The following is a 115,343-nucleotide window of genomic DNA, read 5'->3' on the forward strand; positions in this document are numbered from 1 at the left end:
TTCGTCGATCCGGCCCGAAAGCTTTGGTACAATCTGACAATCACAGGTGCCTCAGTCGCGATTGCGCTGTTCATCGGCAGCGTGGAAACGCTTGGCCTGATCAGCGATCAGCTTGAGCTCACGGGTGCCCTTTCGAGCCTCGTCGATCGCCTCAAGGGATCACAAGCCATCTTAGGCTTCGGCGTGATGTCATTGTTCGCTCTCGCCTGGCTAGCATCTCTCCTGCTGTATCGCGTTGCATGGAAGGGAAAGACCACTCGAACCGCCTTGCCGACATCACGCGCGACTTAGCGGCTGCAGCGATGCTGTCGAGCCGCTCGAAGCCTGCCGTCTTTGCCCGCTGGACGAGCATTGCAGCACTAAGCATCTGCGCCCTCATGATCGACGCTGAACCTAGCTCTGGAGACAATATCCAGACTAGCTACACCTTGCCTGCAGTCATAGTCACTCGTGAGGAGATCCCACGGCGACCGCGAAGAGCTCCAACGCCACGCTCGGATCGAGCGCTCGGCATAGGGTCCAGTAGCCAGCTGGGCGGGCAAGCCTCAGCGGTATCGGCCAAGAGCAGCGCGGCCTTGGCTCCCGCGTCGAGCATGGCAAGCCAGATCACAGTATCAGGCGAAGACGTCAACGCGCGGCCCGTGATGCGCCCGGGCGAAGTGCTCGAAGCTGTACCGGGGCTCATTGTGACGCAGCATTCCGGCGAGGGCAAAGCGAACCAGTACTTCTTGCGCGGCTATAATCTCGATCATGGCACGGATCTCGCGATCTATGTTGATGATGTGCCTGCCAACATGCGCACTCACGCCCACGGCCAGGGCTATGCCGACCTCAATTGGCTGATTCCTGAAGCGATCGCCGCCATGGAGGTAAAGAAGGGGCCTTACTTCGCCGATGAAGGCGACTTCTCCTCGGCCGGCGCCGTGCATATCGGCCTGATCGACCGCACGGTGAAGGGGCTAGCGCAGATGACCGCCGGCAGCTTTGGATATCGCCGCTTCCTCGGCATGGATTCGACGAGGCTCGGCGATGGGACATTGCTCCTCGCCGGCGAGGCTGGGACCTACAACGGCCCCTGGGACAACCCGGACAACCTCCGCAAGCTCAATGGGCTCTTGCGCTACAGTCAGGGCACGGCCACCGACGGCGTGTCGGTCACGGGCATGGCTTACGCCAACAGATGGAATTCGACCGATCAGGTGCCGCAGCGCGCCATGACGGACGGATTGATGGATCGGTTTGGATCTGAAGACCCGACTGACGGCGGCAACGCAAACCGTTTTGCCCTGTCGGCGCGCGTGGCGCAGAGCGATAATTCCGGGGCCTGGAAGGCGAACGCTTATGTCGTCAAGAGCGAGCTCGATCTCTACAATAACTTCACTTATTTCCTGGCCAATCCCGTTGTCGGCGACCAATTTCACCAGCACGACGGCCGCCTAATGGCCGGCGCTAACATCGCACGGACGATGGATGGCTCATTCGCTGGGCTGCCGATGCAGACGACCTTCGGCCTGCAGTCCCGTTACGACGCCATCGATCTCGCGCTCACCGACACCCACCGGCGCAGTTTCCTGTCCAACGTACGCAGCGATAAGGTCGGGGAAGGCAGCATCGGCGCTTACGCCGAGAGTACGTTGCACTTTTCGGACTGGCTGAGGACCACGGTCGGTTGGCGCGGGGACTATTACGCGGCCGACGTGACGTCGCTGTTCGATGCGAACAACTCAGGCCATGCCAACGCTACGATCGGAAGTCCCAAGCTTCGCATCGTGGTCGGTCCCTTTAACAAGACCGAGTTCTTTTTCGGCGCCGGCTATGGCATGCACTCGAACGACGCGCGGGGTGCGACGACGACGGAAGATCCGAGCGATCCCGGGACAAAGCTGCCGCGCTCGCCGCTGCTGGTCCGCACCAGGGGCGCGGAGGTCGGCGTGCGTTCGAGGATCGTCCCGGATCTCGACACCTCGCTCAGCCTCTTCGTCCTCGACCAGGATTCCGAGATCCTGTTCTCAGGCGATGCCGGCGATACCACGACGGCGCGCGCGAGCCGCCGCTATGGATTCGAATGGACCAACCATTACCGCCCACGGTCTTGGATTGACGTCGACGCCGATCTCGCGATGACCCATGCGCGCTTTCGCGGTTACGACAGCGACCAGGCGGAGGTTTATGCCTCACTCGCCGGCTATCCCGCCGCGCAGATCGGCAACGCGCCCGGCAACTATATCCCTAACGCACCGACCATGATGGCGTCCGCCGGCATCTCGCTCGGCGCGAAGACGGGCTGGTTCGGCGCCCTGCGTTGGCGCTATCTCGCCTCCAGTCCGCTGACGGAAGACAACGCCTTCCGATCGCAACCTACCGGCATCTTCAACGCGCGGATCGGCTACCGCACCGACAAGGGCTGGCGCCTCCAGCTCGATTTGCTCAACCTCCTCAACAGCAAGGCGAACCAGATCACCTATGCCTATGGCTCCCTGCTGAAGACGGACAAACTTTACAATCTCTGTGCCGCCAATGCCGCCCCTGCGCCAGTCTGTGCCATTGGTGTGATGGACTATGTGCTTCACCCGGTCGAACCCTTGACCGTCCGAGTGACCCTAGCGGGCACATTCTGATATCAGTCAGGTCGCGAGTCGCGAAACGTCCGTTCGCCGGTAATAATGGCCGATAGCATGCTCTGACGCGACACGATGTCCTCGCGCACGGCAGCATATACATGCAGGATGACGAAAGTCACAATGAACCAGAGGCCGAGATGGTGCACTGTATGCACGTCTTGACTGTTTGGGAAGATCGAGAACCACCAGCCGAACAGCGCATACCATAAGCTGTCGCGACCTTCGCCCTCAGCGTAAAGTGCAAATCCGGTCAGCATCATCAGGATCATCACAATCACGAACAAGAACATCGCAGTATTGGCCAAAGGATTGTGGCCGACGTATTTTTTCGGGTAGCGCACTAGGAACAGGTACCATCGCAGCTCGTACAAAAGGCCCCAGCGCCAGATCCGGTTGTAGATCGGAAACGCGAACAACTGGCGGGCATACTGGTTGCCGACGAACGCCCAGTAGACGCGATAAAGGAACGCGAAGGCGAGCACCTGTCCCGACGCGAAGTGAACAAATCGGATGTAGCCCATCGTGTACCAATTGCTAGCTTCACCAGGCATCGAGGGAAGCGGCGAGGCGATTAGATAACCGGTAACGGCCAGAAGAGAGATCGTTAGCGCATTTAACCAGTGCCAGATCCGTACCGGTGCCTCATAGACATAGATTGATTGGCGATCCGTGCCGACGGCGCCGACGGCGTCCAGCGTACCCGGAATCTCCGAGATTTTCGTCATCGCATGCTCCTGCATTGAGAGTGATTCGACGCAGCGAACAAACGAATCAGCGCATGCCATCGAGAATATCGCGCGCATGCCGGCGCGAAATCACCGCCCTGCAATTTTTTTCTTCACGCTTCAGCGGCCCTACGCAACGAAGAATTGGAAACCCGCTTTAACCGCAGGTGGAAATCCTGCTTTCATATCTTTATTGAACCTCTTTGCTATTTTCCGCTGCATCCACGTGGGTTCGCGGTCTTTTTCCCTGCATGAGCAGCGAGCTTCCTTACCCGGCGCACGACACTTGCTGCGCGGCAGCTCGCTGCAATTTACCGATGATTAGGAGAGACGGCACATCGTTTGCTCATTTCCAGCTCCAGCGAACCGGGTATTTGCGATATGGATTTGAGCTTCATTCGGCGCGGCGGCGCATCGCGCCGGGCAGGCGTCTTCCAGACACAGGGCCGGATGAATGCAGCGGCCATGAGCTTGCCGAAAAGCGAGCCAGTCATCGCCAACCTGTCAATTCGCCTGAAAATCATGATGGGATTTGCTATCGTTCTGCTGCTGTCGGCGGGCACCATGGCGGGCGCCTGGTTTGGCTATGAGGCGATCCTCGACGGCTTCGACGTTTATCGTATCAGCATGTCGGAATCGGATTATGCGCGCGAAATCGACAGCTCGCTCTCGGCATACCAGAGCAACGCGCGCTATTACGCCCTGACGGGCATAAAGGAGGCGGAAGCTGCCGCGGAAGAGGCGCGACGCTTGCTCGAGCGAACGATCACGGCAGCCAAAACCGAGACTGCAACTCTCAGCTGGCAGCAGTCGATAAAGGAACTGTTCGAAGCCTACCGCGCCTATACCGATTCCTTCAACAAAGTGTTGGCGCTGCGCGCCGGGATCGATCGCTCGGCAGCCACGATGGGCGGACAGGCGCACGTCATCCGGACCGCGCTCGATCAGGTGAAGGCGCCGGGCGCTCAAGCAGAAAATATCATTGAGCGTTTCGATACGATCGATCGCCTCGTAACGACAGAATTGAAGCTCCACGATGAAGTCCTCGCGAGGGACGTCTTACAGAGAATAGAAGGGTTTAAAGGTGCGATCGTGCGAGAGCGTCGCTCGCCGGACGTCGGCGGACAGGCGCTCGACGAGCTCGTCGCGTCTTACCGAGATGGGTTCGCCCGAGTGGAGGCCGCAGGCCAAGAGATCGATCGTTTGATGGCGGACATGTGGAAGCTGCGTCACGGACTATCCGGGGCGGCCGCCTCTCTGAAGCGAGTGGCTTTGGCGGAGCAGGCTGATGCCGAGAAAAAGACCGCGGTGCAAATCATCCACGGTCAATCGGTAGTGGTTGCCCTTGCGCTCGCCTCGATTGCAATTGGCCTCGTGCTCTCCTTTGCGATCGGACGCGGTATCGCAAAACCTGTCATCGCGATGTGCAGCTCGATGATCGAGCTGGCAAACGGCCGCTATGAGATCGTGCTGCCGGGGCTCGGTCGGCACGACGAGGTCGGCAAGATGGCTGGCGCGGTCGAGAGCTTCAAGCGGCAAGCCATTGAGCGCGCCGAACGCGAAGCTGCGGAGATCGAAGAGCGTAACAGGTCGGCGGCCGAGCTGCGGCGCGCTGAGCTCGCTAAATTCGCTGGCGGCTTTGAGGCCGCGGTGGGTGACATCGTCAACGGCATTTCGGGTTCTGCTCAGCAACTCGAAGCAGCAGCATCAACGCTGTCACGCAATGCGGAGGCGACAGGGGGCCTGACCAACGCGGTGGTCGGCGCCGCGCGAGAATCGTCGAGCAGCATTGGTTTGGTCGCCTCGGCGGCCGAGGAGCTGTCGCTGTCGATCAATGATATTCGCACCCAGGTCCGCAACTCGAATGCGATCTCCGGTAATGCGGTAGCCCAGGCCAAGAGCACGGACGCCCGCATCGCGACGCTCGCGCAAGCCTCGCACCGGATTGGTGATGTCGTGAAGCTGATTACAGCGGTCGCAGAGCAGACCAATCTGCTCGCGCTCAATGCCACCATTGAGGCAGCCCGCGCCGGAGAGGCGGGCCGCGGCTTTGCCGTCGTCGCAGCCGAGGTGAAGTCGCTTGCAAGCCAAACCGCCCGTGCGACGGAGGAGATCGGCTCTCACGTCGAAGGTATGCAGCAAGCGACCGGAGATTCGATTGCCGCGATCAAGTCGATCGCCGGCATCATTGGCGATATCTCCGCCATCTCGGGTTCGATCGCGTCCGCCGTCGACCAGCAGACCGCGACGACACAGGCGATCGCACAGAGCGCGCAGCAGGCGGCCTCTGGCACCGCGCAGGTGTCATCCAATCTCGAGCAGGTCAATCGCGAAGCAAGCGAGACCGGCTCGGCGGCTTCCGCCGTGCTGCAATCAGCGCGCGGACTAACCGAGGCGAGCCACCGCCTGCGCGCGGAGCTTGACCGTTTCATGGCCAACGTCGTCGCGGCGTAGTCTGGCTCGCAATGCGAGACGCCTGCGACTACCATTGCGCAAGTGCCAGAGACCTGCGCTAGTCAACGGACAAGCCGGCACCCTCGCGTGGGCAAACCGGTATCCTAGGGATCGTCGATGGAGCATGGTCTGGATCTGGCCGGATTCGCGTTGCACCCGCAACGCGGTGCAGTGTTGGGTGAGGTGCATGCGCGTCCGTTCACGCGGCTCTCCGCGCCTCTCGCAGTGCTGCGATTTGCTTTTTTGGGCCAGGGAGAAGCGGCGGCCGCCGACCGGCAGGCCTTTGTAGGCTTTTGCACCGCGCAGGGCTTGGCGGCACCCGAGGTGTCGGCTAAGCACCACCAGGTGTCAATCGGAGCAGTTTCGCTACGCTGGGAACAGCATTCCGAATTCACGACTTTCACCTGGATCTGGAGTAATGAGGCATCCGCGCTGGCGTTCGCTCCCATCGGTGACGAACTTACCGCATTGATCCGGGCACTGCCGCAAACGGGACAGCTGCTTGTGGCGGTGAGGCTCGAGGTGGAGCAGACCGAAGCGGCCGTCGCGCGCGCTGAGGAGCTGTTTGATAAGAGCAGCCTCGCAATGGCGACAGTCCGCAGCGGCCCTGCGGTCGTCGCTTCCGACTTTCGTGCGGATGCGCAGGGCTTTGTCCGCATTCTCATCTGCAACGACGGCCTGTCGCCGGGCCGGCTTGGCGCTCTTGTGCAGCGCGTGCTGGAGATCGAGACCTATCGCACGCTGGCGCTGCTCGGCCTGCCGGCCGCGCTCGAGCTCGCGCCCTCGGTCGATCACATTGGGCGGCGGCTGGTCGAAGTGCTCCAGGAGATGCAGGGCGCCGAGGACCTCAAGCTCAACAATCACCTCCTCACGGAGCTGACCGCATTGGCCGCCTCATTGGAGCGCGGCGCAGCGGGTAGCCTGTTCCGCTTCGGCGCGAGCCGGGCTTATTACGACATCGTGCAGGCCCGCCTTGGCGTGATCGAAGGAAGCGAGATCGGAGGGCGACCGACCTGGTCGTCCTTCCTTGCCCGGCGGATGGCGCCGGCGATGCGCACCTGCGCCGCGATGGAGGACCGCCAGGCCAACTTATCGATCAAGCTAGCGCGCGCCGCCGATCTCCTGCGCACGCGGGTGGACGTGGAACTGGAGGAGCAGAATCGTGACCTGCTGCGCTCAATGAACGAGCGCACCAAGCTGCAATTGCGCCTGCAGAGCACCGTCGAAGGCCTCTCCGTGGCGGCGATCGGCTATTACGTCGTCAGCCTGTTCGGCTACCTCGCTAAGGGCGCACATGACGGCGGCTTGCATGTCGAGCCGTCACTCGCGACAGCATTGTTCGTACCATTTGCCGTCGGTCTAATTTGGATCATCACGCACCGGATCCGCCAGAGGCACCTTAAACATGAAGGCGCGCCGGGCGATCATGACTGAGTTCCTTCGCGCCGAGGGCTTGCCATTCGAGCCGGGTCGGCCGAAGCTGGTGGAGCTGGAGGGCAAGTGATGAGCCAATCGAACGGAATGACCAACCTGCTCTGGCTGCAAGGCGCGAGCTGCGGCGGTTGCACCATGTCGATCCTCGAAAGCGGCTCTTCCGGCTGGTTCGACGAACTGAGGCAGTTCGGCATCAACCTGCTGTGGCATCCCTCGGTCAGCGAGGAGACAGGCGAGGAAGCGGCCGAGGTGCTCAACTCCGTGCGCGAGGGCAGGGTGCCGCTCGACCTACTGCTCCTCGAAGGCTCCGTTGCCCGCGGCCCGAACGATAGCGGCCGCTTCAACATGCTCGCGGGCACGGGCCGCTCGATCTACCACTGGATGCTAGATCTCGCGCCGCGGGCGGACTATGTCGTTGCGGTCGGAAGCTGTGCCGCCTATGGCGGGGTGCCAGCCGCCGGCGCCAATCCAACCGACGCGGTCGGGCTGCAATTCGAGGGCGCCGATGCTGGCGGCGCGCTCGGCGCAGGCTTCCGCTCCCGGCTCGGCTTGCCGGTGATCAATGTGGCTGGCTGTGCGCCGCATCCGGGCTGGATGATGGAAACCATTTTGGCACTGACGTCCAAGGACTTGTCAGCGACTGACCTCGACACCTATGGCCGACCGAAATTCGTTGCCAACCATCTTGCTCATCACGGCTGCTCCCGCAACGAGTTCTATGAGTTCAAGGCCAGCGCCGAAACCATGTCCGAGCGCGGCTGCCTCATGGAGCATCTCGGCTGCAAGGCGACTCAGGCTGTCGGCGATTGCAACCAGCGCTCCTGGAACGGCGGCGGTTCCTGCACGAAGGGCGGTTATGCCTGCATCGCCTGCACGTCACCTGGCTTCGAAGACGCGCAGAATTTCCTGGAGACCGCCAAGCTTGCCGGCATCCCAGTCGGCTTGCCGACCGACATGCCAAAAGCCTGGTTCGTCGCGCTCGCGGCGTTGTCGAAATCGGCGACTCCGCGGCGCGTGAGGCTGAATGCGACCGCTGATCATGTGGTGGTGCCGCCCGGCCGCACCACGGCCAAGCGCACGCCATGACGAGGATTACGATCGGCCCGTTCAACCGCGTCGAGGGCGATCTCGAAGTCCGCCTCGACGTCGAAAGCGGCCGGGTCCAGCGCGCCGAAGTGACGGCGCCGCTCTATCGCGGGTTCGAGCAAATTCTGGAGGGGCGGCCACCGCTTGATGCGCTGGTGTTGGCGCCGCGCATCTGCGGCATCTGCTCGGTCTCGCAGTCGGTCGCCGCCGCTGCCGCGCTTCGCCATGCGATGGGAACCGAGGCGGCGCCGAACGGTCTGCTCGCCACTAATATCGCGCACGCGGCAGAGAATGCCGCCGATCATCTTACGCATTTCTACATCTTCTTCATGCCTGACTTCGCCCGTGAAGCCTACGCTTCGCAGGATTGGTACCAGGAGACTCGCGAGCGCTTTGCGGCCACCCGCGGCAGTGCGGCGCGCGATGCGCTGCCGGCGCGGGCGCGGCTGCTCGAGACTATGGGAATCATTGCTGGCAAATGGCCACACAGCCTTGCCTTCCAGCCGGGCGGCGCGACGCGCGCGATCGAACTCGGCGAGCGCGTACGGCTGTTGTCGATCGTGACCTCATTTCGCACGTTCCTTGAACGTACAGTGTTCGCCGATACTCTAGAGAACATGCTGTCGCTCTCGACCGCAGACGAGCTCGACCGCTGGCGCGCGGGGCGCAGCGGTGATTTCGCTCATTTCCTCAGGCTTGCCGACAGCCTCGCGCTCAGTGAGCTCGGCAAGGGACCGGGCGTGTTGATGAGCTATGGCGCCTATCAAGGCGCCGATTGCGGACTGTTCCCGCGCGGCATTGTTGGTCCAGACATGGTTGTGGAGCCGTTGCCGCTGAGTCAGATCAGCGAGGACGTTTCCCATGCATGGATGCGGGATTGCTCCTCCGATCCTGCGCACAGCAACACCGTACCTGATCCCGACAAGGCAGGCGCCTATAGCTGGTGCAAGGCGCCGCGGCTTTCGGGCCAGCCGGTCGAGGTCGGGGCGATTGCGCGCCAGACCGTGGCCGGGCAAGCGCTGATAGCCGATCTCGTCGCCCCAAGCGGCACCAATGTCCGCAACCGTGTGATCGCCCGGCTGATCGAGACTGCGCGCATCGCACTTGCGATGGAGCAGTGGACCCGCGCGCTACGACTTTCGGAACCGTTCTGTGCTCCCTCGCAGGAGATGCCCGACGGGGCATATGTCGGTCTCGTCGAGGCCGCGCGCGGCAGCCTCGGGCATTGGGTGGCGGTGCGCGGTGGAAAGATCGAGCGCTACCAGATCATCGCGCCGACCACCTGGAATTTTTCACCGCGCGATTCCCTCGGCGTGGCAGGCCCTCTGGAACAGGCGCTGGTCGGCACCGATGTGGGCGAGGCTGGCGCACGTTCCGTTGCGGTTCAGCATGTCGTGCGCTCGTTCGATCCTTGCATGGTGTGCACTGCGCATTGAAACGGGCTCGGCGGCGTAAACCTCGTTACCGCCTGCAAATCGAATTGTTTCCGCTTCTTTCGTGCAGTGCCGCTCGATCTTCGCGTCTTGCACAATTCAGATCTCGCAACCTTTTGACATTCCTCTAATTTCATTTTGCGCCACGCAGTTGGCCTGCTTCTTGCTGTCCCTAAGCGTCATTGAAAGCCAAAGCTGACGGCGGGAGGATTTATGGGCACGGCGACGGAAACATTTTACAGCGTGATCAGGCGGCAAGGCATCACGCGTCGAAGCTTTCACAAGTTCTGCAGCCTGACCGCGACGAGCCTCGGCCTCGGCCCGCTGGCGGCGAGCCGCATCGCCAATGCGCTCGAGACCAAGCCGCGTGTGCCCGTGATCTGGATGCACGGTCTCGAATGCACCTGCTGCTCCGAGAGCTTCATCCGCTCCGCGCATCCCCTGGTGAAGGATGCGGTGCTGTCGATGATCTCGCTAGACTACGATGACACGATCATGGCGGCCGCGGGCCATCAGGCGGAAGCGATCCTCGAGGAGACCCGTGCCAAGCATAAAGGTCAGTACATTCTGGCCGTTGAAGGTAATCCGCCGCTCAACGAGGGCGGCATGTTCTGTATCGACGGCGGCAAACCATTCGTCGAAAAGCTGAAGATGATGGCCGAGGACGCGATGGCGATCATCGCTTGGGGCGCTTGCGCGTCCTGGGGCTGCGTACAGGCGGCAAAGCCCAATCCGACCCAGGCCACACCGATCGACAAGGTCATCACCAACAAGCCGATCATCAAGGTGCCGGGATGCCCCCCGATCGCCGAAGTGATGACCGGCGTCGTCACCTTCATCACCACCTTCGGCAAGCTGCCCGAGCTCGACCGCCAGGGCCGGCCTAAGATGTTCTACTCGCAGCGCATCCACGACAAGTGTTACCGGCGCCCGCATTTCGACGCCGGCCAGTTTGTCGAGGAGTGGGACGATGAGGCGGCGCGCAAAGGCTACTGCCTCTACAAGATGGGCTGCAAGGGGCCAACGACCTATAACGCCTGCTCAACCGTGCGCTGGAACGGGGGGGTCTCATTCCCCATCCAATCGGGACACGGCTGCATCGGCTGCTCAGAGGACGGCTTTTGGGACAAGGGCTCGTTCTACGATCGCCTCACCAACATCAAGCAGTTCGGCATCGAGAAAAACGCCGATCAGATCGGCATGGCGGCAGCGGGCGCCGTGGGTGCGGCGGTGGCCGCGCACGCCGCCGTCACTGCGGTAAAGCGGCTTGCCAGCAAGCGCGAAGACGCCGGCCACAACAGCTGATCAAAAGACACATTAGGGTAGAAACGATCATGGGTATCCAGACTCCCAACGGCTTCAATCTCGACAATTCCGGCAAACGCATCGTCGTCGATCCCGTGACCCGCATCGAGGGACACATGCGGGTCGAGGTCAATGTCGACGCCGACAACGTGATCCGCAATGCCGTATCGACCGGCACGATGTGGCGCGGGATCGAGGTGATCCTGAAGAACCGCGACCCGCGCGATGCGTGGGCATTTACCGAGCGGATCTGCGGCGTCTGCACCGGCACGCACGCGCTGACCTCGGTGCGCGCGGTCGAGAACGCGCTTGGGATCACCATCCCCGAAAACGCAAACTCGATTCGCAACCTGATGCAGCTCGCACTTCAGGTGCACGACCACGTCGTCCATTTCTATCACCTGCATGCGCTCGATTGGGTCGACGTCGTCTCCGCACTCTCGGCCGATCCGCGCGCGACATCAACGCTAGCCCAGTCGATCTCGAGCTGGCCGCTGTCCTCGCCGGGATACTTCAAGGATCTGCAGACCCGGCTCAAGAAGTTCGTCGAGTCCGGACAGCTCGGTCCGTTCAAGAACGGCTATTGGGGCAGCAAAGCCTACAGATTGCCGCCCGAGGCCAATCTGATGGCGGTCGCGCATTATCTGGAGGCGCTCGATTTCCAGAAGGAGATCGTCAAGATCCACACCATCTTCGGCGGCAAGAATCCGCATCCAAACTGGCTCGTCGGCGGCGTGCCCTGTCCGATCAACGTAGATGGGACAGGTGCTGTCGGTGCCATCAACATGGAGCGGTTGAACCTGATCTCCTCGATCATCGACCGCATCATGGAATTCAACGAAATGGTCTACCTGCCTGACGTGGCCGCGATCGGTTCGTTCTACAAGGACTGGCTCTATGGTGGAGGCATTTCGGGTCAGAACGTGCTCGCCTATGGCGACGTGCCAGAACATGCCAACGACTATTCAGCCAAGAACCTGAAGCTGCCACGAGGCGCCATCATCAACGGCAATCTCTCCGAGGTGCTTCCGGTCGATCACGCCAATCCCGACGAGATCCAGGAGTTCGTGGTCCACTCCTGGTACAAGTATCCCGACGAAACCAAGGGCCTTCATCCTTGGGATGGCATCACGGAGCCGAACTACGAACTCGGACCCAATGCAAAGGGTACCAAGACCGCGATCGAACAGCTCGACGAAGGCGGCAAATATTCTTGGATCAAGGCGCCGCGCTGGAAGGGACATGCCATGGAGGTCGGCCCGCTCGCGCGCTGGGTCGTCGGCTATGCGCAGAACAAGGCGGAGTTCAAGGATCCCGTCGACAAATTCCTGAAGGATCTCGATCTACCAATGTCGGCGCTGTTCTCGACGCTCGGCCGCACCGCGGCGCGCGCGCTCGAATCTGTTTGGGCCGGACGCCAGATGCGCTATTTCCAGGACAAGCTCGTTGCCAATATCAAAGCCGGCGACAGCTCGACCGCGAATGTCGACAAGTGGAAACCGGAGAGCTGGCCGAAGGAAGCCAAGGGCTTTGGCTTCACCGAGGCCCCGCGCGGCGCGCTCGCGCACTGGATCAAGATCAAGGAAACCAAGATCGACAACTACCAGTGCGTGGTACCGACGACCTGGAACGGCTCGCCGCGCGATCCGCAAGGCAACATCGGCGCGTTCGAAGCCTCGCTCATGAACACGCCGATGGTTAATCCCGAGCAGCCGCTCGAGATCCTGCGCACGATCCATTCCTTCGATCCGTGCCTTGCCTGTTCGACGCACGTCATGAGCCCGGACGGCCAGGAACTCGCCAAGGTCAAGGTCAGGTAGGAGGCGGCCATGATGGATGCAATTGCTCCCCCGGTGGAAAGCGAGCCGGACCTGACGGCGATCGCGGCCGATGCTGCTGGCGAGCATGCGGTGGGCCGGCCCACCGTCTATGTCTACGAAGCGCCGGTGCGCATCTGCCATTGGGTGAACGCGTTCTCGATCATCATCCTGATGGTCACCGGGTTTCTGATCGGGACGCCGCTGCCGGCGGTCGAGGGGGAGGCGTCGGCCAACTTCGTGATGGGCTATATGCGCTTCGCCCATTTCGCGGCGGGGCAGGTGCTCGCGGTGTTCTTCCTCGCGCGTATCCTGTGGGCCTTCACCGGCAACCACCATTCCCGGCAGATCTTCTATCTGCCGGTGCATCGCCGGCAATTCTGGAAGGAAGTCTGGCACGAGATCCGCTGGTACGCCTTCCTGGAACGTCAGCCGAAGATGTATGTCGGGCACAACCCGCTGGCGCAGACCGCGATGTTCACGGGCTTCACGTTGTTCGTGACCTTCATGATCGTGACCGGCTTTGCGCTCTATTCGGAAGGAGAAGGCATCGATAGCTGGCAGCACAAACTGTTCGGCTGGGTGTTCTCGATCTGGCCGAACAGCCAGGACGTTCACACCTGGCATCATCTGGGCATGTGGGCGCTGGTCGTGTTCGTGATGGTACACATCTACGCTGCGATCCGCGAGGACATCATGTCACGCCAGAGTATCATCTCCTCGATGATCTCGGGCGAACGGCAATTCCGTGACTGAAACTGGAACGATCTCGATGTTGAACGCCCCAAACGACGACCACATCTTGGTGCTCGGCATCGGCAACATCCTGTGGGCCGATGAAGGCTTTGGCGTGCGCGCGGTGGAGGACTTCCACCGCCGCTACGCCGTGCCTGATAATGTCACGATTCTCGATGGCGGAACGCAGGGGCTCTATCTCGTCAACTATCTGGAGGACGCTGATCGCTTGCTCGTGTTCGATGCCATCGATTATGGTCTGCCGCCAGGCAAGCTGAAGCTCGTGCGCGGCGACGAGGTGCCACGCTTCACCGGCGCGAAGAAGATGAGTCTGCATCAAACCGGCTTCCAGGAGGTGATCAGCGCAGCCGACCTGCTCGGCCGCTGCCCGAAGCACCTCGTCCTGATCGGCTGCCAACCGCTCGATCTCGAAGACTGGGGAGGTCCATTGACGGCGTCCGTACGCGATCAGATCGCACCGGCCATCGAGCTTGCCTGCAAAGTTCTGGCCGAGTGGGGCATCGAGGTGAAGCTGCGCGATACGCCGTTGGCAGACTCCGAGCGCCTGCTCGCCAACGACATCGACCATGCGAGTTACGAGATGCGGCCGGCCTGACCGCCGGAGCGTGCCGGAGAAGACGGATGTGCCTTGGACTGCCGATGACTATCGTCGAGACCGATGGAATTTCGGCTTTGTGCGAGTTTCGCGGCGAGCAACGCCGCGTCTCCGTGCTTCTGCTCTCGCATCCTCCGGCCGGTGCCCACGTGCTGGTCTACATCGACACGGCGATCCGCCTACTTGAGAAAGAAGAAGCGTGCCTGATTGCGGCTGCCATCGACGGTCTCGGTGCAGCGCTCGACGGCAACGATTTCGACTGCTTCTTCGCCGATCTGATCGACCGCGAACCGCAATTGCCTGCGCACCTCCTGACTGATTAAGCGGGTTGTCATCCTAGAATGACTTGGCCGGCTGACCTCAGCCGCTGGCCGAGGTGCTCGCCGGAAGACAAGTTTCTAGTCTGGAAAGAAGGCTTTCGTTTGTAGTGGAAAGTAGCTTATCATTCGCATCCACTCGGCTTGATGGCGTTGAAAATAGATCAGTGAATTCAACTACATAAATCCTGACTGTCCCTGGCACGCAGCTTGCTAACACTATCCCGATCAGAAAGATAAGTCTGTTTTGGGAGGTCAAATGGAATTCCAGGTAGGACGGCATGATCTCAGTCGGCATGGCCTCAATGAGGTCGATGTCGCGACCGTCGATCATTTTCTTAAACATGCCGACCAAGCCGGTGCTGTCGCCGTGCTGCTATCGGCGGGTAATCCCAACCGTTTTCCGGAGGCCATTGATGTCGCCGTAGTGCTGCCTGAGCTGGTTACGGCGTTCGGAGGCCGCCTGCGCGCCGCGATCATTGCACCCCATGCCGAAGAGGCGCTTGGCGAACGTTTCGGGGTGCGAGTGCAGCCGACCCTTATCTTCGTGGCCAAGGGCGAGACGCTGGGGCTGATCGCCAAGATCCAGGATTGGTCAGTCTATGTCGACCGCATCACTAAGCTGATCGACCGCCCGCGCGGGCAAAGCGCAGCCATTGCCGTTACCATTGTTCCCCAGCATCGCGCAAAAGGTGTCGAGCTATGAAGGTCGGATTCTGGGATGCGCCGGAAGGCGCCGAGCAACCCGTCAGCGTGTTCCCTATCGGAGAAGAGAGTCTCAATGCCTCAAGTGGCAGCCTGACGGCGGCCGGCGCACTCGCAAGACTCGCAACATTAGACAGTGTCGAGCTCGCTAAGAACTGCCCCAAAGCCGTCACGCTGCTCTCCAACATCGCGGAGGCCATTGCAGGTCAAAGGGCGGACGCACCCTCGCAACTGTTCCGGCTCGGCAATCTCAACGATCTCGAAAGCAAGCTCGTCGCCGATGTTCTCGGCGAGGGGGAGGTCGGCGGCGTCGTAGCGCTGCCGGACGGATCGCTGGCGCAGATTCAAGAATCGGTGCTCGCAGGGATCTGGCGTGTCAGGATCGAAACTGACGCGGCTTCCGAATATATTGAAGTAGGCGCTGTTCCCGAGATCGTCAGACGCGCAGCAGCCGATCTGACAGCCGCCGATTTCGAAATCGGACAGGCCCCTGAAGGCGCCATGAACGTCCTACCGGTGCTCGCCGAGATCCGCGAGCGGGCGCTAGCCTGGCGTCCTGGCATCCGCTCGCAGATCATCAATTTCACTCTGTTGCCGATGAGCCCGGTGGATATGAGCTTTTTGCAGGAGACTATTCGGAACGGGCCGATCCAGCTTGTCTCGCGCGGCTATGGCACCTGTCGGGTGCTGTCGACTGGCATTCGCAATGTCTGGTCGGTGCAGTTTTTCAACGCCATGGACACCATCATCCTCGACACGCTGGAAGTTGGCGGGGTACCCACGGTTGCGCTTGCTGCAGACGAAGATTTCGAGGATTCCGCCGAACGGCTCCAAGAAATCATTGAGGCATATTTCAAATGAGCGCCTTTGAGAACTTTGGCGTGCGCCAAGACGTCACTGAGGCTGCGCGGCTTGAATGCGGCATCTGTTGGACCGTCTATGATCCGGCCGATGGTGATGCGGTGGCGCAGATCGCACCCGGCACACCGTTCTCACTTCTGCCGGAGGAGTGGCGATGCCCCAACTGCGACGCCCCGAAATCGAAGTTCATGGCGATCGAAACATGACTGCCAGCGCGCCAAGCTCTCCCAGCGACGCCGACGCGGTGACATGGGGCGAGCTATTGGCAGGAATGTATCGCCAGATCGGCGAGCGCGCGATGCGCGATTTGCCAATCTACAACGAGGCCCTCGATGTTGAGGCCATTGGTTTCCGTCGCTTCGAGGGAACGTTTGTCGGCATCATGGTCACTCCTTGGTTCATGAACGTGGTGATGCCGGCGAGCGCCGCTGGGGATAGGTCGGGCGCGACCGTGCGTATTCGCTTTCCAGCCGGTGATATCGAATTTACCCTCAGCGAGGTGCAAATGGGCCGCATCGCTAGCTGCTCGCTGTTCTCGCCAATGTTCCAATTTGCGGACATGGCATCGGCGCGAGCAACGGCTGACGCCGCTCTTGCCGAGCTGATGCTGCCGGCCGACAGCGAGGAGGCGGTCCGCCGGCGCGAACCACCGACGACCCCGATTGATCGTCGGAGCTTCCTGCGCGGTACCTTGACGGAGCGGCCGGGATGAGTCGCCCCTTTCGAAACGAAATTGACATAATGGTGTGGCTCACTGGTACCACAATTTCGGACGTTGCTATCCGGCCACGGAGCCGGCCTCCCCTGACGAGGCTGTTTGCCGGAAAGCCGGCAAGCGCGCTCATCCCTGTGCTGCCGCGCCTGTTCTCCTTATGCTCGGTCGCCCACCAAGTGGCCTTCCTTTCAGCAATCGAGGCGGCGCAGGGGCTGGAGACGATCAAGCCGATAGCGATGCATCGTCTCACGGCCGTTGTCGCCGAGCGCTTAACTGAATTGATACGCGGCCTGTTCGTCGCAGGCCTCGAACTCGATCAGGAGAGCGCACCCGCAGTGCGAAGCATGATACAGGCGAGCACCACTCTCAGTGGTGCGGTTGAAACCGTGCCAGATACCGTGCGCCGCGATGTCATTGCACACGTCAAGGCTGCGCTCCGCGCGCTCGGAGTTTCGGGTGAACACCAGCCTCCGGCGCCAGGCAGCGTACTTTCCACCTATCTGACGCGCTGCGATCGTGAGGTGATGTCATTGCCGGCGGCCGACCAATTCTTTCTGACCCCCGCTGACGATCTTGAGATCGTGACGCGCCTCATGGCTGAAGGGACGGCTTATTCCGAAGCGCCGGAACTCTGCGGGAAGGTTCCGGAAACGGGCGTCTGGGCGCGGCGGGCGCAGCGCGAACAGATTTTGTCCTTAAGTGCTAGCGGCGCCGCGCGCGTGAGAGCGCGCATCGACGAGATCGCCCGGCTCACCTGTTGGCTGGACGCCAGGCGGGACGCTCCCGATAATGGCGTCGTTGCGAGCTATCGGCTCGGCGAGCGCCGGGGCGCAGCGGCAGTGGAATGCGCCCGAGGCCGGCTCCATCACGCGGTTAAGCTCGATGAGGAAGGACGTATCGTCGGCTTCGAATATATCGCTCCGACCGAGTGGAATTTTCACGAACGCGGACCGCTGGTGCGAAGCCTCAAGGGCGCGCTCCTCTCCGCCGGCCGGCAGGGCCAAGACGCGGTGCGGACACTTGTCGGGGCGTTCGACCCCTGCGTCGGATTCAGCGTCAGCTTCCGCGAGGCCAGCCATGCATGAGATGGCCTTGTGCGAGGGCATCATCGGGATCGTCGAGGAAGAGGCGCGCAAGCGCTCGTTCTTGCGAGTGAAGGCGGTGTGTTTAGAGATCGGTGCGCTCAGCCATGTCGCGCCGGACGCAATGCAATTCTGCTTCGAGGCCGTCGCGGCGCGGACCATCGCGCAAGGCGCAAGACTCGAGATCATCGCGACGCCGGGCACGGCCTGGTGCATGGCCTGCTCGCAAAACGTCGAGATCAAGCAGCGCTACGAGCCGTGTCCATCCTGCGGCAGCTATCAATTGCAGGTCACCGGCGGCGAAGAGATGCGTGTGAAGGAACTGGAGGTCGACTGATGTGTACGGTCTGCGGCTGCAGCGACGGCAAAGCGTCCAACGAACATACGCATGATCATAATCAGGATCACGAGCACGCTCATGGAGGTCATCATCACCACCATGGCCCCGGTCACCATCACCACCACCATCACGACGGAAGCCACGATCATGGGCCTGGCGATACGGGCCTGCTCGACTGCAGTGCAGACGCCGCCGGCCAACAGATCGCGGGCATGAGCAGCGATCGCATCATCCAGATCGAACGCGATATTCTCGGCAAGAACGACAGACTCGCCGCCGACAACCGCGCTCGCTTCCGTGCCGACGGCGTGCTCGCCTTCAACTTGGTTTCGAGCCCCGGAGCCGGCAAAACCTCGCTGCTAGTCCGCACCGTCAGTGAGCTGAAGGACAGTTTCCCGATCGGCGTGATCGAGGGTGACCAGCAAACCTCCAACGATGCCGAGCGCATCCGCGCAACCGGCGTGCCGGCGATCCAGGTCAACACCGGAAAGGGCTGCCATCTCGACGCGGCCATGGTCGGTGAAGCCTATGACCGGCTGCCCTGGCTGAACGGTGGGGTCGTGTTCATCGAGAATGTCGGTAATCTCGTCTGTCCGGCGGCATTCGACCTCGGTGAAGCCTGCAAGATCGTGGTGTTCTCGACCACCGAAGGCGAGGACAAGCCGCTGAAATATCCGGACATGTTCGCTGCCTCCGCGCTTATGCTGATCAACAAGATCGATCTTGCGCCCGTGCTCGATTTCGACCTCGCCAGGACCATCGAATATGCGCGGCGGGTCAATCCCAGGATCGAGGTGCTGACGGTGTCGGCGCGCACCGGCGAAGGCTTCCTGGCCTTCTATGCCTGGCTCCGCAAGCGGGCTTCGAAGGCGAAGCCGGCCGAGATGACGGCAGCGGAGTGAGGATGAGCGACAAGGCCACAGCGCGGGACGGACAGCGGCTGCGCCTGCATGTGCGTGGCGCCGTGCAGGGCGTCGGCTTTCGTCCCTACGTCTATGGTCTCGCCACCCGCTATCGCCTCGGCGGCTTCGTCGCCAACGATCCGAACGGCGTTCTTATCGAAGTCGAAGGCGAGCGGGCGTCCGATTTCGTCGCCGCGCTGCCACTGGAAAAGCCGCCGCTTGCCAGGATCGACGAGATCTCGGTTCAGCCGATCGGCGCCGCCGCCACCGAGGAGTTCTCGATTCGCACCAGCGAGCAGGGTAGGGTGTCGACGCGCATCGTCGCGGACGCCGCGACTTGCCGGGAATGCCTGAGCGAGCTGTTCGATCCGGCAAGCCGATTCCACCGCTATCCCTTCATCAACTGCACGCATTGCGGTCCGCGCTACACCATCGCCGAGCGGCTGCCCTATGATCGTCCGGCCACCGCAATGAAGCGCTTTGCGATGTGCGCAGCCTGTGCCGCTGATTATGCTGACCCCGGCAGTCGCCGCTTCCATACCGAGGCGATTGCGTGCCCGCGATGCGGGCCGCGGCTCAGCCATGGCATCGCCGAGATCGCCGCCGCCGTCGCGGGCGGCAAGATTGTCGCGATCAAGGGCCTCGGCGGTTATCAGCTCATCTGCGATGCTCACAATGATGCGGCCGTGCGGCAACTGCGCCTGCGCAAGCAGCGCGATCAGAAGCCCTTCGCCGTCATGGTCGGTACGCTGGAGGCAGTCGCCGAGTTCGCCGAGGCCGACGCTGTCGAACTTGCGCTGCTCGAGTCACGGCCGCGGCCGATCGTGTTGCTGACGTCGCGCGGGCGCCTTGTGCAGTCAATCGCGCCGGAGCTGGCGCGCATCGGCATCATGCTGCCGGTCGCACCGCTTCACCACCTGATTTTCGATGCGCTGAATGCGGCGCATGCGCCGGTCGGCGAGAGCTGGGCGATTGTCGCGACCAGCGCCAATCTCAGCGGCGAGCCGCTGCTGATCGATAATCGCGAAGCGGAGCAACGACTTGCCGGCATCGCCGATCTCATCGTCACGCATGACCGCGACATCGTCACCCGCGCCGATGATTCCTTGGCTGCGGTGGTCGCCGGACGGCCCCAGTTCATTCGGCGTGCGCGAGGCTATGTCCCGGAGCCTGTCCGGCTTGCGCGCTCGGTGGCGCCCCTGCTTGCCGTCGGCGGAGCGCTGAAGTCGACGGTGGCGGTGACGCGCGGCAACGAGGCCTTTGTCTCCCAGCACATCGGCGACCTCGACACCGCAGAAGGCATCCGATTCTTCGAGGAAACTGTGGACCATCTGCTGTCTACCCTCGACGTCGAGCCTGTCGCCCTGATCCACGACTTGCATCCGAACATGGCATCGACCCGTTTCGCCGAGGCACGCGGGACCAGGCTGATCGCGGTCCAGCACCATCACGCCCATGCGGCCTCGGTGATGGCGGAGCATGGCATCGCAGGTCCGGTGCTTGCCTTAGTGCTTGACGGGTTCGGCTACGGCAGCGACGGCGGCAATTGGGGGGGCGAACTGCTTGCCTGTGAAGGCGCGCGGTTCCGGCGGCTCGGGCATCTGGCGCCGCTGAAGATGCCGGGCGGCGATCGGGTCGCGCGCGAGCCGTGGCGGATGGCCGCCAGCGTGCTGCACGCGCTTCGGCGCGGCGATGCGATTGCGTCTCGCTTTGCGGCACAGCCGCAGGCCGCGCGCCTATCGGCTCTGCTCGAACAACCCGGTATGCCCACGACGACCAGCGCCGGCCGGCTGTTCGATGCGGCCGCAGGGCTGCTCGGGGTCTGCACCGTACAAACCTACGAAGGCGAGGCTGCCATGAAGCTAGAGGCGCGGGTCCGCGAGCCGCGCGTTGTGTCCGGCGGCTGGGTGATCGAGAATGGCGTGCTGTCGCTGCTCCCATTGCTCGACCGTCTGGTGGTCGATGCGCCGGATCCCACCGACGGGGCCGGGCTGTTTCACGGCACCTTCGCTGCCGCTTGCGTCGATTGGATCTCCCAAGCGGCTCGTGAGACCGGACTTGAGACCGTCGCCTTGAGCGGCGGCTGCTTCCTGAACGCCCGCCTCAGCACCGGGATTTCGCGCGGTTGCATCGCTGCCGGGCTCACCCCGCTCTTGCCGCGCCAACTGCCGCCGAATGATGGCGGCCTAAGCCTGGGTCAGGCCTGGATCGCGGGGCTGCAACTTCTCGAACACCAAGGCTTAGAAGGAACCGCCTGATGTGTCTTGCCATACCCGCCGAGGTGACAAAGCTCCTGCCTGACGACATGGCCATTGTGTCCATCGACGGCGTCAGCAAGGAGATCTCCGTCGCGCTCATCGAGGATCTCGCCATCGGCGACTACGTGATCATCCATGTCGGCTACGCGCTTACCAAAATCGATCCGGAAGAGGCGCAACGGACGCTGGAATTGCTGCACGAGCTTAGCGCCGAGGCCCTGGGAGCCATGCCATGAAGTATGCCGACGAGTTCCGCGACAAGGAGATCGCGCTCGGGCTTGCGAACGCGATCCAGTCCGAAGCAGATCCGCAGCGCCCCTATCGCTTCATGGAATTCTGCGGCGGCCACACGCATGCGATCTCGCGTTATGGCCTGGAGGACATGCTGCCTAAAAACGTGCGGATGATCCACGGTCCGGGTTGCCCGGTTTGCGTACTGCCGGCGGGGCGCATCGACATGGCGATCCGACTGGCCGAACGGCCCGAAATCATCTTCTGCGTCTATGGCGATCTGATGCGCGTGCCGGGCTCGCAAGGCGCCTCGTTGCTGAAGGCAAAGGCGAAAGGCGCCGACATCCGCATGGTCTATTCCACCATCGATGCGCTCAGGATCGCCGAGGAGAATCCGCAGCGCCAGATCGTATTCTTCGCCATCGGCTTCGAAACGACGACGCCGCCCACTGCGGTCATGATCCGTTTGGCCGAAAAGAAGCAGCTCGCCAATTTCAGCGTCTTCTGCAACCACGTGCTGACGCCGCCGGCGATGCAGAACATCTTGGAGAGCCCGGATATTCGCAACATCGGCCGGGTCGAGATCGACGGCTTTGTCGGACCTGCGCATGTCTCGACTATTATCGGGACGGCTCCTTACGAGTTCTTCGCGGAAGAATTCGGCAAGCCGGTCGTGATCTCGGGCTTCGAGCCTCTCGACATGATGCAGGCGATCCTGATGCTGGTGCGGCAGGTCAATGAGAACCGGCACGAGGTCGAGAACCAGTACAGCCGCGCTGTAAAGCGTGACGGCAATCTGCGCGCCAAGGAGGAGGTCTCCGACATTTTCGAGCTGCGCGACCAGTTCGAATGGCGCGGGCTCGGGCAGGTACCCTATAGCGGCCTGAAGCTGAAGCGCGCTTTCGCGAAATACGATGCCGAAGCGCGCTTCGACATGAAGGAGCTCCGCGTTGCCGACAATCCGGCCTGTGAATGCGGCGCCATCCTGCGCGGCGTGAAGAAACCGGTCGATTGCAAGCTGTTCGGCACGGTCTGCACGCCGGAAACGCCGATAGGGTCTTGCATGGTCTCGTCCGAGGGCGCCTGCGCTGCGCACTGGACCTATGGCCGCTTCCGCGACCATCAGCAGAGGCGGGCATCATGAAGGCCCATCAACGCAAGCTCGACATCAAGAACGGCTGCGTAGACCTGTCCCACGGCTCTGGCGGCCGCGCGATGGCACAGCTGATCTCGGGTCTTTTCCACTCGGCCTTCGGCAACGAATGGCTGGCGCGCGGCAATGACCAGTCGGCCTTCGATGTCGCAGCCGGACGCATGGTCATGACGACCGACGGTTACGTGGTCTCGCCGCTATTCTTCCCGGGCGGCAATATCGGCTCGCTCGCCGTGCACGGCACGGTCAACGACATCGCCATGGCCGGCGCGCGGCCGCTCTACCTCTCGGCGAGCTTCATCATCGAGGAGGGCTTTCGCTTCTCCGACCTGAAGATGATCGCGGAATCTATGGGCGAGGCGGCGCGCGCGGCCGGCGTCCATATCATCACGGGCGATACCAAGGTGGTCGAGCGCGGCAAGGCCGACGGCCTCTTCATCTCGACCGCCGGCGTCGGCGTCGTACCCGATGGCCTCGATCTATCCGCCGAGAAGGCTCGCGTCGGCGATCGCGTCCTGATCTCCGGCACGCTCGGGGACCACGGCGTCGCTATCATGTCGAAGCGGCAGAACCTCGCCTTCGAGACCGAGATCGTCTCGGACTCAGCCTCGCTGCATGATCTCGTGGCAAAGATGGTCACCGCAGGCGGAGAGGGCATCCGCCTGATGCGCGATCCGACCCGCGGCGGGCTAGCCGCCGCGCTCAACGAGATCGCCCAGCAGTCTGGCCTCGGCTTCCGTGTGCAGGAGGAGGCGATCCCAGTGAAGCCGGGCGTGGCCGCGGCCTGCGAACTGCTGGGCCTCGACCCGCTCTATGTGGCCAACGAAGGCAAGCTGGTTGCAATTGTGGCCCCGGAGGCGGCCGCTGCCGTGCTCGCGACGATGCGCGCGCATCCGCTCGGCTGTGATGCGGCCGACATCGGCGAGGCCGTGGCCGACGATCACCATTTCGTGCAGATGGCGACGAGCTTTGGCGGTGGCCGGATCGTCGACTGGCTGTCGGGCGAACAACTGCCGAGGATCTGCTGAGGCCGGTCATGCGCATCCTGCTTCTCACGCACTCCTTCAACAGCCTGACGCAACGGCTCCACGTCGAGCTCAGGGAGGGCGGCCACGAGGTCTCGGTCGAGCTGGATATCCACCCCGACGTTACGCGCGAAAGCGTGGCGCTGTATCAGCCAGATCTGGTGATCGCGCCGTTCCTCAAGCGCGCAATCCCCGAAGATGTCTGGCGTAGCGTGCGCTGCCTGATCGTCCATCCCGGTCCGCCCGGCGACCGCGGTCCGGCGGCGCTCGACTGGGCGATTCTGGAAGGTGTTTCCAATTGGGGCGTGACTGTGCTTCAGGCCGACGGCGGGTTCGACGCTGGTCCGATCTGGGCTTTCAGAACCTTCCCGATGCGGTGCGCGGCTAAATCCAGCATCTACCGCAACGAGGTCACGACGTGCGCGGTCGCGGCGGTGCTCGAAGCCATTGCAGCAATCGAAGCCGGACAGCCGACACCGTCGCCGATGCCTGCCGATGATCCCCGCATTCGGGTGCGCGGGCCCTGCCGGCAGGCCGACCGGATGATCGATTGGCAGCACGACACGAGCGAGACCGTCCTGCGCAAGATCCACAGTGCAGACGGAATGCCGGGCTTGGTCGACAGCTTGTTCTTCAAAGATGTCAGGCTGTTCGACGCCCACGAGGCGCGCGGCATCTCCGGTGTGCCCGGAACCATTGTGGCGCATTGCGATGGAGCCTTGGCCCGGGCCACGGTCGATGGTGCCGTCTGGATCGGCCATGTGCGGCAGCTTGTACCGAAAAGCCTGAAACGATCCGCAGCAAAGGTCTTTGCGGAGCAGGCGATGCGCCTGCCGTACCGACCCGATTGCGGCTATGCGCCCATACGATATCGCGAGCAGGGCGAGGTCGGCGAGTTGCAGTTTTCCTTTTACAATGGCGCCATGGCGACCTCTGACTGCGAAGCGTTGTTGAACGCCTACCGAGCTGCGCTGGCCCGCCCAACCAAGGTGCTTCTCCTGACCGGTGGACGTGATTACTGGTCCAACGGCATTCACCTCGCCGAGATCGAGGCGGCTGACAGCGCTGCGGACGAGTCTTGGCGCAACATCAATGCGATCGACGATCTTGCGCACACTGTCATCGAGACCACCGATCGGCTCGTCGTTTCCGTCATTCGCGGCAACGCCGGGGCGGGAGGGGTATTTTTAAGTCTCGCTGCCGACGAGGTCTGGGCGAGCGATCAGGTCGTCCTGAATCCACATTATAAGGACATAGGCAATCTCTTCGGCTCGGAATACTGGACTTATCTGCTGCCGCGCCGCGCGGGTGCAGCGAACGCCACCCGGATCACGCAATGCCGCCTGCCGATGGGCGTGGCAGAGGCGGGGCGCCTTGGCATCATCGATCGTGCTCTGTCGGGCGGGGAGCTGGCGGAGGGCCGCCTCATGAGCCTTGCCGCGAGCATGGCGGCGGATGAACGCTTTGCGACGCGTCTTGCTGACAAGCAGCGACGTCGCGCAGCGGACGAAGCCCACAAGCCCTTGCAGGCCTATCGCGACGAGGAGCTGCGGCGGATGCGGCTTAATTTCTACGGATTCGATCCGAGTTACCACGTCGCCCGCTACAACTTCATTCACAAGGTGCCGAAGTCGCGCACGCCACTCACAATCGCACCCCATAGGTCGCCTCGCGCGCTCGACAAATCTACCCGCATGGCGGTGCGCATATGAGCTTCCAGGGTACTATTTTGGTAGTCGACGACGAGGTCAGGTCACAGGAGGCGCTACGCCGCGTCCTCAACGAGGATTTTGAGGTACTCTGCGCCGGCAGCGCAGCAGACGCTGAAAAGCTGCTCGAAGGGGAGATCGTCCACGCCATCATCTGCGATCAGCGCATGCCGCACGAATCCGGCGTCAGTTTCCTCAAGCGGGTGCGCGAGCTCTGGCCCGATCCGGTTCGCATGATCATCTCCGGCTATTCGGAATCGGACGACATCATCGCAGGGCTCAATGAGGCGGGCATCTATCAATACATCACGAAGCCCTGGCAGCCGGACCGGCTGATCGACATTGTCAAGGAGGCGGTCCAGCTCTATCGGCTTCAGAAGGAGACAGAGACCGCAGGGGTCGACGTCAAAGCAACGCCCGAGCACATCAAGAGGGTCGTTTCGGTCAAGCGCGGCGCAGCTAAGCATCTCTATGACTTCAACCGAATTGTGCACGCCCCGGACAGCCCGATGCATGCGGTCATTGAACTCGGCCGGCGGGCGGCCGAATACGACATCTCCGTGCTGATCACGGGCGAATCCGGAACCGGCAAAGAGCTGCTGGCACGCGCGATCCACTACGGCTCAGCCCGAGCCGGTAAGGCTTTCGTCGTTGAGAACTGTGGGGCGCTGCCTGACGAGCTCCTCGAAAGCGAGTTGTTCGGGTGTAAGAAGGGCGCTTTCACAGGCGCCTACCAGGATCGCATCGGTCTGTTCGAAGTTGCCGATGGCGGTACCATCTTCCTTGATGAAATCGGAGAGACCTCGCCGGCGTTTCAGGTGAAGCTGCTCCGCGTGCTGCAGGAGAGCGAGATCCGTCCGCTGGGCGCGCAACGTGTAAGGAAAGTCGACGTCCGTGTGGTGGCAGCCACCAATCGGGATCTTGAGGCCGAGGTGGAGGCGGGCCGCTTCCGCCGTGATCTCTATTACCGGCTGGCGGCGTTCCCGGTTCACATGCCGGCGCTTTGGGAGCGGCCGATGGATATACCCTTGATCGCAGAAGGAGTACTGTCTCAAGTCAAGACTTCCTTCAACCGGCCAGGTCTGCGCTTTGCCTCCGCTGCTCTTGAGGGCTTCGTCAAATACCTTTGGCCAGGGAACGTGCGCGAACTGCAGAACGAGATCCAGCGTATGGCCGTGCTGGCTGACTCGGACGAATTGCAGGCTCCCACGCTGCTCGGCCGGCGCAACGGCAGGCGGACCGCCACGGGGGTCATACAGAACCTGAACGGCGCAGCGAGCCTGAAGGACAGGGTGGAGGATCTGGAGAAGTCGGTTATCATCAACTCCCTGGAGAAGTATGAGGGCAATATCAGCCGGGTTGCCAGCGAGCTCGGCCTGTCCCGGGTAGGCCTGCGGAACAAGCTGTCCAGGTATGATTTGAGAAAAAATGGCAAAGGCGACGCATTCTCCTGACGGATCCGACTCGCTGCTCAAGTTGATCAGCGATCGCGGTGCTATCGAGTTCGACCACGAGCGTGAGGGCGCTTGGATCGAAGTCATCCGCAAGATGGATGAGGTTTATTCCGACCTATTGCGTTATGAGGTCGATCTGGAACACAAGAATGCCGAGCTCGAGGAAGCTCAAGCATTTGTCACCAACGTCATCGAATCTGTCTCTGATATCCTCATCGTTTGCGACGCGAAAGGCCAGATCCAGCAAGTCAATTCCGCTTTACAGCGCACGCTTGACCGCGCCAATGACGAAATCGTCGGCTGGAGGATGGCAGACATCATTGACGCTGCCGATGGCGCCAAGCTCATGTCGCTCCTCAAGCCTCGGAGCCCGTCCGAGGTTGTGGATGGCGAACTCCGTTTCTTGACCGAAGGCGGCAGCTCAGACCTGTTCGCAATCAACAGCTCGCCCCGACACGACCATCGGGGCCGCTTCATTGGCGTGGTTCTGACTGGAAGGCCTATCGGCGAGCTTCGCCGAGCCTATGAAGCATTGCACACGGCTCATCAGGAGCTACAGCGAGTGCAGCGTCAATTGGTAGAACAGGAGAAAATGGCAAGTCTCGGCCGACTGGTGGCCGGTGTCGCTCACGAACTTAATAATCCCATCAGCTTCGTCTATGGAAACGTGCACACCTTGATGCGCTATCGCACGGCGCTGACATCCTACCTTGATGCCGTCCACGGCACATCGATAAGCTCCGAAGCTGCAGCCTTGAAGAAAAGCCTCCGCATTGACGCCATTCTAGAGGATCTCGGCCCGCTCCTGGACGGGACAATGGAAGGCGCCGTGCGCATTAGCGAAATTGTAAAAAACTTACGCCGGCTTTCCCTCAGCAAGCTCGGGGAGTTTGATCGCGTCAACATCGAGCCTCTGATCAACACCGCCGTGCTCTGGGCAGTCCGCACGAAGCAGGTTCGCCTCGACATTCACATGGACATCGAGGCGGATCTTTGGACTTGCGGGAATGAAGGGCAGCTCCACCAGGTTATCGTAAATCTCGTCGAAAACGCAATTGACGCGACGCGCGGCACTCAGGAGCCACGGCTAAAGATATCGGCTCGCCGCAATCAGAACGAGATCCTGATTCGTTTGTCCGATAACGGGCCCGGGATCGAACAGCACAACATAGGTCGCATATTTGAGCCGTTCTTTACGACCAAGCGCGTTGGAGAGGGCACCGGGCTCGGCCTTTGGATCAGCTACGGAATCGTGCGCGAACATGGTGCCGAACTGACTGTTGTCAACGCACCAGAGGGAGGGGCAATATTCTCCTTCGCTCTCCCGGCGGCGTAGAGTTAGTCAGGGCTGCGACGGTTCGGCGCCGCTTCCGCCCTCAGGGCTTCTAATTTACTCGCTAGCGCGAGGTTCGGCCGCTGGCCAGGCTGTCGGCCAAGCCGGATGCGGAGGCTGTCGGCGCGAGATTAACGATCTCGACGTCCTGGAGCGCTAGCGCGTACGACCACATTCGACGTTCTCGTCAACAAGGCCGGTCAGTCGCAGCGTAGCAACATCCTAGACCTTGCGTCTGACGAAATCCACGCGCTGCTCGACGTCAATCTGCGCGCGGCACTGCACGTGAAACGGCTGATCGTGACAAGAATGCCGATGCGCGCCGCTACGTGGTTGACGTCTGGTCGGTCGCTGGCCACTACGCCTTTCCAGAACGCCCTGGCTTTCTTCATCCCTAGCCATCATGCCACCAAGGCCAGCGTATTGCGCGTTCGCGGGCTGAGCCCCGTTCTTTACTGATCTCGCGCTCGCGTCACCGAGATCTCGCCCGGTCGTGTGGCGACAAGCATCTTTAAGTGCGTTCGATACACTTCAACTCCGAGGACATCGCCCATGCCGTTGCCATCGCGCAGGTGTCACGGAAAGAGCACCTCCCTTTCCCGCTCCGGAGCTCTAATAATGGAGACCGCCATCGAGACTGCCGCTCAGCGGTTCGCGAGGCCCCGCAACGCACAATCAATGGATGGCGCGTTTTGTCCTAGCATGGGCCATTTTTTGTGCTGAGGGTCGGCCTATGCCTTGGATGCATACTGACCTTGATAGAATGAATTTGATCCAAAATAGCCCGCCCCTTAGCGTTGCTAATTAGCACCGTCGAGCTGTGGCGGCAGGAAAGCAACACTTTACGAGTTGCGAAACTGCCGCCCAGCTTCCCGTGTCGAGCCCAAGCACGCTTCGCGGTTTGCCGTGCTGGCCAATGGAAGACGTCGGTGCCGCGTCATTGAGGTCTAATTTCCTACCCTCAACAGCACGCGGCCGAGTGAAACACGTGCCCCTGAAGGCAAGGGCTACCAATAGGGAGGAGAAATAGATGGGACCGTGGCGAGTAAACGGGTTCACCAGTCAAATCGCGAAAGTTGTTGCCCTATCAGCAATTGTAGGGCTTTCCATTGCCTCCTGGAGGGTAGTGAGTGCAGCAGAGATCCAGGTGCCCGACGCAGTCAAAACGGCGGGAGTCCTGCGCATGGGTCTCAGCAATGCATTGCCACCGCTGCAGTTCAAGGATCCGGAGACGGGCGAATTCAGAGGGATGAATGTAGATATTGGCCGGGAAATCGCAGCACGTTTGGGCGTCAAGGCCGAATTCAATGAAATGCTATTTGCGCAGTACATCCCGTCACTGCAGACCGGTCGGATCGATATCATCATGGGTGGACTTAGCGACCTCCCTGAACGTCATTCCATTATGGAGATGGTCGATTACTTCAGGGATTTCTATCAGGTCTACGCACTTTCCAATTCTCAGCTAAAGGAGTTGTCCGATCTTTGCGGTAAGCGGGCCGGCGCCATTCGGTCCACTGTTTGGTACAAAGTGATGCTTGCAAAGAGCGAGTCGGACTGCGTTCAGAAGGGAATGCCGGCTGTGAAGTTGATTGGCACCGAATCAACGCCAGATACGCGGCTGCAGCTAACGCAAGGCCGAATTGATGCAGCACTGCAGGGCTTCGTCGAGGTTCCTTACATGATTGCGGAGTCCAAAGGCCTTTACAAGACGATCGGCGAGCCCTTCGCGCCAGAATTCAAGGCAATTGGTGTGCGTAAGGGCGATGTCGCGCTGCGTGACGCGATCGCCGACGCTCTGGATGCGATGATTAAGGACGGCACTTATGCAAAGATCCTGGCTAGATATCAGTTGAGCAAACTCGCTATTTCGGAAGTATATCTAAATTCGGAACCGCGAAAATGAGCGCGGTGTCAAACAAGCCTGTACGATCGAGCAGCGGTTCCTCCACTCTCTTTTCACGGCCCGATCTGTCGTTGGTCGAGATCGTGCCGCCGCGTTACGTCGGCCGCTGGATAATGGGCGTACTAGTTCTTGGTCTGTTGGTCCTTATTGTAAGGGCCTTCGCTAACGCGCAGATCGAATGGAACGTTGTTGCCAAATACTTAGCGGCGCCTACAATTCTCGCGGGCTTCTGGCATACGATGATCTTGTCCGTGCTGGCGATGATTGTCGGTGTCGCGCTCGGCTTGGCTATCTCGATTATGCGAATGTCGGATAATCCGCTCCTAGTCATCGTCGCATTTGGCTACCAATGGTTCTTTCGCGGGACGCCGGTAATCCTCCAGCTTCTGATTTGGTATAATCTAGCCTTAATCATCCCAGTCATCGGCATTCCCGGTCTGTGGACGGCCCCGACTGTCGATGTCATCACGCCCTTTTGGGCCGCGCTGCTTGGCCTTGGCATCAATCAGGGTGCCTATACCTCGGAGGTCATTCGCGCCGGAATCCTCTCGGTTGATGCGGGCCAGCACGAAGCGGCACAGTCGATTGGCATGACCCGTCTACACGCGCTCTGGAGAATCGTCCTACCTCAAGCAATGCGCGTGATAGTTCCGCCGATTGGTAACGAGTTTATTGGAATGGTAAAAATGACGTCACTCGCCAGCGTGATCCAGTACACCGATTTACTTTACAGCGCACAGAACGTGTACTTCGTCAATCAGCGCGTGATTGAGCTACTGATCGTAGCAGGCGCTTGGTATCTCCTCGCTGTCTCCATTCTCACGCCGCTTCAGTTGCTGCTCGAATGGCGGTTCGCGCGGGGAACATCTGTCGTGAGGGTCCGATGACCAAGCCTTTGCTCTCAATGAGAAGAGTTAAGAAGCGGTATGGAAATCTACAAGTTCTGGACGGCGTCTCCCTCGACGTCATGCCCAATGAAGTAGTGTGTTTGATCGGCTCATCAGGCTCAGGCAAAACGACGCTCTTGAGATGTATTAATCAACTGGTTTCCGTCGACTCAGGACATATCTGGATAGACGACGAAATCGTGGGCTATCGCCAAGTGGGGTCGCAATTGCGGCCACTAGGCGGTGCGGAACTCGCCCGCCAGCGGACGAAGACCGCGATGGTGTTTCAACGATTTAATCTCTTTCCCCATATGACTGCTCTTGACAATGTCATTGAGGGACCCGTGCGTGTCTTAAAGCGCAATAAGGCTGACGTCGTTTGTGAGGCGGAAGCCCTCCTAGCACGCGTAGGCTTATCCGAGAAGCGTAACGCGTACCCTTCCAGCCTGTCTGGCGGCCAGCAACAACGTGTGGCCATCGCGCGGGCTATGGCTATGCACCCGCGCCTTATGCTCTTCGACGAGCCGACATCTGCACTCGATCCTGAACTCGTTGCCGAAGTCCTCGCGGCGATGAAGGAATTGGCACGCACCGGCATGACTATGGTGGTCGTTACGCACGAACTTGGATTTGCGAGCGAGGTCGCAGATCGCGTGATCTTTATGGAACAAGGCCAAATCGCAGAAGAAGGCACTGCCCGAGAGGTTCTTATGCACCCCAAGGGCGCAAGGACCAAAGAGTTCATTTCGGCGGTGCTCGATTAACACGCAGCATCTCTACATACGACCAGAGAGGAATTGAGGAACGAAATGGCAAAGGAAATCGCTTTCGCCGCACTCATACATGCAGCCGGTAGCGCAAGTGCCGCGTGGCGCCATCCAGATACGGATCCAAAGAAGGCGTTGAGTCTTCAGTACTACACAGAGCTCGCAAAGCTATGTGAAGCAGGCCGCTTCGATCTGATGTTTCTAGCGGACAGTCCGGGCGTTGATGTCGACAATCTCCACGCAATGGCGCAATGGCCACGCGGGCAAAACGTACTTGAGCCCTTGACGCTTCTCTCTGCGCTAGCTGCGAGCACAGAAGAGCTTGGCCTCGGCGCCACGGTATCTGCGAGCTTCACTGAGCCGTTTAATATCGCCCGGCAATTCGCATCGCTCGATCACCTTTCGGGAGGGCGAGCAGCGTGGAACGTTGTGACGACTGCAAACCAGTATTCATGCCGCAACTATGGCTATAAGACGATGCCGCCACACGACGAGCGCTATGCCAGAGCCAGAGAAGCCCTGGAGGTGGTCCGAGCTTACTGGGATACTTGGGACGATGATGCCTTCATCTTCGACAAGGCAAGAGCTATGAACTTCGATCCGAACCGATTTCACCACGTTCGATACGAAGGGAAACATTTCAAGGTACAAGGCGGACTCAATATTGCACGTGCTCCGCAGGGGCAACCCGTCATTATCCAGGCGGGCGCGTCCTCGGTGGGTAGGGAATTTGCCGCAGAAACCGCTGAGGTCGTCTTCGGAACGGGCGCAACTCTTGAGGAGGCTGCGTCCCTCTACAAGGATATCAAAAGCAGGATGGCGAAGTACCGCCGTGATCCTTCCGAACTTAAGGTACTCGCCGGCTTCCGCGCGATGGTCGGTTCAACCGAAGCAGAAGCGAAGGAAAAGCTTCGCCTACTAAACAGTGTGATGCCGATTGAAGCCAAGGTCGCGTATGTCAGTACGGACCTTGAAGTCGACCTGTCGAAGCTGCCACTGGACGAACTCGTTCCCGAACAGATGATCCCGACTTCCTCAAACCTTCATCAGGGTTATTTCAATATACTTGCGGACATGATCCGATCGCGTAAATTCACGCTAAGGGAGATTGCACAGCGCTACGAACGCGGATTCGAGATTTTCTGTGGCACTCCAAGCCAGATCGCCGACGAGATGGAACGTTGGATCGACAATGAAGCTGGAGATGGGTTTATGATAACGTTCCCTTACATGCCGACCTGCCTGGAAGATTTTGTGTCGATGGTAGTCCCCGTGCTCCAGGAACGCGGACTTATGCGCAAAAGCTACCGCGGCAAGACACTTCGCGAAAACCTCGGGTTACGCTATCCCAAAAACGTCAATACGAAACGTCCAGCTACAGGCGTTCCATAAGAGATCTCGTGGCGCGCCGCCTTTGTCGAGCCTTTCAATGCGCATACAAAAGGGCCGCGGTGCAACAAAGCGCCGCGGCCTTTCTTATTGTGGGAGCTGAAGTTCATCCGTCGAACGACTTGACGCATGGCCGAGAATACCATTTGATTTATTCGAATCGGGCTTATGCATCTAAAATGTAAATTTGTTTGGGCGGCATATGGCTAGAGCGCTCAGTTCCCGCGAGATCGATGCGTTTCGGGCTATGATGCAATGTGGGACAACGCTTGCCGCAGCCGAAATTCTAAATACAACGCAACCGTCGGTGAGCCGGCTGTTGGCGCAAGCGCAAGACGCTGTGAAATTTCGACTGTTCGATTATCGACGGGGCCGTTTGGTTCCAACCCCTGAAGCCAAAATGCTCTTTGAAATCGTCCAAAAGCACTATCTTGGCTTGGAAACGATACAGCAAGCCGCTGAAAGTATCAGGTCATCCGGCACCGGCCTATTGCGCATCGCTGCCACTCCGTCCCTGGCTATGGGCGTTATTCCAACGATCATGAAGGCATTCCGGCAGTCTAGCCCCGGTGTGAGCATCAACCTTCAGACGGGAGGGTCGCTGCAGATCAGAGACGGGCTCCTCAATGGCATTTATGATGTTGGCCTGACGACGAGCGGAGCTCATTTCCGAACAGGAGAGTTCGAAATCGAGGTGTGTGACGAATCTGAGGCCCTATGTGCGGTCTGCGCAAACAGCCCGCTTGCTTCGAAGAAGGAGGTTGCGGTCTCTGATTTTCAAGAGGCAACGCTGCTCACTCTCAATCGTGGAGACGATCTAAGTGATTTGTGGCGTCAGACACTCGCGCAGCACGGCGTGAAACCCTCGTCCGAGATCGAGGTCACCTATTCGGCGATCCTCTGTTCGCTCGCCGCCGCCGACCTTGGCATCGGCGTCGTAAGTCCCTACATCAAACCGCTTATTTCCGATAACGTTCGATTTGTTCGTATTTCGCCGAGAATCTCGGTTAAGATGTTCGCAATCTTTCCGGGACATCTTGTGAAGTCATCGCTGTCGCAGCGTTTCACGCGTAGCTTGAAGGAAACGTTCCTGCACAACGACCCCCATGTCGTGAAGTGCGGCGACTGCACGGAGTAAGCCCCCTAGCGGGATTTCGGATCGAGCTAGGCAACTCTCGCGGGCCGACGTGCCCGCCAAACAATCCCAATGCTATATCACCCGCGTATAGAGCGTGCAGCAAGAAGAATTGGCTGACGCGTTTAGCCTGACTTAATGTCCCGCAGAATGCCCGAGCTGGTGCGACTGTCGCGCAGCGCTTCGTGGGCGAGTGCAAGACCGTAGGGCAAGGCCGCGGGCGCTCCAAGGAGACTGACACGTGCTTGATGCAATCCAGCTTGAATTGATTTGGCGAAGGCTGATTTCTCTGACTGAAGAGGCCGCTACGACGCTGCTGCGTACCTCCTTCTCATCCGTCGTTCGCGAGTCTAATGATTTTGCGTGCGTTCTCATGGATGCCGAAGGACGCTCGTTAGCGCAACCCGCTAACAGCATTCCATCCTTTATCGGTACCGTTCCGCGGACGGTTCGTGGCTTTCTCAAACAGTTTCCACATGAGACCCTCTCCGAGGGCGATATCCTGATCACCAACGATGTCTGGCTTGGCACCGGCCATCTGCCCGATATCACGGTAGCCAAGCCCATTTTCTTGAATGGCAATATTGTTGCGTTCGCTGGGTCGGTCACGCACGCTCCTGACATTGGTGGACGCATCCGTTCTGCCGATGCACGCGAGGTGTACGAGGAGGGATTCCAAATCCCAATGATGAAGGTGGTTGAGGCGGGTCGAATGAACCGCACATTTGAAAGCCTGCTTCGCCAGAACGTTCGTACGCCAGATCAGACGGTAGGCGACCTTTATGCGCAGTTTTCTGCACTGCATCTGATGGAGGTGCGCCTCATTTCTTTGCTAAAGGAGTGGGAGCTCCGTTCATTCTCCGAAGTGTCTCAACAGATCCGCGGTCGGACGGAAGCCGCGATGCGGCGTGCGATTTCCGCAATACCGGATGGCGTCTATCATGCCACCGCCGTCAGCGATGGATTTGAAAATAGCATCGTGTTGCGGATGGCGCTTAAAGTTCATGGTGATGAAATCGAGGTTGATTACCGAGGTACAGATCCTCAAGTGCAGCGCTCCATCAACGTCTGCGCTGCTTATACGACGGCATACACTGCCTATGGAATCAAAGCCGTTCTTACGCCCGACACGCCAAACAATGACGGTGCGTTGGAACCGCTCAATATTCATGCACCTCTTGGCTCAATTCTTAATTCAAAGCCGCCCGCAGCGGGCGGGGCACGCGCACTTATCGGACATTTCCTGCCGGCGATGGTCTTGCGTGCGCTGTCACAAGTCGTGCCGGAGAGAGTCATCTCCGACGTCGGCTCACCTCTCTGGTGCGTAAACCTGGCCGGCGTCAAAGAGGATGGAAAGACTTTCGCTAACTTATTCTTCCTGAACGGAGGCTATGGGGCCAGCGCGGCCTCGGACGGCGCAAGCGTGTTGTCTTGGCCGAGCAACATTTCCTCCACGCCCGTCGAGGTGCTGGAACGAACCGCGCCGATCAGAATTTGCCACCGCCGAATCCGATCGCGGACAGCGGGCAGCGGTCGGTTCACAGGGGGGGCTGGGCAGGAGTTTCTCTTCGAGAATCTAAATAAAGGGCCTACCATAATTTCCTTTATGGCTGAACGAACTAAGCCAGAAGCTGTGGCGAATGGCTTAGCAGGCGGCGATCCCGGCGCTGCCGGTGAGATCCAGATCAACACCGTTCGGGTTGATCCCAAGATACAACACACTATCGACTTTGGTGCCCGCGTTCTGCTGCGCACACCTGGCGCTGGCGGATTTGGTGTTCCGATCCGCGCTCAGGAAGCGCTGGCCGAAGCCGATGGCGCCAAAGATTTTGTATAAGAAGGGTTAGATCCGATATGTACTCGCTTGGTATCGATATTGGCGGCACGTTCACCGACATTGTCCTCTATTGCACTGATGATGGTCGCGTTGTCGCACACAAGGAGCTGACGACGCCCCATGATCCAACAATTGGAGCCCTCGCCGGCGTAAAGCAGGTCGTTAACGCCAGCGGCACCGATCCCGATCAGATTGGTCGCGTGGTCCATGCGACAACGTTGTTCACTAACGCTCTCATCGAGCGTCGTGGCGCAAGGACCGGATTGATCACAACGAGCGGCTTTAGGGATACGCTCGACTTACAGCGGGAGTTTAAATACGATCTGTATGATCTATTTCTGAAATTGCCAAAACCATTGATTGAGCAGGATGATCGCGTTGAAGTTAATGAACGCACCTTGTTCAACGGGCACATCCAGCATCCACTCAACGAAGACGAACTTCTAATAAAAACACGCCGGCTGCTCGACAGGGGCGTCACTTCGCTGGCAGTTTCATTCTTGCATTCATATGCCAATGGGACAAATGAACTGCGAGCCAAGAGCCTAATCGAGCGGCATTTCCCACAAGTCCAACTGTCGATCTCGTCCGAGGTCTGCCCACAAATCCGGGAGTACGAACGAACGTCAACGACCGCCGCGAACGCGTATATCAAGCCCATTGCAGACAAATATTTGCGTGAACTCGAGGTGCAGCTAAAGGCCTTTGGAATACCAGGAGCACTTTTCATGATGCTCTCAAACGGCGGATTGACGCATATCGAGGAAGCGCGCCGTACGCCGATCGAACTGTTGGAGTCGGGGCCGGCTGCTGGCACATTGGTGGCCGCGTATTTCGGCAAACGCTCCGGATTTGACAATGTGCTTGCCTTCGACATGGGCGGGACAACTGCAAAGCTTGGCGTGATTGAGAACGGCGAGCCCCTGATCGCGTATCAGTTTGAAGCGGCTCGCCAGAAGCGGTTCGCCCCAGGAAGCGGATTGCCGGTGAACATCTCGACTGTTGAGCTTATCGAAATCGGTGCGGGCGGCGGGAGCATCGCACATGTTGATGAGCTAGGAATGCTCAAGGTGGGGCCGCAAAGTGCGGGATCGCGACCTGGCCCCGCCTGCTACCCGAACGGCGGAACTGCGCCAACGGTTACCGATGCAAACGTTGTTTCGGGGGCGATTGACGTTGATAACTTTGCCGGTGGCACTATGGTTTTGCGCCGCGGAGCTGCAGAGGCGGCGCTCACAGGCGTCGGGCACGCCATAGAGATGCCATTCATCAAAGTGGCGAATGGCATTCAGGCCATTGTTAACGAGACGATGGCAGCCGCCGCGCGTGTCCATGTTGCTGAGCGAGGCCACGATATAACTAAGTACAAGCTCATCGTGACGGGCGGTGGCGGCCCGATGCACGGTTGTGACGTCGCCAGACGTCTCGGCATCAAACAGGTTATCTGTCCGCCGAATGCTGGCGTCGCGTCGGCACTCGGCTTGTTGATTGCACCCGCGCGTGTTGATCGCTCGAGAACGCTTGGCGCCCTGCTGGGATCGATGGAAATCGAGAAACTCGAAGCAGCCTTCAGGCGCCTGGAAGACGACACAAGGCGCGTGATTGCGCAGGCCAGATCTCCGCACAGTACACTTCAGATGGAGCGCCGCGCCGACATTCGCTTTGTGGGCCAAGGGTCGGAGCTGGTAACAGGACTGCCCGTTGGACCCTACAGCGAGAGCGAACGTGAAACTATTCGCGCTGCGTTCATCCAGACCTATAAAGGTATCTTCGGCGATATCATACCCGATCTTGATCTTGAGATTATGAACATCCGTGTAACCCTGAAAGAAGTACGAGAACCCGCGAAACTTGGTCGGATGGAAGACCCTCCTCGCTCGGAGGGATCTCGCTATCGACCCGTGTATGATGATGCAACTCGCGCTTGGGTTAAAGTCCCAGTTCTTCGACGATCGGAACTCGGGATTGCAGGATCGATCGAAGGCCCGGCCCTTTTGGATGAGCAATCATCAACACTAGTTGTGCCGCGCGGGAGCCGCATGACGTTGGACGCCTCTGGCAATGTCATTGTTCAGCTCAGGGATGATGGTGACAGTGTTACCGTTCCAGTAGCAGAGCACGCCACCGAAATCGGGGCGTAGGGCTCTAATATGCAGGCCTGTCACGTCACGGCAGTCGCGTGGCGCCGCAGGATGTCATGCCGGGAGGCCTTCGGATCTCGAAGTCAACCAAGGCGCGAGGCAAGCTCTCGGATGGAAACGATCATACTCGCCCCCTCAGTCGCGTTCGTATGCATGCTCTAGCGACACCACCGGGCGGCAACGCGCGAGCCAGGAGGTGTCGAGCACGATCCGCCGATCGATCGGCGGTGTTGTGCGGTAGAACGGTTTTCTACCGTTGCCCTTCTGTAACCGGCATGAGCCCCCCACCTGGGCATCGCGCGAATGAGCTGCGATACAGCCTGGCATGAACTGTTTTTTGGAGGTGGGCTATGGCAGATGCCATGCATGAAGCCAGGCTTGATGCCAGGCAGGAAAGCGGCTCCTATCGTCGGATCGAGGTGATCACAGGGCAGCGTCGACGACGGCGCTGGACGGCTGAAGAGAAGGCTCGGATCGTGGCCGAGAGCTTCGAGGAAGGGGCCAATATTTCCGAGGTCGCTCGGCGCCATGGCGTTGTCCGTGGGTTGCTGACGGTGTGGCGGCGCAAGTTCGCGACGGCAGTGAGCTTTCAGGCGCCAGGCTTCGTGCCGGTCCGGATCGCTTCCGAGAGCGGTCCGGCGACGGCAGACGAGTCGGACCGGTTAGCGTGCGCGCATAAGGTGCCGCCGCAGATGGCATCGGCTCCAGGCAAGCTTGGCGGAATGATCGAGATCGAGCTGGGCGGGGCACGCATCCGGGTCGAGCCCGGAGTGGAGCTGGCGACGCTTTCGACAGTGCTATCGGCGCTTCGGGGCATCCGTTGATTGCATTACGGTCTGACCTCAAGGTGGTGCTGGCGGCACAGCCAGTCGACTTTCGCAAGTCGGTGCACACGCTGTCGGCGCTGGTGAGCGAAGCGTTGCACGCGAACCTCGTATTGCGGCGACATCTTCGTGTTCCGCAGCAAGCGCGCGGACAGAGTGAAGCTTCTGGCATGGGATGGTAGCGGCATGGTGCTGGTGACGAAGTGGCTGCACCAGGGACACTTCAGCTGGCCGCCGGTCCGCGACGGCGTGGTGCATCTGAGTGCGACACAACTCGCGATGCTGCTCGACGGACTTGAGTGGACGCGTGTTTCACACAAGCCTGTGAAGCAGCCGGCCGTTGTCGGCTGAGAGGCGAAGATTTTGCTGGAGCCTGTGATGGGCGGATATATCGTTCGATCATGGCGATTCGTCCCGAAGCTCTTCCGACCGATGCAGCGGCTCTGGCCGAGATGGTGCTCGCGCTTGACGCCGAGAACGAGAAGCTACGTGTGGCGATGCAGACGCTGAAGGAGATGATCTTCGGCAAGCGCTCAGAGCGGCTGGCGGCGATCGTGGCCGAGCAGCTCGCGCTCGAACTGGACGATCTCGCGACTGGCGTCACATCACCTGCGCCAGCCAACGACGATTTGCCTGCGACGAAGCCGGCTGGGAAGCCGCGCAAGAAGGCGAGGCGCAACATCGGCGCGCTACCCAAGCATTTGCCTCGCTGCGAGCAGGTGCTCGAGCCAGACACGACAGCGTGCCCGTGCTGCCAGGGCCTTCTGCACCGGATCGGCGAGGATGTGAGCGAGGTACTGGACGTGATCCCGGCGATCCTGCGGGTACTGCGCACGATTCGTCCCAAATACGCCTGCCGCGGCTGCACCGACGGCGTGGTGCAGGCGAAGGTGCTGCCGCGTCTGATCGACAGCGGCATGGCATCGACGGCACTCGTGGCTCACGTGGTGATCTCGAAGTTCGCCTGGTATCTGCCGCTGTACCGCCAGGTGCAGATCCTGGCCGGTCAGGGCCTTCATCTCGACCGCGCGACGCTCGCCGGCTGGGTGAAGCGTGCGGCATGGTGGCTTAAGAGTCTTTATGAGCTTCAGCTGCGGACGATCCAGGCTTCGCCGCGGCTGTTCTGCGACGAGACGCCGATGCCGGTGCTCGATCCCGGACGACATCGCACTCGTATCTGCCAGTTCTGGGCGCATGCGATGGATGATCGCCCATGGGGTGGCCCATCGCCGCCGGCGGTCGCCTATGTGTTTGCGGATGGCCGCGGCACCGAGGAGATCGCCGGGCAATTGGCCGGCTTCTCCGGCATTCTGCAGGTGGATGGCTATGCCGCCTACAAAGCGCTGCCCGCGGTCAAGGCGGGGCGATCCAGCTGGCTTTTTGTCTCGCGCATGCCCGACGCAAATTCGTCGAGGTGTACAAGACGATGCAGTCGCCGTTCGCTCACGAAGTGATCGAGCGCCTGCAAGCGGTCTACGCCATCGAGGCCGAGATCCGTGGCTTGAGCGCCGAACAGCGGCTTGCCGCCCGCCGCACCAGGTCCGCACCGCTGATGGAGGTGCTGAAGGCGCGACTGACCTCGATGCTCGACCACCTGTTCTCCCAATCGAAGCTAGTGGAGGCCATCAACTATACGCTCAATCACTGGGACGGACTGACGCTATTTCTCCGCGATGGCCGCGTCGAGGTCGACAGCAACACCGTCGAGCGTTCAATGCGCCCGATTGCGATGGGGCGCCGTAACTCATTGTTCAGCGGCAGCGAGGGCGGCGCCGAGAGCTGGGCAATCCTTGCGTCGCTGGTCAATACGGCAAAGCTCCACGAACTCGATCCGCAGGCCTATCTGGCCGATGTGCTGGAGCGCATCGTCTCCGGTCAGACCAAGAGCCACCAGCTGCACGAACTTCTCCCCTGGAACTGGAAGGCGACCCGCGAGCTCAGCGCACGGGTGGCCGCATGACCCGCCGCCGCCGTTCATCATCTTCATCATCGATGGCGGCAGCCGCGATGCCGCTCGACGAACTTGAGCCTTGGCTACAGGCTCGTGCCGAGCAGCATCCCGTCGCCACCAGTCTTCCCATGCTCGACGGCTATGTCGCCGCGATCGTGGCCGGGCCGGTGTCGATGAGTCCGCTCGACTGGATCTGTCCGCTGCTCGCCATCGACGCCGACGCATTCAACCATGGCGGCACGCCGGAGTTCGCCGCGATTTCGGCCGTCGCGCTGCGCCACAACGACATCAGTAATGTTCTTTCCACCGCACCACATCGGTTCGCACCGGTCCATGGCCGCAAGCCGAATGGCGACGTTGATGCGCGGCCGTGGTGTCAGGGATTCCATGCCGCCATGCGGTTGCGACTATCAGCCTGGGGCCCACTGCTCGACGTCAGCAACATACACCACGGCTTGCTCCTGCCCATCCTGCTGCATTGCGTCGACGATCAAGGGCGTCCACTGCTTGGACCACCAAGGAAAGGCCGCGAGACCGAGGAATTCCTGCGCAACGCCCATGCCGACATTCCGGACGTCGTCGAGGCCATGCGTCAGTACTGGATGCCGACCCGCTACGCTCGCACAGGCTGATCACTGCAGACGTGGGAGCTCATACCGGTTACGCCCTTCTGTGCGTCCCTCCCGAACTCGGCCGCCAGCCTCAGAGGTCGGCGCTCCTTTTTTCTGAGGAGTGAATGGCTACCGTCGCGGTTTGAGAGCGGCTTGGCTCGAGGATGAACGGATTCTGCGTAGGGGACTCCGAAGCATCGTCGCCTGGTCATCGTGACCGTTGGAGACCACCGGGCTGCCTAACACAGCTGGCATTTGAGGCGCCCGTGACCACGGATGAGTGGCGTTGGTAGGAGTATAATCAACGGTCAATGGCAATCAGCGCGCTGCGCGCCGCGCGCGGAACATGCGAGTTTGGTGCAACTATGCCTGATCCGAATACATGCCTTCAGTATCTCAATTGGATGAAGGCCAATGGCAATGATACGTCTTTGTTCGCTGTGGACGGGGCCGTCCTTCGCCACCGCTATCATGCTTTCGCTGGTACCTCAAAGGAGGGTCCATTAGATGATCGATGCAGGTCGCGCCATTGCCACAGCGACGCCCGAAACATTTCGAGAAGTGTCGCGGAAGTGGGCCTCTGGAATCGCCGTCGTAACTGCAGTCGATAGTCACGGAGCGCTTTTCGGCACCACGATGAGCGCCGTCGTCAGCCTATCGATCAGCCCCCTGCAATACCTGATATGCATCGACAGAAAGTCGAACTCGCTCCCCGCCATCACTTCGACAGGGTGGTTTTGCATCAACATGCTCTCCTCATCCCAAGAGCGCATTGCGATGACGTTTGCAAAGAAGGGGACAGATAAGTTTTCGGCGATTTCCTATCGAGAAGGTCTAAATCGATTACCAATTATCCAGGACGTCGCCTCATATATTATCTGTCACCTGAACAGCAGCTTTGATGGCGGCGATCACGTCATAATCGTTGGCGATGTCATCGAGATCGGTCTCCACGATGCGTCTCCGCTGGTCTATTTGAATGGACGCTTTAATAACGGATGACTTGCGGGGAACACATGAAATATGAGAATACGCTCCTCTTTATTGACGGAGAATGGTGCTCCGGCTCTGAGAAGCAAACGATCCCGATCTTTAATCCAGCAACTGACGAGGAGATCGGTCACGTCGCTAAGGCGACGGTGGCCGATCTCGACCGTGCAGCTGCGTCCGCCGAGAAGGCGTTCCATGTTTGGCGGAGAACGCCCGCGGTGGAACGCGGAGTTACGCTACGTAAGGCAGCTGGCCTGCTCCGCGATCGACTAGAGTCCATCGCCCATGTTCTCACCTTGGAGCAAGGTAAGCCTCTTTTGGAAGCGCGAGCGGAGATCGCGAGTTGCGCCGATGCCTTCGAATGGGCTGCTGAAGAGGGAAGGCGGCTCTATGGGCGCGTGATACCGTCGCGTGCAGCAGGCGTTGCGCAATATGTCGTACGTGCTCCAGTAGGCCCGGTTGCTGCGTTCACCCCGTGGAATTTCCCCGCGAGCCAAGTCGCGAAGAAGCTTGCTCCAGCGTTGGCTGCCGGATGCTCCGTGATCGTCAAGGCCTCGGAAGAGGTGCCACGATCTGCCGCGGCAATCATCACGTCACTTGTCGATGCTGGCATTCCAACAGGTGTTGTCCAGCTCGCATACGGCACTCCCGATGAAATATCGCGGCACCTGATTGCCCACCCGGCGATTCGGAAGATCTCCTTCACCGGCTCTGTTCCGGTTGGAAAACATCTAGCTGCGCTCTCGGGCGAGCAGATGAAGAGGACGACGATGGAACTCGGCGGGCATGGGCCGGCGATTGTCTTCAAAGACGCCGACATATCCTCAGCCGCGGCGCTGCTCGTTTCAGGCAAGTATCGCAACGCCGGTCAAACCTGCGCCGCGCCGACGCGGTTTATGGTACACAACGATGTTTATCATGAGTTCGTCGCAGCTTTTGTTGAAAAGACACAATCGCTTGTCGTTGGCAACGGTCTGGATGCGACAACGCAGATGGGCCCCCTCGCGAACGAACGCAGAGGGAAACTCTTCGATCAATTTGTGGACGACGCGAGGCAGCGAGGCGCAAAGCTCATGTGCGGCGGCGAGAGCTTATTTACTCGCGGAACATTCAGGCAGCCAACAGTACTTGCGAATGTCGATCCATCGATGCGAGTCATGAACGATGAGCCATTCTGCCCAATCGCGCTCATTAGCGGCTTTGACAATCCAAATGAAGCTGTTGCAGAGGCTAACCGATTGCCCTTCGGGCTCGCCGGATATGCCTTCACGGAATCATCGGCGAACGCTCAGTTCCTGGCGGAGAATCTTGAGGTCGGTATGCTCAGCATCAACCACCTGGGCCTTGCCTTGCCGGAAACGCCCTTTGGCGGCGTCAAAGAGTCTGGGTACGGTTCCGAGGGTGGCCTAGAATCAACTGAAGGCTATCTCAATACCAGATTCATCACCAATAAGGCCTACTAGGCGTCATGCCATTTGGGCAATCGACCACGACGACTCTGTGAGGAGCAATGTCCCCTTCAACTATCAACGAAAGAGTCAGCATCACACGACTTGGTGGTCAGGATTACAACTTCTTTTTTGGTTACTATAATAAGACGCCGTGGGACGGGCAGGGTCGCCTTATCCTAGGCCACCAAGTCGATGAACCTAACTTCCGCATTGGCAGAAATAGCGGCTGCAATGTCGGTTATTTTGATGAAGCGCGTGAGTTTCGGCTGGTTGATCGAACCCAAGCCTGGAACTGGCAAATGGGGAGCCAACTACAATGGCTCACCGGCATGCCTGGCCGTAACATAATCTACAATATTCGTACGTCGCACGACGCGGGTGGCCCGTATCCCAACATCGGTGCGCGGATTACCGACGTGGATACGGGGCGCACTCGCGATCTCAATATCCCGATTTACGTCGTAGCCGCGAACAGCAAATTCGCGATGTGCATTGACTATCGACGTCTCTACAAAACGCATGAGACGATCGGCTACTGCGCACTCGCGGGACGGCTTCCACTGGATAATGCACCGGACGATGATGGCATTTGGCGCCTCGACATTGCAAGCGGCGACTCGACACTCGTTGTCAGTTACCGCCAACTTTACGAGCTTGCTCATAAGCCATCCATGGATAAGGCAATTCATTGGGTGAGCCATATTGAGATAAATCCGTCATCAACACGTGTGCTCTTCCTTCACCGATGGACAGAGCGTGTTGAAGACGAGACCTGCTTCTTGCATCGCTTGATCACAATGGATCCGGATGGAAGCAACTTACGTCTCCTTGAATGCTCTGATCATCCATTGCCGCAGCTGGCTCGGCGGTTCGATTCAAAGGCCGTAGGTACCTACGACTACGAAAAGTCCGAATACCAGATCTCTCACCCGTTATGGCGGGATGATAGCAGCATCGTCGTCTGGGGACCTCACGCCGGACGTATAAACTATCAGGTTTACCAAGACGCGCACAATGGCTTAGTCCAGACTATTGGCGACGGCCTCCTAAGAGAGAACGGACACATGTCCTATTCACCTGTGAATATGCGCTGGCTTTTGAGCGATACGTATCCGCATTCCGAGACCAACCTGCGTGATCTCTTCCTTTTCGATGCCAACAATGAAGTCCGGCTCGACCTCGGAAGCTTTTATACTGATCCAACTCTGGCTAAAGAGAACCGGTGTGATCTTCACCCAAGGTGGAGCCGCGATGGGAAGTGCGTTTGCATCGACTCCTATCACGAGAGACGGAGGCGAATGTACACAATTGATGTCTCCGCTCTCGTGTAGTGCTTGTTGTTTTCCCTATCCAGCGACAGCAGGTGTCTAAAAGCAAGGGAACGTTGTTTTCCGCAAGGCATCCGTCCAAGGGCATTTCGACCTACCTTGAGCGCTCAGCTCATCGAATCTCGTTGAAATTCAGCATAACGACCTCGCTGAAGGGGCTTGCTTGCCTCTTACAGCGGCGGGAATACTTCGAATGGTAGCTATCCGCCGTCCGATCCGGTTTCGATCGAGTACAATGGAGCAAACGTGACCACATACAGTGGACCTGTCTTTGACATGGCCGTACAACAGTTCGAAGTGATCGCTGATCACCTGTCTGTGCCGCAGGACGCGAGGGCGCGCTTGTTAATACCAAAGCGCGCGATCACTGTATCTTGTCCTATTCATCGAGACGACGGCACGACGGCGGTTTTTGAAGGGTATCGAGTTCAGCATCACCTCACGCTAGGACCTACGAAAGGCGGCACGCGCTTCGCGGCTAGTGTGGACCTCGGCGAGGTTGCTGCGCTTGCGATCTGGATGAGTTGGAAGTGCGCCCTAACCGGCTTGCCCTATGGTGGCGCCAAGGGCGGCATCAGCGTCGATCCATCGAATCTATCAAGGCGCGAACTAGAGGCATTATCACGCCGCTACATGCAGGAGATGATCCCCTTCGTTGGCCCTCACACTGATGTCATGGCCCCCGATATGGGGACCAACGAGCAGGTGATGGCGTGGTTTATGGACACCTATTCGATGTATCAGGGCCGGACCGTGACGGAGATCGTTACCGGTAAACCGGTCAGCGCCGGAGGGACATTGGGACGCCGCGAGGCGACAGGGCGGGGCGTCGCGCATCTGACGCGCCGCGTGATGAACGAACAGGGCATCAATCTGAACCATGCAACGGCTGCTGTGCAGGGCTTCGGAAATGTCGGCTCGATCGCCGCACTTGAGCTTCACCATATGGGCGTTAAAGTGATCGCCGTCAGCGACCACACCGGCGCGCTCTACTGCGCTTCCGGCCTCAACATTCCAGAACTCGTGGTACATGCGGCAACACATGGCAGTCTCTCGGGGTATTCGAGTGAACTAGCCTTCGATCCGCAGGAAGTCCTCACGCTGTCTTGTGATGTTCTTGTGCCAGCCGCGATGGAGCGGGTCATCGACGCTGCTGTCGCCACGAAGCTGCGTTGCCGTATTGTCGCTGAAGGGGCCAATGGGCCGACGACACCGGAAGCCGATCTGGTTCTTACGCAGCGACAGAATGAGATCTTCCTGATCCCGGATATTCTGTGCAATTCCGGCGGGGTAGTGGTGAGCTATTTCGAATGGGTGCAGGATCTGCAACAACTCTTCTGGGAAGAGGAGGAAGTAGTACGACGCGAATACCAGATTCTCGATCGAGCGTTCGATCGGATGGTGGCGAGGGCGAGCCGCGACAAGGTGTTCAATCGCACGGCGGCCATGGCCATAGGCGTCGAGCGGGTGCGGGGCGCCAAGAATACGCGAGGTCTATTTCCATGAGGGACGGCCTGGTCGGATTCCGTGATGTATTTGCCCGAACCCGCAATGGTTCACATCGAGCCTTATTAGCGCCGGCGAGCCGCAATGGCCACAACCTGAATGGGATGGCGGTTGTATCAAGCGCACGGATAGTCGCTAATTCCATAGCGGTATGATGCCATCATGTTGCAACTCCGCGCTCAGTTTCAGAACAGCTTCTGCGGCGCATAGATGCAGGCCTAAGCGCTCCGACATAATCCCACATGATCATGCTCGCCTCCAAACTCTCGAACCGGATTTCCTCCATGTTCGACGCGATCACTCAATCGAATTAGAAATGGATACAGAGATGTCATTAGAAGTAGTAGATACGATCGTGATCGGAGCCGGTCAGGCAGGGCTGGCTATGAGTGAACATCTGACTTCGGCTGGTATTCCTCACGTCGTCTTGGAAAGGCACCGGATCGCGGAGAGATGGCGAACAGCCCGGTGGGACTCGCTGGTGGCTAATGGTCCCGCGTGGCATGACCGTTTCCCCGGCCTAACATTTCAGACGCACCCTGATGCGTTCCCGGGTAAGGAGGAGATCGCGGACTATTTCGTTGCCTACGCAAAGAAGATTGCCGCGCCGGTGCGCTGTGGGGTGGAGGTTACGGCCGTACAACGGAACGAGGGACGATTGGGCTTTCGAGTGGAAACCTCGCAAGGGACGTTGGAGGCAAATAACGTAGTTGCAGCGATCGGTCCATTCCAGATTCCGACAATACCTCAAGTAGTACCGCAGGACATTGGAGTCGTCCAAATTCACTCGAGCGACTACCGAAACCCGGAGCAGTTGCCTAGAGGGGCCGTGTTGGTTGTTGGCGCAGGATCTTCCGGAAGCCAGATCGCAGACGAACTTCTGCGCTCTGATCGGAAGGTCTATCTCTCCGTGGGCCCCCACGAACGCCCCCCGCGCTCCTACCGCGGCTACGACTTCTGCTGGTGGCTCGGCGTCTTGGGAAAGTGGGATAATGAAGCAAGAGTTCGCGGTACCGAGCACGTAACGATCTCCGTCAGTGGGGCCCGTGGGGGATACACGGTCGACTTCAGGAAGCTCGCCGCAGACGGAATGATGCTTGTTGGCTCAACTGAAGCGTTCGAGGCAGGCAACGTAACGTTTGCCAGTGATCTCGCGAAGAATGTCGCGATGGGTGACGCCTCGCTCTTCACTCTGTTGGATGAGGCCGATGAATACGTTAGGCGGAATGGACTTGCACTTCCGGAGGAGCCTGAAGCGCGCAGGTTACTCCCGGACCCGGACTGCCTAATGAATCCGCAGCGTGAGCTCAATCTAAAGACTGCCGGCGTGAATACGATCATCTGGGCGACGGGCTTTTCGTCGGACTACAGCTGGCTTAAGGTCAAGGCCTTCGACGAGGCCGGAAAACCCGAACACCAACGTGGGGTATCCTCGGAGCCGGGCGTCTACTTTGTGGGCTTGCCTTGGCAATCTAGGCGAGGGTCCGCTTTTATCTGGGGTGTCTGGCATGACGCTAAATATATTGCTGATCGTATCTCTACTCGGCGGCGTTACCTGGAACATCACGTCGTAAAATCGGAGAAAGTTGATCCACGAAAAGCGACGGGAGGCCCCTAAGTTTTTTGGCGAAACAGTTCACCAGTTGGGGTTGCGGGTGCTGACACGTAAGAAGGAGCAAGAAGTGGCTCATAGGCGGATTCGGAAATTCAATACGAAACACACTTATCCGGAGCAGAAGCTCGACAATGATCTATGTCAGGCAGTGGTGACTAGCGGCGGAAAAATTATTTGGCTACGGGGCCAGTGCCCCCAGAGCTTGAATGACGCCGTCAACATCGACAGCCATGATCCTGTCGAGCAGACGCATAAGGTGATGCAGAATATTAAGCAACTCATCGAAGAAAGTGGCGGTAAGATTGAACATTTGGTCAAGGTTGTCGTTTACCTTACCGACGTGCGGCATCGGGAGGCCGTTTATCGAACGATGGGTCAGTACATAAAGGGCGTGCATCCCGTGTCCACAGGACTTGTTGTCCAAGCGTTGGCGCGACCTGAGTGGCTTGTTGAAATCGACGCCACAGCGGTGATACCCGAGTGAGCGTATGACGTTTTCCCTAGTTGCTCGGTGCGACCAGACTGGAATGTTCGGCGTAGCGATTTCGTCTTCATCTCCGGCTGTCGCTTCAAGGTGTTCATTCGCGCGAGCTGGTGTCGGCGCGGTCGCTTCGCAGAACGTAACTGATCCCTCGCTAGGACCATTGGCCTTGGATGCGATGGAGAGCGGCATGTCCGCGTGGGAAGCCGTCGAAGAAGTGAAACAACGTAGTCGATTTATCGAGTATCGCCAGCTACTGGCAGTTGACCGCGACGGAAATGCCGCTGTTTATTCAGGGCCCAATTCACTAGGCATATGGGCTCAGACGAGCGGAGAAAATGTCGCGGCCGGCGGCAATCTCCTAGCAAATGACGGAGTACCGCACGCAATTGTCGATGCATTCATTGGTTCGTCAGGGCATCTTGGTGACCGCCTGATTGCGTCACTAAGAGCCGGGTTGGCCGCCGGCGGGGAGGCCGGTCCGTTACACTCAGCCGGCATGAAGCTTGTTGACCAAGTCAGTTGGCCAGTCGTGGACCTGCGCTGCGACTGGACACAAGAGTGTCCGATCGAACTGCTCGTTTCTGCCTGGAAGGTCTACAAACCCCAACTTAACGCCTACGTGAAGCGCGCGCTTGATCCACGAGCGGCTCCTTCGTTCGGCGTCCCGGGTGACGAATAGCGCTCCGACGAGCGCTCGCCATTGGCCGCACCGCTCCCTTGATCGTCTTCATGACGCGGTGCCAGAGCACAGAGTAGATTGAGCTATACGCTTCAAGTCAGCAGTCTACGCAAACCCGCGGATGTTGACAGAAGACCCCTGAATTGTGGGCATTGGCAAATGTCGGGCAGATTGGGGTTAATTTTGTATCGACCTTTCATAGCGGAGATCTGATGCTGTCTCGGACAACCATGATGACGCTGTAGTCTGGCGACGAGCGAACGCTACGAACCTCAGAAGAACTGGAAAACTGAGCAAAATACAGATGGACAGCATCGCCATTATTCAGAGGTTGGTTGCGTTTCCGACCGTCAGCCAGGAATCAAACCTCAATTTGATTGACTTTGTCGTTCAGCTGCTTCGCGAAAACGGCGTGACCTGCCGTCTTGTCTATTCGCAGGACGGGCGAAAAGCGAGTTTGCTGGCTACGATCGGACCCGATGATCGGCCAGGCGCAATTCTCTCAGGTCATACGGACGTCGTTACGGCCGATGATCAGAGCTGGACCAAACCGCCATTTAGCGCCACACGACAAGACGGTAAGCTGTATGGTCGTGGAACTGCAGACATGAAAGGCTTTGTGGGCTGTGCCATTTCCGCCGCGCTTAAGGCGTCGAAGACACGCTTAAATGCGCCTCTCTACCTGGCACTATCATATGATGAAGAGATTGGCTGTGTAGGAGTGCGAGGTCTGCTTGACTCGATGGTGAATGAGCTGCAACGGCAATCTTTCTGTATCGTTGGTGAGCCAACAAATATGAACGTTGCAATCGGACACAAAGGCAAGGTTGCGGCTCGCGTTACTTGCGTTGGCCGGGAATGCCATTCCGCATTGGCGCCTACCGGGATAAACGCGATCCATTTGGGTTGCGAATTTGTCGAAGCCATCCGCAGAGAGCAAGCTAAGTTGTGCGACGAGGGCGCGCGGGATGCGAGCTACGAAATTCCGTATACAACGCTTCACGTCGGCACGATTAAATCGGGGGGAATGCTCAATATTGTGCCGAGCCGATGCGAGTTAGAGTTCGAGATCAGGAATGTCGCAGCGGAGATACCTGAGGAGATATTGAGTAGGCTGCGAACTAGAGCGAGTGAAATCGCCAATGGCGCAAGGACCATCGCGTCCGAAGCCGCTATAAATATTGATGTAGTCAACAGTTATCCCGGGCTCAATATCGCCTGCGACGCCCCGGTCGTCCATCTTGTCAAGTCTCTCACCGGTGACGCCAACGTGGTGAAGGTGCCATTCGGAACGGAAGCCGGCCTGTTTTTGCAGAGACTGGGGGTTCCAACGATCGTTTGCGGACCGGGGTCGATGCAGCAGGGTCACAAGCCGGATGAGTTTATCGAAATTGACCAGATTGACCGCTGCGACAAGATGTTAGATAGATTGATTGACCGACTAGCAAGCGGCCATGGCTTCCCCTGAGCGAGGCGTTGCGGCCCGATGCGGCAGGAACTCGCGCAACGATGTGACTTGCGCCCAGACATAGAGTGAGCCCGGGAGACCGCGGCGGTGAGATCGCCGAACTACCCCGCTAGACCATCACCCACTTGGGTGGCGCGGGAACCGAGCTGCCTGCGGGGTTGGACCAGCCGCTCCCGCCCGGCTGGGGCGAGACATAGGCTTCTTGGCACCACCGACCATCAAATCAGCACTCGAAGACTGCGAAGCTCGGACTGCTCAAAATCCAGCTCGCGAAGGATTTCAGCCGGCGTCCGCTCGAGGATATCGCCTCGCGAATCGCTGACGCCTGACGCGCTCTGCTCTGAACTCGACCGGACGCAAGACTGCAAGCTCAAGTTCAAAGGCGGGAGAGCTGTTGGCCACCGCCAACGTCGATATGAATGCCGATCGCATAAGGGATCTCTCCGCGAACAGGGAGGGTCACGGCCCGGCCGATCTCTTCAGGCCCCAGCGCGCCATTGGAATGCCGCCGGTGGCGATCAAATCGTCATAACGATCCTTCGCCGCGGCTGTCATCTCGGTGCGAATGATGACGAAGCTGTTCGCCTCACGACTGGCTTCCGAGCCTATCACCATCTACGACGTCAGGCCGGGTGTCATTCCAACGCCCGCCTTGCTGATACAACAGTCGGCCCTGTTTTCGCCGATGATCTCTGCATTCGCCGAGCCGATGAAGATCACCGATCCCGGGCGCCTTTCGACGAGGCCCAGGCACCTCCTCGCAAAACACTGTGTGAGGAAAAAGCCGGCACGAAGGTTGATGTCCAGCGTCCGATCGTAGCTTTCCGGCTCAAGGTCGAGGATATCCCCGCGCTGCAGTGCTGCAGTGAGCTTACGCTAGCATTGTTGACCAGGCAGGTGGCTCGCCGAGCTCTCCCGCAATCCGGGCCAGCAACGCATCGTTTCCCGATCTCGGAAAACATCGTATCTATAATACCGGTCGGGAGCCGGAATTGGCTCCTGCTCCAGATCCTCGGGACTCACGTGGGCGACGGTGAAATTGGCCTTACCGAGCGCGTCGGCGATTGCACGACCGATTCCACGCCCTGCGCCCGTAACGACCGCCACGTCCCTCATCGGTCGCGTCCTCCCACCGGCGCCGCCAGCGCACGAGACGGCCACCACAAACCGCACCTCGGAGCTCACCTGCGAACGATTGAACTAAGCTGGAAGTACCGCTCCGCCTTCTCGACCGAGTTCGGCAAGTTGTTCGAAGAGATTGCGCTCGATCGCGATCCCGACCTGGTCCGCTTGCGCGCGCAGTTCTGCCGCGCGCTCGCCGGGAATGCGGCCATTTCCTCCGACCGCTGCGAGATAGCGCTGCGTCCAAGCCTGCATGTTCTGATCGAAAGCATCTTTGCCGATGAGCGCCGCCGGATCGAACACGAAGCCGAAGGCGCCGACGCCGCCCGGGGCGCCGCCTTCCGACAACAGGGGCCTTGCCCCGGTCAGCACTCCCGCAAGCACTTCCACGATCATCGCCAGCGCGAGTCCCTTGTGACCGGCGGCCGGTAGGATCGAGCCGGCGAGCGCCGCGGTCGGGTCGGTCGTCGGCCGGCCCTCCGCGTCGATCGCCCAGCCTTCCGGGATCGGCAGGCCATCGCGTAGGGCGACGTGGATCTTGCCGCGCGCGACATTGCTCATCGCGAAGTCGATCAGCAGCGGTGGTCCGTCCGGCCTCGGCGCTGCAAATGCAATGGGATTGTTACCGATTGCCGGCCGCGTTGCGCCCCCGGGAGCCATCACCGGCTGGGTCACCTGCGACAGGAAGCCGACCCTGCCGCTTTCGGCGACGTCGAGCAGATGCGAGCCGACTGCGCCAAGATGTCCGGCGTTGCGGATCAAAAAGGGGACGAACGGTCGGGTCGGGCCAAGCGCATCCATCGCCAGTGCCAACGCCTTGGGGCCAACGATTTGTCCAAGCCCAAGATCGGCGTCGATTACCAACACCGTGCCATGCCAGCCGCATTTGATATCCGGCCTCGGGTTCAAGCCGCGGCGCGCGAGCTGGCGCCAATACGAGGGCAGACGCGCGATGCCATGGGTCCGTACGCCCGTGATGTCGGCGAGCAGCAGACGACGGGCTGCCAGCCTCGCGTCATCTTCGCCGAGTCCGGCCCGCGCGAAGATGGTTGCGACCCACGCTTCGAGCGGCGGCAGCAGCATGTTGATCGTCTCCATCGCCCGGCTTTCTATCTCAAATCTCGAACAGCAGCTCCGGGCGCGGGGTAACCTCGCCGCGTTCGACCTTGCGGACGATATCGACGATCCGCTCATGCGCCGGCGCTGCGCAGCCGGCCTCCTTCGCCTTGCGGACGATGAAGCCGTTGATCTCACCGATCTCGGTGCGCCGCCCCTTCTGGATATCCTGTGCCATCGAGGGACGCTGCAAATTGCTGCGCGCCTGCGAACCGGTTCCCTTCTGCATGTGCCGCTCGACCTCGGCCAGCGCCGTGGCGTCGCCTTCGGATGCCGAGCGTAGCAGGTTCGGCTCGATGCCCGTGATGTGCTCGAGGTCGAGGCCGAGCGACTGGCCGGTCCGGATCGCTTCGCCGCCGAGGCGGATGACGAGGCGGCGGATCACGGGATGGGCGTCGCGTTCGTTTCCGCTCATGCCGGTCGCGGCGCTGACGCCGTTGCGCATGCCGTTGACGCAGAGCTTCGACCAGCGCACGCCCCACAGATTGGTAGTGACGCCAGAGCCGTCGATCGGGGTAAACAGGGCGTGCAGCTCCTTCACGCGCGGCGTCACGCGCCCATGGACCTCACCGACGAGAATCGATTTGGTCTCGAAGTCGCGCGGCATGGTGCGACGGACGCAGCCCGGTTCATAGAGATCGACGGCGAAATTATTGCCGACGATGCAGCCGACCGTGCGTCCCCATCCGACGACGCCGGCGATGATCTCCTCGTTGATCGAATTCTGCGCCGAGACGACGTAGCCCTGCGGCGAGAGATACGGCCTGATGAGGGTCGTGCACCATTCGGTATCGTAGGATTTGCTGGAGATGATCGCGATATCGATCGGCCGCTGCCTCGAAAGGCTCTGCACCTCGGTGAGGTGCATCGTCGGGACCGAAACGATGCAGGTTTCCTCATCCCTCATGCCGGACAGATGCAGCCCGCGTTGGCGGATCGTCTCGATGTGCTCGGGCCAGGGATCGATCAGCGTGACGTCGTTGCCGGTGCGCGCCAAATGGCCGCCGAGATAGCTGCCGACAGCGCCGGCGCCGACGATTGCGATACGTTTCTTCATTACCATTGTTCCTTCGTCGTCGGCCTTGGTTCTTACTATGCCGTCGGTGCGCGGCGAACGAGCTTGTCGAGAACGTGCCGGCAACTCGCGATCTCGCCGGGCGAAATGCCGGACAGTTCCTTTGCCTCGATTGCGCGGGCGCGCGCGTGTAGTGCGTGGTTGCGGTCGCGTCCCATGGCCGTGAGTGTCAAGCCGCCGCTAGCGTCGGCCTCGACGAGGCCCATGCGCACTAGCTCGTTCACGGTGCTCTCCGCGGCGTTGAGCCCGAGAAACAATTCAGGCAGCAAGCTCGCGAGCGTGCGTCCCGGCAACGTTTCGATCGCGGCCATCAACCGGCTCTGCAGGACGCTGAGACCTTCGGCATGGCGACCCTCGTCGAGCGCTGCCGAGAGCACGCCATGGGCACGATACATCAGCGCCGTCATGAACTCATTCATCGGGCCGCCGGCGTGCGCCTGTCCGGTCGCCTTCGACAGGTCGGTGGGATCGGCGAAGTCGGCGGCCATGCAATAGCGTCCTTGCGCAAACAGTAGCGGGCCGCGGTCGTGGCGCACGAAGCGTTCGACTTCACCCAGCATGATCAGATGATCGCCGCCGGGATATTCGGCCGCCTTGCGGCATTCGAAGCTGCACAGCGTTCCCTCGAGCAGCGGTGCGCCGCCGATGCCGCGCTTCCAGGAGACGCCCCCGAACTTGTCGCCGCCCGAGCGGCCAAAATGATTTGAGAGAGCGATCTGGTCGCTGGATAGAATGTTTACGGCGAAATGCGTGGCGACCTTGAAGGTCGGGAAGCTCTGGCTCGTTCGCTTGGCCGACCACAGCACGAGCGGTGGATCGAGCGAGACCGAGGAGAACGAGTTCGCCGTCATTCCGACGAGCTCGTCACCGTGAGCGGCGGTGACGACGGTCACGCCGGTCCCGAATTGGCCGAGGCAGCGCCGAAACGCGGCCGGATCTGCCTTGGGATCGCCGCTGTCGACGGCCGCGATGGTCGGGGAGAACTGCTGCATGGCGTGCACTCGGCCTTCTGGTCAGTCGCTCGGAGGTTGCTGCGAATATCCTGATCACGCAGCGTGGGAGTACATCGGCCGTCCCGCCACCGGCATTTCCGCTGCGAGGATCGTACCGCTCTTCGATTCCGTGATGAAGAGTGTCCGCCGATCCGGACCGCCATAGGCGCAATTGGTGGTGAGAAGTCCCTTCGGAGACTTGATGCGCAGCATCGGTTCTCCGAGCGCGCTGAACAGCCAGGTGGCGCCGAGGCCGACGTGACAGATCGCGATATTGTCGTCCTCGTCGATCGCAAGGCCATCGGGGCCGCCACCTCCGGAAAGCTGGATGAAGGTGCCAACCTTGCTTGCGGTGCCGTCGCGCATCAGCGGCACCCGCCAGATCGCATTGGCGCGCGTCACCGCCAGAAACAGCATCGTCTCGGCCTTGTTGAGCACGAGGCCATTCGGGCTCGGAATCCGGTCGAGCACGCAATCGAGCTGGCCACTGGGTCGCAATCGATAGAGGCGGCCGCTCGGATCATGCAATCCGGTCTGCCCCTGATCGGTGAAGTACATGTCGCCGTTCGAGGCGAACACGAGATCATTGACGCCCTTGAATCGCTGCAACAGCGAGCGCTCCAGGAAGGGCTCGACGCGACCCGTGGCCGGGTCGAACACCATGATGCCCTGCTTGTGGTCGGTGATGAAGCCGCGCCCGTCCCTGTGAAACTTCAGGCCGTTCGGCTCACCGTCGTACTCCGCGCCAACACTGACCTCACCGTTCGGCGTGATGCGCAACAGGCGGCCCCAAGGAATGTCGACGACCCAGAGATCGTCATTGCGGTCAAAGGATGGGCCTTCGAGAAAGGTCGGCGTCGGTGCGCCGTGAAACTGCACCTCAGCCCATTCCGAGCGCTGGCCGCTCTTGAACAGATGCTCGGGGATTGCAGTGAAGACGCGCGCCTCCACGCTTGGCGGTGCTGCATACATCGTCGAGTTCTCCCGTGCGCGGAGTTAATCCGCGTCTCGTTAAGCCGCGCATTCCGTGACGACACGTGAGCGCAACCGGCTTGACAGCCGTGGTGATTGGCTATCTATTCTTATATAAGGATAACGTTCCGAAATGAGAACGCAAGGAAAAACCGGGGCGTCGCGCCAGCGCGATGCGGCTCGGCTTTTCGGAGGGAGCGACTTCATGCGTGGCGGCATGCACTTGATCGGGTTTCTGATCAACTCGCCTATCAATCACACGATCCTGAGCTGGTCGGATCCCGCCGATCAGCGTCTCGAGGCGATGGGAAGCCTGAAGCGCTGGCAGAGGCTTGCGCAGACCTATGAGCGCGGCCTGTTCGATGGGCTGTTCTTCGCGGATACGCCGGGTGTGTTCGACCGCTACAAGGAGCGTTCCGACGAGGCGGTGCGCTACGGCGTGTGCTGGCCGCCGCACGATCCGGTCGTTCTGCTGAGTGCACTCGCCGCCGCCACCGATCGGCTCGGCCTTGCGGTGACGCTCTCCATTTCGGCCAATCATCCCTATCAGGCGGTCCGCTCGCTCTCGACGCTCGACTATATGAGCGGCGGTCGGGTCGGCTGGAACATCGTCACTGGCCATCTGCGCGGCGAGTACCGTGCACTCGGTCTCAATCAACTCGATCACGACCAGCGCTACGATCGCGCCGATGAATATATGGAAGTCTGTCGTGCGCTCTGGAGCGGGGTGCGCGAGGGCGCGGTCCAGGCCGACAGGACGACAGGCGTCTATGCTGATCCGGCCAAGGTGGACATCATCAATCACGAGGGCGAGTATTTCCGCTGCCATACGGTGCCGCCGGCTTTGCCGTCGCGGCAGGGCCATCCGGTGCTGTTCCAGGCCGGATCCTCCGGCCGCGGCCAGCGCTTCGCGCAGAAGCACGCCGACGTGGTGTTCTCCATTCAACCGCATCTGGGCGGCATGAAAACCTTCATGCAGGAGCTCGGCGCAGCATCGGGGAGCGCGGCCGCGCCCAAGGTGACGTTCGGCGTGCAGCCGATTCTCGGAAGCTCCGAGGCGGAGGCGAGGCGCCGGCTCGACGAATTCGCCGCGCGCATTCCGCTTGAGGCCGCGCTGAGCCGCTTGTCCGGTTCGCTCGGGGTGGATTTCAGCCAAGTCGAGCTCGATCTGCCGCTCGAGGAGCAGAAGACGCAGGCATCGCAGGGTCTGATGAAGGCCATGTCGGCCTCGTTCGAGAATCGCCGCTTCACGCTGCGCGAGGCGGCGGTACGCTGGGGCCTTGCGGTCGGCATGCCGCAACTGATCGGAACACCGGAGCAGGTTGCCGATCAGCTCGAGACGATCTGGCGGGAGACCGGGTGCCACGGTTTCAATATCACGCCGACGACCACGCCCTCCAGCGTCGAGGAATTCGTTGACCAGGTGATCCCAATTCTGCAGAAACGAGGTGTGTTCCGCACCGCATATGAGGGCGAGACGTTCCGCGAAAATTTGCTGAACTGAACGGCAACGGCCACGCGAGTTGGCCGCGTTCCAACGAGTATCGTTACGAGCAGGGAGGAGATCGTGACAATGAATCACACTCGGAGAGCGTTCGTGAAGACGACGCTGCTCGCGGGCATCGGCGCGCCGGCCCTTGGTCTTTTCGCGCCGAACATCGCGCGGGGGCAGGGGGCGGTCACCCTGAAATTCGCTCATCCCGACAGCAACCTCCATCCCAACCACAAGATGGCGGAAGCCTTTGCGGGCCGGGTAGGCGAACGCACCAATGGCGCTGTCAAGATCGATATCTTCGCCGGCGGACAGCTTGGCTCCAGTGTCAGCATCGCGACCGGCGTTGCGACCGGGACGGTCGATCTCGTGTACCACACCGCGGGATTCCTCTCCTCCATCTTCCCAATGATGCAGGTGCTCGATCTGCCGTTCCTGTTCCGCGACGCGCGCAGCGGCGAAAGGGTGACCGATGGCGAGATCGGCCAGATGATCTTCGCCAGCCTCGCGCCGAAGAATGTCTATGGCCTGGCCTGGAGCACCAATGGCTGGCGGGTGGTGGAGACCACCAGAAAGGTCGTGCGAGCTCCCGACGACCTTTCCGGGATGAAGTTCAGGATCCAGCAAAGCCCGGTCTTCGTCGCGATGGCCAAGGCATTCAACGCCCAGCCCGTGTCGCTCGACGTTTCCGAGATGTATCTGGCGCTGACGCAGAACACGATCGACGGCTACGAATTCCCGCTGCTCTCCGTCGTCGCGACCAAGCTGCACGAGGTGACGAAATTCGTTTCCGAAACCAATCACACCTACAACGCGATGGCGCTGCTCGGCTCGAAGTTCAAGCTCGACAAGCTCGATCCGACGCACCTGAAGGTCCTGCGTGAGGAAGCGCTGCGGTTCGGCAACGACACCCGCAAGTCGATCGTCGAGGCCTCCGCCGCGGCCAAGAAAACCTGCCAAGATGCCGGCATCCAGTTCAACCCCGTCGACTACGCGCCGTTCAGGCAAAAGGTCGAGCCCGTGTTCGCTCAGTTCCGCACGTCGATGGGCGAGCAGCTCATCGACAAACTGCTGAAAGCCGCCGAGGGATGACCGAGCAGGTCTGTGATGTTCCGGCTTCAGGGCACAGCCACGCTCTGTCGCGCTTTGGTCTCGGTGCCATCGCCGAGATCATGGTGGCGATCGCGCTGGCGTTGCAGCTGGCCATCACGCTGCTCTCCGTGCTGATTCGCGAGGTGACGCCGTTCTCCATCCTGTCGGTGGACGAAACCGCAAAATTGTCGCTGAGCGTGATTGCCTTCATGGGCGGCGCCATCGCCTATCGGCGCGCCGAACATGCCTCGATCGAGGTCATCACAAAGCGTTTGACCCCGCACTGGCGACAGGTCCTGGGCTGCGTGGTCGACCTTGGGGTGCTGGTGACGGCGATATCCATCCTCCGGGGCAGCGCCTCGCTGTTCATGGTCCGTCTCGACGAGCATCTGCCGATCACGGGTTGGCCGACCGCCACCCTGGTCGTGCCGCTCGGGCTCGGGCTGCTGCTGATCGCCCTGACCGCCGCCGAGCGGCTCTTGGCAAAGCGCGGGCGACCGCTCCTGGTCGCGCTTGCCGCCGCTACCGTGCTTGCCGGCTGCCTGTTCGCCGATGCCAGCCTCTTCACACAGACTTTCAGCTCGCGATATTCGCTGGTGGCGCTCTTGATCGTGCTGTTCGCCATGATCGGCATCGGCATGCCGATCGGCTTCGCACTGATGGCGGGCTCGCTGATCTACCTCCTGGCCAACGACATTCCACTGGTCGCGATCGCGCAGAGCATGATCGACGCCAACAGCAACTTCATCCTGCTGGCGTTACCGTTCTTCATCCTCGCCGGCGGTATCATGGATCAGGGCGGAATCAGCGTGCGCTTCGTGCGCTTTGCGATGTCGCTGGTCGGCCATTTCCGTGGCGGTCTGCTCCAGGTGGTGGTGATCACGACCTATCTCGTGTCGGGTATCTCCGGATCGAAAGCGGCCGACGTGGTCGCCGTAGGATCCGTCATGCGGCGAGAGCTTGAAAGAACGGGCTACAAGCCCCAGGAATCCGCCGCGGCGCTGGCGGCATCGGCCGCAATGTCCGAGACGATCCCGCCGAGCATCGCGATGCTGATCCTCGGAACGGTGACACCGGTTTCGATCGGCACGCTGTTCGTCGCCGGTCTGATACCCGCGGCAGTGATTGCCGTGATGCTCATGCTGCTGATCTATGTTTCCGCCCGCAACAGCGGTTTGTCCGCCAATCCCAAAGCGACCGCCGGAGAGCGAGCCAGGGCCGGCACGGACGCGTTGCTGCCGCTCGGCATGCCGGTCATCATGATCCTCGGCATCAAGTTCGGCTTCGCCACACCGACCGAAGTGTCCTCGATCGCCGTGCTGTATGGGCTTGTCCTCGCATCCGTGTTCTATCGCGCGCTCACGCTCAGGGCATGCGCCAGAATCCTGATTGAAGCCGGACGGCTGACAGGGATGGTTCTGTTCATCGTCGCGGCCGCGGGCGCATTCGGCTGGGTGTTGACCGCCGCCGGGCTGAACGCGCATCTGAGCCAGGTCGTCGCGCTGCTCGGCAACAGCAAGTTGCTGTTTCTCCTGGGTTCGATCGCCCTGATCATCATCGTCGGGGCCTTGCTGGAGGGGTTGCCGGCGATCATCATCCTCGCACCCGTCCTGATGCCGATCGCCAATCAACTCGGCATCGATTCCATTCATTATGCGATGGTAATCATCCTGTCGATCGGCGTAGGCGTCTTCATGCCGCCTGTCGGCATCGGCTTCTATATCGCTTGCGCTGTCGTACGCGCGGACATCGACCAGGCGTCGCGATCGATGGTGCCGTACCTCGTTGTGCTCTGTCTCGGCGTGCTGCTCATCGCCTATGTCCCCTGGTTTACGCACGCGCTGCCAAATCTGATCGGGAAGTGAGGCTCCGGACCGTCTGCCGCGGTCGAAGGTCTCGACGATGTCGTGCCAAGAAGAAAGAAGAACGGTGACCCGGAGTTCTCAAGCAAGTTTCAAGACCATGCCGGGACGGACCGATACCCATTTCCATGTCTTCGGCCCGGAGGCCCGATATCCCTATCGGACCGAGCTGACCTACGCGCCGCCTGCTGCAACACCCGCAGCCTATATGGCGTTGGCCGAGCGGCTTGGCATCGATCGTGCCGTCATCGTCCAGGCCAGCGTCTATGGATCGGATAACAGCCGGCAGCTCGATGCGATGCGCGAAATCGCAGGCGTGGAAACACGTGCAGTTGTCGTCGTCGATCCCGATGTCTCGGACGAAGAACTCGACGAGCTACACCACAAGGGCGCGAGAGGCGTGAGGTTCATTGCGACCCGGCCAGGCAGCTTGCCGCTCGCACAGCTGGAGCGAATTGCATCCCGGATTCGGCGATGGGGCTGGCATGTCGCGCTGATGCTCGACGGTCGCTCCATCGTCGCGCTTGAGGACCGGCTGCAAAAATTGCCGTGCCCCTTCGTGATCGATCACCTGGCCGATCCCGACGCCCAAAAGGGAACGGAACAACCTGCTTTTCAGGCTCTCCTTCGGCTGCTCCGATCGGGCAATTGCTGGACGAAGATTTCGGCGCCGTATCACATGAATACCGCTGCACCGGCTTATGACGAGCTCGAGCCGCTCGTCGAAGCCTTATTGGCTGAGGCACCGGATCGTCTGCTGTGGGCGACCGACTGGCCGCATGCCGCAACGCATGGACCGACCCCTGACGCGACAGATCTCCTTTCGGCGCTTTATTCGTGGTGCGACGAAACCGTCCTGACCAAGATCATGGTTCGAAATCCGGCGGCTCTGTACGGATTTGGCTGATGCAATGCTCGATCATGACCGTTGGCAGATGCGGCTCGTGTGAGCACCCGAGGATGCGGCTCCGGGCAACTTGAAAACCCTTCGTACGTGAAGAACGCTTACAGAAAGAGGAAACATGCAGTCCGTCATCTACAAGCGCATTCCGCAATGCCCGGCAGACCTCCTGGCCGAGGTCGCAAAATATCCGGTCTCCGATTTGCACGAGGCACTCGGCCCGGTCGAGGGGCGCATGCAGCTCATGAGCTCGCGCATGCGGCCGATCGCGCCAGGCCAGCGGATCGCGGGCCAAGCCGTCACGTCGTATAATTTCCCTGGCGACAACCTCATGATCCATGCCGCCCTCAACGTCGCGCAGCGAGGCCAGGTGCTCGTCCTCGTCAACGGCGGTGGCGCGCACGGCTCGTTGTGGGGCGACGTGGCCGCGACCTTCGCCAAGCAGAAGGGGATTGCGGGCATCATTGTCGATGGTCCGGCCCGGGATGTCGCTGCGCTGCGTGAGCTCGGCTCGCTGACCTGGTCGACGTCGATCTCCTCCAGTCATCCCGAAAAGCGCGGCCCCGGCGCGGTGAACGTGCCGATCGTTTGCGACGGCGTACGTGTGGATCCCGGTGACGTGATCGTCGCCGATGATGACGGGGCGCTCGCGATTCCGCTGCGCTCGCTCGAGCGTGCGGTGAAGGGCGCACGGGAGCGCAATCGGAAGGAGATCGAGCTGCGCGACCGTCTGAAGACCGGCTCGTCGTTGTTCGAGCTGCTGCAGATGGACAAGAACGTGCAGGCCGCCGGCGCTGAAATCAGGGATACTCTCTGGATTGACGGCTGACCGGACGGCGTCCCTGGCGCGAGGTCATTTCTTGCGCCGCTTGCCGGTGTCGGCCCGCTCGGCAGAATCTTCTGCCGGCGGATATGGGCCGCGATAGCCGAGGATCTGCGAGATCTGTTCGGCGGCCTTGAAGGTCAGCCGCTCGATGTGCTCGCGCGCAAGCAGCAGGCGCGCGGTAGGGCCGGCGATCGTCACCGAGCAGCTGACGAGGCCGGCCTCGTCAAAACAGGGGCTCGCGATGCCGGTGGCGCCATCAATTATACCATTAGCGTCGACAACGACGCCGCGGTGACGGATTTCGGGGAACATGGCGACGAGTTCCTCTTTCGAGGATGTGTCGTCCGTGAACTTTACAAACTTGGTCTGGGTCAGATACGCCGTCTGAACATTCTCTGGTAGGAATGCCAGCATCGCCTTTCCTGCGGCCGTACAATACAGCGGCCGCCGGTTGCCGATGCGGACCGCAAAGCGCAGCGGCTTTTCCGATTCGATGACATCGACGTAAGATATCTCGTGGCCCTCCTCGGAGAGGACACCGAGCAGGATCGTCTCCTCGGTCTCTCGTGCGAGCCGCTCCAGGACGGGACGCGCACATTTCGGGAACGATCGAGCCTGAGCCAGGCTCGCGCCAAGCTTGATCGCTTGATCGCCGAGAATGTAGTGGCCGTTGTCGCTGCGAGCATATCCCCCGCCTTCGAGCGCGCGCATGAGGCTGAAGACGCTCGTTTTCGGCAGTTTTAGGCGGTCACTGAGCTTTGCCAGCGTAAGACCTTCCGGTTCGGCCGCTAACGCCTGCAGGATATCCATCACCCGAAGCGCCGAACGAGGGCCGCTGAAGGCCCGTTCGGTTGTCCTCGCGTTGTTGGACATTTGTTCGTCGTGGCGTTTCATCGGTTGATCTTACTTTCATTATTCCTGTCATTCGATTAGCCAGAGCGCAAGCAGCCCAAGCGAGCATCAGTTGAGGGTCCAGATAGACCGTTCTAACAGCTATAGGTTATACTCCACGCAGCCGACCGCGACGCGGCTGGCCGTTGTCTACCCATGTCATCGCCAATGGGGCGGATTGGGCTCAGGTGCTGAAAGAATATGAAGATCTCCCCAGCCATGCCTCGCTAGGTCCGTTTAATCGGCGTGGAACGAGAAGCGCACGAGCGCAAGCTCCGACTGCACGACCCTCGGATGCGTATCGAGGGTCAGAGCCGAGCCACATTGCGGATGAAGCCGTCGGTCCTGTTAGGATGTGAGAGCAGGGCCGGGGGGCTGAACGGAAAAAGATCAGTCTTGATAAAACAGCCTTCCCCCTATGCGTAGGCTCTGCCCAGAATTACTTCTGGACTTCACCGGGCGGTTGCCCGGTCCTGGGCCAGTTCCGCAGCATTCCATGCTTATCCGGGGCGGCCCCGAAAGTCTCACCTTGCATTGAGCTACTTGACCCCGGGGAGGGGACCCCAGCCAACCGGAACTTCAGTATTTTCGTTTATTTCACTTGTTGCGTTTATTTCGAATATAGCCTACATACAATGCCGTACCGAGGAGAACAACGATTACGATGCCAGCCTACGCCGAAGAGCTGGGAGGTACTCGCCTGCCTTCCGCGAGCGAGAAGGCGGCAGCCAACCAGCTTCGTCAAATACTCGCGTCGCATGCGACTGGGGATGCCAAGCTACGCGTGCTCGACGATGCTCAAAAGGCTGCTGAGATAACCTTGTCGCCGGCCCTGTCGAGCCTCTTAATGGAATTGCTTCGGCACATCGGCCGCGGCGATGCGGTGACCCTTGTGCCTGTGCATGAGATGTTGACCACACAGCAAGCTGCCGACATCCTAAATGTCTCACGTCCGTTTCTGGTTTCTCTGCTAGAGAAGAACGAAATTCAGCACGTGACAGTGGGGCGTCATCGCAGGATTAGGGCAGAGGATCTATTCGCCTATAAGCGCACGCGTGATGAGAAGCGAGGCAACGCGCTTGCGAATCTCGCCGAGCTGGACGCGGAGCATCTGTAAGCTTGTTTGCGAATCGTTTCACCGCATTCGTCGATGCGTGCTCCCTTGCGAGTGCCCTCAAAAATAGACTGGCCTCAGGCAGCACAATTTTGATGCAGCTCTGATTTCGGATATTCCAAAATGAAGGTTGTGCAAATCAACGAAAGCTGACTGAGATCAATCGCCTGCGTGTAAAACGACCCGCTGGCTGTCTCCTGCACTCGCGCCACTCTCGGTCTCTGCGCCGAACTAGCGCTATCAAAGGCAGTATTCCCGCGACTGGACCACCGATAGATCATCGCTTCCAACTGCCCGCGAAGGTCAATCGAATGCTCTGCGTATTCAGCCCGACTGTGATCGCACCATCGGCTCTGCAGCGTGCGCGTCCGATACCTCGCCTGCTGAGGGCCCACCAGCCTCTGCTTTAGGGCGGGGAGTGTTGCGCTCCGTCTCCACGGCCTGGTTGCAAAGCAGGACGCGTGTCTGCAGACCGGAAACCTCAAACCAAGGCATCTTCTATGGAATTGGAAGCACGGTGATTCTGATTTTCGTGGTGAGTCCGGGAGAATGCCGTTCGTCAGCTGATCGTCAGCCAAGCCGTCTATCTAATTAGGCTTCACGTTCTCGCCTGGATCGGAGTTAGAATATGACGGGTATTGGCCGGCCTGGCAAATCGCTCGTTGGGGCTCCCGGAGCCGACAGCACTTGGGACTCGAGCAGTTTGCGTTCAGAATCGAGTCTCGCCGCTGGGGAGGGCGGCCAATCCTTCTATTCCATCGTGGAGCGAATGCGCTCTTGGCCTCAGGATAGAGCGGCGTTGGTCGGCAGCCAGCCGCGAACTTCGGATATGGCAGTCCCCATTTCATCGACGGGTGACGAGATCAAGGCAACAAAGCGACAAATGGAAAGCCTGCTCTCGGAAGTTGGCGCTCGCAGTAAGGCGGCCATGCAAGCGCGGAGCTCGTCAGAGGCACAAGAGCTGATCGACAAGCTCATCCAGGTCGGCTCAAAAGTTCTGGAGTACTACGCCAGCCTGCCCCAGCACGAGGCGCGCAGGATTCTGTCTGACGATCAGGCTCGCGGTCTCCGGGACGAGGTGCTCCATGCGGCGGAGCAATGTAACGCTCTGGCCACCCCGACCATCTACGCCTTGGAGCAGAGCAGGAAAAGTGCAACCGTCGTGCTCCAACGGATGCTATCCAACACTCCCTCTGACCTACTGAACCGAGCGGTTTCCGGCGTAGCAAACCGCTATGCGGACTGCATGGAGTGGTGGGGAAAGAAGGCGTTGCGTTCGGAACGGATGCAATGCGTCTGCGCCGCTACTGCTAATTTACCCAATGTAACGGCCCAAAAGCGGCAGGCCGACGAGGCCGCACTGCGGCTGCACAGCGGTTGGGCACTGCACACCAAGTGCATGCATCTGCAATCGCAGGTCGCTCTCGCACAAATCATGATTGAGCCTCTCGAAAGCACGTTCGACCCAGCCACGAGGGAAATCCTCATGGCCGAGAACGGACGGGCTCGCCTGCTCGGCACTTTCATCGATGACGTTTTTCCGGCATTCATATCGACAAAGGACGCAGTTCTACAGAGCCAAGGACGCGCACTCGACGCGGCGCACTGCGCGGTCCTGGAAGGAGTTATGGAGCGGCTTTCTGAATTTGCGTTGGGAGTGCACAACCTCGTTTCAAAGCTAAGGGGTCAGGGGACCGGTGACGACCTGCCATTGAAACTGTTGCATCAGATCGTGGAAAGCGCGTGGGTCACTGCACACGACGTTATGCGGCTGCTGGATCTACAGCCCAAAACGTCGGCCATCAATTCACCGGCGGTCGAAGCAGGGGCTGCGAAGCCGGCCAACGCTACGCGAGAGGCTGTAGCGGCCGAAGGCACTTCTGCGCGCAGGAAGGGTAAAGCCAAACGTACACCGAGCACTCTCGCCGGGAGTTCGGCACGCGACGGGACGCAGCTGCAGATCGCTACAACCGACAAAGCCACGGCGCCAGCAGCCAAAGTTGTGGTGCTCTCGGATCTGGGTACGAAGAAGCTCGTGAGCGCGGAAGAGGCGCATGCGAGGGCGACATCCTCGGCGACGGCACACTTGGCGATCTGGCAGGCCCCGCCATCAATGGAGACGCTGGCGCGCCTACTCGAGCGGTTGGACGCACTTTTGCAGTTTGATCTGGCTGGTCAGCAACGGGCCGTCTCGCAAGCCCGCCAAATGAAGCCCGAGGACGCCGACCACGTTGTGGATGCCGTGATCGAGCGCCTGCAGACCCAGGCCGCCGAAATGCAGGCTTGTGAGGGTTCGCTCGCGGAGCCTGGTCGACGTATCCTACTCACGCCAACGCAAGTGCCCGAGGTGCATGGCAAGCTAGTCCGACTCAAGATGATGCGGGCCGAGGCGCAGGGGCTCGCCAAGACTTTGGACGAGCGAAGGGCATTGACTAGGATTGAATGCATGAAGACCTACGGCTTTCCGTCGCAGAAGTACCTTGAACAGTTGCGCGCGGCCGGGGAGTTGGCGCCTGCCGATCTACCGCGCGCGTTAAAGGGCGAGCCAGGGGTGCTGTTTCAGGTTAAGCTGCAACCCAAGGCGCTGCGCAATGGTGCAATGCCGAGCCCCATGTGGGTTCACATCCATACGAAGCGACCGGTACATACGGGCCAGTTGGCGACGCTGGATGACGCCGACTTCGCCGCTTGCCACGTCAAGTCCAACGAACAACGCGGCTATAATCAGCAGTGGCAGAACGCCCGGGCGGCGACGGGCTGCGAAAACGTCGTGATTCACCGCGGCAAGCTCACGCCTGCGTTCTGTAAGTCCTTGTTGGCCACAGTGCGTAGTGACATCCCACCCTATCGGCTTGCCGAGGCGGAGCAACTGTCAACGCAGGCCGCTCGACTTGGGATCTAGGGGCTTTAACGGTAGAGTACCGAGTGGCGACATCATTGGTCAGACCAGGAAATCCGAAGCCAGTGGGCCGTAATCGGGGTCGTGGGCCTACAAGCTGGCCGGCGACAGCTTGCGCGCGACTGTCCGGTCTGGCCGCAGCGATTGGAAGGAGACAAACTGAGCGTCGGGCGCACCCTTTCGCCGACGCGGACGATCAGCCCGCGTAAGTAGGTCAGGCAGGCTTTGTTGCAGCGAGTCGCCAGCGCGATGTTTCGACAGGAGATTTGGTACAAGTGTTGCAGGTACGAGGTGAGGTCTTCGATGCGGAAATTCTTTCGGTGTTGGGAAAGATCTATGATGAAGCGGTGGCGGCGCTGCCTGCAAGTATGCGAACTCCCGTCAATCGAACAGAGCTTGCCAAGCTGGTACTTAGGCGCACGGCCGCTGGTGAGGCCGAACTGGCTCTCCTAAGAAGGCTAACGGTGGCTATTGCGCCAGTCGCTTAGGCGAGCAGCGGTTGAATGCCTCTACTTGAATTCCAGAACTATAACCGCGTTACCACGGCCGGCGCAGGTCTTCGAAGATCCGGATCAACGTCAGCTGTTCACGAGCCGGTTTAGCATCGTTCGCCGCGAGCAGTCCGTCAAGCTCTACTGGCCATCCTCCCAGCTTTGGCCGCGGCTGCACTTGGCGGTCAAACTCGAAGGAGGTCTCCCCAGACCTCAGTACCTTTCGGACCGTGTTCCGCGACACCTTCGGGTCACAGGCGATCTCCTTGATCGTCTTGCCTCTGATGAAGTGCTCACGCCGTATTCGCGCAATCGTCTCCATGACCAGCATCGCCGACCACCTGCTTCATTCCAAAGCAGGCAGCGCAACAGCCCAACTGGGTCAATGTTGGGCGCGATCCCGGCTTAGGGGGGCAATATTGCAGACGATGACGTAATTGCGGTCGCGCCCGCGGCACGAAAGGTCCACTATCTTCAAGCCCTCCACCATCTTACGAATCGGAGGGGCTATGAAGCAATATGTTGGGCTGGATGTCTCGCAGAATGAAACGTCAGTGTGTGTGCTCGACGAGGTCGGTCAGGTCTTGTTAGAGGGAAAGGCCAAGTCCGACCCCGGGCGCTCACGGCACTGCTCCGCAAGCGAGCTCCACACGCCGAGCGCATTTGTTTTGAGACCGGGACGATGGCGAGTTGGCTGTGGCACGAGCTTCGTAGGGCTGATCTTCCAGTGGTCTGTATCGACGCTCGGCATGCGCAGGCGCCTTTGTCAGTGCTCGAACCGCTCGGATTCTCAGTCATTCTCGCGCAGTCGCGCTACGACTCTCCCCTCGCAGGATCGCCTGCTGACTGCACTGCTGTCGCGGCGGCCGGAGGCGATCATCATGGTCGGATCACCCGCAACGGAGGAGGGCGCTCGCCTGCTGCGGCATGCACGCAGTCCCGTAGGTGAAACACGGGAGCTGCCATCGTCTCCAATCGATGCAGTCGTCGGTTTCGATAACTACCAGGCGGGCGATACCGTCGCCCGGCACTTCGTCGCGCAAGGACGCAAGAACTTAGCGTTCATCGACGGCACCGACCCGCGCACGACCCGCCGCCGGCTCGGATTTCGCGACAACGCCGTTGCGAGCGGCCTTACTGACCCACGTCGGCTGATCCTGGACCGCAACACGGCCTGCACGACGCTGGCGCATGCGCAGCTTCCCGGCGTAGACGCCGTGTTCACGGCTAATGATGCTGCCATCGGTTAAATGGCGGGCTTGCGCAAAGCCGGTTCTTGCGCGAGGCCTGCCTCTGAGGCCCACACTTCTTTGAACGTTCCAACGGTTCCGCTACAGCGTCCAGCACCAACATCCGGCCGACGCTTGCGACCTGCGCCAGCATACACTTCGATACGCGGCCACAACGGTCGTCTTATGTCGTCCGAATAGTCGTCCATTGTGAGCACCCTTGCTGAAGATGACTTTTCTAGCGGGGATCACGCGACTACGCAACCGACGACAGCAGGTACTTAGGGACCAACTTCAGACTACACAATTTGATGCAAACTCAACTTCGGATATTACATAATGAAGGTTATACGAATCAATCATCTTCGATGCTGGAGCCAAGGCCCGTCCTTTGCTCACGAGCGAGCTCTCGCACGTTGCAACTGCCGCAACGCTTGGCGTCGGGTTTGTTTGCGCAGGCGTCGAACCGGCGTGATCGACGGCATCGGCGACAGTGTCGTGGCTGGCGCCGGCTCCTCGACCGCGCGGGCATCAGGCAGCTCCATTGGCTGAGCTGGTGCGGGCCGCGCCTCCATGACCGCGAGAACCTCGCGTCCCTTATCAGTGATGCGCCAGCCGCCGTTCCTTCGCTCGATGAGACGTTGGGAGAAGATATCCAGGTCAGGCACGCGGGCCGCCAATCGCTTCGTGCGTTCGGCCCAGTCCCGTCCGCTGGTGGCCAGAATCGCCATATCGCGCTTGATGTCCTCCAGGACGGCGAACCCGTCCGGATAGCTGACCAGCACCTTGAGAACCGTCACCTGGAAGTTCACTGCCCCACCCGTACGCGGCTTCCGCGAACTTACTTCCCTACATCTTAGAGGCACTCGAGACCTCCTGTCGACTCACGCCATTCATTCGTTGGTTTGTCTTGGAGGTGCGGGCGTGGTGATGGCGTAGCACTCCAGCTCGGAACGGTCATGCCCGCGTCGGGATTGAGGATAGTTGACGTGCAAGCTTGAAGAATTCACCCGCGCGCGGCGCCGCAAGCAGCCGCTTAGATTGCTTCCGCGATCCAGGACGCAGCTAGGCCCGCGCGAAGCGGCGGCGTTTCGCCACTCGCTGGTAGCCGCCAGTCACGTTGAGCCGCACGAACTCGGCGCAACTGACAGGCACCTAGCTGCAAGATCCAAGGGGAGAAGACCTTGACACTGTTCTTTATTTGTTCTAGCTGATAGCATGCGCATCGGTCTTCGTCGGGAGGCCGCACCGGAGCAGGTAGGAGATCATGAACGACAAAAAAGAAAAGGAATTCCACTTTTTCGTTGATGGGGTGAAATACGAGACCGAGCATTCTTATCTCTCCGGGGCCGACATTAAGCGGATCGCCAAGATCGAAGCGAATTATCAGCTTTTTTTGGAAGAGCAGGGAGACACGCCGGATCGTCCGATCGCTGACCCAGATACAGTGCCCCTGAACGATCGGATCAAGCATTTTTTTGCAGTGCCGCCGGCGACATTTGGACATGGAAATCATTGATAAGCAGTTTGCGGCGCTCCAACAGCATTTTCCCTTGGCGCGTCGAACCCCGATGTCCAACGGAGCTGTATTGGTTGAGATTCCGGAATTCGATCTTCCAGAAGGTTGGAGCATCGCTAAAGGGACCGTCATTTTTCTGCTGCCACCGGGATATCCTTCGGCACAACCGGATTGCTTCTGGTTGGAACCGGGGCCTGTTCGCTTGGTGGACGGCGGCGCTCCAACCGCCTCGAACGATGCCAATCCGGTCCCAGGGGGTGAGCCGCGAGGCACTTGGTTTTCGTGGCACTTGCAATCTTGGAATCCAAATCGCGACAACATGCTGACCTATGTCAACGTCATCGCGCAACGTCTAAACCCCGCACGATAGTGGACGATCTTCTCATCACCTTTGCCGATCTCGACTTCGTCCGGCGCTCCGTGCTGGGCGGTCGAACCGAGTTATGCTTGGTCTTGATGTGCGGCAGAACGTCTCGGGCCGACGGTCGTGCAAGGGTGTTGGTGCGAGAGGTCGTAGTGCCCGCTGAAGACGACTACACTCGGCGCAGCCAACTCGAAGCAGAGCTGCGGCCTGCGTTCATCGCCAGGTGGGCAAAGATTGCTGCGCGGACCAAAAGTAGCCTGGTGTTTGTGCATAGCCATCCCGGGAGGGCCGCGCCCGAGTTTTCGCGCATTGACGATGCGGGCGAGGAGGTTCTCGCACACTTCTTTCGGCATCGAACCCCTGACTTGCAGCATCTGGCCCTTGTTGTGAGCGACGGAGGGTATGCATGTCGCTACCTTGGAAGCGACCGACATCTTCGTCTGATTGCGGTAGGGGATGATCGACGAGTCCTGTTTGATCCCAGTCGATCACACGACCCTTCCGATCTTTACGATCGGCAGGTTCGGGCCTTCGGTCGTGCCGGGCAGAGCATCCTCCAAAGCCTCAGGGTGGGGATCGTGGGACTTGGTGGCACGGGATCGCTGGCTGTGCAGCAATTGGCTCACCTCGGCGTCAAGGAGTTCGTTCTAGTTGATCCAGATGACGTCGAGCTGACTAATTTGAACCGCTTGGCAGGGTCCGCATCTGCCGATACGGGGCAGGCCAAAGTCGCGGTGGCCGAGCGATATATTCGCGCAGTTCAACCTCGTGCCGTAGTCACCTCTTTTCAAGAGAACGTCGTCTTCGTCGAAACCGCAAAGAAATTGCGAGACGTTGATGTGCTGTTTTGCTGCACCGATTCACACGGTAGTCGAGCCGTCCTTCAGCAATTAGCTTATCAATATCTCATTCCTTGCATCGATATCGGGACGGTTATCGCCGTTAAGGGGGGCAAGATCACTCACATTACCGGCCGCGCCCAGATGCTGTCGCCTGGATTGGCTTGCCTCACCTGCGGTGGCCTCTTGGACGGTAACGAGGTCCGCCGCGACATGATGTCGGAGGCCGAGCGCAAGCAGGATCCTTATCTCGTCGGCGCTCGTGAACCTGCGCCCGCGGTGATCTCGATCAACAGCACTATTACCTCGCTCGCCATCACCATGTTCTTGTCCGCTGTTGTCGGCGTGCCATCGCCGGCGCGGCATCTTCTGTATGATGGTCTGAGAAGTCGCCTCCGGTCGGTCAAGGGTGAGCCCGTCCAGGACTGCATCGTCTGCTCGCGGGCAGGCGTTTTGGCAAGGGGCGATGGATTGGCTCTCCAAGGCCGTCTCGCTCAAAATGTCAATCGTTGACGTTACAGCTTTTGGTCGGTCGGAGGTTGGCTGGATCGGCGCCGATCCCCCGGCTGAGGCTAAGGCGCCGTTTCAAGACCGCGGCCTCACGATCAGACAACAGCAGATTACCGCTTTTCAGCCGATGGAGCCTGCTCTGTTGGCGAGCCTTGCCGCCGTCGTAATCGTCCAGCAACAAGATTACCCATCAAGATTCCAGCGAATCGTTCGAAGCTGCCTTAAGCACCTGCTTGATTACGAATGCCGCGTCTTTGTCGTGCCGTTCGGCGTTGCTGGTCTTCCGCAAGTGTATAGATGTCTGGAAGAGGCGCGTGTGTTTGCCAGCAACCTTCCGAGCGACGTCCTGCGCAATCAGTTCACGTGGCAGAGATCATTGGGCGATCCGATGCCTCTCCCCCCGCTGCCGCACGTCACCATCTTGTCGCCCATTGCCAATTGGTCGGAAGCGGCCAACTTCTTGGTTCGGCATCTCCCCGGCGAGGCCGTACAAGAGTCTGTCAGTTTCAGCTTCGCTCCCGAATGCGAGTTTGGAGAGAACGACGCTGGTGTTGGCCAAGTCCTTCTGAAGCGCGCATTCAGAGGTTACACGGCCGTGCATTTCAGTCCAATGACCGAAGGCCGGTCCGGGGCTGCCGTATACCGTGCCTACCCGGTCTTCGGCGCCTTTCATACTATGCCGCGTTTTGTCAAACTCGGTGATCGCAGCAAGATCTTTCAAGAATTTCAGAATTACCAATTGAATGTCGAGAAATACGTGCCTTTCAATCTCGGGCCGCGATTGAACTACGATTTATGCTGTCTCGGATCGACACGCGGTGTGCTGGTCGGCGATCTCATCGAATCCTGCGAGAGTCTAAGGCTTGCCGCACGGAGCGGCCGGGCCGGGCCGGCAATATCGTGCCTGTTCGATCGAACGCTGCAAGCGTGGTATCGAAATATCGAACGCCGAGATACGCCACTTTCGCAGACCCTGGGTCCGCGCTTTCCAAAGCAATTTGACCGGCGCCGGATGCAAAGGGCGCGATCGATCGGCTCGAGATGCGACCGCGATCGACTGTTTACATTGTTCGAATACTGCGCAAGTTCTCCGGTGTTATTCGCAAAGATTCATGGCGATCTCCACGTCGACAATGTTCAGGTGAGGGGGCACGAGGCGCTCGTCATCGACTTCTATGCCAATCAGGATGGACCGCTGGTGTGGGACATAGCGACCTTGGAGGCCAGCCTATTGGTCGATGCCTTCGATAATCATGAGCTCTGGTCCTTCGATGAGTGGTGGAGGTCGATTGAGCAACCGTATGGTGGTAAGCCGCTCGACATGCTGCTCGGGCACGGTGATCCGCGCGATCCGCATCGCTGGTTTCACGAAGCCGTGCGACAGATCCGGCACTATGCCGCGCGTGTCGCGTCAGCAGATCAATACGGAGCGGCTCTTGCACTGGCCCTTCTGAACAAGGCGGCCAAAGATCCAAACCTGAAAGGTCCTGAGGATGAGCGTCGCGCCGCTGCGTACGTGTTAGCAGAGCGCATTCTCAACAACAACTTCGCACCGCAGTGAGGCGAATTCATGGGCATCGTCATTCTCAACTTTCGGGCGAAGGTTTCTTCACGAGGCGAGGCGGACCAGCACCTGTCGAAACCCGGCGATGCTGTCCTGGTCAACCGCGGTGGTCCACGTTGGCTTGTGTTGTCCTGTCCTTGCGGTTGCGGCGAACGATTTCCAGTCAACCTCGATCCAAGAAGTGGGCCCGCCTGGCGTATCTACAATGCGGAAGGAGGAAAAATGAGTGTGTTTCCTTCTGTTTGGCGCGATACCGGCTGTCAAAGTCACTACATCATCTGGCGCGGACGTATTTATCTGTTCGGATCAGACAATGATGCGGAAACAGACGCTGGTATTGCATTGGACGATTTGCTCGAGCCAGTGTCGAAACGATTGTCGTCCGCCGCTTGGCGGTCATTTGTCGAGGTCGCCGATGACCTCGGAGAGATCCCTTGGGACGTTCTGGAGGCCTGTCGGACCCTCGCTCGCAAGCGGGTGGCCGAGGAGGGAACTGGCAAGCTGAGAAGCCACTTCCGTTTACGTTCGGCCTTGGGAAGGACGGACAAGGTCGACTTCACGGCTTGAGAACGTTTGCTTCAAACGGCTGCGAATATCGAAGATAAAATAGTCAGCTCGCGTACTCGTCACTTGATTGATCAGCACGAGAGCGCGTTGGGGCAGGGCAAGTTGGGTTGAATTGCTGCGCTGGCAAATAGCTCGTTCTGCAAATGCTCGATACTAAAAGAGGTTGTGATCGGCTAGGATTACTTGGATTCGCATAATGAAGATTATGGAATACTTTTGCAATTCTTGCGAATAGGACTGAAACGACCTTAGATTACTTTGATATACTTATTTCGGCTTTTCGTCCAGCCCAGCATCTCACGCCGGGTCACAGCTTGACGAGTGCCGCTGGACGTAACCACGACTGGTTTTTCGCCTGAGCCAACACTCAAGGGCCTCGACGGCCTGCGCGTGACCATCGAACAAATCGAGCCGCCGTCGACCGCGCCCACCGAGGCGCCCCCATTCACGCACCAATGCCGTATCGCCAAACAGCGTCGGCTCGATCGTGAGCACATAGAACCGCGCCATGTTACGGGCCGGATCGCGACGCTCGAGCACGAGATATTGCACGGTGAGTTCGGACATGCGCCAGAATCGCAATTACCGAATCGACCGTCCAATTAAATAAATGAACCGATCAGGGCCTAAGATTCAGAAATTTCATTGTGGCAACAAACGCCGAGGCCAAGCGTATCCGCTTTCCGCCGATGACCCCGTCAAGCGCCGCCCGATAGAGCTTATGCCGTTGCGTCGACAACTGCGCCCAATCGATTGCGAGGCCTTTAGCGGTACAGCCCGGTCATGGATGCGCCCACACCCGCCGATCGCAAGATCGGGCGCGGCATCGTCGCCTAAAACCAGGCGTGCCTCTCCAGTTTGAACTCGGCGATGCCATTTGTCGGCTGGTCCGTAAAATATTCACCGCTTAAAGTCTTCGTCCCCGACATCCCAACACTCATTATAGCCACGCCTCGATAAATCGTAGGAAGCCCAGGCTTAGTGTACTCAGCCTTCCGTCGATTCTCGAAGACGTAGTACACATGGTATTGCGTGCCGGTAGGATCGCGTGTGGCTACAACCGCCAGCGTAGTCGAGGTCGATTCCCTGGTTTCGAGGACAAGAGACATCCCGCTCAAGTGATGTCGGATCGTCAGCGTGGCATCCCTGAGCTCCTGCCTGTCGGGTGGACCATAGCGCAGCACACCGGTCCACCGGCCACCCAAATAGGGGAATGTCATACGCTGAAGTATCGGGATAGCACGCCATGCCCCGTAGATGACGACAGCAAGAGCAGCAGGTATGCCAAAGACATACCTGGAGAATATCCAGACGTCTTCGTAGGTGTTGCCGGTGAATACATCGGCAAACTTCAACCCTGCGAATATCGCTATCGCCAGACAGACGACTATCGTAAATAGAAGCCGGGTCTGAAGAAAGTTGATCATGTCGAAGACCGAAGCCGCGATGACTGGAATAGACGAAATCTTCAGGATTCTGGCTGGACGTCCAGCAGCTTTCGATCCGCTGATTTGCTGTCTCTACCATCAGAATAACCTACCACGTTTCGCCGAGCCAATGCCGCGCGATCCTTCCCCCGAGGTGGGCCAATTCCTCGACCAGAATTTTGCGGAGACCGTGCGAGCAGCAATCGCTTTTAACGAGGCGATTCACGATGGAGCGATCATGGCTGCCGTAGATCATCATTCGCGCTGTACCATCACGGGGTGGTCCTACCGCCTCTTCCCTCCCCCCTCAGAGATACCCCCACCTGTCAACAAAGGATCGGCGTTCAACAGTTGCGTGGCGATGTCCCTCGTTCCCGGGATCCTGGCTCTCTACCTGGTCTCCAAGGGCACGACGTGGAGATTCGAACGCGGCAGCGTCAATAGGCTTTAGCGGCCCGACGACTTAACTCGGTATCTCGATCGACTCGATGGCGCCTCGCGCCACCCCCCAGGGTATGCCCAGATCGAACGTCAGTTGCGGCTTCTGCTCCTTGGCGACGTTCTTCACGAGATCATCGATTTCATGTGAGAGCGCCTTCATGCCTTCGTACTTCTCCTGTGTGTCGAAAATGAACCGGGAGCTGTCCGGGACGCGCAACTTCTTTGCTTCTTCAGGGTTGTGATACAGGTAATCCAAATGTCGCTGCACCTCCGCGAGGACCCGTAACTCGTAGAGATATCCGATTTTCAAGGCCGTCTGATCCGCGTGATACATGGTAGCGGCTATGTCGAAGCTGGGGAAATTGATCTTGGTACCCTCCTCGACCGCATCAGCCTTGACGTTCTTGCAGAGCCGTATGGCCTTCCTCAGGCCGCCGAGACACGAACTGCAACGATCTTCGATCAGCTTTATGTGTTTGAATGGGAAGTTCTCGATTGTCTTCGGCACTTTGCGATCGAGAATAACAACTCCTCGGTCGTGAATCTGTCTAGACTGCTGGTAGACGACGGTATCGTACCAGTGGGACGGAACAACATCCACCGGTCGCGCCAGAGACCCTCCAGAAACGGCGACCGCCTTCCCACCGGACGTATCGACGTCGGCGGCTGGAAAGTTCAATGGCAGGATCTTCTCGATCGAGGAACGTAGTTCGCCTAGCACTCCAAGCGAGTTGCGCGCCGTGGGAACATAGGTGCCTGCCGCGGGCCCCGACGAGTGGAATATGAGGAAACCGGTCTCCAGCACGAGCAGATCGACGTCGCTGACTCCCCGGATATGGACGTTGAGGGGCACCGACCCCTGAAGCCGAAATTCGACCGAATCGATGGATTTCTGGATTTGGTTGCCCACGCGCTCGGCCGTTTCGACACTGATTCTGGTGTACTCAGGTCCCACCTCCTGCATCGCGCCAAGCGCATATCGCGTGTAAGCATGCGACGGAGCCCTATTCTGCCAGCTTTCCGCAGCCAAGCTCTTCGACAACACTTCCTTGCGGGAAGCCTCGTTGAGTTTTCCAAGACGGTCGACGCCCCTGCGACGCAGGCGCAGTTTGTTCAGTCGACTATTGATGTCCCTTACCATGGTCCCTCTTCAAACTAATCGTGCCAAATGTGAAGCGGCCGTGACCGTTGAAATACTCGCCCTCTGCTGATTCCAGATCTTTCGAGAAAATAAGCATGCAGGAACCGAGATGGCTTCTTAAGTCCACCTCTCCGATAGCCGGGTCGTTCCGATAGTTGTACAGAAGCCTATATCCCTCTGCGTCGTCGCAGATCAGGGCTGCCCAATGCTGTCGGAGCCCGATTGATCCGTCTTCAGCCTCACTCGGATCTTGTCCCAGGTCTGAAAGATCGTGAGGGTCGCCCTCCATGCGTAGCCGAGGCTCCCGTCGGGCTTGAGGCTTCGTCCTTCGCAGGACCAGCTCCCAGCGAGATCCGGGACCTTCAGCGCCGCATTCAGAAAGGGCCATCGCCACGCGTACCGATCGAGCGTCCAATAGAGCGCCGCAAAGACCATGCCCGCACCGACGAGGGAAAGGACCGATGGTGGCAGGTTGACATTGAGCCCGAAGCGGTTCGCCACGTCGACCACGGAAAGCAGCGTGAAAACGATCGCAGCCGATACCGACGCGGCGATCAACGTTAGGTAGCGTCCGACCTTGGCTCGGTTCAGTCCACCGTGCAACGAATAGTCGTGTTGTTTCACTTCAACGTTCCATTTGGCAAATCTCGATTGCGACACATTGACCGAAACTTTAACCTCGATGATCCCGCACTAGCTTTCCGGCCCCACGAGTAGCTCGCATCTCAACCTGCTCGCGGCCTTCAGGCAATCTGCCGATGTTACGCGTTGGATCCCTCTTGCGTAGTTCACACGTGATAGAACGTCGGCTTGGTAGGCCGATGTGCCAACATATCGATGACGCGCCTATCGTTGCACAGCGCTTGATAGCAACCGTCCGCCATCCCTAGCAGGGTCTTCCGCCGGCTCTCGGTCGCGAGGTCCATCCCGAGATCGGAAATCTGCTCGGCGGAGGGCTGCTCGTCGAACCTGATGTAGCGATCGCCGAGCTGATGCTTGAGCATGAAATCGACCAGCTGTTGCTGCGAGGAAATGATGGTCGATGGAAGCCGGTTGTTCTCGAGCCAGTCCCTTTGGCCGAAATTGCGTCCCGCCGACGTCGGCAGCGAGAATTTGCTGGTGGTCGTGCCAATGCTCATCACCGATACGTCCTCGATCTTTTGATCCAGGAACTGGACAGCTTCGTGCAGCGCACAAAGGTCAGGTGCGTTCGCGACCACGCCGCCGTCAATGAAATAGCTGTTCCCGATCTCGGCCATCGGGAAGTACAGCGGCGCGGCCGCCGTCGCCATGGCGATGTCCGCGGCCTTCACCTTGTAATCGGTCATGAACCTCGGATTATGCGCGGTCTTGAACATCTGGACGCTTCCCTTGGTCATGTTGACCGTCGGAACAAGCACGCGCGTCTTCGCGTCGCCGAGCTTGGCGTCGGCGCCGAGCACGCCCTCGATCTTGCTCCGGAGCACCGTACCGTCGTACTTGGGATGTCGCCACTCGAACCACCGGGCCTGCATTTGCGCCAGCCGGCTTTTCGGCGTCTCCCCGCGGGGGAATATCTCTTCCCCGTGCTTGAGAAACATCTCCTGAATCGTCTCGGCCTTCTTTCCCATCGCCAGACCGAGGGCGATAATGCCGCCTGCCGATGTCCCCGAGATCAGGTCAAAGCATTCGTGAAGGGGGCGCTTTGCCTGCTCCTCCAGGCGCGCCAGGACCGAACTTGTGAACAGGCCTCGAAAGCCACCGCCGCTGAGAGCAAGTATCTGAAAAGTCATTGCAATCTCTAGTTTCGGAGCACGCTGTGGCATCGGAGATCCACCGAGGCTCGGGAATCCCGTATGAAATGTTCATTTTCTGTTCTACAATCTAGTGGACTCTCAAGATAGAGTCTGATTCGCGCGGTTGTGCGACTGGAGGGCATTGTCCACCGTCTAGATCTCCCTCGCTTTTCCAGATGGAGATCGGCCATGGCCAACGTCTCGAAAGTGCTGCACGCGTCTGGCGACGCGGCGTGTTTCCTGAAGAACCTGAACATCGCCGATACCGACCGCGCGTGCCTCATGGAAGCGCGCGAGAAGGTTCGAGATTGCCTGCGCAAGACGTTCGCGGCTTTGACCAAGCAGGAGCTCGGCGTGACAGTCCATCCCCGGTTTTTCACGCAGGGCAGCTTCGCATATCGGACCATCAACGATCCGTGCTGGACCCCGCCGCAGCAGATGGACCTCGACGACGGCGCCTACCTCCCGATGACGTTTATCCAGGGCGTACAGCGGCCTTCCGTCGCCGCTACCGCCTTCTTCAAGGTGGTTGACGCCGCGCTCGAGAAGCTCGCGAAGGAAGAAGGCTGGCAGTTCGGGAAGAAGCCGACCTGCTCGCGGCTGGTGATCTCGTCGAACTCGCACATCGACGTGCCGCTGTACGCGATTCCAGATGCGGAATTCGAGAAGCTCGAGAAGCAGATGAAGTCGTTCGACGCTATGGCCCGCGATGCGCGCGTCGACAGCGATGATCGTTGGGACGCGCTGCCGTCGGACTGCGTCCTGCTCGCCCATCGCGAGCACGACTGGATCTCGTCGGATCCGCGCAAGATCCGGGACTGGTTCGTCGAGGCCATCAAGATCTATGGTCCGGTGCTTCGCCGCGTCTGCCGGTACCTGAAGGCCTGGCGCGACCACCACCGCCCCCATCTCGACGACGTATCGTCGATCCTTCTGATGGTGTGCGCCTTCGAAGCGTGCGAGGACCTCGGCCGTCCGAACGTTCCCGGCCGTGACGACCTGGCGCTGCTGCGGATCGCCGAACGTCTTCCGCGCCTGCTGGAAGGCCCGGTCTACAATCCCACCGACCGCGACGAGCGCGTCGACGGCAGACTGAGTGCGGCCAGCCGCCGTATCGCGATCGACATGGCCAAGAAGTTCGATGCGGAGCTCACAGAGATCGTCGAGAAGTGCTTCGATCCCGAAGAAGCCATTGAAAGGCTGACCGCATTGTTCGGTGACCGCATTCCGGATCAGATCGATCTCGTCGACGTCACCAAGGCCGCGCATGCCGAGATACGCTCGCATGCTCCGAGGATCGCCGCCGCCCCCACGGTCGGCAAATCGACCAGTGCCTGAGCGGGACGACGATTCTGTCCGGCGCATTCACGACGCCTTCAGTCAGCGCAACTTCCGGCGCGACTTTTCGCGTCGTGGCCTTCACTACATCGGCCTTCTCGACGAGACCGGACTCAAGGTCCCGGCGGTCGTATCCGTCGACGACCTCGACTTCATCAGGCCTCCGGTCATTTGCCTGACCGACCCGGAAGCGGGATCGAAGGGGCAGGTCCCGCATGTGCTCCGCTCGGACGGCACGTTCTGCTATCTCGACCGCAAGAGCGTCGTGCTCGACCGCTACAAGCCCGCCGAGACCATCATCCAGTGCCTCGAGCGTGCGGACCAGGTGCTGCGTGACGCCGTAAGGGGCCGCCTGGTCGACGACCTCGCCGAGGAGTTCGGCGGCTACTGGTCGGACGGCGAGGTCTTGGTCGATCTGCCCCCTTCTTTCGAAGGCGACGCGAAGGTCCACATCCTCAGGCTGGACCGCGATCCGGAGCACAAAACCATCGTCGTCTCCCACGACAAAACAAGTTTCGCGAAGCTGCACCGGAGGAACACCGTGAAGGATCCTGGTCCAGGTATCCTTTGCCCGATAATTCTGGTGCCGCCGCTTTCGTTCGATCCGAAGCTGCCGTGGCCGCCCAAGGATCTGGCGCAGCTCAACGGCTGGCTGAAGAAAATGGCCCCCAATGCGCTCGGATCGATCGAAGCGGCGTTCGCCAGGACGAAAGATCTCCACATCCAATGGATCTGCCTGTCCGCGCCGAACGGAAGGTTCTTCGTATCGGCGGAGATCGCCAAACCCTATCGGACGCCGGAATTCCTGAAGAACAGGCGAGCCAGCATCGCGCGAACGCTCGATCGGATACCGGCCGCTGTCGAAATTTCGGGCTATGTGGGAGTCCCCGCCGATGAAGGCTATGTCTTTTCGAGGAATCTCGGTCACATGAAGAACCTCGCAGGAAAGCGCATCCTGCTGATCGGATGCGGAACGGTCGGCGGATTTCTTGCGCAGCACCTGGCTCAAAGCGGTGCCGGCGCCGGCGGCGGAAGATTGATGCTCGTCGACGACGACGAACTCCAGGGCGCGAATCTCGGCCGGCACCTCCTCGGCGCGCCGTATCTCACGTGGAACAAGGCCGAAGCCTGCGCCGATTTTCTGGGCCAGCAGCTGCCGCACCTGGACATCGGGTTCAGCTGCGATTCGATCATGAAGCAGCTGGCAATCCTGCAGCGGTACGACCTGTGCATCGATGCCACAGGCGAAGAAGCGCTGTCGATCGCGCTGAACGACTACGCCGTAAGAAAGCGTCCTGACTTCCCGCCGATCCTCTATACTTGGCTCGAAGGAAACGGTGCCGCCGCCGTCGGCTTCATGTCGCACGATCCCGATCTCGCCTGCTTCAAGTGTCTGAAGGTTGAGCTCGCAGGCGAGAAGAGATTCCGGCTGCTACGCGAGGGAGTGGAAATCGAGACCGCCCGGAATCTCGCGTGCGGAGACGCCCACTACATCCCCTTCCCCGTGTCGCGGGCGGCTAGCGCGGCCGGCCTCGCGTGCGACATGGTTCTCGATTGGGCGAACAACGGCGAGCGTCATCGCTGGCGGTCTCTCACGATGGATCATCGGACCGCCAACGAGGTGAAGGACGGCAATCCCAAGCGGGTCGTCAAGTGTCCCGCCTGCGGCGGAAGCGCATGATCTTTCTCGCGAAGGGCCGTCTGGTGACCCTCGCCGACGCCGTCGCGCAAGAGCTCGCGCGCTTCGCGGCTCCGCCGGAGTCGGATCGCGAGGCCGGCGGCATACTTTTGGGACGCTACCGAGGCCCGCACGTCGAAGTATTGAAGTGCACGACTCCGATGCCGGAAGACCGCCGCACCCGCTTCGGATTCGTGCGGCAGGACAAGGGCCATCAGGAAATCGCGAGCAGAGAGTGGTTCGAAAGTGGAGGGGCCGTGAACTTCGTGGGCGAGTGGCACACCCATCCCGAGCGGCATCCAACGCCGTCCTGGGTCGACCGGCGGTCGTGGCGCAAGCAGTTGCGAAGGCACAAGTCCGACCCTTTGGTATTCATCATAGTCGGTACAGCCGCGACGTACTGTGAGATCGGCTCCGACGGGCACCTCGTCGCCATGGGCAAGATCGGTTGAGCCGGCGCAAGCGCTGATCTCCCGCAAATCACAAGCCGAAGTCCCAGGTAGGCGAGCCGAAATGAATTCGGATCAGCCTAGTGAGTGCGGAAACAGATTGCGCGCTTCCTGCGATCAGCTTCAAAAGCCTCTTGCCGTCATCCATTTTATCGACTGCGAAGAGCGCCAATGCGCCCTTCATGACGGAATCGCAATCCTCGTTCGAGGCGACCGATCCAGCATATTCCACCTGATTGAAACCGATCGACAACCAGGCGCTGGCCATGTCGAGGAGCCGATTCCTTCCGCTGCCATCCGGTTGCATGTGTTTGTCCAAGGCGTGGACTCCATGCGCCAGAACGTAGGACAAAAGCTTGCCTGACGTCGTCTGAGGCGAGGGGTCTGCGATTTTCTCGAAGCAATCCGGCTTGGTTCGACAGTAATTCTGGTGATGCCGGACGAAGTCCAATCCCGAGATGTCCGACAACGGAAAATCATCCGCAACCATAAACTCTGAACAGAAATCCGGATGCCACCGCCACTTCCCGTCGACACGCCTCAATGGGCCGTCATCCTTCTCCGGATCGTACTTCGTCACCAACGGCGAAGCGATATCCTCGAACGCCATGAGAAAACGGAAGGCCGGCGGGTGGTAGTTCGGCATCGCCTCGACCCAGTAGATCTTCTTGTGTTTGACGAGTTTCTCCCAATCGAACTGAAATTCGACGGTCCCATAGAGTGACCCCAGCGACCAATTATTGGCCGACAGCCAGGTGACGCTGATGCGTGATTTGTTGAGCCGGCTCTTGTCGAAGACAAGCCCGGACTTTATCCGTCCGTCCTCGATGATCCGGCGGGCGACAGGCAGGTGCACGATATGCCGCACGGTAGTGAGTTCGGCGTACTTGTCGGCAATCTTGTATCGCTCCCATTCTGGCTGGGGCATTTCAGTCCTCGGTTGTCTTCGAGCTCCAAGTGTCGGAACCTGCCCTATCTATCGAACGAGAGGGATCGTCCTTCCGTCAGATCGCCAAGGAACGCGGCGCAACGCGATCTATCGGAGCATAGAGCAGACCGTCTCCGCCGATCTGAACCGGTCCGTCGCTGCGGCGCGCCCTCGCGTCGAGGCGTTGGCCTGCGAGAGCTCTCCGGATGACATCCGCATCGACCCCTACGAACCGGATCGAGTTCGGCATCGCTTGGGCGAGGGTCTGAGCTTGACCGAGGGGAAACGGCAGCACGCCAAGCGGCCCAACGGGTACGCCTAGATAGGTGGCGGAGTCCTCACCGTCAGACCCGAGGAACGCTCCCTCCAGAGGCCTGTTGCCGCCGGCAACGTGCTCCGCCAAGAGCTGCGATGCCATCTCGCTGAACCCCATGCCGGCCAGAAGGTAGCCGACATGAGCCCGGGCAATGTCCTGAACTATATCGTCCCGTTCGTGGGCCGACGGGGGTTCGCCGTGCGTGTCCGGATCCAGCACGTAGAGGAAAGCACCTCGTGGTGGGATTTCGACCCCCCAACGCGACATGACCGCCCAGCCCTTTGCGCGAACCGCGGTCCAGCTATTCCTTCCCGGCCACGTTCCGCAATCTCTCGACCACGACTCCCTTGAGTTGGCCGTCGGCAGTTTTTATAGGACCAGGCAACCCGGTGCCGGTGCCGTTCGATGCCTGACTGGTACCCTTTGCCTCGGCGACCGCAACTCGACCCGATCCGGAGCCGCAGATCCAATCCGGAAGCTCGGTCCCCTTTCCGGCTAGTCTGGTGACACGCAGACGCTTCGAGACGTTCGTTGGATCTCCGTCGATCGGTGTGAACCAATCGAAACCGTGGTATCGGGCGAGGTAAGCCCGGGCGAAAAATCGCCCGAACAACCCCGAAAACGCGCGCCGCATCTCCTTGCCGCGGCCAGGCCCCTTGCCCTTCCAAATGAGTCCGTCTCCGCCGGGGACGAGGAGCTCTTCGAACAGCAGGGCCAATGGCCTGCTCGATCCGCCACCGGTCTGAAGGAGCTCTCCGATGGCACATGCGGCCACGAAATCGGTATCCACCTCGCATTGGCCGCCGGGACTTATGCCGGAAAGCAACTCCTTTGGGCAGGCGCTGGGCGGCCGGACTACATAGCGAATCTTGTGAACGCTCATCTGTCCCCACGCCCCTCACAAATCTCCGTTAAAATCTAATACCATGCACGAATGTCGCAGCCTTTCCTCCCGCGCGACCATGGATTCACTTAGATTGCGCCGGACTTGTCCTGCAAGCGAAAATTGAGCAAAATTCTACCGTGCGGAGACAATCGACGTGGATGCATTCGTTTTTCTGAAGGGATTGCCAGCCGTTCTCGGCATCGTGGGCTTCTTCGTCTATCTCTGGGCCGGCCAGTACCGCATCGGCGGTGACCTCATGAAGGGCGTCGTCGATAAGCTGCGCGCCGCTCCAAATGTCGACATCAAGGATTACGCATCGCTCACGCCGACGCGCATCGGTCAATTGATCGAACGGGACACGGCCGTCCGCAGTGTGGTGAACGATCAGGACGTGAAACTGATCCGCCTCATCGTCATTCTCCATAACGTCTTGACCTTGATAGTGCTTCTAGTCTGCGCCGCACTCGTCGGCCTCGGCATTTGGCTCATCGCAAGGCCTGAGCCCCTGTCAATCGTGGCCAGACCGCCCGTTGCCGCACGTGCGAACGCCGACCTCGCGCTGACCGTTCTCGATCTGGTGAAGGTCGAATGGGATGCGAAGGGGCTGACCGAAAGCGTCAGCGTTTTCCTAGAGAACGTCGACACGAATGCGAGAACGAGCAAGAAGGCGGTATTGGCGGACGTCCGGAGCGTGACTTTCAGTGCCGACGATCTCCACGACGTCGCGAGCAACCGGAATTATCGCGGTAAGAACCGGGTACGCACGGTCATCGAATGGAGTGGACAAACCGTACATTCGGACATCGCGGATATCCTCGTTGGAATCAAATACAGGCTGATGGTCGGTGGGAAGCTGATCACTCCGCAGGGAAGCCGGTCGATAAATACTCTTTTGGCTACAATCGACGACAGTACGGAGCAGATGCCACGAGAATATTGCTTTTCGGTCGACTTCGCCGGCTGGAGCCACTCGAACTCGGCCTTAGTGGCTCCCCTCAAAGCCTGCAACTCCAAGGCGGAGGTGAACCTGCCCTTCCTTCAGCAGGTCGAATGGGGCCGCCCACCCGGCCTTGTTCTCAACGATCCTCTGGCCGACAGACCTATTGCTCGGCTGTGCATTGCCGCGCCGCAGCATTCCGGCAACAATTGCTGACGGACCATGTCGATGGCGGCACCTGCACTGCCTTTCCTTGGAGAGAGATCATGACGGAAGTGAATAGTGAAAACCTCAAGAAATGGGCCCTTGCTATCGTCGCCGAGGTCGAGCCTGACGACACGTTCGTCGTGGAAGACGGCTTCGATGCGCTGGTGGAAGAATGGCATCGCGCGGACGCACAGGATGAGGGCCGCTTCATCGGCGGGGCCGAAGTCGCGACTTTCGCCGCCATGGTCGCTCCGTTTCTTCTGGCGTTCTTCGGGGACGTCGCCAAGGACGTCGTGAAGGACAGAGTAAAGACGGCCATAGGGTCCCTGCTCGATCGGGTGCTGGATCGTCGTGCCAGGAAGGACGACGTGGAGAAGCTTCGCAAGGAAGTGTCGTCGGCGATCAATAAGAGCCGCTTCTCCGCGGCCGAGAAGGCTAAACTCGAGGCCGGTTTCGCCAAGCTGTTTGCCAAGGTTGGCCCGAAGAAATGAAGGGGACCCATCCCAGGAGTTTGCTGCGCCGCCTCGGCATTTCCGACGGCCCCGCCGCGGCGGCGATCATCATCTCGGTTTGTCTGCAGTATCTTTTTCTCGCAAAATTATGGGAGGGCTACCCGATACGGTACATGGGCGACGTCATCCATCAGAACGTCGTGCTTTCGATGATCGGCCTGACCGTGCTTGGCGCGATCGTCATCGCAGCTGCATCGCTGTACCGATGGCGAAACGGAACGAATGCCGCGTCGAAACTAGAACGACTTGCCGTGAACCCGTCCTTCGATCCCATCCGATCAACGCTGGAGCAGATCGCGGCACGTTCGACCCTGCGTTCGCAGCCTCGCCTCCTGTACACTCCGAAGAACGGTGACGCGTTGGAAGCCAGAGAACGCGTGACGCCGTCCGGCGATGCGGTCGTCGTCGGTCTCAATCAGCGTGCTAGACAACGCGATCAACCACGTGCCTTCGAAGCCATGATTGGGCATGAAGTATCGCACCTCGAACTTGGCGAAACCTGGCTTGAAATTTGGGCAAGACGCGGCATCCTCCTGCATTTTCGAACGCTCGGCTGGGCGGTCGCGATATTCTGCCTGGTGCTCGGTTTCATCGATCGCAGAGGCATCGGCAGCCATCCCCCTTTCGGAGGCTTCATTCCGGTCTTCGATGGCGCTATCTTTGCCGGCCTGTCCTCCCAGTTCGCGGTTCTGATCCTCTCGAGCGCGATCGTTTTCGTCTATTCATACTTCTTCGTCGTTCGCCGCGAGCACATCCACGATTTCCGCGGCTCCCAACTTGCCGGAACGGACGCCTTGGCCGACGTCTTCGCCGCCCAGCAGCCGCCGGCGTTCCGGCCGTTCGACGCCTTCAAAGATTTCTTCAATCTGCATCCTGATCCGGCCGCACGAACCCGCGTGATCAGAAATCGTGACCTGATCCTGATTTCGGTGATCCTGTATCCGTTGGTCATGTCGGGCTTGCAGCCGTTGACATTGTTGCTGACGGCGGGCTGGCGCGACTTTTTCGGCGTGGCGAGAGAGGCTTGGAATTTCGGCCTGACTGTCGCCTCCGGCCTCTTCCTGTATGCCGTTCTGCGCGCTGATCTTGCAAGGTTGGGTTTGGGTCTGCTTTTGGACCCACGTCGGTACGCCCTGTTCGTTCCGATCTACGCTCTGGTCGCGGGTCTAGCCACACAGATCCCGCGCATCGTGCTGGAAGTCCTATACGGCTGGCGTCATGAATTTTCGCTCGACCAGATCGCCGATCGGATTTGGAGCGGAACGCTGATCGGGGGTGCTCGCATCGCGCTCATGACGGCCGCCATCCTCGGCCTGCTCGCCTTCCTGAACGGCGTCCGCATCGCCGCAACCGGCGAAACAAGGCCGGGCAAATGGAGCGCTATAGGTGACGCGGTTGCCGCCATTCTGGTGGTCGGAGCGTTCACCATCGCAAGCCTATCGAGCCTTCAGTTCGCTATCGGCGTGCTGGCATTCTGCGCGCCTCTGATCTTCGCTTATGCAATATTGTTTGCATTAGTTTGTCGATGTCTGGACTGCGGTCGCAGGCGCACTTCTGCTCTGCGGCTGTCGACGCGATGCAGTTGCGGGAGGGACCATTTGTCTCTGCCAAAGCTTTGGACTCGACATCCATTCGAGGTCCAGCTGTCGGTACCGAACCAGGTGGACATCAAGGGTCGAGAGAAGCCGGCCTAAACTGGTCGGACTCGGCGAATGTGAATTCGCTTTCCTGGAGGGCCACTCCGAATTGCCAGGCGATCTTCTGCGGCAAAGCTTTGCGCCAGTACAAGCTCTGCTCGTGCAAGGAATGCGAGTCGCCTTCCAAGTGCTTCTTCGGACAGCCGCCCCAACAGACCGGAAGGAACGAGCAGCGGCTGCAATTGGGCTGCCGCGTTGGGTCGAAGCCGGTCCACCAGGCCGCATCGCGGCCGGGCACCATGTCGCCTCCGGCACGGCGGATGGCGACGGGGCGGTCCTTCTCGCCCACTTGAAGCCCGCACCGATAGTGATTGCCGTCCGCTCCGATCACGATCGAATCGTTGGCCAGCGCTGCACAAACGGAGGTCCTTGGCAAAGGATAGAGCGAGCGGGTTGTGGTTTCGTCGAGAGTTGCTTCGTCGGGGACCATCTGCCGGGACCGTTCGCGAAGTCTCTCAAACTCTTCCTCAGAAAGCTTCGTGCGGCTAAGAAATCCGGCGCGCTCGGAAAAGTCGGATATCCGTGCGAGTTGAAAAACGCACGGAAACGCTCTGTCGAACCAGCCGCGGTCCTTGCAGAAGGCGATGAAGCCGTCCAAATCGCATTGGTTTCCGTGATCGGCATTGAACCTTACGTCGACGCGTACCACCTCGAGCAATCCGTCGACCACCGCGGTCGCCTGATCGAACGAGGAGACAGACGGATCGGGCGCCCTGCCCCTTCTATATCGGCGTCTCTTGTCGTGGTTCGGTTTGAGGCCGTCAAAGGAAATCTGCACCTGCCGGAGGCGGTGTCGCCTCACGAAGCCGGCGATGTCGTCCGGCCAGCATGTCCCGTTCGAAATTACGGAAGCGGAGTAACTTACCCCGATCTCCTTGCATAACGATTGAAGCGCAGCGGACGCTGCATCGATGAAATCGACGTTGAGGAGCGGCTCTCCGCCGTACCAGTCGACGTGAAGGCTGTCCTTACCCGACGCGACAAGGCGCTGTCGGGTCCAATCGACTATCGCCGGAACATCGCCTTCTGCGAGAGCATCGCGGGATCTCTCTTCGTAGCAGTAGTAGCAACCCAGGTTGCAGTCCTGCGTCGTCGTGAGGGTGATGACCATAGGCGTCCGTCCACGCGCATGCCAATAGCGCTCGCGGATCATGTCTAGCTCGTCGAATTCGTGGTCGACGAGAAAGCCCCCTCGCCGTAGTGTGGCGAGGAGCGTACGCGGGATCGTCTTGGCGGCGACCCTCCGCGGAGGACCGCAAAGCAGCTGCGCAAGCTCGCGCGCGTCCTGGCCCGACAGCCGAACCGAAGCGCCCGTACCCGCGTTGTACAGGACGTTGTCGTCGCCTAGCGGGACGCAGAAGTTGTAGCGCGATGATCGCAGACGATGCCGCGCTGCAGTCACTTGTCGATATCGACGATGGCGAGGCAGATATTCGTGCCGTACCCGCAAAGCCGAGCACCGACGCGACCGGCCTTCTTCAGATCCGGAGTGATAGTTTCGACCTGAACGACGTGCAGCTTGCCGGGTCGGACCTTCAACTTTACGTCCTTGTCGTCGGAGACGATCAAGCTCACCTTCGGCTTCTTGGTCGGCTTTCGCGCCATGGCTTCCTCCCGCCCCGTTTCCGTGAACAACCTATGGTCGCACATTCTTCGCAATCGTCAAGTGCAGCCTTTTGCCCGTCCGAACTTAGGAATCCCTGACGGCGGCGTGCGCCTGGCATCGAAGCCGTATCGAGGCTAAGCGTCCAGCGAACTCGTTTTCAATCGCTCCACCGGGTTTCGCCGATGATGTGGGTACCCGACTTCGCGACGGCCGCCGACGGCAGGCACGTCGGCAAGTCCATCGGCAGGGTTGTAGCCGGTGGAGGACCGATTGAGACTTTGGTCAGGTGGCGTTCAAGGTCGCTTCGGCTGCTTTAATCTTGCCGAGGATATCCTCGAAAGAAGGGATCCTCCGAAGATCATGCCGGCCATCTTCTGGTAGTCCGCCTTCAAAGGTTCGAGCATGCCGTCGACCGGTACGATACCGAACGTTCCGGGAGTCGCCTGGTCGAGATCGAGAGGCTTCCGGTTGAAGTAGAGGCGGGCATGGCGAACGCAGCTTTCCGCGAGCTCCAGATCTTTAAGTGCGGCTTCGCCGTGTTCGGAGGTCAGAAGCCGGAATATGTCGTAGTAATGGCGCGACAATCGCTGCCCGTCCTTGTAGAGCTCCCCTCTGTTCTGGAACCAGTGTCGCTGTCCGTGTAGGATGATGATCTTGTCCCAGAACGTCCTCTCGGGCTTGATCGTCAGCACGTTTGGCACGGTGAGGTCCAGGCCGTCGGTGTCGGTGGCAGAATATGGACTGATCGTTTTCGTCTCATGCGGATCGAGCGCCGACTTAGCGCCGGATTCGATCTTCACGACGCGTCGGACGTACCGCTCGTCGGAATCCGCGAATGCGCTTGGATAGTGGAAGAGCAGGGATTGAGCGTCGGGGTCGTCCGGATCGGGCTCGATCTTGAACGTCAGTCCTTCGAGCTCACCAGCGGCGAAGTTCGTCAGCGCGTTCTGGAATTCGCCGTTAATGAAACTGCTGCACCGCTCCTTTATTTCGTCAAGCTTTCGCTTGCGTTCGTTCGATCCCATCGCGCGGAGATCGTCATCTGACGGGAAGTTTTCGCCGGGCAGGTCGTCGCGGAATACGGTGATGTCGATGTCTTCCGAGAACCGCTGGATCAGATCGAAGGCCTTCGAGAGTGACGTGCCGCCCTTGAAAAGCAGACGCTGCTCGATGCCCGCCTTGTTGTAGAGCGCGTCGAGGATCCAACAGACCCAAAAGTCCTTTTCGATGTTCTCCGGGGGGCACGAGAGACGCTGTCCGGTTTGTTGGAACAGTCCCCGCCGGTCTTCAGCGCTTGCTCGAATGATCTGCGGCAGGTCGGTCATGATCGCATCTCATTGGCCGCGGATCGGCGGGAGCGGATCTGGCGCCGTTGCGTCGGACTTGAGGATATCTTTTACGATAGGAACGAGCCAGTCGGGGAGATCACCCAAGTGGTCCTGCAAATCCTTTCGCATGCGGTGCCCGTCGTCGCCGTCGTTCAGGATGGACTTGAGGCGCTTTGCGATCTTGTCGCCATCCGAAGGAAGAACGTCGCGCAGCCAAATCAGAGCTTGCACCAACTGCGCGGCCGGGCGGTCAGCCCACAGAAGTCGACTTGGCGCGACTTTCTTGAAGTCGATGACCATTTGGTCGAGTTGGATCGGCTTCACGCGGGCGTCCGTCCACACGACCACCTTCGCCGGGACGGCGTTGGTAAGTCCCAAGTTGTTGGCGGCGGTTATTCCGTCGACCAGTACTTTGGCGCCGTCCCGTCTCGCGACCGCCTGAATCACCGACTTGTAGTCCGGTGGCGAAATCTTCTTCGTCAGTTGGTTGGTGCGAGCAAGATCGTAGAGACCTTGGTCGATGCGCCTGATGCGGTTGTCACTCCGGAGGCGGTGGAGGGCGACGTCGACAGCCGATCGAGTGCCGGTGTCCGCAAAATCGCGTGCGGTCCATACCTTGCTCGGCTGAGGGTCATGGCTCATCCGATCGTATATCTGGTTCGCTGTGCTAGCCATTTTACGGTTCCCTTGTAAGAAATTTGCGCCTTAAATCTTACAAAGTCAAGACCGCGTAAGAAATATGACTCATATTCCTTACGGCCGTCTAATTTCGGCGCCGGAACATATCGGAGCAGCGAAGCACCACGCGATGGGCCTCTTCCAGGAGCCATCGCGAGATTTCCGGCTGTTTCGGCGTCTTTGCCCAGTCAGATTACGTAAAATAGAGGATTCCCTCGGGTTGGTTTGGAAAAGTGCTAATTTACTTAGTATGGCTGAGCAAAAGGACAGAAAGCTAAACAAGCTCGAAAGGACTCTCCCTCAGGGGCTTCTGGTCGATGCTGCCTGGATGGAACGACAGGGTTATTCCACCAGCCTGCGCAGCCAATTGGCGCTTGATCCTGTTTTGTTCTCATCTAGAATATATTCCCAATAGAACGGCTCGCCCTGAGGCGTGGCCTTACGTCGACATGTCGTGATGCCTTCCGTGGAAAATCCCCCGGCCAGGTCGATATCGGCGACGCGGATGTGGACATCGAGAGCGGCGACATCGCAATCGCGCGCGGATGGTGTTCAATCCTGCTCTACGATGACGGGGGAATTCATGAGTTTCAAAGTAACCGCAGCCGGCGCTTCACACGAACCTACCCTGCATTGTCCCAACTGCAATCACGAGATCCGGTTGACGGAATCATTGGCCGCTCCCCTCCTCGCTGAAATTCGTCAGCGCTTTCAACAGCAGCTGGCCAGCAAAGATGCAGAGATGGAGCGTAAGACCGAGGCACTGCGGCTGGAACGCGAGCAGGTCGCTAAGGACCGCGAGCAAATCGAGGACCACGTTGCGAAACGATTGATCGCCGAACGTGCCCAGCTGGTCGCGGCCGAAAGCAAGAAGGCGCGAGAGGCGGCCGCGGCCGAGCTGCAGGCGAAGGAAGCGGAAGCCGCGGAGCTGCGAGCCAACCTGCTTACCAACAACGCAAAGCTTGCCGAGGCCCAAAAGCAGCAAGCCGAACTGATGCGACAGCAGCGCGCACTCGAGGGGGAAAAGCGCGAGCTCGACCTGACAATAGAGAAGCGCGTGCAGGCCTCAATCAGCGAAATCCAGATCAAGGCCAGGCAGGAAGCCGACGAGGCTGCGCGCTTACGCGTTGCAGAGAAGGACCAGACTATCGAGTCGATGTCTCGAACGATCGAGGAGCTCAAGCGCAAGGCCGAGCAGGGATCACAGCAATCCCAAGGGGAAGTACTCGAGCTCGAGCTCGAAGAGCTTCTGCGCGGACGTTTTCCGACCGATTCGATTGAGCCGGTTGGAAAAGGTGAGCTTGGGGCGGACGTTATTCAACAGATAAATGGCGCCATTGGCAAACCTGCCGGCATCATCCTTTGGGAAACCAAGCGAACCAAGGCATGGAGTGACGGATGGCTTGCCAAACTGCGTGACGACCAGCGTCGTTCCGCCGCCGACGTCGCTCTGATCATCTCTCATGCGCTGCCGAAGCACGTCGAGCAATTTGACCTAGTCGACGGCGTATGGGTGGCCCATCCGCGTTGCGCATTGCCGGTCGCCGTGGCGCTGCGCCAGGGGCTGATCGACGTAAGCGGATCGCGCCTCGTTCAGCAGGGTCAGCAGACCAAGATGGAGCAGGTTTATCACTACCTGACCGGCACGAAGTTTCGGCAGCGGGTAGAAGCTGTGGTTGAGAAATTCAACGATATGCGCGACGACCTGGACAAGGAACGCAAGTTCATGGGCCGGCAATGGGCCAAGCGCGAAACTCAGATCCTCGCCGTGGTGGAGTCGACCGTTGGCATGGTGGGCGATTTGCAGGCGATCGCCGGCAAAGCCATGCCAGAGATTCCGAGCCTGGATATGCCACTGCTTGAGAGCCACGCCGCTCCTGAACGAAAGGTGGGATGATGGCGGAAGCTGATGGCGAGCTCGAGTCGGAGAGCATACCTCGCTCCCGCCGCCTCCACCCGAGCCGGCGGACGGGATCGACTGAAGCTGGAGGCGTGAGGGAGCCAGGATAGCGGCACTCCTCGTCAGATCTCGTCTCCTCACCGGTTCAAGCGATTAGTCGAGGAAGCTAATCTCGATGCCCTTCATCCCCTCGCCGCTTCGCTGCTTACCTTTTTCACTTTGACTACCTGCCCGCCTTGCAACCTCTGATTATGTTGCTTTAAGACTTACTAGCGGGGACTCAGGTCGGTCCTGCAACTCGTCGCGAGGGTCCATGGAGTGGAAGGCGCACGGTTACCGGGTTGGTGCATCGAGCGAGACCTTCGATAGCATCCCAGAAAGCGCAGACGAACTTGATCGGTTCATCGCGCTACACCGCCGAAAGATCGAGCCGTGGCTCTCGGCGGTATTCCAAGCTGAGCATCTGAACCTCCTGCTTGGCAGCGGCTTTACCATTGCTGTGGGCTTCGCTGCCGGCGTCAAGGCGACGGGTATGGCGATTGCGACGGGGAAGTCGAAACATGCCAAGGCAATCCTCGTCACGCGACCGCAAGCGCCAAAAAGATGGGTCGCGGTCAAGCTAACATCGAAGATCAGTTGCGTAGCGCCATTGCTGTGCTCGATGGTCTTGACATCATCGATAAGGGGTCGGCGCAAGGTGTTCGCGACGACATTAACTCCGCAATCGCGACATTCCTAACCTCACTGCTTGCTACCGAGCGAGGTATTTTCGAAGCAAACAGTGCATCAGCACTGGCGACGGTGCAGTCATTTCTGCTCAGCTTCGTCAGCCGCGCCGCTTCACGCGAGCGTTTACATATCTTCACGACCAACTACGACCGGTTGATCGAACATGGCTGCGATCAAGCGGGGCTACGGATCATTGATCGCTTTGTGGGGAGCTTGCGTCCACTGTTCCGCAACACTCGGATCGAGCTCGATTATCATTACAACCCACCCGGGATCCGCGGTGAGCCGCGCTTTATGGAAGGCGTCGTCCGTCTGACCAAGCTCCACGGCAGCCTTGATTGGCGCTTCGACCCCATCGCGCATCGGATCTATCGGTCAGAGACACCATTTGGTGCCGACGACGATCATCCGAGCTTACCAGATTCTCCAGTTGATACCGTGATGATCTATCCTAATCCGGCTAAGGACGTGGAGACCACCCAATATCCTTATGCGGAGCTATTCCGTGATTTCGCCTCGGCAACTTGCAGACCCAACTCGGTGGTGGTGACCTACGGCTACGGGTTCGGTGATGACCACATCAACCGTGTTCTGCTCGATATGCTGTCGGTTCCGTCCGCACACCTCGTGATCATCGCCTTTGAACTAGACGATCGCATCAAGGGATTTCTCAATCAAACTCGTCCTGCACAAGTCAGCCTCCTCGCCGGCAACCATTTCGGAAGCCTCCAGCACCTCGTCGACGATTATCTGCCAAAGCCCGCGCTCGATTACATCACCGGGCGTATGTCTGACTTGCTGAAGAACCGCGCTTTCGCAGATGCCGCTGCGGGCCTGGCGCCAGCCGAACCGAGTCAGCCGCCAGCGGGCTCTGGAGGAGGAACGTGAGCTCCCCGATCGAACGGCTCGCTGAACTGGTCATCGGCACGGTCGAGTCGATCTCCTCGGATGAGATCCGTGTGCTGCTCGATCTCGATGCGCCACAGGCTACTGCGCTCAACACCGGCACACCGATGAGCTTCCCAAGGCTCAATAGTTACGTGCTGATACCGAATGAGGCTGGTGCTACCGTCGCCTACGTCACGTGGATCGGGATTGAACGATCGCCGTACCCCAAACGGTCGGGGCTTAAGGATTTCGGCCTGATCGATCTGCCATTCCCTCTGCGGAAGATGTCGCTCACTCCGATCGGCACCCTGTCTGTCGCTCGAAACCGACGCGAGGGAAGCAGTATGTTCGAATTGAGTCGAGGAATCGTTGCGTTCCCTTCGGTAGGCGATCAGATACCAATCCCAACGCCGGAACAAATCACAGCTATCGTCGGAGCAAAGGACAAGGACCGCCGCGTTCGCATCGGCTCGTCACCGCTGGCTGCAGATACCTCAATTATGGTCGATCCCGATAAGATCTTCGGGCGGCACGTCGCCGTACTCGGCAACACCGGTAGTGGAAAATCCTGCTCCGTCGCTGGGCTGATCCGCTGGTCACTCGATGCGGCGCAGGCCGCTCTTGAGAATGGCACAGAACAGCCGAATGCGCGGTTTATTATTCTTGATCCTAATGGGGAGTACGCCAAAGCATTTGCAGATAGGGGCGGAAATATCCGCCTGTTTCGTGTCCCGCCCATCGACCTCAACAGGGGTGAACGCGCGCTCCGTCTGCCGGCCTGGCTCTGGAACGGTCACGAGTGGACCGCGGTATCGTTCGCACGACCCGGAGCGCAGCGGCCCCTGCTGCTCCAAGCGCTTCGTGAACTAAAGAACGGGCAGCTGGCGGGGACGCCTCGCCAAACTATCGTCAGGCGGCATTTGTATTCCTATCGCATCATGATCGCCGCTATGTTGGCCGAAGGTGCCGCGACCTACGCTGGCAGCGCAAGCAATCGGCGGCGCTGCGGCGAACTGCTAGACAACATTGCATCAGACTGCAGCAATATGACGGAATCCGTTGATGGTGAGCACAAGACAGCTCTGGAAGAGATAAGCAGCATTATCGAAACTATCGCTAATTCCCGTCGGTCAGGAGACTGGTTCAACTCCTTCTCAGTACAGGACATGGAAGCGGTGCGGAGGTCACTGCAGAGCTTCGTAGATCTGGTAGAGGATGCTTTCGCCATCGCGCATCTTACGGAAGATGCACCGATACCATTCGACGTACACATGCTGCCAGAGCACCTTGAGAGGATAGCAGCGACGGAGGGAGGTGCGTTGGCCGGATTCATCAGCACGCTCGGCATGCGCATCCGCGGCATGATGTCGGACCCGAGACTCGGTCAAGTGATTGGAAGTGACCCGGCGATCACCTTCGATGCCTGGCTTGACGCGTTCGTGGGCAGCAACGCCTCGGCCAACGGACAGGTCGCAATCGTTGACCTTTCGTTGGTGCCTTCAGAAATAATCCACGTAGTCGTTGCGGTTCTGGGACGGCTGACGTTTGAGGCATTGCAGCGCTACCGACGGCTTCATCCTGATGGCAAACCTCTGCCCACGACCTTGGTTCTAGAGGAAGCACACAACTTTGTTCGGCGAGGCGCCAACGAAGATGGGCCGGCAGAAAACCCGACCCAGCTCTGTCGCGAGACGTTCGAAAAGATCGCGCGCGAAGGTCGCAAGTTTGGTCTTGGATTGATGCTATCGTCACAACGCCCATCGGAGCTCTCGCCCACGATCCTTGCACAGTGCAATACTTTCCTACTGCACCGGATCGTAAACGACCTCGATCAGGCGCTAGTTGGACGTCTCGTTCCCGACAATGTGGCGGGCTTGCTAAAGGAGCTACCTAGCCTACCATCCCGTCAGGCAATTTTGCTGGGATGGGCCACGCCGATTCCTTTGCTCGTGGAGATGGATGAACTTGCCGAGGCACATCGGCCGCAATCGTCAGACCCAGATTTCTGGGACGTTTGGATCGGCAAGAACCCACGTCCGATCGATTGGCCCACCCTCGTCGGCGATTGGACCGGCAGTGCGCAGAATTGAACAGACTGCGCTCCTCGATCAGACGTTTCCATGACTGCCGCACGCCTTATGAGTCCGACGGGAGAAAACAAGGTGAGCTGGTGATCTCATTGCTCAATGGCTTGCAGGACGAGACGGAGAGCGAGGTCGAGTTCGTCGAATCCGCTATTGTCATTCGGCGTCACAATTGATCCCTTCAGCATCCAATTTTGCATGCCGAATGACAGCTTGCCCGCTAAGTTGAGTGGCGTAAGTCGGCCGGCGTCAGCAGGCGATGAGATCGCTTCGACGGAAACACTGATCCGGCAGCAAGTGCCCGAGCATTGCTAACTGCGTTTCGTGTTGCGGGGACTTCGTGCTGAGCACAGACGAGGCTAGGGCCGAGATCGATCGGATCGACACCATTGCAATCAACTGGCGCCAAGTTTTTGAGGATGAGGGTGTCGACGAAATCGAAAGAATAGCACCTGCCTTCCCAATAGCAGACTGCTTTCCCCGCAAGCTCGTCTCCAGCCTTAGAGAGCTCAGCCGACTTTGCCGGCTGCGCTGGCCTTGCTTTTTACGGTCGTACTTCCACCGTTGTGACTGATAAGCACTTCTCTACGAGATGGAGAGCATGACCTTATCCCAGTTAGAGAATCCCTCCGCGAAAAAGGCCGGTCTTTTCGACCCCCGATCCTTATTCGATCGTTCAACTGCGCTCTCGACAAAGTCAGACGTATCGGCATTCAATGCCCGCACCACCTCTGATACAATATGGGGCCGACCACCGATGAGCGTGACCTCCGGCTCCGAGCGGCTCGATGATACAATCGGAAGTTCGATAAGCGCCGTATAGCGCGACCCAAAACATTCGAGCGAAAAAGGCGTCAACAAAGCATCGTCAGAAGTCAGTTGAATTTCGTCAGGCCAATGGTTGAAGATGATATTGACGCCTGGCGTTGATGCTACGGCAAGAAATTCGATGTGAGTATCAACCCAATCGACGAAGTCGGCAAATTTAAAGCGGCGCGCTGTCTGCCGACCTGCCCGAACCATCGCCGATACAATCCTACGAAGAACTGGCGCGGCCGGAATCCAATGCGCAAATGGCCCTTCGCCTGGTGCCATTTCCAACTTGAGCTCTTTTCCCTTGAAACGGAGCGTTATCGATTTCTGCGGCCTGGCCAGTATGACGCCAATCTCGATGATGGCGACCGCCTCCTCCAGGTCGACAATTCGTTCACCGTCATAGTTGAGCGTTAGGTTCGCCTCCGCCTTCGGAAAGTCGATCAAAAATTCAAGGAAGTTGTTTGCAAGTCGCACCGGCCCGAGCTTTCCATCGAATATCGGAGTGACGAACATCTCGAGCTCTACCGAGGTCCACTCGCCTGCTTCCGAAGAAAGTTCAACCGTGGTTGACATCGATGACGATACGTTTAGCTCCAGCACCGCTTCCCGAAACTCATCGCGATCATTGTCGAGCGGAATTCCGAACCGGCGTCGCTCAATCGTCAGGTCCGTCACCTTAAGCGTGCGAGGGCCACCCAAAAAGAGCTGACCGATCTTTTCGCCCGCATTTTCTCCTGGAACGAAAAATCGACCGACAATGGATCTGTTATCAAAACCGCAAGTCTTGCGGTAGTCGACCTTCCCTGCAATATAATCGGCAGGTGCCCCTCCGAGCATTCCGTTTAAAGCCTTTGCCAGCCCTTCTCCTGCTGGAGACAATTCTACCGCACGATCGAGTGGCACAAGAATCGTGATTCTGTGAATGTTCCGCTTTCCTTTGGCTTCCTCGCTGCGAACCCGCTTGAGGGTGTCGTAGATCATTTTTTGATCGACCGGGACGAGGAGAGTGCGAATCGGCGTCCGCCCGTCTTTGACGAAAAACATGACGACGATCGCCGCCGGCAGGTCAGCATCAACGAGATGCTTGAGCGCCGACAGCTTGATCCTCGGCGGCTGAGATCCTTCTGTCGCTTTCACTTGGATCAAGAATTTCGGAAGATCGTTCTGGGAATCAAGCGGACGCTCTTTCATCCGCAAAGGCTCGCCTTCAAGGAGGTAGTCCCAGCCGAGACGGTCTGCCTGTGATTTCTGGGCACGAAACCCTTCCGGTTCACACCAACCGATGAACACATTCTCACCTCGCGCGCCAAGATCTGGAACGCTCACTGAATTCTTCATATTTTAGACCATAGCCTTAGCTACTGCTGAAACCAGATCGATAGTCGGGAAGAACCCGAGTTCGTGGAGTTGATGCAGTAATTCCTCAAATTGAAGGTGATTGGCGCTGCCCTTGGCGGCAAGCTTCGCCAGTTCATCGATTTTGCCGGCGAGTAATTCGATGTCCCGCTGGCGGCGTTTGGAGTCCGCAGGCGACAGCCGCTGCGGGCCATCGACAACAAACGCGGCCGAATGTTTTCGGACGTACTCCGCGACGTTGTCCAGCGCAATTTCGCTTTCGCCGGCCTTTGAAAAAGCCATGCTGATGCTGTACGCGGCATCTTCAAGGTACGGCCTGTCCCGCACGAGGTCCGGCGAGCTGTCTTTGCGGCGGTACCCGCTGAGAGAGAAGCTTCCGTTTTGCAGGTTGTAAAACCCGATCTCAAAAGGACCGAACGTCGCAACGCCTTTAGCGATATTGACCGACCATGGATTTTGCGGCCCGCCGCGAGCTTCGACCGCTTTGATCAGCCCGCTCACCTCTCGCGCATGAAGTCGCGCACGCTCGAGCTGAGCTTGGTCGTTCTCGAATATGGAAATGGCGTCCGGCTTCCAAGCCAAGTGCCGCGCGTGGAGTTGGTGCCAGGCACGCAGAGCGGCTTGGGCCGGACCGGGAATTTCCTCGCCTTCCATCCATCTTCGAAGCGTTCGCGTCGAAACTCCCAACAGTTGCGCAGCCTCGGCCAGGTCGAGGCCCAGAAATGTCAAAATTTCAGTCAGCTCAATACTTGTCATTATGTAAAATCCGTTTTGATAATTTGTCCTTCGTATTTTGACAATATGTCAGAAAAAAGAACCTGCTTTGTCCCCCTCCCCTTCCGCGGGAGTGTCGTCCCGACGCGCGAGTTGGCGAATGCCGTCACCAAAACAGATTGAAAAATGGACCGCCGCTACTCGGTCGTCGTCATCGCATTCCGTCGGTTCAGACGCAGATTTACCGCAAGAGTATTGGGATTCAATCCTGGCTGACGCGAGCGTCGGAACGAGTCCAGGCGTGCCAATTCAGCAGCGACGGCTATCGGAGATCCCTCGTCACGTTTTGCGGGTGACCTGCCAGCGCTGCAGTCGAATCGTTGAGATCCGAAAAGGCAGATGCGGTCGGGTCTTTCGATCAGCATGCAGTCTGGAAGGACGTCGGGCAGAAGTCGGCCGATCGGACATGTCAGAATCGTAGCGCGCGCTACGAGGAGGATGGCTGCTGGCTATCTTTCAAGAGCTCCTAAAGGATCCGCTCGCGATCGGTTTGTTACTCAATGGCGCTTAACCACCATCCAACACCCCTGTCCGGTGGCGATCGCAACGCTCTAAAGAAGGAGCTGGGCAAACGACTCCTTGAAATCGACGGGCAGGGCCAACCCGAAGGGGTAGGTCGTCGGAAAAGATCGGGGATGAAGGAGCCTTAACAAGCGGGACACGGATCGGGCTAACGACTTCACGCCGCCCGAAAAGCGGCCGGCTTCGAGTCCAGTTGAGAGGCCGCTGCCCGCTTTGGTGGCATCTGGCCCCTATCGAGCCCACGAGACGCGGCTTCCCGAAGTCTATCTTGTTGAGACGCTAGGCTGTCAGCCGGCGACCGCCGTCGTGCTGATCGTGTCGCCACGGTGGCGAGACTTGCCTGCCGATCGCCTGCAGATCATCCATCCAGGCAGCCGTTTGGTCCTCGACACCGGTAGCACACATCTCCTGCCCGGCGCCTACTATGTCGCTCTCCGTACTGGCACATCATCGCCACCGAGGAAACTCACTTTTCGCCGGCATCATCAGTCTGATCCCGACAGCCGCCTTCACAGGCATCCCGCAGTCGGGGCGCGCAGCACGCAAAGGCGTAGAGAGAGCGAAGCGTCTCCTTCTTGGCACTGTCGTGCAGCCCGCACCTCGTTCGTAATCAAAGCCTAAAGCTGCCGCGATCCGCATAACCTTTGGGCCGAATATCCAGCGCGGCGATCAGGTCCAGGCGCTGCTTCCGACAACCAAACTCGGGGTGATCTCCCACCTGGAGCCACGCTCCGTCACGGCGCTCAAGCCATCCGGATGCAAACACCTCGCCCGCCAGGAAACCGCCATTTGCCGTTCGGACCCAGCGTTCGCCGTCGATCGCAGGCCACAGAGCAACGTGGATTGATAGCTCGTCCCAATCCGCGTCGTGAACGCTGGCAATCGCCGCAATATCCTCGATCATGAATCGGTACGTTCGACCATCGTCCCCGTACCTCGGATCCAGCAGCGGCCAGCTGTTTTCTCCTGCACGCGGCGTAAACAATCCCTGGTCGATGCCAGCATTGATCCCGGCGACCATCACATTGCGCCAGGCCCGCCGCCTGCGGGACCCGTCGTATTTCACCTTGGTTACCCCCTTGGACGCGGTCGGAATCACGTCCGCACCCTCGTAGTTGAGGCGATCGAAGGAGAATCCGCGGAGGTCTTCGTCCGATGTCGGAACACCCGTCATCGCCGCGAGCCGGCTCAGGAACGGCAATTCCTCGAGCAATGCAAAGTCCGGATGCACCGGTGCACGCTCCAACATGCGGGCTCGCAGCGCTGCATGACTTGCAAAGCCGCATGCGGCTGCGATCGCCTCGGTCAGATGGGATGATTTGTAGTTCGGATAGCCCTGCCTAACCGCACGCTTCACGGACGTGAGCGCAGATTCAGTCAAAGGGATAGCGGTCAAAGGATCCACCTGTTCATATCGGCGGCCGATGTCCACAGATTACGCACCGACCTGGATATGACGGTCGATCCAAGGATTTGAAATAGTGCCCACTTTGACCCTGTGGCAGGTCCGGCGAGACGGCCGATTCGAAGAATGCACGATCTATCAGCCAGCTTTCAAGGACCTAGGCGCCTCAGGGCAGCCGCTCCATAGGGGTGTAACTTCCCGTTGACGGCTCCAATGCTGTTCGCGCGCTCGAGGAACATGACAAGCCGCCAGTGCACATCTACGTGCCAACCGATGAAACGGTTGGCGGAGCGCGCGGGCGCCTTACCTCGTCCGCTCATCGTCTCGCTTGTGACCGCGCAACTCGGCATCGATTCCCTGCTCTGCCTTGCGGCGACGGCTATTGGTGAGCTCCGAAAGCTCATTCTTTAGTGCATGCCGCCGGGTTTCAACGGCGGGCATGTCGTTCACGAATTGCCTAACCTGGCGCGCGAGCGCGTGATCTGCCGCCGCTCCAGAATGCTGCAGCTCGGCTGCGTAATCGAGATATCGCCGCCGGATCGCATCCTGACGTGACTTGATCTGCTCGTCCCAAGGACGTTTTGCAGTCGTGCCGCCCCTCACCTCCGAAAGCACCTCTTTCCGGGCGAGCCGGTCGACATCAGGTACGATTTTTCGCTTGCGCATAGCGAGCACCGCCCCGCGATCGGCCTTTTGAACTCGCCCGCGGGTTCGCCGCGGCGTTGCCTCGGCCGCTATCCCGCGAAGCCGGAGTTCGCCAGCAAATCGCTCCCGCCAAGCCTGCAGATCTGCCTTCCGAGGGTTGAGACGCTTGCCGTCGTGGCCCAGGGACCGGACGGTCAAGTGCACGTGGGGATGTTTGTCGTCGAGGTGCTGGACGAAGACATAGTCATGATTGTCCCCGAACGTTTCGATGGCAAATGCCCGGGCTAAATCCTTGACGGCGACGGCATCGGTGCCAGCCGGCATCGACAGAATGATGTTGATCGAAAGCGACCCATCACGGCGGCGCTTGTCGTCAAGGCCGGCATCATCCTCCCAGCGTTGCTGTAGGTCTTTCAATCCGGAACGACCGGCCAGACTCGCGCCCTGCTCTGTTTCCGCATCGAGCTCGCCGTTTCGCGTGATATACGCAAGGTGCGACTTGAGATGCGCCACGTCCTTGGTGCGGCCGGTGATCTTGACCATCACCTCTGGCGCTCGGCGCACGATCCGTTCGAGCTTCGCGCGCATAGCCGGCGTCAGGCGACTAGGAACCGCCGGATCGGGGATATCCCACTCGGCCCGCCGCGGGCGCCGATTGGGCGTTTCCCAAACATATGAGATCGGCGGAAGCTCGGAGGCCAGGTCTGCCGGCCGCGGCTTATGGCGCCGACTCATCGCCGCCCATCCCAATAATCCGCGTTGCCGTGCAGCGCATTGCGTAGTTGCGCGAGCTCTTTTTCGATGACCAACTGGGCCTCTTGAATTGCGGACAGATCGGGCTCGACCGCCCTGCCCTGCAGCACACTGGCGTTCGCTGCGCGCGCGATCTGATTGATGTTGCCGCCGATCTGGTTGAGCTCGCGAACAATCGCGCGGAGCGCCTCGTGCTCGCCTGGAGAATGCTGCACCGGTGATCCCAACCGCGAGCGCACCAATGCAACGATCCAGCCGGTTCGGGTCATGCCGCGCTGATGTGACACTTCCGCGAGCTGCCGCATCTCGCTCTCGCGAAATCGCACCGTCACCTTCTCCGGTCGCCCGACAGGCAGCACGGAGATGCGCGGCACTGGTTCAGCAAGTGCCTCAGCAATGAGACGCCGCAAGAGCGCGGATTTGCCGCCCTGGGTCGCTGCCAAAGCTGAGAACTCCGCAGCGACTTCGTCAGAGACGCGAAGCGAGATCAGAGCCATGCACTCCAATCCCAATCGCGATCTAATACATCGCTGGCGCGAAGCCTATCCTGCACTAGAAAAAGCGAATCCTTCCACTCCCTCCGTGTTGGTTCGAACCAACAGGCTCGGCATTCAAAGCTCGGGATTTGCTGCAGGTGAGATCCAACCCAGCCGACGATCGATGCGCAGAATTCCTCCGGGAATGGCGCCGCCGTCAGCCCCGGTGCTCTTATTCCACGAACGCCGCGCGTGGAGACCGGCAACATTGGCACCGGGTATGTGGACCGCGGCTTACCAGCAGCCTCCGGCCTCTCTACGGCGCTGTGGGGGGCGCGTTCGGCCTCCGGCTGCTGCGCTAACGCGCCATCCTTCGGATGGGAAATCCGCTCCGCCGGCATGCCAAGCGCAGCGGTCTTTCTGAGGAGACAGTCGAAGGCCAGCTTCATGCGAAAATGATCTCTTCGATGGTGATGGTCGATGCCGGCACCTCTTCCACTTCTTCTGCGCCATCGACCAACAGCACGGCATGGCGTGAGCCTTGAGACGCGAGCCGATCGACGAGAAGACAGCCCGCGCGATCTTGGTGGCGCACTCTGATCGTCACTGACGAACTCATTCGCTCATTTCGATGGACGGAAGACCTGGAGCTCTTCTCCGCGGCCGCCGTTACACGGTCTCTCTCTATGGGTCGCAATGCTACTTGCGGTGCGATCGGGCCTCGCGCCGATTGAGCTCCAGCGGCACCTTCGCTATCAGCATGGGAGCCCCCAACTCCGCTACGAATTTTGCGAGCCAGCTGGCGGGCGTGGGCGTCGGTGAAGCTCTCCTGTGCTGCACATATGGTCTCGACGGCGTTGGGCTGCTCACGCCAAGCCTGGTAGAGTTCATACACTGCACGGATTGACGAGCCCGCAAGCTTCGACCGGAGAAATTCCGGCATACCAGGCGGCGGGATCGCTCCTGATGGAAGCTGGGTTCATTGTCGCCCCGGCTTCTTCCTTCCCGTTCGCGTGCTATCACGATTGCATCGTCGGCTATTCCTGGAGCGCCTGCAGGCGGCGTTCGATGGCACCAAGCTCCAGTTGTTCGGCCATCTCGCGCACCTCGTCGAGCCAGCGGCATTCGCCCGCCATCTAAACGCCCTCCGCAAGGTCGAGTGGGTCGTCTACGCCAAGCGTCCCTTCGGCGGACCAGAACAGGTTCTGACTTATCTCGGGCGCTACACTCATCGCGTTGCGATCGCCAACGGCCGGCTTCTTACCTGTGAGCAGGGCCACGTCCGCTTCCGGTGGAAAGATTATCGCGCCGGGAACAAATCCAAAGTAATGACGCTCGACACTGAGGAGTTCCTTCGTCACTTTCTGCTTCACATATTGCCGAAGGGGTTCCGCCGCATCCGTCATTTTGGTTTCCTGGCGAACGCCTGCCGCGCCGCCAAACTCGCGCGCATCCGAGCGGCACTTGAAGCCCCGCAGCCACCTCCGCCTGCCGAAGCTGTCGACTATCGTGAGCGCTGCGCCATCCTCCTTGGTCACCGCCTCGACGTGTGCCCCATCTGCGGAGGCCGCATGGTCGAGATTGGGCCTGCGCCGCGTGCGCCGCCGCGACGCGCACCTCGCTGCGATACATCATGACCGACTACCTCGACTTATTCGCTCCCACTGCACGTCAAGCGACGCAGCAGCGCGCGCGGGAGGGACCTGTGGGCCGGTGGGGCGATCGGGCGCGCGGTGGTCACGCGTTTGTCCTATCGTCGGCCCGCCGGCGCAAGCTGTCGCCTCACCTCCGAGGACACGACCGCCGTGAGCTCCTCGTTCAACTGCGCCGCGATTGAATTTGCCACCCGCAGATTCTCTTCCTTCTTAGTGGCGGCCAGACGTTGCGCTTGCTGAAACACTGAGGCTGCGAAAGCAACCGCGGCGTGTTCCTCCGCTTGCCCACCACTATTATTGAGTTCGGCGGGGAGCTCGAACGATCCTCCCGTCTTGCCGTCCAGAAAATCCCAGCAGGTCCGAAATAAGTGGCGATAGCCTTGGGTTGCTTCCGGCCCCCTATCGACGACGCCGGCTTGCTTTGCGTACTGAAAATCCCGCTCATAACCGAGCTCTGTCAAGAGCTTCGCCCCAACCAGGTCGGTCACGACTTGCATCTCTTCGATGCTCAAGTCAGTTTGCCAAGCCTCCACTGAGCGGTCATCGACGGCCTTTCGCTCCAGGATCTTGCGATCTCCGAAAGTGCTGGAGCGGAGATAGTCCGTCTGCCCCCCCGGCGCCGATCCCGTCTCGGTCGGAGTGTAACCGAGGCCGGCAAGCACGCGCCGAATTTCGTCATCGGGGTGCGCCACAAGGGTCTCATAGTGGACCACCTGCGTCTGAGGTCGACTGCGGTATGCTGCTAGCGCAGGCAGGCCCAGGACAAGATCTGCGAGAGAAGATGCGATCGCGGGCGTGGGCTGGCCCAACGCGATATCGGCGAGACACGATGCGATGGCGGGCGGGGAACTTGCGGCCAGCAGAGGGACGCCCCATGTCGTCTTCAGTGATGCGGCGATGGCGTAGGGGTTACGCATGAGAACGAGACGCGGTGCTTCCGGATAAAGGGAATCCAAAAAGTCGAGCACCGTCCAATAGCGCGGCGTCTTGTCTATGAGAGTGCGTTTGCCTGCAGCAGCTAAATACTGGCAATAAGCTGCATCGGAAAAAGCGCGGGTAACGATCATCCGATCTATTCGCCCCAAGAACTGCGAGGTTGCGCTTTGAACCAATGATGCGCCGGCTGGGTGGCGGTGGTCGACTTTACCGAAGGCCTCAAGTGCCAACATGAGCCACGGTTCAGGCGGAGCCAAAATATCCGGGTGCCGCTGCAGCAAATGCGCTAGCAGCGTCGTCCCCGAGCGGGGAAGACCGAGCAAAAAGCACACCGCAGGCGCATGGCTTACATCGCGGTTCATCATTCAACAGCCTATCTTGGACAGACCGAGCGTCCGTCTTAAAACCTTCGTCCGGTAGAAAGAGACAACACCAGCAATGGCAATCCAGATAGGGTCAACCATCCCTATCCTCAGATGACGTGACATCCGCGAGGATGACATCATGCCGCGACAACATTCGATGGCCCTTGTGGCAGCTTTGGCTTGTTCGCTGCATGAGCGCCTACTGCGCGCTTCGGATGGACGCGCGCCATCTCCGATTGGCAATGCGTACGTAGATTGCCCGTTGTTCAGGTTTGTTGCAGATAGACCGTAACTCTCATCGATCCCATTCGTAGCGGAAATGGAAGACGACCCTATCCCTGTTTCGCATGATCTGGGTGCCATGAATTCAATCCATTTAGCCAGCCACAGCACCGCACCTGAGATCGGCTGCGCCCAGCTCCTTTCGGGGCCGGAGCCTCCAAGCATCGCCCCGCCGCGCGGAGCTAAGCCATATTGAGACCATCAGAAAAGCTATACCGTGGTTTATCGGAAATAAGCGGCAAAGCGACCGCGGAAGCCCGTCGCTTCGAGCCGCCACGATGCCATTCCCTCGCCAGCCAAAGAAGACGGTAGCTCATCTCGATGTCTAAGTGCGCCATCTGAACCCAATATCCGCCATTCGTAGGATCGGCAAAACTCAATAGTTTTGATGGAGCACATCCATACCGTGGATTGATGGCTTAACCGGCCAACGGCCTCTGCATCCAAAGAGACACGGCCGTGCTCTGCCTGTCATCTCGCAAGGAACAGAGCAGGGGTGCCGAAATCATTCCCGCATCTTCGGCATCCCCTTAAGCGCTCTTCTACTCCACACCATCATGCTCGTCGGCACGCGATCAGCCGCGCGAGCCCTCCAGAAGAGCAGGGAGCATCTCAAATGCCAGACCACCGCCGGCTGCCGCCGCGATACTTGCGGAGCCCCGAAGCGGCACGCTTTCTCGGCCTGTCCGCCGAACTTTGGAAAAGCATCGCACATACGGTACGGGGCCGACTTATCGCAAGCTCGGTGGGCTCGAAAACCTCGAAGCCTTGGTGGACCGCGGAGCCAAGAAATCGACCAGCGATCCCGGCACAGGAACGGTCTTGCTCGCAAAGCGGCAAATACCGCATTCCTTATGTGTCGCGCGCCATGGAAAACTGCCCCCCATATTGCCTCAGATGACAATGTTACCGAAGTCACCCTGGTGTCTTCTGGATCGACTGCCGCGAGTCGGAGCAAGCCGCTCGCGAAGCTCGCCCCCCAGAGCGCCGTAGCGAGCGAGCGGCTTGCGGTGCTTCAGCGAAAGAACCTGTCAGGATTAAATACGAAGGCGCGAAGCTTGGACCGATAGTGTGATCTCTGTGTTGCTGATGAGCTGTCGAGCGGCCTTTGATCGCCAATTCTTCACCAATCGCTGCACCGTGCGCCGCTGATGGCCGCTGAACCGACCGGGCGCATGCGCTTCCAGCAGGGAGAGAAGATCGACCGCAGACAAGTGCGGAGCTGCGGCGAGCCATTCCTCGATGATGGGAATGTATGGGTCGAGCATCGATGGCCGACGTGGCACAGGCTTGCGCCGCACATAGCGACGCCGATGAATGCCTCGCTGCTCACCCTGTTTCCAACCATCGCCGAGCTCTCGGGCAAAGGCCGCCAAATCACTGTGCCCCTGCGCGACAGTCATCGCTGACTTTCCAGCCCGTTGATCGACACGCTTACCCAACTCATTCTGAGCGTCCCGCATCTGTGCCAGCAATGCCACAGGATCAAGCGTCCGGTAAATCTCCCGCAGCCGACCTTTGAATGCCTCATTGAGCCTCGGGTGGACCAATGCTTTTTCGTACGGCGTAGCGGGAGGAAGATAGCACTTGATCATCTTGGCACCTTCGCGGTGCTTCTCCTTCAGCTTAAACGAGGGCTGGAAGAAATTGATGTATAGCCGGGCCGCCGCAAACAGGCGAACCAATGAACGGGCGGCATCAATGCCTTCAAACCGCCCGTAGCCCACCAGGCGGCGAACGATAGCTCCGTTCTTTTGTTCAACGAATGCCTGATCGTTCTTCTTGTAGGCCCTGGAACGAGTGACTTCGACATCGTGAGAACGGCACCACGACACGACCGTGTCGTTCATGAAGGCGCTGTCGTTGTCAAAATCGAGCCCCCGAACGGGCCAGGGAAATAGGTTCTGCGCGCTCGAGAGCTTCGACCACAAGAGCTGCTTCACGCACAACAAGCGGAAAGCATTCGGTCCACCCGCTGATCTGATCTCGCGCTTTGCGCGCATGCTGATCTTCCCTGCCATACCTGCCACCGAACTGATTCGGCAGCTCCGCCCCAGACACGGCAGAGAAGTTGTCCGGTAACATTTTTAGTGAGGCAATGCGGGGGGTCAGTTCCGGATGGCGGGAGCCGGTGACCATGTCGAATGACACATGCTCTGCTTGTGGGCAACAGCGCGGTCGACTCGATCTGTTTCACTCATTCCCGGCGATCTGGCGCCGCACGGATCCACGCCTCGCTTGAATAGCAACTGATGGAGCATTTCTATTATGGAGTTCGGTTGATCTCTCCTACTGAAACCATGACACTATTTAAATTCGCATAATTAATTATGGAATACTTTCGCAATTCTTGGAATATGGTCGAGTATGATCTCGGATTACTTTGATATACTTCCACTGACATTTTGTCCAGATCAGCCGACTTGTGGCGTGTCGCACGCCGGCTCCGAGCCCGGAAAGTGCCGCTGGACGTAACCGCGACGGGCGTTGCGCCTGAGCCAGGACTCAAGAGCCTCGACGGCTTGAACAGATCGAGTCGCCGTCGACCGCGCCCACCGAGACGGCCCCATTCGCGCACCAATGCCGTATCGCCAAAGAGCGTCGGCTCAATCGTGAGCACATAGAACCGCGCCATGTTACGGGCCGGATCGCGACGCTCGAGCACGAGATATTGCACGGTGAGTTCGGACATGCGCCAGAATCGCAGCCGCCGAATCGACCGTCCAATTAAATAAATGAATCGATCAGCGCCAACGATTCAAAAATTTCATGCTGACAACGAGACAGGTCGCGGCGAGGCTCGCGATGGGCGACTGAGCTGAGGCGCGCTCCGGCCTCGCTGGGTGGCAGCGTCTCCCCTGGAGAAGCCGTCTGAACAAGTTGCCATCGCATGGCCGCCAGGTAAATGGAGGGTTTCCTCCTCCGACCCCATGCGTTGCGCAAGACTTTCTCGACTTGCGCGACGAGCTTCGCCCTGTGCTCGGCAGGCAGTTTGTCCAGATTGATCTGCTTCCAGCGTATAGCCGGCAGGTCCGCCGCGCCAGGGACGCCCAGCAGGCTCCAATCCGGCTCGCCGCGCTTGAGGTCCGCCATCACGGCGAATGCGCAGGAGACATCGATATATTCTTCTCAACGGCTGCCTTCTCTGGATCCCAAACTAGAATCCAACACTGACCTTATCGGAATGCTTTGCGAGCTACCTTTTCAAGGTCTGCGGCCGCACTTGACGACCAGCCGTTCCGCTGAGCCCATCGGCGGACCTCAACTGGATCAAACGAATGCCCTTCCTGACGCAGCTGCGCGATTGTGCGCTCTGCGTGTTTCTTGTCTGAGGGATGATTGAGACCCGTACCCAAATTGACGGCTTGGGTCAGGCTCTGCAGCGCCTCCTCCACGGGCTCGGGCAAACTAACGGTCGGTGCCGGTGCAGTAGTGGCTCCTACGATCTGAGCTCCCCATGTCGCTCGCCAGTTTTTGCCGTCGGTATCGTTCCAAGGAAGGTAGACGATCGCTTGCGCGCCGATCGCATCGTCCAGCTTGTTCATGTCTTTGTCCGAGATGTGGCCGCCGATCAGCAGCCCATCTGACCAACTCCCCCGGGAGGTCTGCGCACTTTCCAACTTCATCTGAACGCCCTGCGCCACCAGAACGGGTTGCCCCTTGACGAGCGCCTTTACGACGTTCGGTCCGAGGAATTCGGCCACGATGGTCCGATCGAAGCCGCCCTTCTGCGGCACCACCAACGTCACGCTGGAGATATTCCTTTCCTTGCAAATTTCGAGGACGCTCTTGAAAGCGAGCCGGACCTGGTCCGGCGACCGCTCAACGACATATCGCGCGACTGATGCCACCTATTGTTCCCCTTTAATAGAAAAGCGACCGATCAAACGTAGTTGCTTTGCAAAAAGTTGCATCGCGAATGCGAGTGGTCCTTCGACAATGAGCGAGCGTCGCTTCATGTCTCCCGCCATGCTCTACCGATTTCCCAAGAGCTTGGTTCGAATGAGACTGAATAACTCGGCCTGATACTGCGCATCATGCAGGGCCTGATGATCGCCCTTCAACCGAGGCGACAGGCGCTCCGTCATTTTGCTCGATCGCGTATCGGCCCAATCGCACCCCGTCGCACCCATGAAAAGCGCCTTGATGTCCAAAGCCGTGAACCCGAATGGATTATCGCCCGTGAACCGATGGAAATAATAATTTACGAATGACCAATCGAACGGCGCGTTGAGCCCGACGAAGACGACCGAGCCGTCTTTTTCAACAAGCGCGTCGAGCCACTGCGCGAAGGCCCGCATCGCCTCCGCCGGTTCGAGCCCGTTCTTGGCAAGCTCATCCAGCGACAGGCCGGAAACCTGCAGGGCTTTCGGATCGGCATTGCGATTGATCGGCTTCAATTCGCAGGAGAAGGTCTTTGCCGGATCGTTGACAACGCAGGCGCCGATCGACAGAAGGCTGTACTCACCGGGGATCGGCCCGGCGGTTTCAACGTCGACTGAGACGAACACTTCGGTTTTACGCCTCATGAGATCAATGGCTCCGCCGGCACGAGCGAGGGTCGCGTGCGGATCGCCTGCCAATGTTCGCGGAAGGCGCGCCGGCGATCCTCGGCCGCGCCGCTGTTCTTCCAATGCAGGCCAGAGAGCGTGGTGATGTCAAACGGCAGGTCCGAGCCCTCACGCGCCGTCACCATAGTAGGCAGCCCGCGACCCAGAGCATATCCCAGCTCGAGGAAACAATTCGATCGTCCGCCGGTAATGTCGGCGATCACGACGGCGCTGCGGTGCAACTTGGCGAAGATTTCCTGATCGATACGGGCATGGTCGTGGGCTTGCCGGCCGTCGATGACGACGAGCCGGTAGCCAAGCTCGTTCTCGATCACCGGCTGCACGACGGTGTCGAAAAAGTCCTGCACGTCGGCATAGTCCGGCAGCGCCGGATTCAGCAGCCGCACCGCGAAGGCCTTTGGTCTTTCCAGGGACTCGAGCAGGTCGACGAGGACCGCGACGCGATCGGGGATGGACTGGCGCGGCGGAAACCGGATCTTGTTGAGCCAGTCATGGGCGTCGCCGTCATCCGCAACCTGGAACAGGCGGCGGGTTTGGCTGCTAGTCAATCCGAAGCTGTAGAGCCGGCGAGCGCCCGCCGTTTCCGGCGACACGGGAAGATTGAGGGGAATGATCGGCTTTCCGGCATCGTGGTAGAGATTTGCGAGGTAGAGGACCCCTTCCGTCCCCCCGAGCGCGACAAGAATATCGCCGAAGCGGGCCTGGGCTTCCATGCGCTTGCTGGCCATGTTCCAGTGCGCGGCGTTCTCGATCTTGACCATTGGCGAGCTGCGCAGCTCGTCCCATAGGTCGGCATACTCAGCCGGGACCTGATCTTCGCTCTTGTGGTGCTGCACGGCGACCGCGAGCGGGCCCGGAACATTCGCCGGGCGTGACGCGAGGCTCTCCCTGAGCGTCTTCCAGATCAGCCAGTCGAAGCAGATCGGAAGCCCGTCGGATTTGCGCAGAGGTTCAGCGTCGACAGGCACGACGAAATTCGCACCGCGACGGGCCAATTCCTTGACCAGCGCAGCAACGAGCTCGCGGGCCTGATTGACGTCGGCGGTCGAGGCGATGGCAAGGTCTTCGACGATGCTGCCGGCAATGTGGATGCGCCGGCCGAACAGAGGGGAGCGCGCCATCAGCGATCCTCCATCACCGGCGACGCGGTGATCGCCGCGGCGGCGAGCTTGAGTTGATCGAAGCGCAGTGGCCCGCTCGGGAAGGCCTTTGCCAGCGCGGCCGGATAGAGCCTCGTCCTGATATCCGAATAGGTCCAGGACGGCTTGCCTGCCCGCGCTCCGGTGGCTTCGACGAGCTGCGATAGCTGAATGGGCGTCAGAGACAACCCGGCCAGATCCATCGTGAGCAATTGGCGGCGCTCGTCGTCCGTTGGACGGCGGAACTCCTCGATGATGGCGGCGCGGCGGCACAAGGCAGGATCCAGGACCGACAGCCGGTTGGTGCACAGGATCACCACGATCCGGCCGCCGTACTGGCGCAGGTCATCGACGCCCTGAATGAGCGTGTTCACCGCTACCTTGTCTTCGTGGTGGCTGTGCTCCTGGGCGCGCGAGGCGGCGAGGCTGTCGCCTTCGTCGATGATCAGGACCGCGCGGCGGTGCTTGCCGGCCGATTGAATGACCTTCTTGAAGGCTTCCGCGATCAATGTTCCCATCTCGCCGACCATGCCGCTGCCGCGGACGCGGTTACTCAGCTTGAACAGGATCGAATCTTCGCTTCTGGCCTCGATTACCAACTTGTTGGCGATGCACTCCGCTGTTGCGGTCTTGCCGGTGCCGACATCGCCGTGAAAGATCACCAGCGGATACTGCTCGGCGACGAGATCGCAGATCGGAAGGCTCTTGCCGTGATTCTTGTGGCTCCAGCCCGCCAGCTCGCGGACATTCAGCAGCAGACGAAGCTGATCGTGGACCCGCGCATATCGGGTATCGAACCCCAGAAGGGTCTTCTCGCGTTTGGCCAGCGTATCGCTGGGCAGCGGCGTCTCGCTGTCGAAGATGCTGGGTTGACTCACGAGGCCCAATCCTTGCGCTGCATGCCATAGGCATTGCTGACATAGTTGCGGCCGCCAGCCGACGAGAGAGCGGCATGGCTGGTATCGTCGTAGCAGGTCACCCAACCGATCTTAAGCTTACCTTTCGTGGCTTCGCGTGCGGCACTGGTGTAGTCGTCGGTGTAGCTCAGCACGACACGAAGCTTGGCCCCTGCGACCTTCGGCCAAAGAACGCCGCCGGGCCGGCTCGTAGACAGCGAGCCGGCGTCGGTATCGACTTCGAACCTGACGGCCTTGATCTCGACCCCACTGCTGATCAGCGTGACGTCGACCCATTTGAGGTAGCCGTCCTTGGCCAGGACCTCGATGTCATGGGCGTAGTTGCGAGCCTCCTCCGGAGTCCAGCAGCCGGTGCTGTCCGCGATCATCACGAGATCGGCGTTGACGCGCCGAACGACGTTCTCGATGTCGACGTAGGTGTAGGTCGCGCTCGCGCTTCTGACCTGGGTCATGCTCATCTTCAGTCCTCCGTCTTGAATCGAGGGCCGAAGATCTCCTTCCAGACCTCATTGTCGTTCTCGGCCGATGCAAAATTGGACGTCTCCCAGGCCTCCTGGGCGGCGGCGACGATCTGTTTCCGCTCGTCCTCGGAAATCCGGCTGGTCACGTTGTTGAGGCTGTAGACCGGATCGAGAATGACCACCGGATCGCAGAACGTCGTGAATGGCGCGACATTCTCGGGAAACTTGATCTCTTCCTTCAACTGCGACTGCGCGACGTAGAGGAGGAAATTGCGAAAGCGCTGTTCGATGCTTGCACCGTTGCCCTGCTTGGCGAGGACATGCGCCATGATCAGCTCGATGGCGAAGGACTTCAGCGGCTTCAGTTCCGCCTGGTTGCGCCACTTCTTGGCCATGCGCACCAAGGTGCGGAAATCCGCGTCCTGGTCCTTGCGATCGCGGACGAACTTGATCTGGCAAGGCGCGCAGGTCTGCGTCTTCGTGCCGTCGTGAATGTCGAACTGCCAACCGTAGCCGGCGCGGTTCTCGTCTTCGATGACCGGCACGATATCAACGCTGAGGCCCGTGCCCACGAAGGTGACGGTCGCCGCCTTGCGCTGGATCTCAAA

At 59.7% G+C, this 115,343-nt stretch carries 102 protein-coding genes and 8 pseudogenes (2 of these 110 cut by a window edge); 71 read left to right on the forward strand and 39 right to left on the reverse strand.

Going from position 1 to position 115,343, the window contains the following annotated elements; translation table 11 throughout:
• A protein-coding gene (locus X265_RS38610) for a HoxN/HupN/NixA family nickel/cobalt transporter (protein ID WP_128929507.1) crosses the window boundary here: on the forward strand, window positions 1-291 show its 3' end. It extends 777 nt beyond the left edge of the window; the window shows 291 of its 1,068 coding nt (coding positions 778-1,068); its start codon lies off the left edge, out of view; its stop codon occupies window positions 289-291.
• 302 nt (window positions 292-593) lie between these two features.
• Window positions 594-2,618, forward strand: a complete 2,025-nt coding sequence (locus X265_RS38615; protein WP_128930141.1) for a TonB-dependent receptor — start codon at window positions 594-596, stop codon at window positions 2,616-2,618.
• 2 nt (window positions 2,619-2,620) lie between these two features.
• Here the strand turns inward: X265_RS38615 and cybH (X265_RS38620) are convergent, their stop codons facing one another.
• Entirely contained in the window at window positions 2,621-3,346 is a 726-nt protein-coding gene (gene cybH / locus X265_RS38620; RefSeq protein WP_128929508.1) for a Ni/Fe-hydrogenase, b-type cytochrome subunit, read from the reverse strand.
• A 465-nt stretch (window positions 3,347-3,811) separates the two neighbouring features.
• On the opposite strand from cybH (X265_RS38620), the gene X265_RS38625 reads away from it, so the two are divergent.
• The 43 genes and pseudogenes from X265_RS38625 to argE all read left to right on the forward strand — a co-directional run bounded on the left by X265_RS38625 (window position 3,812) and on the right by argE (window position 51,280).
• A complete protein-coding gene (locus X265_RS38625) occupies window positions 3,812-5,800 on the forward strand; it encodes a methyl-accepting chemotaxis protein (RefSeq protein WP_164939083.1) in 1,989 nt (662 codons plus the stop codon).
• A gap of 117 nt (window positions 5,801-5,917) precedes the next feature.
• On the forward strand, window positions 5,918-7,234 hold the full coding sequence (locus tag X265_RS38630) for a DUF3422 domain-containing protein (protein ID WP_128929509.1): 1,317 nt from the start codon (window positions 5,918-5,920) through the stop codon (window positions 7,232-7,234).
• 69 nt (window positions 7,235-7,303) lie between these two features.
• The gene (locus X265_RS38635) at window positions 7,304-8,320 is read left to right on the forward strand and encodes an NADH-quinone oxidoreductase subunit B family protein (protein ID WP_128929510.1); all 1,017 of its coding nucleotides are present in this window, start codon (window positions 7,304-7,306) and stop codon (window positions 8,318-8,320) included.
• Window positions 8,317-9,756, forward strand: coding sequence for a nickel-dependent hydrogenase large subunit (locus X265_RS38640; protein WP_128929511.1), 1,440 nt, complete (start codon window positions 8,317-8,319; stop codon window positions 9,754-9,756). The genes X265_RS38635 and X265_RS38640 overlap by 4 nt, the downstream gene beginning before the upstream one ends.
• A 210-nt stretch (window positions 9,757-9,966) precedes the next feature.
• Window positions 9,967-11,058, forward strand: a complete 1,092-nt coding sequence (locus X265_RS38645; protein ID WP_128929512.1) for a hydrogenase small subunit — start codon at window positions 9,967-9,969, stop codon at window positions 11,056-11,058.
• 29 nt (window positions 11,059-11,087) lie between these two features.
• Window positions 11,088-12,878 (forward strand): nickel-dependent hydrogenase large subunit, encoded by a 1,791-nt coding sequence (locus tag X265_RS38650; RefSeq protein ID WP_128929513.1) that lies wholly within the window; start codon window positions 11,088-11,090, stop codon window positions 12,876-12,878.
• A gap of 9 nt (window positions 12,879-12,887) precedes the next feature.
• Window positions 12,888-13,631 (forward strand): Ni/Fe-hydrogenase, b-type cytochrome subunit, encoded by a 744-nt coding sequence (cybH, locus tag X265_RS38655; RefSeq protein ID WP_128929514.1) that lies wholly within the window; start codon window positions 12,888-12,890, stop codon window positions 13,629-13,631.
• Window positions 13,632-13,647: 16 nt separating this feature from the next.
• The gene (locus X265_RS38660) at window positions 13,648-14,226 is read left to right on the forward strand and encodes a HyaD/HybD family hydrogenase maturation endopeptidase (protein ID WP_128955163.1); all 579 of its coding nucleotides are present in this window, start codon (window positions 13,648-13,650) and stop codon (window positions 14,224-14,226) included.
• Between the two features lie 26 nt (window positions 14,227-14,252).
• Entirely contained in the window at window positions 14,253-14,549 is a 297-nt protein-coding gene (locus X265_RS38665) for a HypC/HybG/HupF family hydrogenase formation chaperone (RefSeq protein WP_128929516.1), read from the forward strand.
• A 253-nt stretch (window positions 14,550-14,802) separates the two neighbouring features.
• Window positions 14,803-15,249 carry a thioredoxin domain-containing protein gene (locus tag X265_RS38670; protein WP_128929517.1) on the forward strand — a complete coding sequence of 149 codons (447 nt, stop codon included), beginning with the start codon at window positions 14,803-14,805 and terminating at the stop codon, window positions 15,247-15,249.
• Window positions 15,246-16,109, forward strand: coding sequence for a hydrogenase expression/formation protein (locus X265_RS38675; protein WP_128955164.1), 864 nt, complete (start codon window positions 15,246-15,248; stop codon window positions 16,107-16,109). Before X265_RS38670 ends, X265_RS38675 begins: the two co-directional genes overlap by 4 nt.
• Complete coding sequence (locus X265_RS38680; RefSeq protein WP_128929519.1) at window positions 16,106-16,315, forward strand: rubredoxin; 210 nt, start codon at window positions 16,106-16,108, stop codon at window positions 16,313-16,315. Before X265_RS38675 ends, X265_RS38680 begins: the two co-directional genes overlap by 4 nt.
• On the forward strand, window positions 16,312-16,821 hold the full coding sequence (gene hybE, locus X265_RS38685) for a [NiFe]-hydrogenase assembly chaperone HybE (RefSeq protein WP_128929520.1): 510 nt from the start codon (window positions 16,312-16,314) through the stop codon (window positions 16,819-16,821). The genes X265_RS38680 and hybE overlap by 4 nt, the downstream gene beginning before the upstream one ends.
• Window positions 16,818-17,909: a nickel-dependent hydrogenase large subunit gene (locus tag X265_RS38690; RefSeq protein WP_128929521.1), complete on the forward strand. Its 1,092-nt coding sequence runs from the start codon at window positions 16,818-16,820 to the stop codon at window positions 17,907-17,909. Before hybE ends, X265_RS38690 begins: the two co-directional genes overlap by 4 nt.
• A complete protein-coding gene (gene hypA / locus X265_RS38695) occupies window positions 17,902-18,243 on the forward strand; it encodes a hydrogenase maturation nickel metallochaperone HypA (RefSeq protein ID WP_128929522.1) in 342 nt (113 codons plus the stop codon). The genes X265_RS38690 and hypA overlap by 8 nt, the downstream gene beginning before the upstream one ends.
• On the forward strand, window positions 18,243-19,148 hold the full coding sequence (gene hypB, locus X265_RS38700; protein ID WP_128955165.1) for a hydrogenase nickel incorporation protein HypB: 906 nt from the start codon (window positions 18,243-18,245) through the stop codon (window positions 19,146-19,148). Before hypA ends, hypB begins: the two co-directional genes overlap by 1 nt.
• 2 nt (window positions 19,149-19,150) lie before the next feature.
• Window positions 19,151-21,406, forward strand: a complete 2,256-nt coding sequence (gene hypF, locus X265_RS38705) for a carbamoyltransferase HypF (RefSeq protein ID WP_164933597.1) — start codon at window positions 19,151-19,153, stop codon at window positions 21,404-21,406.
• The gene (locus X265_RS38710; protein ID WP_128929525.1) at window positions 21,406-21,642 is read left to right on the forward strand and encodes a HypC/HybG/HupF family hydrogenase formation chaperone; all 237 of its coding nucleotides are present in this window, start codon (window positions 21,406-21,408) and stop codon (window positions 21,640-21,642) included. The genes hypF and X265_RS38710 overlap by 1 nt, the downstream gene beginning before the upstream one ends.
• Window positions 21,639-22,781 carry a hydrogenase formation protein HypD gene (gene hypD / locus X265_RS38715; RefSeq protein WP_128955166.1) on the forward strand — a complete coding sequence of 381 codons (1,143 nt, stop codon included), beginning with the start codon at window positions 21,639-21,641 and terminating at the stop codon, window positions 22,779-22,781. Before X265_RS38710 ends, hypD begins: the two co-directional genes overlap by 4 nt.
• Window positions 22,778-23,818: a hydrogenase expression/formation protein HypE gene (gene hypE / locus X265_RS38720; RefSeq protein WP_128929527.1), complete on the forward strand. Its 1,041-nt coding sequence runs from the start codon at window positions 22,778-22,780 to the stop codon at window positions 23,816-23,818. The genes hypD and hypE overlap by 4 nt, the downstream gene beginning before the upstream one ends.
• Window positions 23,819-23,826: 8 nt before the next feature.
• Window positions 23,827-25,527: a hydrogenase maturation protein gene (locus X265_RS38725; protein ID WP_128955167.1), complete on the forward strand. Its 1,701-nt coding sequence runs from the start codon at window positions 23,827-23,829 to the stop codon at window positions 25,525-25,527.
• Window positions 25,524-26,978 (forward strand): sigma-54-dependent transcriptional regulator, encoded by a 1,455-nt coding sequence (locus X265_RS38730; RefSeq protein ID WP_128929529.1) that lies wholly within the window; start codon window positions 25,524-25,526, stop codon window positions 26,976-26,978. Before X265_RS38725 ends, X265_RS38730 begins: the two co-directional genes overlap by 4 nt.
• Complete coding sequence (locus X265_RS38735; protein WP_128929530.1) at window positions 26,953-28,314, forward strand: sensor histidine kinase; 1,362 nt, start codon at window positions 26,953-26,955, stop codon at window positions 28,312-28,314. Before X265_RS38730 ends, X265_RS38735 begins: the two co-directional genes overlap by 26 nt.
• Window positions 28,315-28,479: 165 nt before the next feature.
• Window positions 28,480-28,770, forward strand: a pseudogene (locus X265_RS42470) (hypothetical protein); the annotation flags it as partial.
• Between the two features lie 571 nt (window positions 28,771-29,341).
• Complete coding sequence (locus tag X265_RS38745) at window positions 29,342-30,217, forward strand: ABC transporter substrate-binding protein (protein WP_128929531.1); 876 nt, start codon at window positions 29,342-29,344, stop codon at window positions 30,215-30,217.
• Window positions 30,214-31,104, forward strand: coding sequence for an amino acid ABC transporter permease (locus X265_RS38750; protein ID WP_128955168.1), 891 nt, complete (start codon window positions 30,214-30,216; stop codon window positions 31,102-31,104). Before X265_RS38745 ends, X265_RS38750 begins: the two co-directional genes overlap by 4 nt.
• Window positions 31,101-31,868 carry an amino acid ABC transporter ATP-binding protein gene (locus tag X265_RS38755; RefSeq protein WP_128929533.1) on the forward strand — a complete coding sequence of 256 codons (768 nt, stop codon included), beginning with the start codon at window positions 31,101-31,103 and terminating at the stop codon, window positions 31,866-31,868. The genes X265_RS38750 and X265_RS38755 overlap by 4 nt, the downstream gene beginning before the upstream one ends.
• Window positions 31,869-31,913: 45 nt before the next feature.
• The gene (locus X265_RS38760; protein ID WP_128929534.1) at window positions 31,914-33,263 is read left to right on the forward strand and encodes an LLM class flavin-dependent oxidoreductase; all 1,350 of its coding nucleotides are present in this window, start codon (window positions 31,914-31,916) and stop codon (window positions 33,261-33,263) included.
• Window positions 33,264-33,462: 199 nt separating this feature from the next.
• Window positions 33,463-34,398, forward strand: coding sequence for a LysR substrate-binding domain-containing protein (locus tag X265_RS38765; RefSeq protein ID WP_128929535.1), 936 nt, complete (start codon window positions 33,463-33,465; stop codon window positions 34,396-34,398).
• A gap of 238 nt (window positions 34,399-34,636) precedes the next feature.
• Window positions 34,637-36,232, forward strand: a complete 1,596-nt coding sequence (locus tag X265_RS38770) for a hydantoinase B/oxoprolinase family protein (RefSeq protein WP_128929536.1) — start codon at window positions 34,637-34,639, stop codon at window positions 36,230-36,232.
• A gap of 17 nt (window positions 36,233-36,249) precedes the next feature.
• Window positions 36,250-38,373, forward strand: a complete 2,124-nt coding sequence (locus X265_RS38775; RefSeq protein ID WP_128929537.1) for a hydantoinase/oxoprolinase family protein — start codon at window positions 36,250-36,252, stop codon at window positions 38,371-38,373.
• 350 nt (window positions 38,374-38,723) lie between these two features.
• Window positions 38,724-39,197 carry an IS66-like element accessory protein TnpA gene (tnpA, locus tag X265_RS42475; protein ID WP_128929538.1) on the forward strand — a complete coding sequence of 158 codons (474 nt, stop codon included), beginning with the start codon at window positions 38,724-38,726 and terminating at the stop codon, window positions 39,195-39,197.
• A pseudogene (gene tnpB / locus X265_RS38785) lies at window positions 39,194-39,548 on the forward strand (IS66 family insertion sequence element accessory protein TnpB). The gene tnpA and the pseudogene tnpB overlap by 4 nt, the downstream one beginning before the upstream one ends.
• 50 nt (window positions 39,549-39,598) lie before the next feature.
• A pseudogene (gene tnpC, locus X265_RS38790) lies at window positions 39,599-41,157 on the forward strand (IS66 family transposase).
• Complete coding sequence (locus X265_RS38795) at window positions 41,154-41,780, forward strand: UPF0149 family protein (RefSeq protein WP_232995571.1); 627 nt, start codon at window positions 41,154-41,156, stop codon at window positions 41,778-41,780. Before tnpC ends, X265_RS38795 begins: the two are co-directional and overlap by 4 nt.
• Before the next feature lie 486 nt (window positions 41,781-42,266).
• Entirely contained in the window at window positions 42,267-42,761 is a 495-nt protein-coding gene (locus X265_RS38800; protein ID WP_128929540.1) for a flavin reductase family protein, read from the forward strand.
• A 14-nt stretch (window positions 42,762-42,775) separates the two neighbouring features.
• Window positions 42,776-44,212, forward strand: coding sequence for an NAD-dependent succinate-semialdehyde dehydrogenase (locus X265_RS38805; protein ID WP_128955169.1), 1,437 nt, complete (start codon window positions 42,776-42,778; stop codon window positions 44,210-44,212).
• Between the two features lie 47 nt (window positions 44,213-44,259).
• Window positions 44,260-45,531 (forward strand): hypothetical protein, encoded by a 1,272-nt coding sequence (locus X265_RS38810; protein ID WP_128929542.1) that lies wholly within the window; start codon window positions 44,260-44,262, stop codon window positions 45,529-45,531.
• Window positions 45,532-45,774: 243 nt separating this feature from the next.
• A complete protein-coding gene (locus tag X265_RS38815; protein WP_128929543.1) occupies window positions 45,775-47,034 on the forward strand; it encodes a Glu/Leu/Phe/Val family dehydrogenase in 1,260 nt (419 codons plus the stop codon).
• A 328-nt stretch (window positions 47,035-47,362) separates the two neighbouring features.
• Complete coding sequence (locus X265_RS38820; RefSeq protein WP_128930144.1) at window positions 47,363-48,652, forward strand: flavin-containing monooxygenase; 1,290 nt, start codon at window positions 47,363-47,365, stop codon at window positions 48,650-48,652.
• 64 nt (window positions 48,653-48,716) lie between these two features.
• A complete protein-coding gene (locus X265_RS38825; RefSeq protein ID WP_128930145.1) occupies window positions 48,717-49,133 on the forward strand; it encodes a RidA family protein in 417 nt (138 codons plus the stop codon).
• A 4-nt stretch (window positions 49,134-49,137) separates the two neighbouring features.
• Complete coding sequence (locus tag X265_RS38830) at window positions 49,138-49,812, forward strand: DUF1028 domain-containing protein (RefSeq protein WP_128929544.1); 675 nt, start codon at window positions 49,138-49,140, stop codon at window positions 49,810-49,812.
• A 304-nt stretch (window positions 49,813-50,116) separates the two neighbouring features.
• Entirely contained in the window at window positions 50,117-51,280 is a 1,164-nt protein-coding gene (gene argE / locus X265_RS38835; RefSeq protein ID WP_128955170.1) for an acetylornithine deacetylase, read from the forward strand.
• Between the two features lie 459 nt (window positions 51,281-51,739).
• Here argE and X265_RS40930 read toward each other — a convergent pair whose 3' ends face one another.
• The 7 genes from X265_RS40930 to X265_RS38865 form a co-directional block, all read right to left on the reverse strand.
• Window positions 51,740-51,895 carry a hypothetical protein gene (locus tag X265_RS40930; protein ID WP_164934241.1) on the reverse strand — a complete coding sequence of 52 codons (156 nt, stop codon included), beginning with the start codon at window positions 51,893-51,895 and terminating at the stop codon, window positions 51,740-51,742.
• A complete protein-coding gene (locus tag X265_RS42480; RefSeq protein ID WP_128930146.1) occupies window positions 51,896-52,138 on the reverse strand; it encodes an SDR family oxidoreductase in 243 nt (80 codons plus the stop codon). It lies immediately after the preceding gene.
• Window positions 52,139-52,156: 18 nt separating this feature from the next.
• Window positions 52,157-52,396, reverse strand: a complete 240-nt coding sequence (locus X265_RS42485) for an SDR family NAD(P)-dependent oxidoreductase (RefSeq protein WP_128929546.1) — start codon at window positions 52,394-52,396, stop codon at window positions 52,157-52,159.
• A gap of 84 nt (window positions 52,397-52,480) precedes the next feature.
• Entirely contained in the window at window positions 52,481-53,500 is a 1,020-nt protein-coding gene (locus X265_RS38850; RefSeq protein ID WP_164939084.1) for an Ldh family oxidoreductase, read from the reverse strand.
• A 16-nt stretch (window positions 53,501-53,516) separates the two neighbouring features.
• Window positions 53,517-54,575, reverse strand: coding sequence for a ketopantoate reductase family protein (locus X265_RS38855; RefSeq protein WP_164934239.1), 1,059 nt, complete (start codon window positions 54,573-54,575; stop codon window positions 53,517-53,519).
• Window positions 54,576-54,610: 35 nt separating this feature from the next.
• Window positions 54,611-55,585, reverse strand: coding sequence for a flavin reductase (locus X265_RS38860; protein WP_128929549.1), 975 nt, complete (start codon window positions 55,583-55,585; stop codon window positions 54,611-54,613).
• Between the two features lie 54 nt (window positions 55,586-55,639).
• The gene (locus X265_RS38865) at window positions 55,640-56,557 is read right to left on the reverse strand and encodes an SMP-30/gluconolactonase/LRE family protein (protein ID WP_128929550.1); all 918 of its coding nucleotides are present in this window, start codon (window positions 56,555-56,557) and stop codon (window positions 55,640-55,642) included.
• 205 nt (window positions 56,558-56,762) lie between these two features.
• Here X265_RS38865 and X265_RS38870 point away from each other — a divergent pair, with 205 nt between their 5' ends.
• From X265_RS38870 to X265_RS38890, 5 genes are all read left to right on the forward strand, one after another.
• Entirely contained in the window at window positions 56,763-58,061 is a 1,299-nt protein-coding gene (locus tag X265_RS38870) for an NtaA/DmoA family FMN-dependent monooxygenase (protein WP_128929551.1), read from the forward strand.
• 93 nt (window positions 58,062-58,154) lie between these two features.
• Window positions 58,155-59,141, forward strand: a complete 987-nt coding sequence (locus tag X265_RS38875; RefSeq protein WP_164934238.1) for a TRAP transporter substrate-binding protein — start codon at window positions 58,155-58,157, stop codon at window positions 59,139-59,141.
• A complete protein-coding gene (locus tag X265_RS38880; protein ID WP_128929553.1) occupies window positions 59,138-61,006 on the forward strand; it encodes a TRAP transporter large permease subunit in 1,869 nt (622 codons plus the stop codon). Before X265_RS38875 ends, X265_RS38880 begins: the two co-directional genes overlap by 4 nt.
• Before the next feature lie 37 nt (window positions 61,007-61,043).
• Entirely contained in the window at window positions 61,044-61,910 is an 867-nt protein-coding gene (locus tag X265_RS38885) for an amidohydrolase family protein (protein ID WP_128955172.1), read from the forward strand.
• Window positions 61,911-62,025: 115 nt separating this feature from the next.
• Complete coding sequence (locus X265_RS38890) at window positions 62,026-62,733, forward strand: RraA family protein (protein WP_128929555.1); 708 nt, start codon at window positions 62,026-62,028, stop codon at window positions 62,731-62,733.
• 24 nt (window positions 62,734-62,757) lie between these two features.
• Here X265_RS38890 and X265_RS38895 read toward each other — a convergent pair whose 3' ends face one another.
• On the reverse strand, window positions 62,758-63,624 hold the full coding sequence (locus tag X265_RS38895; protein WP_128929556.1) for an IclR family transcriptional regulator: 867 nt from the start codon (window positions 63,622-63,624) through the stop codon (window positions 62,758-62,760).
• Window positions 63,625-64,279: 655 nt separating this feature from the next.
• Between X265_RS38895 and X265_RS38900 the strand changes: the two genes are divergently transcribed.
• Entirely contained in the window at window positions 64,280-64,738 is a 459-nt protein-coding gene (locus X265_RS38900) for a helix-turn-helix domain-containing protein (protein WP_128929557.1), read from the forward strand.
• 625 nt (window positions 64,739-65,363) lie between these two features.
• Complete coding sequence (locus X265_RS38905) at window positions 65,364-67,637, forward strand: hypothetical protein (RefSeq protein WP_128929558.1); 2,274 nt, start codon at window positions 65,364-65,366, stop codon at window positions 67,635-67,637.
• A gap of 546 nt (window positions 67,638-68,183) precedes the next feature.
• Here the strand turns inward: X265_RS38905 and X265_RS38915 are convergent.
• Window positions 68,184-68,456, reverse strand: a pseudogene (locus tag X265_RS38915) (IS21 family transposase); the annotation flags it as partial.
• A gap of 178 nt (window positions 68,457-68,634) precedes the next feature.
• Between X265_RS38915 and X265_RS42490 the strand changes: the two are divergent.
• Window positions 68,635-68,897: pseudogene (locus X265_RS42490) on the forward strand (IS110 family transposase); the annotation flags it as partial.
• The gene (locus X265_RS38925) at window positions 68,875-69,375 is read left to right on the forward strand and encodes a type 1 periplasmic-binding domain-containing protein (protein ID WP_128929559.1); all 501 of its coding nucleotides are present in this window, start codon (window positions 68,875-68,877) and stop codon (window positions 69,373-69,375) included. The pseudogene X265_RS42490 and the gene X265_RS38925, both read left to right, overlap by 23 nt.
• 374 nt (window positions 69,376-69,749) lie before the next feature.
• On the opposite strand, the gene X265_RS38930 is transcribed toward X265_RS38925, so the two are convergent.
• The gene (locus tag X265_RS38930; RefSeq protein WP_128929560.1) at window positions 69,750-70,166 is read right to left on the reverse strand and encodes a hypothetical protein; all 417 of its coding nucleotides are present in this window, start codon (window positions 70,164-70,166) and stop codon (window positions 69,750-69,752) included.
• 455 nt (window positions 70,167-70,621) lie between these two features.
• On the opposite strand from X265_RS38930, the gene X265_RS38935 reads away from it, so the two are divergent.
• From X265_RS38935 to X265_RS38955, 5 genes are all read left to right on the forward strand, one after another.
• A complete protein-coding gene (locus X265_RS38935; RefSeq protein ID WP_042336969.1) occupies window positions 70,622-70,873 on the forward strand; it encodes a multiubiquitin domain-containing protein in 252 nt (83 codons plus the stop codon).
• Window positions 70,860-71,243, forward strand: coding sequence for an E2/UBC family protein (locus tag X265_RS38940; protein WP_082847948.1), 384 nt, complete (start codon window positions 70,860-70,862; stop codon window positions 71,241-71,243). Before X265_RS38935 ends, X265_RS38940 begins: the two co-directional genes overlap by 14 nt.
• A 146-nt stretch (window positions 71,244-71,389) precedes the next feature.
• Window positions 71,390-72,589 carry a HesA/MoeB/ThiF family protein gene (locus tag X265_RS38945; RefSeq protein WP_232995573.1) on the forward strand — a complete coding sequence of 400 codons (1,200 nt, stop codon included), beginning with the start codon at window positions 71,390-71,392 and terminating at the stop codon, window positions 72,587-72,589.
• Window positions 72,543-74,147 carry a phosphotransferase gene (locus X265_RS38950; protein WP_128929562.1) on the forward strand — a complete coding sequence of 535 codons (1,605 nt, stop codon included), beginning with the start codon at window positions 72,543-72,545 and terminating at the stop codon, window positions 74,145-74,147. Before X265_RS38945 ends, X265_RS38950 begins: the two co-directional genes overlap by 47 nt.
• Window positions 74,148-74,156: 9 nt before the next feature.
• On the forward strand, window positions 74,157-74,717 hold the full coding sequence (locus X265_RS38955) for a ubiquitination-like system serine protease family protein (RefSeq protein ID WP_128929563.1): 561 nt from the start codon (window positions 74,157-74,159) through the stop codon (window positions 74,715-74,717).
• A 297-nt stretch (window positions 74,718-75,014) separates the two neighbouring features.
• Here the strand turns inward: X265_RS38955 and X265_RS38960 are convergent, their stop codons facing one another.
• Together X265_RS38960 and X265_RS38965 are read right to left on the reverse strand one after the other, a co-directional pair.
• Window positions 75,015-75,284 (reverse strand): WGR domain-containing protein, encoded by a 270-nt coding sequence (locus X265_RS38960; RefSeq protein ID WP_128929564.1) that lies wholly within the window; start codon window positions 75,282-75,284, stop codon window positions 75,015-75,017.
• 266 nt (window positions 75,285-75,550) lie between these two features.
• Window positions 75,551-76,144 (reverse strand): Cap15 family cyclic dinucleotide receptor domain-containing protein, encoded by a 594-nt coding sequence (locus X265_RS38965; protein ID WP_128929565.1) that lies wholly within the window; start codon window positions 76,142-76,144, stop codon window positions 75,551-75,553.
• Here X265_RS38965 and X265_RS38970 point away from each other — a divergent pair.
• Complete coding sequence (locus X265_RS38970; protein ID WP_128929566.1) at window positions 76,143-76,595, forward strand: hypothetical protein; 453 nt, start codon at window positions 76,143-76,145, stop codon at window positions 76,593-76,595. The genes X265_RS38965 and X265_RS38970 overlap by 2 nt on opposite strands.
• Before the next feature lie 12 nt (window positions 76,596-76,607).
• Here the strand turns inward: X265_RS38970 and X265_RS38975 are convergent, their stop codons facing one another.
• The 4 genes from X265_RS38975 to X265_RS38985 form a co-directional block, all read right to left on the reverse strand.
• Complete coding sequence (locus tag X265_RS38975; RefSeq protein ID WP_128929567.1) at window positions 76,608-77,726, reverse strand: nucleotidyltransferase-like protein; 1,119 nt, start codon at window positions 77,724-77,726, stop codon at window positions 76,608-76,610.
• Window positions 77,707-78,015, reverse strand: a complete 309-nt coding sequence (locus X265_RS42180) for a Cap15 family cyclic dinucleotide receptor domain-containing protein (RefSeq protein WP_210214794.1) — start codon at window positions 78,013-78,015, stop codon at window positions 77,707-77,709. Before X265_RS42180 ends, X265_RS38975 begins: the two co-directional genes overlap by 20 nt.
• A complete protein-coding gene (locus tag X265_RS38980) occupies window positions 77,919-78,350 on the reverse strand; it encodes a Cap15 family CBASS effector (RefSeq protein WP_210214793.1) in 432 nt (143 codons plus the stop codon). The genes X265_RS42180 and X265_RS38980 overlap by 97 nt, the downstream gene beginning before the upstream one ends.
• 164 nt (window positions 78,351-78,514) lie before the next feature.
• Entirely contained in the window at window positions 78,515-79,498 is a 984-nt protein-coding gene (locus X265_RS38985) for a CBASS cGAMP-activated phospholipase (protein ID WP_164934236.1), read from the reverse strand.
• 192 nt (window positions 79,499-79,690) lie between these two features.
• On the opposite strand from X265_RS38985, the gene X265_RS38990 reads away from it, so the two are divergent.
• From X265_RS38990 to X265_RS39000, 3 genes are read left to right on the forward strand one after another with little or no spacing between them, the layout of a single operon-like run.
• Window positions 79,691-80,839 carry a CBASS cGAMP synthase gene (locus tag X265_RS38990; RefSeq protein WP_128929569.1) on the forward strand — a complete coding sequence of 383 codons (1,149 nt, stop codon included), beginning with the start codon at window positions 79,691-79,693 and terminating at the stop codon, window positions 80,837-80,839.
• Window positions 80,787-82,520: a ThiF family adenylyltransferase gene (locus tag X265_RS38995; RefSeq protein ID WP_210347026.1), complete on the forward strand. Its 1,734-nt coding sequence runs from the start codon at window positions 80,787-80,789 to the stop codon at window positions 82,518-82,520. The genes X265_RS38990 and X265_RS38995 overlap by 53 nt, the downstream gene beginning before the upstream one ends.
• Window positions 82,517-82,969 (forward strand): Mov34/MPN/PAD-1 family protein, encoded by a 453-nt coding sequence (locus tag X265_RS39000; protein ID WP_128929571.1) that lies wholly within the window; start codon window positions 82,517-82,519, stop codon window positions 82,967-82,969. The genes X265_RS38995 and X265_RS39000 overlap by 4 nt, the downstream gene beginning before the upstream one ends.
• 28 nt (window positions 82,970-82,997) lie before the next feature.
• Here X265_RS39000 and X265_RS39005 read toward each other — a convergent pair whose 3' ends face one another.
• Together X265_RS39005 and X265_RS39010 are read right to left on the reverse strand one after the other, a co-directional pair.
• Window positions 82,998-83,894: a hypothetical protein gene (locus X265_RS39005; RefSeq protein WP_128929572.1), complete on the reverse strand. Its 897-nt coding sequence runs from the start codon at window positions 83,892-83,894 to the stop codon at window positions 82,998-83,000.
• 617 nt (window positions 83,895-84,511) lie between these two features.
• Window positions 84,512-85,093 carry a hypothetical protein gene (locus X265_RS39010; RefSeq protein ID WP_128929573.1) on the reverse strand — a complete coding sequence of 194 codons (582 nt, stop codon included), beginning with the start codon at window positions 85,091-85,093 and terminating at the stop codon, window positions 84,512-84,514.
• 157 nt (window positions 85,094-85,250) lie between these two features.
• Between X265_RS39010 and X265_RS39015 the strand changes: the two genes are divergently transcribed.
• The 3 genes from X265_RS39015 to X265_RS39025 are packed head-to-tail and all read left to right on the forward strand — an operon-like array spanning window position 85,251 to window position 88,446.
• Window positions 85,251-86,249, forward strand: a complete 999-nt coding sequence (locus tag X265_RS39015; RefSeq protein WP_128929574.1) for a hypothetical protein — start codon at window positions 85,251-85,253, stop codon at window positions 86,247-86,249.
• Between the two features lie 50 nt (window positions 86,250-86,299).
• Complete coding sequence (locus tag X265_RS39020; RefSeq protein WP_128969537.1) at window positions 86,300-86,731, forward strand: hypothetical protein; 432 nt, start codon at window positions 86,300-86,302, stop codon at window positions 86,729-86,731.
• The gene (locus X265_RS39025) at window positions 86,728-88,446 is read left to right on the forward strand and encodes a hypothetical protein (protein ID WP_128958738.1); all 1,719 of its coding nucleotides are present in this window, start codon (window positions 86,728-86,730) and stop codon (window positions 88,444-88,446) included. The genes X265_RS39020 and X265_RS39025 overlap by 4 nt, the downstream gene beginning before the upstream one ends.
• On the opposite strand, the gene X265_RS39030 is transcribed toward X265_RS39025, so the two are convergent.
• From X265_RS39030 to X265_RS39045, 4 genes are all read right to left on the reverse strand, one after another.
• Window positions 88,421-89,602 (reverse strand): radical SAM/SPASM domain-containing protein, encoded by a 1,182-nt coding sequence (locus tag X265_RS39030; RefSeq protein WP_128929577.1) that lies wholly within the window; start codon window positions 89,600-89,602, stop codon window positions 88,421-88,423. The two genes, X265_RS39025 and X265_RS39030, sit on opposite strands and share 26 nt — an antisense overlap.
• Before the next feature lie 245 nt (window positions 89,603-89,847).
• Complete coding sequence (locus X265_RS39035; RefSeq protein WP_050631493.1) at window positions 89,848-90,054, reverse strand: hypothetical protein; 207 nt, start codon at window positions 90,052-90,054, stop codon at window positions 89,848-89,850.
• Window positions 90,055-90,348: 294 nt separating this feature from the next.
• A complete protein-coding gene (locus X265_RS39040) occupies window positions 90,349-91,380 on the reverse strand; it encodes a nucleotidyl transferase AbiEii/AbiGii toxin family protein (RefSeq protein WP_232995576.1) in 1,032 nt (343 codons plus the stop codon).
• A gap of 9 nt (window positions 91,381-91,389) precedes the next feature.
• A complete protein-coding gene (locus X265_RS39045) occupies window positions 91,390-92,058 on the reverse strand; it encodes a DUF6088 family protein (RefSeq protein WP_128929578.1) in 669 nt (222 codons plus the stop codon).
• Between the two features lie 586 nt (window positions 92,059-92,644).
• On the opposite strand from X265_RS39045, the gene X265_RS39055 reads away from it, so the two are divergent.
• From X265_RS39055 to X265_RS39065, 3 genes are all read left to right on the forward strand, one after another.
• Window positions 92,645-93,958: a DUF2130 domain-containing protein gene (locus tag X265_RS39055; RefSeq protein WP_128955173.1), complete on the forward strand. Its 1,314-nt coding sequence runs from the start codon at window positions 92,645-92,647 to the stop codon at window positions 93,956-93,958.
• Window positions 93,959-94,564: 606 nt separating this feature from the next.
• Window positions 94,565-95,578 (forward strand): SIR2 family protein, encoded by a 1,014-nt coding sequence (locus X265_RS39060; RefSeq protein WP_232995577.1) that lies wholly within the window; start codon window positions 94,565-94,567, stop codon window positions 95,576-95,578.
• Complete coding sequence (locus X265_RS39065) at window positions 95,575-97,668, forward strand: ATP-binding protein (RefSeq protein WP_128929580.1); 2,094 nt, start codon at window positions 95,575-95,577, stop codon at window positions 97,666-97,668. The genes X265_RS39060 and X265_RS39065 overlap by 4 nt, the downstream gene beginning before the upstream one ends.
• 579 nt (window positions 97,669-98,247) lie before the next feature.
• Here X265_RS39065 and X265_RS39070 read toward each other — a convergent pair.
• The 6 genes from X265_RS39070 to X265_RS41825 all read right to left on the reverse strand — a co-directional run bounded on the left by X265_RS39070 (window position 98,248) and on the right by X265_RS41825 (window position 105,016).
• Window positions 98,248-99,804 (reverse strand): hypothetical protein, encoded by a 1,557-nt coding sequence (locus X265_RS39070; protein ID WP_128969538.1) that lies wholly within the window; start codon window positions 99,802-99,804, stop codon window positions 98,248-98,250.
• Between the two features lie 15 nt (window positions 99,805-99,819).
• Entirely contained in the window at window positions 99,820-100,590 is a 771-nt protein-coding gene (locus X265_RS39075; RefSeq protein WP_128929582.1) for a helix-turn-helix domain-containing protein, read from the reverse strand.
• Between the two features lie 1,150 nt (window positions 100,591-101,740).
• The gene (locus X265_RS39085; RefSeq protein WP_232995578.1) at window positions 101,741-102,562 is read right to left on the reverse strand and encodes a hypothetical protein; all 822 of its coding nucleotides are present in this window, start codon (window positions 102,560-102,562) and stop codon (window positions 101,741-101,743) included.
• 276 nt (window positions 102,563-102,838) lie between these two features.
• Window positions 102,839-103,768 carry a relaxase/mobilization nuclease domain-containing protein gene (locus X265_RS39090; RefSeq protein ID WP_244659376.1) on the reverse strand — a complete coding sequence of 310 codons (930 nt, stop codon included), beginning with the start codon at window positions 103,766-103,768 and terminating at the stop codon, window positions 102,839-102,841.
• Between the two features lie 143 nt (window positions 103,769-103,911).
• Window positions 103,912-104,430: a plasmid mobilization protein gene (locus tag X265_RS42495; protein ID WP_128929583.1), complete on the reverse strand. Its 519-nt coding sequence runs from the start codon at window positions 104,428-104,430 to the stop codon at window positions 103,912-103,914.
• 424 nt (window positions 104,431-104,854) lie between these two features.
• A complete protein-coding gene (locus X265_RS41825; protein WP_232995580.1) occupies window positions 104,855-105,016 on the reverse strand; it encodes a hypothetical protein in 162 nt (53 codons plus the stop codon).
• Window positions 105,017-105,350: 334 nt separating this feature from the next.
• On the opposite strand from X265_RS41825, the pseudogene X265_RS39105 reads away from it, so the two are divergent.
• Window positions 105,351-106,046: pseudogene (locus X265_RS39105) on the forward strand (IS91 family transposase); the annotation flags it as partial.
• A gap of 113 nt (window positions 106,047-106,159) precedes the next feature.
• Here the strand turns inward: X265_RS39105 and noeE are convergent.
• Window positions 106,160-107,365: a nodulation protein NoeE gene (gene noeE / locus X265_RS39110; protein WP_276575773.1), complete on the reverse strand. Its 1,206-nt coding sequence runs from the start codon at window positions 107,363-107,365 to the stop codon at window positions 106,160-106,162.
• An 898-nt stretch (window positions 107,366-108,263) separates the two neighbouring features.
• Here noeE and X265_RS41830 point away from each other — a divergent pair.
• Window positions 108,264-108,484 (forward strand): annotated as a pseudogene (locus tag X265_RS41830) (helix-turn-helix transcriptional regulator); the annotation flags it as partial.
• Window positions 108,485-108,684: 200 nt separating this feature from the next.
• Here X265_RS41830 and X265_RS39120 read toward each other — a convergent pair.
• From X265_RS39120 to X265_RS39160, 9 genes and pseudogenes are all read right to left on the reverse strand, one after another.
• Complete coding sequence (locus tag X265_RS39120) at window positions 108,685-109,668, reverse strand: hypothetical protein (RefSeq protein ID WP_128929584.1); 984 nt, start codon at window positions 109,666-109,668, stop codon at window positions 108,685-108,687.
• A gap of 245 nt (window positions 109,669-109,913) precedes the next feature.
• Window positions 109,914-110,339 carry a WGR domain-containing protein gene (locus X265_RS39125; protein WP_371746380.1) on the reverse strand — a complete coding sequence of 142 codons (426 nt, stop codon included), beginning with the start codon at window positions 110,337-110,339 and terminating at the stop codon, window positions 109,914-109,916.
• 35 nt (window positions 110,340-110,374) lie between these two features.
• Window positions 110,375-110,740, reverse strand: coding sequence for a hypothetical protein (locus tag X265_RS42185; RefSeq protein ID WP_128929585.1), 366 nt, complete (start codon window positions 110,738-110,740; stop codon window positions 110,375-110,377).
• A gap of 83 nt (window positions 110,741-110,823) precedes the next feature.
• Window positions 110,824-111,498 (reverse strand): DUF1889 family protein, encoded by a 675-nt coding sequence (locus tag X265_RS39135; RefSeq protein ID WP_128929586.1) that lies wholly within the window; start codon window positions 111,496-111,498, stop codon window positions 110,824-110,826.
• A 123-nt stretch (window positions 111,499-111,621) separates the two neighbouring features.
• Entirely contained in the window at window positions 111,622-112,176 is a 555-nt protein-coding gene (locus X265_RS39140) for a 3'-5' exonuclease (protein ID WP_128929587.1), read from the reverse strand.
• Complete coding sequence (locus X265_RS39145) at window positions 112,173-113,339, reverse strand: hypothetical protein (protein ID WP_128929588.1); 1,167 nt, start codon at window positions 113,337-113,339, stop codon at window positions 112,173-112,175. Before X265_RS39145 ends, X265_RS39140 begins: the two co-directional genes overlap by 4 nt.
• Window positions 113,339-114,235 carry an AAA family ATPase gene (locus X265_RS39150; protein WP_128929589.1) on the reverse strand — a complete coding sequence of 299 codons (897 nt, stop codon included), beginning with the start codon at window positions 114,233-114,235 and terminating at the stop codon, window positions 113,339-113,341. The genes X265_RS39145 and X265_RS39150 overlap by 1 nt, the downstream gene beginning before the upstream one ends.
• Window positions 114,232-114,732: an HORMA-1 domain-containing protein gene (locus X265_RS39155; RefSeq protein WP_128929590.1), complete on the reverse strand. Its 501-nt coding sequence runs from the start codon at window positions 114,730-114,732 to the stop codon at window positions 114,232-114,234. Before X265_RS39155 ends, X265_RS39150 begins: the two co-directional genes overlap by 4 nt.
• A gap of 2 nt (window positions 114,733-114,734) precedes the next feature.
• Window positions 114,735-115,343 (reverse strand): annotated as a pseudogene (locus tag X265_RS39160) (CBASS oligonucleotide cyclase); it runs 331 nt beyond the window's last position.

Source organism: Bradyrhizobium guangdongense (assembly GCF_004114975.1).
GTDB classification, from domain to species: domain Bacteria; phylum Pseudomonadota; class Alphaproteobacteria; order Rhizobiales; family Xanthobacteraceae; genus Bradyrhizobium; species Bradyrhizobium guangdongense.

What these genes read in the sequence shown, in the direction of transcription:
- X265_RS38890 (WP_128929555.1), top strand. Translation starts at nt 62,026, where the DNA reads ATGCAGTCCGTCATCTACAAGCGCATTCCGCAATGCCCGGCAGACCTC.
- X265_RS38895 (WP_128929556.1), bottom strand. Translation starts at nt 63,624, where the DNA reads ATGAAACGCCACGACGAACAAATGTCCAACAACGCGAGGACAACCGAA.
- X265_RS38725 (WP_128955167.1), top strand. Translation starts at nt 23,827, where the DNA reads ATGCGCATCCTGCTTCTCACGCACTCCTTCAACAGCCTGACGCAACGG.
- X265_RS39060 (WP_232995577.1), top strand. Translation starts at nt 94,565, where the DNA reads ATGGGTCGCGGTCAAGCTAACATCGAAGATCAGTTGCGTAGCGCCATT.
- X265_RS38615 (WP_128930141.1), top strand. Translation starts at nt 594, where the DNA reads ATGGCAAGCCAGATCACAGTATCAGGCGAAGACGTCAACGCGCGGCCC.
- hypA (WP_128929522.1), top strand. Translation starts at nt 17,902, where the DNA reads ATGCATGAGATGGCCTTGTGCGAGGGCATCATCGGGATCGTCGAGGAA.
- X265_RS42180 (WP_210214794.1), bottom strand. Translation starts at nt 78,015, where the DNA reads ATGGAGGGCGACCCTCACGATCTTTCAGACCTGGGACAAGATCCGAGT.
- X265_RS39045 (WP_128929578.1), bottom strand. Translation starts at nt 92,058, where the DNA reads ATGGCTAGCACAGCGAACCAGATATACGATCGGATGAGCCATGACCCT.
- X265_RS38775 (WP_128929537.1), top strand. Translation starts at nt 36,250, where the DNA reads ATGTACTCGCTTGGTATCGATATTGGCGGCACGTTCACCGACATTGTC.
- X265_RS38905 (WP_128929558.1), top strand. Translation starts at nt 65,364, where the DNA reads ATGACGGGTATTGGCCGGCCTGGCAAATCGCTCGTTGGGGCTCCCGGA.
- X265_RS39055 (WP_128955173.1), top strand. Translation starts at nt 92,645, where the DNA reads ATGAGTTTCAAAGTAACCGCAGCCGGCGCTTCACACGAACCTACCCTG.
- X265_RS38660 (WP_128955163.1), top strand. Translation starts at nt 13,648, where the DNA reads ATGTTGAACGCCCCAAACGACGACCACATCTTGGTGCTCGGCATCGGC.
- hypF (WP_164933597.1), top strand. Translation starts at nt 19,151, where the DNA reads ATGAGCGACAAGGCCACAGCGCGGGACGGACAGCGGCTGCGCCTGCAT.
- X265_RS38995 (WP_210347026.1), top strand. Translation starts at nt 80,787, where the DNA reads ATGCTCCGAGGATCGCCGCCGCCCCCACGGTCGGCAAATCGACCAGTG.
- X265_RS38985 (WP_164934236.1), bottom strand. Translation starts at nt 79,498, where the DNA reads ATGACTTTTCAGATACTTGCTCTCAGCGGCGGTGGCTTTCGAGGCCTG.
- X265_RS39125 (WP_371746380.1), bottom strand. Translation starts at nt 110,339, where the DNA reads ATGTCCGAACTCACCGTGCAATATCTCGTGCTCGAGCGTCGCGATCCG.
- X265_RS38955 (WP_128929563.1), top strand. Translation starts at nt 74,157, where the DNA reads ATGGGCATCGTCATTCTCAACTTTCGGGCGAAGGTTTCTTCACGAGGC.
- X265_RS38645 (WP_128929512.1), top strand. Translation starts at nt 9,967, where the DNA reads ATGGGCACGGCGACGGAAACATTTTACAGCGTGATCAGGCGGCAAGGC.
- X265_RS38650 (WP_128929513.1), top strand. Translation starts at nt 11,088, where the DNA reads ATGGGTATCCAGACTCCCAACGGCTTCAATCTCGACAATTCCGGCAAA.
- X265_RS39025 (WP_128958738.1), top strand. Translation starts at nt 86,728, where the DNA reads ATGAAGGGGACCCATCCCAGGAGTTTGCTGCGCCGCCTCGGCATTTCC.
- cybH (WP_128929508.1), bottom strand. Translation starts at nt 3,346, where the DNA reads ATGACGAAAATCTCGGAGATTCCGGGTACGCTGGACGCCGTCGGCGCC.
- cybH (WP_128929514.1), top strand. Translation starts at nt 12,888, where the DNA reads ATGATGGATGCAATTGCTCCCCCGGTGGAAAGCGAGCCGGACCTGACG.
- noeE (WP_276575773.1), bottom strand. Translation starts at nt 107,365, where the DNA reads ATGATGAACCGCGATGTAAGCCATGCGCCTGCGGTGTGCTTTTTGCTC.
- X265_RS39120 (WP_128929584.1), bottom strand. Translation starts at nt 109,668, where the DNA reads ATGGCAGGGAAGATCAGCATGCGCGCAAAGCGCGAGATCAGATCAGCG.
- X265_RS39000 (WP_128929571.1), top strand. Translation starts at nt 82,517, where the DNA reads ATGATCTTTCTCGCGAAGGGCCGTCTGGTGACCCTCGCCGACGCCGTC.
- X265_RS40930 (WP_164934241.1), bottom strand. Translation starts at nt 51,895, where the DNA reads ATGGTGATAGGCTCGGAAGCCAGTCGTGAGGCGAACAGCTTCGTCATC.
- X265_RS38880 (WP_128929553.1), top strand. Translation starts at nt 59,138, where the DNA reads ATGACCGAGCAGGTCTGTGATGTTCCGGCTTCAGGGCACAGCCACGCT.
- X265_RS38755 (WP_128929533.1), top strand. Translation starts at nt 31,101, where the DNA reads ATGACCAAGCCTTTGCTCTCAATGAGAAGAGTTAAGAAGCGGTATGGA.
- X265_RS38935 (WP_042336969.1), top strand. Translation starts at nt 70,622, where the DNA reads ATGAACGACAAAAAAGAAAAGGAATTCCACTTTTTCGTTGATGGGGTG.
- X265_RS39075 (WP_128929582.1), bottom strand. Translation starts at nt 100,590, where the DNA reads ATGACAAGTATTGAGCTGACTGAAATTTTGACATTTCTGGGCCTCGAC.
- X265_RS38820 (WP_128930144.1), top strand. Translation starts at nt 47,363, where the DNA reads ATGTCATTAGAAGTAGTAGATACGATCGTGATCGGAGCCGGTCAGGCA.
- X265_RS38745 (WP_128929531.1), top strand. Translation starts at nt 29,342, where the DNA reads ATGGGACCGTGGCGAGTAAACGGGTTCACCAGTCAAATCGCGAAAGTT.
- argE (WP_128955170.1), top strand. Translation starts at nt 50,117, where the DNA reads ATGGACAGCATCGCCATTATTCAGAGGTTGGTTGCGTTTCCGACCGTC.
- X265_RS38795 (WP_232995571.1), top strand. Translation starts at nt 41,154, where the DNA reads ATGACCCGCCGCCGCCGTTCATCATCTTCATCATCGATGGCGGCAGCC.
- X265_RS38750 (WP_128955168.1), top strand. Translation starts at nt 30,214, where the DNA reads ATGAGCGCGGTGTCAAACAAGCCTGTACGATCGAGCAGCGGTTCCTCC.
- X265_RS38675 (WP_128955164.1), top strand. Translation starts at nt 15,246, where the DNA reads ATGAAGGTCGGATTCTGGGATGCGCCGGAAGGCGCCGAGCAACCCGTC.
- X265_RS38965 (WP_128929565.1), bottom strand. Translation starts at nt 76,144, where the DNA reads ATGATCAACTTTCTTCAGACCCGGCTTCTATTTACGATAGTCGTCTGT.
- X265_RS39005 (WP_128929572.1), bottom strand. Translation starts at nt 83,894, where the DNA reads ATGCCCCAGCCAGAATGGGAGCGATACAAGATTGCCGACAAGTACGCC.
- X265_RS38635 (WP_128929510.1), top strand. Translation starts at nt 7,304, where the DNA reads ATGAGCCAATCGAACGGAATGACCAACCTGCTCTGGCTGCAAGGCGCG.
- X265_RS38690 (WP_128929521.1), top strand. Translation starts at nt 16,818, where the DNA reads ATGAGTCGCCCCTTTCGAAACGAAATTGACATAATGGTGTGGCTCACT.
- X265_RS38830 (WP_128929544.1), top strand. Translation starts at nt 49,138, where the DNA reads ATGACGTTTTCCCTAGTTGCTCGGTGCGACCAGACTGGAATGTTCGGC.
- X265_RS38865 (WP_128929550.1), bottom strand. Translation starts at nt 56,557, where the DNA reads ATGTATGCAGCACCGCCAAGCGTGGAGGCGCGCGTCTTCACTGCAATC.
- hypB (WP_128955165.1), top strand. Translation starts at nt 18,243, where the DNA reads ATGTGTACGGTCTGCGGCTGCAGCGACGGCAAAGCGTCCAACGAACAT.
- X265_RS38810 (WP_128929542.1), top strand. Translation starts at nt 44,260, where the DNA reads ATGTCCCCTTCAACTATCAACGAAAGAGTCAGCATCACACGACTTGGT.
- X265_RS39145 (WP_128929588.1), bottom strand. Translation starts at nt 113,339, where the DNA reads ATGGCGCGCTCCCCTCTGTTCGGCCGGCGCATCCACATTGCCGGCAGC.
- hybE (WP_128929520.1), top strand. Translation starts at nt 16,312, where the DNA reads ATGACTGCCAGCGCGCCAAGCTCTCCCAGCGACGCCGACGCGGTGACA.
- X265_RS38885 (WP_128955172.1), top strand. Translation starts at nt 61,044, where the DNA reads ATGTCGTGCCAAGAAGAAAGAAGAACGGTGACCCGGAGTTCTCAAGCA.
- X265_RS38800 (WP_128929540.1), top strand. Translation starts at nt 42,267, where the DNA reads ATGATCGATGCAGGTCGCGCCATTGCCACAGCGACGCCCGAAACATTT.
- X265_RS39035 (WP_050631493.1), bottom strand. Translation starts at nt 90,054, where the DNA reads ATGGCGCGAAAGCCGACCAAGAAGCCGAAGGTGAGCTTGATCGTCTCC.
- X265_RS38960 (WP_128929564.1), bottom strand. Translation starts at nt 75,284, where the DNA reads ATGTCCGAACTCACCGTGCAATATCTCGTGCTCGAGCGTCGCGATCCG.
- X265_RS38970 (WP_128929566.1), top strand. Translation starts at nt 76,143, where the DNA reads ATGTCGAAGACCGAAGCCGCGATGACTGGAATAGACGAAATCTTCAGG.
- X265_RS42485 (WP_128929546.1), bottom strand. Translation starts at nt 52,396, where the DNA reads ATGAGGGACGTGGCGGTCGTTACGGGCGCAGGGCGTGGAATCGGTCGT.
- hypE (WP_128929527.1), top strand. Translation starts at nt 22,778, where the DNA reads ATGAAGGCCCATCAACGCAAGCTCGACATCAAGAACGGCTGCGTAGAC.
- X265_RS42185 (WP_128929585.1), bottom strand. Translation starts at nt 110,740, where the DNA reads ATGGCGGACCTCAAGCGCGGCGAGCCGGATTGGAGCCTGCTGGGCGTC.
- X265_RS38640 (WP_128929511.1), top strand. Translation starts at nt 8,317, where the DNA reads ATGACGAGGATTACGATCGGCCCGTTCAACCGCGTCGAGGGCGATCTC.
- X265_RS39030 (WP_128929577.1), bottom strand. Translation starts at nt 89,602, where the DNA reads ATGATCCGCGAGCGCTATTGGCATGCGCGTGGACGGACGCCTATGGTC.
- X265_RS38990 (WP_128929569.1), top strand. Translation starts at nt 79,691, where the DNA reads ATGGCCAACGTCTCGAAAGTGCTGCACGCGTCTGGCGACGCGGCGTGT.
- X265_RS38925 (WP_128929559.1), top strand. Translation starts at nt 68,875, where the DNA reads ATGCGCAGGCGCCTTTGTCAGTGCTCGAACCGCTCGGATTCTCAGTCA.
- X265_RS39040 (WP_232995576.1), bottom strand. Translation starts at nt 91,380, where the DNA reads ATGACCGACCTGCCGCAGATCATTCGAGCAAGCGCTGAAGACCGGCGG.
- X265_RS38950 (WP_128929562.1), top strand. Translation starts at nt 72,543, where the DNA reads ATGGATTGGCTCTCCAAGGCCGTCTCGCTCAAAATGTCAATCGTTGAC.
- X265_RS38670 (WP_128929517.1), top strand. Translation starts at nt 14,803, where the DNA reads ATGGAATTCCAGGTAGGACGGCATGATCTCAGTCGGCATGGCCTCAAT.
- X265_RS38630 (WP_128929509.1), top strand. Translation starts at nt 5,918, where the DNA reads ATGGAGCATGGTCTGGATCTGGCCGGATTCGCGTTGCACCCGCAACGC.
- X265_RS38735 (WP_128929530.1), top strand. Translation starts at nt 26,953, where the DNA reads ATGGCAAAGGCGACGCATTCTCCTGACGGATCCGACTCGCTGCTCAAG.
- X265_RS38940 (WP_082847948.1), top strand. Translation starts at nt 70,860, where the DNA reads ATGGAAATCATTGATAAGCAGTTTGCGGCGCTCCAACAGCATTTTCCC.
- X265_RS38860 (WP_128929549.1), bottom strand. Translation starts at nt 55,585, where the DNA reads ATGCAGCAGTTCTCCCCGACCATCGCGGCCGTCGACAGCGGCGATCCC.
- X265_RS39140 (WP_128929587.1), bottom strand. Translation starts at nt 112,176, where the DNA reads ATGAGGCGTAAAACCGAAGTGTTCGTCTCAGTCGACGTTGAAACCGCC.
- X265_RS38710 (WP_128929525.1), top strand. Translation starts at nt 21,406, where the DNA reads ATGTGTCTTGCCATACCCGCCGAGGTGACAAAGCTCCTGCCTGACGAC.
- tnpA (WP_128929538.1), top strand. Translation starts at nt 38,724, where the DNA reads ATGGCAGATGCCATGCATGAAGCCAGGCTTGATGCCAGGCAGGAAAGC.
- X265_RS38765 (WP_128929535.1), top strand. Translation starts at nt 33,463, where the DNA reads ATGGCTAGAGCGCTCAGTTCCCGCGAGATCGATGCGTTTCGGGCTATG.
- X265_RS38680 (WP_128929519.1), top strand. Translation starts at nt 16,106, where the DNA reads ATGAGCGCCTTTGAGAACTTTGGCGTGCGCCAAGACGTCACTGAGGCT.
- hypD (WP_128955166.1), top strand. Translation starts at nt 21,639, where the DNA reads ATGAAGTATGCCGACGAGTTCCGCGACAAGGAGATCGCGCTCGGGCTT.
- X265_RS39090 (WP_244659376.1), bottom strand. Translation starts at nt 103,768, where the DNA reads ATGCGCGCGAAGCTCGAACGGATCGTGCGCCGAGCGCCAGAGGTGATG.
- X265_RS38805 (WP_128955169.1), top strand. Translation starts at nt 42,776, where the DNA reads ATGAAATATGAGAATACGCTCCTCTTTATTGACGGAGAATGGTGCTCC.
- X265_RS39155 (WP_128929590.1), bottom strand. Translation starts at nt 114,732, where the DNA reads ATGAGCATGACCCAGGTCAGAAGCGCGAGCGCGACCTACACCTACGTC.
- X265_RS38665 (WP_128929516.1), top strand. Translation starts at nt 14,253, where the DNA reads ATGTGCCTTGGACTGCCGATGACTATCGTCGAGACCGATGGAATTTCG.
- X265_RS38625 (WP_164939083.1), top strand. Translation starts at nt 3,812, where the DNA reads ATGAGCTTGCCGAAAAGCGAGCCAGTCATCGCCAACCTGTCAATTCGC.
- X265_RS42495 (WP_128929583.1), bottom strand. Translation starts at nt 104,430, where the DNA reads ATGGCTCTGATCTCGCTTCGCGTCTCTGACGAAGTCGCTGCGGAGTTC.
- X265_RS38760 (WP_128929534.1), top strand. Translation starts at nt 31,914, where the DNA reads ATGGCAAAGGAAATCGCTTTCGCCGCACTCATACATGCAGCCGGTAGC.
- X265_RS38855 (WP_164934239.1), bottom strand. Translation starts at nt 54,575, where the DNA reads ATGAAGAAACGTATCGCAATCGTCGGCGCCGGCGCTGTCGGCAGCTAT.
- X265_RS39010 (WP_128929573.1), bottom strand. Translation starts at nt 85,093, where the DNA reads ATGAGCGTTCACAAGATTCGCTATGTAGTCCGGCCGCCCAGCGCCTGC.
- X265_RS38730 (WP_128929529.1), top strand. Translation starts at nt 25,524, where the DNA reads ATGAGCTTCCAGGGTACTATTTTGGTAGTCGACGACGAGGTCAGGTCA.
- X265_RS38870 (WP_128929551.1), top strand. Translation starts at nt 56,763, where the DNA reads ATGCGTGGCGGCATGCACTTGATCGGGTTTCTGATCAACTCGCCTATC.
- X265_RS38975 (WP_128929567.1), bottom strand. Translation starts at nt 77,726, where the DNA reads ATGGTAAGGGACATCAATAGTCGACTGAACAAACTGCGCCTGCGTCGC.
- X265_RS39020 (WP_128969537.1), top strand. Translation starts at nt 86,300, where the DNA reads ATGACGGAAGTGAATAGTGAAAACCTCAAGAAATGGGCCCTTGCTATC.
- X265_RS38850 (WP_164939084.1), bottom strand. Translation starts at nt 53,500, where the DNA reads ATGGAGACGATCAACATGCTGCTGCCGCCGCTCGAAGCGTGGGTCGCA.